100 protein-coding genes and 1 riboswitch (2 of these 101 only partly in view) are annotated in these 114556 nt (G+C 71.7%); of the genes, 46 read left to right on the forward strand and 54 right to left on the reverse strand.

The genetic code is table 11. The annotated features are described in order from the left end of the window. On the reverse strand, nt 1-1097 hold the 5' portion of the coding sequence (macS, locus tag RI138_RS07040) for a MacS family sensor histidine kinase (RefSeq protein ID WP_311119210.1). The gene continues 151 nt to the left of window position 1, outside the view; only the first 1097 of its 1248 coding nucleotides appear in the window; it begins with the start codon at nt 1095-1097; the stop codon falls past the left edge of the window. A gap of 30 nt (nt 1098-1127) precedes the next feature. Further along, on the reverse strand, nt 1128-1898 hold the full coding sequence (locus tag RI138_RS07045; protein ID WP_096629309.1) for a lysophospholipid acyltransferase family protein: 771 nt from the start codon (nt 1896-1898) through the stop codon (nt 1128-1130). Nucleotides 1899-2065: 167 nt separating this feature from the next. On the opposite strand from RI138_RS07045, the gene RI138_RS07050 reads away from it, so the two are divergent. Together RI138_RS07050 and RI138_RS07055 are read left to right on the forward strand one after the other, a co-directional pair. After that, entirely contained in the window at nt 2066-2845 is a 780-nt protein-coding gene (locus RI138_RS07050) for an alpha/beta hydrolase (protein ID WP_096629307.1), read from the forward strand. Beyond that, a complete protein-coding gene (locus RI138_RS07055) occupies nt 2838-3533 on the forward strand; it encodes a hypothetical protein (protein ID WP_311119211.1) in 696 nt (231 codons plus the stop codon). Before RI138_RS07050 ends, RI138_RS07055 begins: the two co-directional genes overlap by 8 nt. Here the strand turns inward: RI138_RS07055 and RI138_RS07060 are convergent. From RI138_RS07060 to RI138_RS07085, 6 genes are all read right to left on the reverse strand, one after another. Further along, nucleotides 3500-4288: an endonuclease/exonuclease/phosphatase family protein gene (locus RI138_RS07060; protein ID WP_311119212.1), complete on the reverse strand. Its 789-nt coding sequence runs from the start codon at nt 4286-4288 to the stop codon at nt 3500-3502. The genes RI138_RS07055 and RI138_RS07060 overlap by 34 nt on opposite strands. A gap of 89 nt (nt 4289-4377) precedes the next feature. Beyond that, nucleotides 4378-5319: an ROK family glucokinase gene (locus tag RI138_RS07065; protein WP_311119213.1), complete on the reverse strand. Its 942-nt coding sequence runs from the start codon at nt 5317-5319 to the stop codon at nt 4378-4380. A gap of 75 nt (nt 5320-5394) precedes the next feature. Then, the gene (locus RI138_RS07070) at nt 5395-5865 is read right to left on the reverse strand and encodes a DUF5304 domain-containing protein (RefSeq protein ID WP_311119214.1); all 471 of its coding nucleotides are present in this window, start codon (nt 5863-5865) and stop codon (nt 5395-5397) included. Between the two features lie 82 nt (nt 5866-5947). Continuing rightward, nucleotides 5948-7141 carry an ArsA family ATPase gene (locus tag RI138_RS07075; RefSeq protein WP_311119215.1) on the reverse strand — a complete coding sequence of 398 codons (1194 nt, stop codon included), beginning with the start codon at nt 7139-7141 and terminating at the stop codon, nt 5948-5950. 5 nt (nt 7142-7146) lie between these two features. Next, on the reverse strand, nt 7147-7596 hold the full coding sequence (locus RI138_RS07080) for an SRPBCC family protein (RefSeq protein ID WP_311119216.1): 450 nt from the start codon (nt 7594-7596) through the stop codon (nt 7147-7149). Between the two features lie 109 nt (nt 7597-7705). After that, on the reverse strand, nt 7706-8512 hold the full coding sequence (locus tag RI138_RS07085) for a metallophosphoesterase family protein (protein WP_311119217.1): 807 nt from the start codon (nt 8510-8512) through the stop codon (nt 7706-7708). 280 nt (nt 8513-8792) lie between these two features. On the opposite strand from RI138_RS07085, the gene RI138_RS07090 reads away from it, so the two are divergent. Further along, nucleotides 8793-10589, forward strand: coding sequence for an AMP-dependent synthetase/ligase (locus tag RI138_RS07090; protein WP_311119218.1), 1797 nt, complete (start codon nt 8793-8795; stop codon nt 10587-10589). A 53-nt stretch (nt 10590-10642) separates the two neighbouring features. On the opposite strand, the gene RI138_RS07095 is transcribed toward RI138_RS07090, so the two are convergent. Next, complete coding sequence (locus tag RI138_RS07095) at nt 10643-11785, reverse strand: glycosyltransferase family 4 protein (protein WP_311119219.1); 1143 nt, start codon at nt 11783-11785, stop codon at nt 10643-10645. A 123-nt stretch (nt 11786-11908) separates the two neighbouring features. On the opposite strand from RI138_RS07095, the gene RI138_RS07100 reads away from it, so the two are divergent. Beyond that, nucleotides 11909-13156: a glycosyltransferase 87 family protein gene (locus RI138_RS07100; protein WP_311119220.1), complete on the forward strand. Its 1248-nt coding sequence runs from the start codon at nt 11909-11911 to the stop codon at nt 13154-13156. Here RI138_RS07100 and RI138_RS07105 read toward each other — a convergent pair. The 5 genes from RI138_RS07105 to RI138_RS07125 all read right to left on the reverse strand — a co-directional run bounded on the left by RI138_RS07105 (nt 13132) and on the right by RI138_RS07125 (nt 18680). After that, the gene (locus RI138_RS07105) at nt 13132-14328 is read right to left on the reverse strand and encodes a hypothetical protein (protein WP_398864215.1); all 1197 of its coding nucleotides are present in this window, start codon (nt 14326-14328) and stop codon (nt 13132-13134) included. The genes RI138_RS07100 and RI138_RS07105 overlap by 25 nt on opposite strands. 82 nt (nt 14329-14410) lie before the next feature. Beyond that, nucleotides 14411-15439, reverse strand: a complete 1029-nt coding sequence (locus tag RI138_RS07110; RefSeq protein ID WP_311119222.1) for a C40 family peptidase — start codon at nt 15437-15439, stop codon at nt 14411-14413. Nucleotides 15440-15693: 254 nt separating this feature from the next. Beyond that, entirely contained in the window at nt 15694-16719 is a 1026-nt protein-coding gene (locus RI138_RS07115; protein ID WP_096629289.1) for a C40 family peptidase, read from the reverse strand. Nucleotides 16720-17036: 317 nt separating this feature from the next. After that, nucleotides 17037-18398: an NYN domain-containing protein gene (locus tag RI138_RS07120; protein WP_096629288.1), complete on the reverse strand. Its 1362-nt coding sequence runs from the start codon at nt 18396-18398 to the stop codon at nt 17037-17039. Nucleotides 18399-18437: 39 nt separating this feature from the next. Further along, nucleotides 18438-18680, reverse strand: coding sequence for a hypothetical protein (locus RI138_RS07125; RefSeq protein ID WP_015608051.1), 243 nt, complete (start codon nt 18678-18680; stop codon nt 18438-18440). A gap of 194 nt (nt 18681-18874) precedes the next feature. Between RI138_RS07125 and RI138_RS07130 the strand changes: the two genes are divergently transcribed. Then, complete coding sequence (locus RI138_RS07130) at nt 18875-19627, forward strand: rhomboid family intramembrane serine protease (protein WP_311119223.1); 753 nt, start codon at nt 18875-18877, stop codon at nt 19625-19627. Further along, complete coding sequence (locus tag RI138_RS07135; RefSeq protein ID WP_003969641.1) at nt 19624-19905, forward strand: Lrp/AsnC family transcriptional regulator; 282 nt, start codon at nt 19624-19626, stop codon at nt 19903-19905. Before RI138_RS07130 ends, RI138_RS07135 begins: the two co-directional genes overlap by 4 nt. A gap of 53 nt (nt 19906-19958) precedes the next feature. Here the strand turns inward: RI138_RS07135 and RI138_RS07140 are convergent, their stop codons facing one another. The 6 genes from RI138_RS07140 to ctaE all read right to left on the reverse strand — a co-directional run bounded on the left by RI138_RS07140 (nt 19959) and on the right by ctaE (nt 27158). Further along, complete coding sequence (locus tag RI138_RS07140; protein WP_311119224.1) at nt 19959-21356, reverse strand: aminotransferase class V-fold PLP-dependent enzyme; 1398 nt, start codon at nt 21354-21356, stop codon at nt 19959-19961. Between the two features lie 213 nt (nt 21357-21569). Further along, nucleotides 21570-21687: riboswitch (SAM riboswitch) on the reverse strand. Between the two features lie 106 nt (nt 21688-21793). Further along, on the reverse strand, nt 21794-22858 hold the full coding sequence (gene trpD, locus RI138_RS07145; protein ID WP_311119225.1) for an anthranilate phosphoribosyltransferase: 1065 nt from the start codon (nt 22856-22858) through the stop codon (nt 21794-21796). A 122-nt stretch (nt 22859-22980) separates the two neighbouring features. After that, nucleotides 22981-24627: a cytochrome bc1 complex cytochrome b subunit gene (qcrB, locus tag RI138_RS07150; RefSeq protein WP_096629281.1), complete on the reverse strand. Its 1647-nt coding sequence runs from the start codon at nt 24625-24627 to the stop codon at nt 22981-22983. Beyond that, on the reverse strand, nt 24624-25676 hold the full coding sequence (qcrA, locus tag RI138_RS07155; RefSeq protein ID WP_311119226.1) for a cytochrome bc1 complex Rieske iron-sulfur subunit: 1053 nt from the start codon (nt 25674-25676) through the stop codon (nt 24624-24626). The genes qcrB and qcrA overlap by 4 nt, the downstream gene beginning before the upstream one ends. Next, nucleotides 25673-26482: a cytochrome bc1 complex diheme cytochrome c subunit gene (gene qcrC / locus RI138_RS07160; protein WP_311119227.1), complete on the reverse strand. Its 810-nt coding sequence runs from the start codon at nt 26480-26482 to the stop codon at nt 25673-25675. Before qcrC ends, qcrA begins: the two co-directional genes overlap by 4 nt. Before the next feature lie 55 nt (nt 26483-26537). Continuing rightward, nucleotides 26538-27158: an aa3-type cytochrome oxidase subunit III gene (gene ctaE / locus RI138_RS07165; protein WP_096629277.1), complete on the reverse strand. Its 621-nt coding sequence runs from the start codon at nt 27156-27158 to the stop codon at nt 26538-26540. A 199-nt stretch (nt 27159-27357) separates the two neighbouring features. Here ctaE and RI138_RS07170 point away from each other — a divergent pair, with 199 nt between their 5' ends. Beyond that, the gene (locus tag RI138_RS07170; protein WP_096629275.1) at nt 27358-27759 is read left to right on the forward strand and encodes a DNA-binding transcriptional response regulator; all 402 of its coding nucleotides are present in this window, start codon (nt 27358-27360) and stop codon (nt 27757-27759) included. 77 nt (nt 27760-27836) lie between these two features. Here the strand turns inward: RI138_RS07170 and RI138_RS07175 are convergent, their stop codons facing one another. The 4 genes from RI138_RS07175 to ctaC form a co-directional block, all read right to left on the reverse strand. Then, nucleotides 27837-29090 (reverse strand): L,D-transpeptidase, encoded by a 1254-nt coding sequence (locus RI138_RS07175; RefSeq protein WP_311119228.1) that lies wholly within the window; start codon nt 29088-29090, stop codon nt 27837-27839. Between the two features lie 125 nt (nt 29091-29215). Continuing rightward, on the reverse strand, nt 29216-29614 hold the full coding sequence (locus tag RI138_RS07180) for a cytochrome c oxidase subunit 4 (protein ID WP_096629272.1): 399 nt from the start codon (nt 29612-29614) through the stop codon (nt 29216-29218). Further along, nucleotides 29611-31347, reverse strand: a complete 1737-nt coding sequence (gene ctaD / locus RI138_RS07185; RefSeq protein WP_096629270.1) for an aa3-type cytochrome oxidase subunit I — start codon at nt 31345-31347, stop codon at nt 29611-29613. Before ctaD ends, RI138_RS07180 begins: the two co-directional genes overlap by 4 nt. After that, nucleotides 31344-32312, reverse strand: a complete 969-nt coding sequence (gene ctaC / locus RI138_RS07190; RefSeq protein WP_096629269.1) for an aa3-type cytochrome oxidase subunit II — start codon at nt 32310-32312, stop codon at nt 31344-31346. The genes ctaD and ctaC overlap by 4 nt, the downstream gene beginning before the upstream one ends. A gap of 273 nt (nt 32313-32585) precedes the next feature. Here ctaC and RI138_RS07195 point away from each other — a divergent pair, with 273 nt between their 5' ends. Further along, nucleotides 32586-33977 (forward strand): cysteine desulfurase/sulfurtransferase TusA family protein, encoded by a 1392-nt coding sequence (locus RI138_RS07195; RefSeq protein ID WP_311119229.1) that lies wholly within the window; start codon nt 32586-32588, stop codon nt 33975-33977. A 1-nt stretch (nt 33978) separates the two neighbouring features. On the opposite strand, the gene RI138_RS07200 is transcribed toward RI138_RS07195, so the two are convergent. Next, entirely contained in the window at nt 33979-34953 is a 975-nt protein-coding gene (locus RI138_RS07200) for a carbohydrate kinase family protein (RefSeq protein ID WP_096629266.1), read from the reverse strand. A 157-nt stretch (nt 34954-35110) separates the two neighbouring features. Between RI138_RS07200 and RI138_RS07205 the strand changes: the two genes are divergently transcribed. Further along, on the forward strand, nt 35111-35308 hold the full coding sequence (locus tag RI138_RS07205) for a hypothetical protein (protein ID WP_311119230.1): 198 nt from the start codon (nt 35111-35113) through the stop codon (nt 35306-35308). Between the two features lie 108 nt (nt 35309-35416). Continuing rightward, on the forward strand, nt 35417-36826 hold the full coding sequence (locus RI138_RS07210; RefSeq protein ID WP_311119231.1) for a hypothetical protein: 1410 nt from the start codon (nt 35417-35419) through the stop codon (nt 36824-36826). Nucleotides 36827-36910: 84 nt separating this feature from the next. On the opposite strand, the gene RI138_RS07215 is transcribed toward RI138_RS07210, so the two are convergent. Beyond that, on the reverse strand, nt 36911-37267 hold the full coding sequence (locus tag RI138_RS07215) for an iron-sulfur cluster assembly accessory protein (RefSeq protein ID WP_006123927.1): 357 nt from the start codon (nt 37265-37267) through the stop codon (nt 36911-36913). A gap of 264 nt (nt 37268-37531) precedes the next feature. Here RI138_RS07215 and nadA point away from each other — a divergent pair, with 264 nt between their 5' ends. Both nadA and RI138_RS07225 read left to right on the forward strand, forming a co-directional pair. Continuing rightward, on the forward strand, nt 37532-38719 hold the full coding sequence (nadA, locus tag RI138_RS07220) for a quinolinate synthase NadA (protein ID WP_311119232.1): 1188 nt from the start codon (nt 37532-37534) through the stop codon (nt 38717-38719). A 229-nt stretch (nt 38720-38948) separates the two neighbouring features. After that, a complete protein-coding gene (locus tag RI138_RS07225) occupies nt 38949-41261 on the forward strand; it encodes a tetratricopeptide repeat protein (RefSeq protein ID WP_311119233.1) in 2313 nt (770 codons plus the stop codon). Between the two features lie 62 nt (nt 41262-41323). Here RI138_RS07225 and RI138_RS07230 read toward each other — a convergent pair whose 3' ends face one another. The 5 genes from RI138_RS07230 to RI138_RS07250 form a co-directional block, all read right to left on the reverse strand. After that, nucleotides 41324-44479, reverse strand: coding sequence for an efflux RND transporter permease subunit (locus RI138_RS07230; RefSeq protein ID WP_311119234.1), 3156 nt, complete (start codon nt 44477-44479; stop codon nt 41324-41326). A gap of 180 nt (nt 44480-44659) precedes the next feature. Continuing rightward, nucleotides 44660-45385, reverse strand: coding sequence for a response regulator (locus RI138_RS07235; RefSeq protein WP_096632365.1), 726 nt, complete (start codon nt 45383-45385; stop codon nt 44660-44662). Continuing rightward, nucleotides 45382-46665, reverse strand: a complete 1284-nt coding sequence (locus tag RI138_RS07240; RefSeq protein ID WP_311119235.1) for a sensor histidine kinase — start codon at nt 46663-46665, stop codon at nt 45382-45384. Before RI138_RS07240 ends, RI138_RS07235 begins: the two co-directional genes overlap by 4 nt. Before the next feature lie 135 nt (nt 46666-46800). Further along, nucleotides 46801-47079, reverse strand: coding sequence for a PspA-associated protein PspAA (gene pspAA / locus RI138_RS07245; RefSeq protein ID WP_311119236.1), 279 nt, complete (start codon nt 47077-47079; stop codon nt 46801-46803). Between the two features lie 10 nt (nt 47080-47089). Next, complete coding sequence (locus tag RI138_RS07250; RefSeq protein ID WP_096632360.1) at nt 47090-47872, reverse strand: PspA/IM30 family protein; 783 nt, start codon at nt 47870-47872, stop codon at nt 47090-47092. A 330-nt stretch (nt 47873-48202) separates the two neighbouring features. Here RI138_RS07250 and RI138_RS07255 point away from each other — a divergent pair, with 330 nt between their 5' ends. The 3 genes from RI138_RS07255 (at nt 48203) to RI138_RS07265 (ending at nt 50773) form a co-directional block, all read left to right on the forward strand. Next, the gene (locus RI138_RS07255; protein WP_311119237.1) at nt 48203-48802 is read left to right on the forward strand and encodes a DUF3043 domain-containing protein; all 600 of its coding nucleotides are present in this window, start codon (nt 48203-48205) and stop codon (nt 48800-48802) included. A 128-nt stretch (nt 48803-48930) separates the two neighbouring features. Beyond that, nucleotides 48931-49593: a class I SAM-dependent methyltransferase gene (locus RI138_RS07260; RefSeq protein ID WP_311122814.1), complete on the forward strand. Its 663-nt coding sequence runs from the start codon at nt 48931-48933 to the stop codon at nt 49591-49593. A 76-nt stretch (nt 49594-49669) separates the two neighbouring features. Then, nucleotides 49670-50773 carry a S1C family serine protease gene (locus tag RI138_RS07265; RefSeq protein ID WP_311119238.1) on the forward strand — a complete coding sequence of 368 codons (1104 nt, stop codon included), beginning with the start codon at nt 49670-49672 and terminating at the stop codon, nt 50771-50773. An 88-nt stretch (nt 50774-50861) separates the two neighbouring features. Here RI138_RS07265 and RI138_RS07270 read toward each other — a convergent pair whose 3' ends face one another. Beyond that, entirely contained in the window at nt 50862-51071 is a 210-nt protein-coding gene (locus RI138_RS07270) for a hypothetical protein (protein WP_003969611.1), read from the reverse strand. A gap of 78 nt (nt 51072-51149) precedes the next feature. On the opposite strand from RI138_RS07270, the gene RI138_RS07275 reads away from it, so the two are divergent. The 4 genes from RI138_RS07275 to RI138_RS07290 all read left to right on the forward strand — a co-directional run bounded on the left by RI138_RS07275 (nt 51150) and on the right by RI138_RS07290 (nt 56206). Next, nucleotides 51150-52352 carry a bifunctional adenosylcobinamide kinase/adenosylcobinamide-phosphate guanylyltransferase gene (locus tag RI138_RS07275; RefSeq protein WP_311119239.1) on the forward strand — a complete coding sequence of 401 codons (1203 nt, stop codon included), beginning with the start codon at nt 51150-51152 and terminating at the stop codon, nt 52350-52352. A 118-nt stretch (nt 52353-52470) separates the two neighbouring features. Further along, nucleotides 52471-53595 (forward strand): nicotinate-nucleotide--dimethylbenzimidazole phosphoribosyltransferase, encoded by a 1125-nt coding sequence (gene cobT, locus RI138_RS07280; protein WP_311119240.1) that lies wholly within the window; start codon nt 52471-52473, stop codon nt 53593-53595. Nucleotides 53596-53702: 107 nt separating this feature from the next. Continuing rightward, nucleotides 53703-55484, forward strand: coding sequence for a phosphatidylglycerol lysyltransferase domain-containing protein (locus tag RI138_RS07285; protein ID WP_311119241.1), 1782 nt, complete (start codon nt 53703-53705; stop codon nt 55482-55484). Then, a complete protein-coding gene (locus tag RI138_RS07290) occupies nt 55481-56206 on the forward strand; it encodes a hypothetical protein (protein ID WP_311119242.1) in 726 nt (241 codons plus the stop codon). Before RI138_RS07285 ends, RI138_RS07290 begins: the two co-directional genes overlap by 4 nt. Here RI138_RS07290 and RI138_RS07295 read toward each other — a convergent pair. After that, nucleotides 56146-56910, reverse strand: a complete 765-nt coding sequence (locus RI138_RS07295; RefSeq protein ID WP_311119243.1) for a hypothetical protein — start codon at nt 56908-56910, stop codon at nt 56146-56148. The two genes, RI138_RS07290 and RI138_RS07295, sit on opposite strands and share 61 nt — an antisense overlap. Nucleotides 56911-56998: 88 nt before the next feature. Here RI138_RS07295 and RI138_RS07300 point away from each other — a divergent pair, with 88 nt between their 5' ends. From RI138_RS07300 to RI138_RS07335, 8 genes are all read left to right on the forward strand, one after another. Then, nucleotides 56999-57781: an adenosylcobinamide-GDP ribazoletransferase gene (locus tag RI138_RS07300; RefSeq protein WP_311119244.1), complete on the forward strand. Its 783-nt coding sequence runs from the start codon at nt 56999-57001 to the stop codon at nt 57779-57781. A gap of 191 nt (nt 57782-57972) precedes the next feature. Next, nucleotides 57973-59532, forward strand: coding sequence for a leucyl aminopeptidase (locus RI138_RS07305; RefSeq protein ID WP_311119245.1), 1560 nt, complete (start codon nt 57973-57975; stop codon nt 59530-59532). A gap of 347 nt (nt 59533-59879) precedes the next feature. Further along, nucleotides 59880-61268, forward strand: coding sequence for a dihydrolipoyl dehydrogenase (gene lpdA / locus RI138_RS07310; RefSeq protein ID WP_096632345.1), 1389 nt, complete (start codon nt 59880-59882; stop codon nt 61266-61268). Nucleotides 61269-61330: 62 nt separating this feature from the next. After that, nucleotides 61331-63106: a 2-oxoglutarate dehydrogenase, E2 component, dihydrolipoamide succinyltransferase gene (gene sucB, locus RI138_RS07315; RefSeq protein WP_311119246.1), complete on the forward strand. Its 1776-nt coding sequence runs from the start codon at nt 61331-61333 to the stop codon at nt 63104-63106. 146 nt (nt 63107-63252) lie between these two features. Beyond that, nucleotides 63253-63876 (forward strand): GntR family transcriptional regulator, encoded by a 624-nt coding sequence (locus RI138_RS07320; protein WP_311119247.1) that lies wholly within the window; start codon nt 63253-63255, stop codon nt 63874-63876. A gap of 267 nt (nt 63877-64143) precedes the next feature. Beyond that, the gene (aceE, locus tag RI138_RS07325) at nt 64144-66816 is read left to right on the forward strand and encodes a pyruvate dehydrogenase (acetyl-transferring), homodimeric type (protein ID WP_311119248.1); all 2673 of its coding nucleotides are present in this window, start codon (nt 64144-64146) and stop codon (nt 66814-66816) included. A 118-nt stretch (nt 66817-66934) separates the two neighbouring features. Continuing rightward, nucleotides 66935-67912 (forward strand): helix-turn-helix transcriptional regulator, encoded by a 978-nt coding sequence (locus RI138_RS07330; protein WP_311119249.1) that lies wholly within the window; start codon nt 66935-66937, stop codon nt 67910-67912. Between the two features lie 62 nt (nt 67913-67974). After that, complete coding sequence (locus tag RI138_RS07335; RefSeq protein ID WP_311122815.1) at nt 67975-68496, forward strand: DUF4240 domain-containing protein; 522 nt, start codon at nt 67975-67977, stop codon at nt 68494-68496. 6 nt (nt 68497-68502) lie between these two features. Here the strand turns inward: RI138_RS07335 and RI138_RS07340 are convergent, their stop codons facing one another. Beyond that, a complete protein-coding gene (locus RI138_RS07340) occupies nt 68503-69027 on the reverse strand; it encodes a GNAT family N-acetyltransferase (protein ID WP_311119250.1) in 525 nt (174 codons plus the stop codon). Nucleotides 69028-69089: 62 nt separating this feature from the next. Here RI138_RS07340 and RI138_RS07345 point away from each other — a divergent pair, with 62 nt between their 5' ends. Together RI138_RS07345 and RI138_RS07350 are read left to right on the forward strand one after the other, a co-directional pair. Then, nucleotides 69090-69989 (forward strand): TIGR01777 family oxidoreductase, encoded by a 900-nt coding sequence (locus tag RI138_RS07345; RefSeq protein ID WP_311119251.1) that lies wholly within the window; start codon nt 69090-69092, stop codon nt 69987-69989. Nucleotides 69990-70171: 182 nt separating this feature from the next. Further along, a complete protein-coding gene (locus RI138_RS07350; RefSeq protein WP_311119252.1) occupies nt 70172-71566 on the forward strand; it encodes an FAD-dependent oxidoreductase in 1395 nt (464 codons plus the stop codon). Nucleotides 71567-71581: 15 nt separating this feature from the next. Here the strand turns inward: RI138_RS07350 and RI138_RS07355 are convergent, their stop codons facing one another. After that, the gene (locus tag RI138_RS07355; RefSeq protein WP_311119253.1) at nt 71582-73195 is read right to left on the reverse strand and encodes a regulator; all 1614 of its coding nucleotides are present in this window, start codon (nt 73193-73195) and stop codon (nt 71582-71584) included. Between the two features lie 301 nt (nt 73196-73496). Between RI138_RS07355 and lipB the strand changes: the two genes are divergently transcribed. The 4 genes from lipB (at nt 73497) to RI138_RS07375 (ending at nt 76666) form a co-directional block, all read left to right on the forward strand. After that, nucleotides 73497-74306: a lipoyl(octanoyl) transferase LipB gene (gene lipB / locus RI138_RS07360; protein WP_311119254.1), complete on the forward strand. Its 810-nt coding sequence runs from the start codon at nt 73497-73499 to the stop codon at nt 74304-74306. Nucleotides 74307-74478: 172 nt separating this feature from the next. After that, a complete protein-coding gene (gene lipA, locus RI138_RS07365) occupies nt 74479-75459 on the forward strand; it encodes a lipoyl synthase (RefSeq protein ID WP_096631682.1) in 981 nt (326 codons plus the stop codon). Between the two features lie 268 nt (nt 75460-75727). Continuing rightward, entirely contained in the window at nt 75728-75928 is a 201-nt protein-coding gene (locus RI138_RS07370) for an SCO2195 family GlnR-regulated protein (RefSeq protein ID WP_096631684.1), read from the forward strand. 30 nt (nt 75929-75958) lie between these two features. Then, nucleotides 75959-76666 (forward strand): DUF4191 domain-containing protein, encoded by a 708-nt coding sequence (locus tag RI138_RS07375; RefSeq protein WP_096631686.1) that lies wholly within the window; start codon nt 75959-75961, stop codon nt 76664-76666. Nucleotides 76667-76804: 138 nt separating this feature from the next. Here RI138_RS07375 and RI138_RS07380 read toward each other — a convergent pair whose 3' ends face one another. After that, nucleotides 76805-77212, reverse strand: coding sequence for an RDD family protein (locus RI138_RS07380; protein WP_179500306.1), 408 nt, complete (start codon nt 77210-77212; stop codon nt 76805-76807). A 281-nt stretch (nt 77213-77493) separates the two neighbouring features. Between RI138_RS07380 and glnA the strand changes: the two genes are divergently transcribed. Then, nucleotides 77494-78903 carry a type I glutamate--ammonia ligase gene (gene glnA / locus RI138_RS07385; RefSeq protein WP_096631690.1) on the forward strand — a complete coding sequence of 470 codons (1410 nt, stop codon included), beginning with the start codon at nt 77494-77496 and terminating at the stop codon, nt 78901-78903. 219 nt (nt 78904-79122) lie between these two features. Here the strand turns inward: glnA and RI138_RS07390 are convergent, their stop codons facing one another. From RI138_RS07390 to RI138_RS07405, 4 genes are all read right to left on the reverse strand, one after another. After that, entirely contained in the window at nt 79123-79266 is a 144-nt protein-coding gene (locus RI138_RS07390; RefSeq protein WP_311119255.1) for an HGGxSTG domain-containing protein, read from the reverse strand. 123 nt (nt 79267-79389) lie between these two features. Further along, on the reverse strand, nt 79390-79956 hold the full coding sequence (locus RI138_RS07395) for a GNAT family N-acetyltransferase (RefSeq protein ID WP_311119256.1): 567 nt from the start codon (nt 79954-79956) through the stop codon (nt 79390-79392). Then, nucleotides 79953-80522 carry a chloramphenicol phosphotransferase CPT gene (gene cpt / locus RI138_RS07400; protein ID WP_311119257.1) on the reverse strand — a complete coding sequence of 190 codons (570 nt, stop codon included), beginning with the start codon at nt 80520-80522 and terminating at the stop codon, nt 79953-79955. The genes RI138_RS07395 and cpt overlap by 4 nt, the downstream gene beginning before the upstream one ends. Before the next feature lie 211 nt (nt 80523-80733). Then, nucleotides 80734-81039, reverse strand: a complete 306-nt coding sequence (locus tag RI138_RS07405; protein ID WP_096631696.1) for a hypothetical protein — start codon at nt 81037-81039, stop codon at nt 80734-80736. A 119-nt stretch (nt 81040-81158) separates the two neighbouring features. Between RI138_RS07405 and RI138_RS07410 the strand changes: the two genes are divergently transcribed. Further along, nucleotides 81159-81518: an arsenate reductase family protein gene (locus RI138_RS07410; protein ID WP_311119258.1), complete on the forward strand. Its 360-nt coding sequence runs from the start codon at nt 81159-81161 to the stop codon at nt 81516-81518. A 12-nt stretch (nt 81519-81530) separates the two neighbouring features. On the opposite strand, the gene RI138_RS07415 is transcribed toward RI138_RS07410, so the two are convergent. Further along, nucleotides 81531-82460, reverse strand: coding sequence for an alpha/beta fold hydrolase (locus RI138_RS07415; protein ID WP_311119259.1), 930 nt, complete (start codon nt 82458-82460; stop codon nt 81531-81533). 75 nt (nt 82461-82535) lie between these two features. On the opposite strand from RI138_RS07415, the gene RI138_RS07420 reads away from it, so the two are divergent. Next, nucleotides 82536-83033, forward strand: a complete 498-nt coding sequence (locus RI138_RS07420) for a MarR family winged helix-turn-helix transcriptional regulator (protein ID WP_311119260.1) — start codon at nt 82536-82538, stop codon at nt 83031-83033. Nucleotides 83034-83070: 37 nt separating this feature from the next. On the opposite strand, the gene RI138_RS07425 is transcribed toward RI138_RS07420, so the two are convergent. Next, a complete protein-coding gene (locus RI138_RS07425) occupies nt 83071-83568 on the reverse strand; it encodes a carboxymuconolactone decarboxylase family protein (RefSeq protein ID WP_311119261.1) in 498 nt (165 codons plus the stop codon). A gap of 47 nt (nt 83569-83615) precedes the next feature. On the opposite strand from RI138_RS07425, the gene pdxR reads away from it, so the two are divergent. Further along, nucleotides 83616-85121 carry a MocR-like pyridoxine biosynthesis transcription factor PdxR gene (pdxR, locus tag RI138_RS07430; RefSeq protein ID WP_311119262.1) on the forward strand — a complete coding sequence of 502 codons (1506 nt, stop codon included), beginning with the start codon at nt 83616-83618 and terminating at the stop codon, nt 85119-85121. Here pdxR and RI138_RS07435 read toward each other — a convergent pair whose 3' ends face one another. Beyond that, nucleotides 85122-86030 carry a Gfo/Idh/MocA family protein gene (locus RI138_RS07435; RefSeq protein WP_311119263.1) on the reverse strand — a complete coding sequence of 303 codons (909 nt, stop codon included), beginning with the start codon at nt 86028-86030 and terminating at the stop codon, nt 85122-85124. A gap of 305 nt (nt 86031-86335) precedes the next feature. Here RI138_RS07435 and RI138_RS07440 point away from each other — a divergent pair, with 305 nt between their 5' ends. From RI138_RS07440 to RI138_RS07455, 4 genes are all read left to right on the forward strand, one after another. Next, nucleotides 86336-87883, forward strand: a complete 1548-nt coding sequence (locus RI138_RS07440; protein ID WP_311119264.1) for a hypothetical protein — start codon at nt 86336-86338, stop codon at nt 87881-87883. Then, nucleotides 87880-89019: an ARPP-2 domain-containing protein gene (locus RI138_RS07445; protein ID WP_311119265.1), complete on the forward strand. Its 1140-nt coding sequence runs from the start codon at nt 87880-87882 to the stop codon at nt 89017-89019. Before RI138_RS07440 ends, RI138_RS07445 begins: the two co-directional genes overlap by 4 nt. Before the next feature lie 154 nt (nt 89020-89173). Further along, nucleotides 89174-90208: a glutamine synthetase gene (glnII, locus tag RI138_RS07450; protein WP_096631709.1), complete on the forward strand. Its 1035-nt coding sequence runs from the start codon at nt 89174-89176 to the stop codon at nt 90206-90208. Nucleotides 90209-90487: 279 nt separating this feature from the next. After that, nucleotides 90488-92035 carry a DUF1996 domain-containing protein gene (locus RI138_RS07455; protein WP_096631714.1) on the forward strand — a complete coding sequence of 516 codons (1548 nt, stop codon included), beginning with the start codon at nt 90488-90490 and terminating at the stop codon, nt 92033-92035. A 33-nt stretch (nt 92036-92068) separates the two neighbouring features. Here the strand turns inward: RI138_RS07455 and RI138_RS07460 are convergent, their stop codons facing one another. Next, entirely contained in the window at nt 92069-92569 is a 501-nt protein-coding gene (locus tag RI138_RS07460) for a hypothetical protein (RefSeq protein WP_311119266.1), read from the reverse strand. Nucleotides 92570-92596: 27 nt separating this feature from the next. Next, nucleotides 92597-93385: a class I SAM-dependent methyltransferase gene (locus RI138_RS07465; RefSeq protein WP_311119267.1), complete on the reverse strand. Its 789-nt coding sequence runs from the start codon at nt 93383-93385 to the stop codon at nt 92597-92599. Between the two features lie 91 nt (nt 93386-93476). Between RI138_RS07465 and RI138_RS07470 the strand changes: the two genes are divergently transcribed. The 3 genes from RI138_RS07470 to RI138_RS07480 are packed head-to-tail and all read left to right on the forward strand — an operon-like array spanning nt 93477 to nt 96238. Beyond that, entirely contained in the window at nt 93477-94382 is a 906-nt protein-coding gene (locus RI138_RS07470; protein WP_311119268.1) for a metal-dependent hydrolase, read from the forward strand. 3 nt (nt 94383-94385) lie between these two features. Then, entirely contained in the window at nt 94386-95459 is a 1074-nt protein-coding gene (locus tag RI138_RS07475) for a PDR/VanB family oxidoreductase (RefSeq protein ID WP_311119269.1), read from the forward strand. Nucleotides 95460-95494: 35 nt separating this feature from the next. Next, on the forward strand, nt 95495-96238 hold the full coding sequence (locus RI138_RS07480; RefSeq protein WP_311119270.1) for a TetR/AcrR family transcriptional regulator: 744 nt from the start codon (nt 95495-95497) through the stop codon (nt 96236-96238). Here the strand turns inward: RI138_RS07480 and RI138_RS07485 are convergent. The 9 genes from RI138_RS07485 to RI138_RS07525 all read right to left on the reverse strand — a co-directional run bounded on the left by RI138_RS07485 (nt 96235) and on the right by RI138_RS07525 (nt 112933). Then, nucleotides 96235-96939, reverse strand: coding sequence for a DUF2470 domain-containing protein (locus RI138_RS07485; RefSeq protein ID WP_311119271.1), 705 nt, complete (start codon nt 96937-96939; stop codon nt 96235-96237). The genes RI138_RS07480 and RI138_RS07485 overlap by 4 nt on opposite strands. A gap of 116 nt (nt 96940-97055) precedes the next feature. Beyond that, entirely contained in the window at nt 97056-99179 is a 2124-nt protein-coding gene (locus RI138_RS07490) for an ATP-binding protein (RefSeq protein WP_311122816.1), read from the reverse strand. 180 nt (nt 99180-99359) lie between these two features. Beyond that, nucleotides 99360-104687 (reverse strand): pullulanase-type alpha-1,6-glucosidase, encoded by a 5328-nt coding sequence (gene pulA / locus RI138_RS07495; RefSeq protein WP_311119272.1) that lies wholly within the window; start codon nt 104685-104687, stop codon nt 99360-99362. Nucleotides 104688-104781: 94 nt separating this feature from the next. Beyond that, nucleotides 104782-106509 carry a carbohydrate-binding module family 20 domain-containing protein gene (locus RI138_RS07500; RefSeq protein WP_311119273.1) on the reverse strand — a complete coding sequence of 576 codons (1728 nt, stop codon included), beginning with the start codon at nt 106507-106509 and terminating at the stop codon, nt 104782-104784. A gap of 361 nt (nt 106510-106870) precedes the next feature. Beyond that, nucleotides 106871-107929, reverse strand: a complete 1059-nt coding sequence (locus RI138_RS07505) for a LacI family DNA-binding transcriptional regulator (RefSeq protein WP_311119274.1) — start codon at nt 107927-107929, stop codon at nt 106871-106873. Continuing rightward, entirely contained in the window at nt 107914-109638 is a 1725-nt protein-coding gene (locus RI138_RS07510) for a glycoside hydrolase family 13 protein (RefSeq protein WP_311119275.1), read from the reverse strand. The genes RI138_RS07505 and RI138_RS07510 overlap by 16 nt, the downstream gene beginning before the upstream one ends. A 112-nt stretch (nt 109639-109750) precedes the next feature. Continuing rightward, nucleotides 109751-110629 carry a sugar ABC transporter permease gene (locus RI138_RS07515; protein WP_096627633.1) on the reverse strand — a complete coding sequence of 293 codons (879 nt, stop codon included), beginning with the start codon at nt 110627-110629 and terminating at the stop codon, nt 109751-109753. After that, entirely contained in the window at nt 110626-111645 is a 1020-nt protein-coding gene (locus tag RI138_RS07520; protein ID WP_311119276.1) for a carbohydrate ABC transporter permease, read from the reverse strand. The genes RI138_RS07515 and RI138_RS07520 overlap by 4 nt, the downstream gene beginning before the upstream one ends. A gap of 19 nt (nt 111646-111664) precedes the next feature. Beyond that, nucleotides 111665-112933, reverse strand: coding sequence for an extracellular solute-binding protein (locus RI138_RS07525; protein WP_311119277.1), 1269 nt, complete (start codon nt 112931-112933; stop codon nt 111665-111667). A 346-nt stretch (nt 112934-113279) separates the two neighbouring features. On the opposite strand from RI138_RS07525, the gene RI138_RS07530 reads away from it, so the two are divergent. Continuing rightward, nucleotides 113280-114323, forward strand: a complete 1044-nt coding sequence (locus RI138_RS07530) for a LacI family DNA-binding transcriptional regulator (RefSeq protein WP_311119278.1) — start codon at nt 113280-113282, stop codon at nt 114321-114323. A gap of 76 nt (nt 114324-114399) precedes the next feature. Continuing rightward, nucleotides 114400-114556, forward strand: the 5' portion of a protein-coding gene (locus tag RI138_RS07535) for a phosphatase PAP2 family protein (RefSeq protein ID WP_311119279.1). It continues 839 nt past the right edge of the window; only the first 157 of its 996 coding nucleotides appear in the window; its start codon is at nt 114400-114402; the stop codon falls past the right edge of the window.

The raw sequence follows: 114556 nt of genomic DNA on the forward strand, positions 1-114556 counted from the left end.
CGCCCCTCCCCCTCCGCCTGGGCGAGCCGCCCCTCCGGAATGCCGGGGCCGTCGTCCCGGACGGTGACGATCACCTCGTCCGGCTCGTCCTCGACCAGGATCCACGCCTGCGCGTCCGCCCCCGCGTGCACCCGGACATTGTCCAGGGCGGCGCTGACGGCGGCGGCCAGCTCACGGGCGGCCGCGGCGGGCAGCAGCACCGGAGCGCCCGGCTCCGCGAAGCTGGTGCGGGCGCCCGCGTGCGGGGCGAGGAGGGCCCGCAGATCGCAGGTGGCGTCGCCGCCGGGCCCTTCCCCCTCGTCGACCGTACGGACCACGGCCCCCTCGGCGGCGTCCTCGGAGACCCGGGTCGGCGGGACCAGGCCGCTGGAGACCAGGGTGCGCAGGGCGACCTCCTGCTCGCCCGCCATCCGGCCCAGCTCGGCCGCCTCGCCGCCCAGCGCGGTGCCCCGGCGCTGCACCATGGCGAGGACCTGGAGCACGCTGTCGTGGATGTCGCGGGCCAGGCGTTCGCGTTCGCGGGTCGCCGCCTCGATCTCCAGGGCGCGGGCCAGGGTGCGTTCACTGGCCCGGGCGACCTCGACGACGTACCCGATGGCGATGGAGGCGACCCACACCAGCAGGACGTTGTGGTAGGTGTCCCGGCTGGGCTCGCCGCGCTGGATGATGTTGGCGACGGCGACGAAGGTGGAGGCGAAGGCCGCCCACCGCCAGCCGCCCTTGATCGCGAAGGCGAGGACCGAGCCGGCCGTCCAGATCGACGGCAGCGTCGGTCCGTCGAACGACTGGGAGTCGAAGTCGGCGAGCGGGGTGAGCAGGATGCCGGTCAGCGCGACGACCAGGTCCGCGCCGAGGAAGCGTTTGGTGCAGCTCGCCGCCGAGCGGACCTTCGGCAGTGTGGCGAGCGTCCAGACGAAGAGGAACGCCAGATAGGCGACGGCCACCCAGGGCCGCTCGAACCTCTGCCGGCCGAAGTCGTCCTTCCCGAAGATCGCGAGCAGTACCGCGTAGATCATCGTCAGGACGCGGTAGCCCGTCAGCGCACGCCACAGCGGCAGCTCCACCGACATCCGTACGACCCGTTCACGCTTGGCCATGGCCCACCCCCCGGACGGTGAACGACGCGGTCAGGCGCCGGACCGTTCCGTTCCGTTCTCGTCGCGCGCGGCGGCCTGCTTCCGGTCGCGCTTGGCCTCCTCGGCCTTCGCCTTCGCCTCGTCGGCGATCTGGCGCTTGGCGGCGGTGGCGTAGATGTCCACGTACTCCTGACCGGAGAGCTTCATGATCTCGTACATGACCTCGTCGGTCACCGAGCGCAGGATGAAGCGGTCGCCGTCCATGCCCTGGTAGCGGCTGAAGTCCAGCGGCTTGCCGATCCGGATGCCGGGGCGCATCAGCCTGGGCACCACCTGGCCGGGCGGCTGGATCTTCTCGGTGTCGATCATCGCGACCGGGATGACGGGGGCGCCGGTGGCCAGGGCCACGCGGGCGAGACCGCCGGGCTTGCCCCGGTAGAGGCGGCCGTCGGGCGAGCGGGTGCCTTCGGGGTAGATACCGAAGAGGCCGCCGCTCTCGACGACCTGGATGCCCGCCTTGATCGCGGCCTCACCGGCGCCGCGGGCTCCGGAGCGGTCGACGGGGAGCTGGCCCACGCCCTTGAAGAAGGCGGCGGTGAGCCTGCCCTTCACCCCGGGTGCGGTGAAGTACTCGGCCTTGGCGATGAACGTGACCTTGCGGTCCAGCACGGCCGGGAGGAAGAACGAGTCGGAGAACGACAGGTGGTTGCTCGCGAGAATCGCCGGCCCCCGCTCGGGGATGTTCTCCAGGCCCTCCACCCACGGCCGGAAGGCGAGCTTCAGGGACCCGCCGATGGAGAACTTCATTGCGCCGTAGATCAACTGCTGTGCCTCCTGTGTGCTGTCGGTCAGACCTTAACCCGGGGCATCCGCGAGGCCGTGACGGCCCTGGTCGGTGTCGGTCCGGTCGCGTACGGTGAAGTCATCCGTCAAGCACTCCCCCAGGTGCGTGTACGCCCCCCGCCCCGTCCCACGAACAGGAGACCCTGGTGCCGGTCCTCCCTGGAGCCGAGCCGTTCCGCCACGAGGGCGGAGAGGTCGGCGTCCTCCTCTGTCATGGCTTCACCGGATCGCCGCAGTCGCTGCGTCCCTGGGCCGATCACCTCGCCGCGCGCGGGCTGACCGTCTCGCTGCCGTTGCTGCCCGGCCACGGGACCCGCTGGGAGGACATGGCGGTCACCGGCTGGCAGGACTGGTACGCGGAGGTGGACCGGGAGCTGCGGGCCCTGCGCGAGCGGTGCGAGCAGGTCTTCGTCTTCGGGCTCTCCATGGGCGGCGCGCTGAGTCTGCGGCTCGCGGCCAAGCACGGGGACGCGATCAGCGGTCTGGTGCTGGTCAACCCGGCCAACAAGGTGCACGGCCTCTCGGCGTACGCGCTGCCGGTCGCCCGACATCTGGTGCGCACGACGAAGGGCGTGGCCGACGACATCGCGCTCCCGGGCGCCCACGAGGTGGGCTACGACAAGGTGCCGCTGCACGCCGCCCACTCGCTGCGGCAGTTCTTCCGGCTGGTCGACGGCGAGCTGCCCCAGGTGACGCAGCCGGTGGTGCTGCTGCACAGCCCGCAGGACCACGTCGTGCCGCCCGCGGACAGCGCCCGCATCCTGAGCCGGATCTCCTCCACGGATGTCACGGAGATCCTGTTGGAACAGAGCTACCACGTCGCGACGTTGGACCATGATGCGGAGCGGATCTTCGATGAGAGCTACCGGTTCATCGGCCGTCTCGCACCGAGCGTCGGGAAGAAGGGGAGCACGTCCGGTGGCTGAGCACGACGCGGAACGCCCAGGCGGCGACGAGGAGCGTGAACCGCGCCCCACGGAGCCCGCGGCCGTCCCGGAGGGGACGAAGCCGCCGGCGGCGGAGGGGGCTGAGCAGGAGCGGGCGATCGACGAGGACGCGGCCTGGGCCGCGATCGTCGCGGGGTACGGGGAGGAGCCGCCGGACCCGCCCGGCGCCAAGCCGTTCAAGTCGGTGGAGGACCTGGCCCTGCTGGAGGACGACCAGCGCAACGCGGTGGGCCCGCAGGACGGGCCGGCCGGGAACCCGGCGGACAAGGGGTCCGGCAAGACGCCCCCCAAGCCTCCGGAGAAGAAGCCTCTCGGCAGCTCCGTCGTCTTCGCGCCCGGCGTGGCCGGTCCCCGCGACTACGAACTGCCCGAGTCCAAGGACGACGGCATCGACGAGCCGGATGACGGCGGCGAGGGCCACTTCGTTCCCCCGGAGCCGCCGCCGCTGCCGGAGGCGGACGTCACGGCGAAGTTCGCCTGGCTCGCGGTGATCGGCGGGCCGGTGCTGATGCTGGTGGCGGTGCTGCTCCAGTGGGAGATGACGTGGTGGCTCACCACGCTCTGCATCGGCGGCTTCCTCGGCGGCTTCGCCACCCTGGTGGCCCGGATGCCGCACGATGACGATGACGACACCTACGGCGATCCGGGGCGCGGCGCGGTGGTGTGAGCGTCACCCGCGGGCAGTCTGAGCGCGGCCAGGACCGGCAGATGGTCGGTGGCCGCCCTCAGGTCTGCCGTGTTCACCCCGGGCAGCCCGGCCGGGACGCCGCAGCCGAGCACCTCGATGCCCGGTGTCGCGAACACCGCGTCGATGCGCTTGCGCGGGTCGTCCGGGGGGAAGGTCAGCTCCTCGCCCCAGGGCGCCACGGCCCGGCAGTCCTGAAGCCGCCCGGCCAGACGCCTGAACGCCCTCCCGGTCGGTACGTCATTGAGGTCGCCGCCCGCCACGGCGTGCTCCACGCCCATAGACGCCAGCCGCTCCAGGAGCAGGTCCGCCTGGGCGAGGCGTTCGTCGCGCTGGAGGCTCAGATGGCAGCTCAGCACGCCGAGCCGGGTCCCGGCGATCCTCACCACAGCGGTGGCGAAGCCTCTGCGGTGCAGGCCGGGGGTGAGCGGCAGCAGGACGTCCTCGGTGCGCTCGACGGCCGCCCGCAGCGAGCACAGCAGCAGTGGCCCGGCGGCGGTCGCCCCGCCGCTGAGGACCACGAGGCCGCTGCTCTTCGCCAGCCGCGCCGCGGCCTTGCGCCAGCGGAAGAAGCGCGGGGCCTCCTGGACGAGGACGAGGTCGGGGGCGCAGGCGCGGATGACCCGGGCCAGGGCCGCGGTGTCGTCGTGCATCGAGCGCACGTTGTAGCTCAGCACTCTGATGACGGCTGAACCGTCCAGCTCGGTACGGGAGTCGGGCAGCGGCGTCAGGACCATGCGGGCCACGATACGACGGGCGCCCGCCGGGCCCCGGAGGGCGGCGACGGGCGCCTGATGCGTCGTACGGTCCCGCGGTGCGGGTGCGCTCAGCCCTGGCGGGCCAGGTCGGCGGCGCCCACGAGCCCTGCCTTGCCGCCGAGTTGGGCGGCGAGCACCTGCGCGTGCGGGCGCCACTCGCCGCCGATCAGCCAGCGCCGGAACGACTTGCGGATCGGGTCGAGGACCAGCTCGCCCTCGTCGGAGACGCCGCCGCCGACGATGAACGCGGACGGGTCGAACAGCGAGGCGAGGTCGGCCAGTCCGGAGCCGGCCCAGCGTGCCAGCTCGCGGAAGGAGTCGATGGCCACCGGGTCGCCCTGCCGGGCGGCCTCGCTGATGTGCTTGCCCTCGATGCCCTCCACCGTGCCGTCGCCGAGGCCGAGCAGTATGGCGGCGTTCTCGGGAGTGGCGTTGGCGCGCTGCTTCGCGTACCGCACGAGGGCGCGGCCGGAGGCGTACTGCTCCCAGCAGCCCTGGCTGCCGCAGCCGCAGAGCAGACCGTCCGGGACGACCCGGATGTGGCCGAACTCGGCGGCCACGCCGAAGCGCCCGCGGCGCAGCTTGTTGCCGATGATGATGCCGCCGCCGAGGCCGGTGCCGAGCGTGATGCAGATGACGTCGTCGTGGCCCTGGCCCGCACCGAAGCGGTATTCGCCCCAGGCGGCGGCGTTGGCGTCGTTCTCGACGACGACGGGCAGGCCGACGCGCTGTTCGACCTTGTCCTTGAGCGGTTCGTGACGCCAGTTGATGTTCGGTGCGAACAGAACGGTGGCGCGCTTGTCGTCGACATATCCGGCGGCGCCGATGCCGACGGCCTCCACCTCGTGGCCCTCGCTCGCGCCGGCGACCGCCGCGCAGATCGCGTCGACGATGCCTTCGGCCGTCGGCGGGGTCGCCACCTTGAACGTCGAGAGGATCCGGCCCTCTTCGTCGACCACTCCAGCCGCGATCTTCGTGCCGCCGATATCGACGCCGATGGTGAGTCCCATGAATCCCTCAGTTTCGGTCGAGCCCCGCTAGGGGCAACCGTACCCGAGGCAGGGGCCCGGACCGGCCGGAGCGGGTCAGTCCAGGTCGATGCGTTCGGTGCCGGAAGGGCCCTCGTCGCGCGGGTCGGACGGGTCCTCGGCGGCCTTCTTCGAGGGGCTCGTGGTGCCGGACGCGCCCTCGGTGGTGCGCGTCCAGCGGCTCTCCTGGCCCTCGACGGCGGAGCGGTAGGCGGCCAGCAGCTCGTTGCCCGCGGCGGCGAGGTGGTCGAAGAGCTCCGGGTTGCGCTCGATGACCGGTTCGACGGCGGACTTCGCCTGCCGGATGGCCTGCTGCACCGCGCCCTGGGCGGCGGAGCCGAGCAGCGGGGTCTGGAGCGAGGAGACCTTGTCGGCGACGGCGTCGACCAGCTTGCGCAGCTCCTCGGCGGCGGAGCCGGGCTGCGGGCCGTACTGGGCGCGGCGGCGGGCCTTCTCCGCTGCGAGGTCCTCTGCGCAGGCATCGGCCCACGCGTCGCCGTCGACGGGACGATCGGTGGCTTCACTCATGGCGGGCTCCTGCGACGCGGGCGGCCGACGGTCGGCCTGCGGTTCACGTACTACCGACGTTACCCGAACGGCCGCACCGTGTTCAGGAGGTGCGGGGCCACAGGGCCGGGTCCGGTGTGAACCGGACCCGCAGCACCCCGCCGGTCAGGGCCGCGCCGGAGACGGTGCACCGGCGCAGCGCGGAGGCGAGCCGCGCGATGCGGTGGAACGGGCCGACGGTCAGGAGGAGTTCGTCGCCCCGGCGGACCAGGCGCAGGTCCTCCTTGGCGGCGCCGGGCAGCGGCAGGCACCAGGTGAGGGTCGCCGTGCCGCCCTCGGCGTCCGGCGCCTCCTCGATCCACCAGGGGTCCTCGGCCCGGCCCGCCGGGCGGGCGTCCGGGGCGGGGACCTCCAGCTCGGCCAGGTCCGCCGGGCCCTGGAGCTCGCGTCCCTGGTGGGCGGCCTCGTGCACGGGAACGTCCGGGGCCCATTCCTGGTGCCAGTGGTCCAGGCACTTCTCCTGCTGGGCGGCGAGCCCGGCGAAGAACGGGTCGGAGGAGTGCCGGGGCAGTACGCGGGAGGCGACGAGCAGGTCGGCGCGCAGCCCGTGCAGGGCGAGCCCGGCGCGGGCGGCGCGCAGGGTGTCCTCGGCGGTGGGGCCCGGTTCGGCGACCAGACGGAGCGTGGTGGCGTCGTCCTCGATCAGGGCCTGTACGGCGGCCAGCTCGGTGTCCTTGCGGGCGGCGGCCTCGTACAGCCACTGGGCGGGCATGGGGACCCCGGCGAGCTGGGCGAGGACGGGGCGCAGGGCGCGGGCGGCCTGGCGTTCGGCGGGCAGCAGCCGGCGCAGATAGCGGCGCAGCTGCCCGGGGAGGGCGAGCAGGGCGAGGGCGTCGGGCAGCGGCGGGAGGTCGACGACGAGGGTGTCGTAGCCACGGGCGGACCAGTCGCCCACGGCGGCGCGGTGCAGGGTGTGCAGCAGCGCGAGTTGCGGGGAGCCGGGGAGTTCGGTGATCTCCTCGCCCTCCAGCCGTCCCGCGCCGAGCAGGTCCAGGGCACCGGAGGCGCGCTTCTGGAGTTCGGTGAGTTCGGCGCGGAAGTGCTCGCCGGAGTCGATCCGGGCGTGGTCGAGCCCCTCGGTGACCTCGGTGGGCGCCGTGCCGTCGGGGAAGCCGGGTATGGCCTCGGCGGAGATCAGGAGGGTGCGGCTGCCGCCCTCGGCCGCGGCCAGCGCGCTCGCCGCGGCGACGGTGGTGCGGCCCGCGCCGCCGGGGCCGGTGACCAGGACCGTACGCACGGCTCTCAGGCCTGCGGGGCGGACTCGACGCGCTTCTTCAGACCGGCGAGGGCACGGTCGATGATGACCTTCTCGGCCTTGCGCTTGATCATGCCGAGCAGCGGGATCTTGACGTCGACGGCGAGCTTGTAGGTGACCTCGGTGCGCTCGCCGCCGCCGAGCGGGGCGAGGGCGTACGTACCGTCCAGGGAGCGCAGCATCTGGGACTTGACGAGGGTCCAGCTGACCTCGTTCTCGCTGGTCCAGGTGTAGGAGAGGACGTGGTCGTCCTTGATCGCTCCGGCGTCCAGGACGAGGCGGACCTGTTCGGCGCGGCCCTGGCCGTCGGTGGAGAGGACCTCGGCCTCCTTCACCTCGCCGGTCCACTCCGGGTAGCGGGCGAAGTCGGCGATCACGCCCATGACGTCGGCCGGTGCCGCCTCGATCGTGATGTTCGAGCTGGTGTGTTCAGCCATCGCCGTGGCCCTCCAGTGCGGTGTAACCGGTCGCGTTCGGCAGAAGTCTGCCGCTGTGCAGGCTATCGCGTGCCCGGGGCGCCCCGGTCCACGGCCCGGCTGCCCGCACTCACCAGCTCAGCGCCCAGGGCGTTCCGGTCGAGGCGAAGTGGCCGACGTTGACGCACTCGGTGGTCCCGATCCGCATCCGGCGGACCAACGGCTGGTGAACGTGGCCGAAAAGCGCGTACCGGGGGCGGGTGGCGCGGATCGCCTCCAGCAGAGCGCGGCTGCCGCGTTCGAAACGGCGGGCGACGGTGTCGTACGTCAGCTCGGGGACCTCGGGCGGGATGTGCGAGCAGAGGACGTCGACCGGGCCGAGCGCCTCTACCTTGGCGGCGTACTCCTCGTCGCTGATCTCGTACGGGGTGTTCATCGGGGTCTTCAGGCCACCGCCGACGAAGCCGAAGACGCGGCCGCCTATCTCCACCCGCTCCCCGTCCAGCACGGTCGTGCCCGGGCGGGCGTACTCGGGCCAGAGGTCGGGGACGTCGACGTTGCCGTAGGTGGCGTACGTCGGAGTGGGGAAGGCCGCGAAGAGTTCGGCGTACTGCCGTCGTACGGCGCCGAGGATCTCGGTGTTGCGGTCGCGGCCCGCCCACAGCTCGCGGCCGAAGGCGCGGGCCTCCTCGTAGCGGCGGGCGGTGCGCAGCGCGACGATGCGGTCGGCGTTCTCCCTGCCGAACAGATCGGGGAAGATGCCGCGCGAGTGGTCGGCGTAGTCGAGGAAGAGCACCAGGTCACCGAGGCAGATCAGGGCGTCGGCGCCGTCCCCGGCACGGGCCAGGGCCTCGGTGTTGCCGTGCACATCGCTGATCACATGGATCCGGGTCGACCCCCCGGTCCGGCCCCGGCTGTCCGGTTCGCTGCCTCGCATGGGATCACCCTAGAGCGCCCCTTCCAACGCTGGGTAGACCGTTCCGGACCTGCGGTTACTTCCAAGTCGTCACAGCAGTGGACTACTGTGCGCGAAAGGACCATCTATATGTGTGATGCATAAGACATCTGGCCGGAACCCCCTATCCGGAACCGAGTACTGGTGGGTAACGTCCGGGCAGTCCAGTCGTGCTCACCCCACTGAGCACCCGCCATTCTTGGACCGCAGCCGGTGCGTCACACAGAGCCGTGGCACCGGAGCCCGATGAGGAGCAGCAGTCTTGCGCGAGTTCAGCCTTCCGGCCCTGTACGAGGTCCCGACGGACGGCAATCTGACGGATCTCATCCGCCGCAACGCCGCTCAGCATCCCGAAGTCGCGGTGATGAGCCGCAAGGTGGCCGGTGTCTGGACGGACGTCAGCGCCACCCAGTTCCTGGCCGAGGTGCGAGCCGCCGCCAAAGGGCTGATCGCCTCGGGCGTGCAGCCCGGCGACCGGGTCGCCCTGATGTCGCGCACCCGCTACGAGTGGGTGCTGCTGGACTTCGCGATCTGGAGCGCCGGCGCGGTGACCGTGCCGGTGTACGAGACCAGCTCCGCCGAGCAGTTGCAGTGGATCCTCGGTGACTCCGGGGCGGTGGCGGTGCTCGTGGAGAGTGACGCGCACGCGGCGGCCGTGGCCTCCGTGCGGGACTCGCTGCCGGAGCTGACGCAGGTCCGGCAGATCGACGCGGGCGCGGTGGAGGCGCTGGTCAAGGCCGGGGCCGAGGTCTCGGACGAGACCATGGACCTGCGGATGGTCAGCGCCAAGGCGGACGACCCGGCGACCATCGTCTACACCTCGGGCACCACGGGCCGCCCCAAGGGCTGTGTGCTGACGCACCGCAGCTTCTTCGCGGAGTGCGGCAACGTGGTGGAGCGGCTGAAGCCGCTGTTCCGTACGGGCGACTGCTCGGTGCTGCTGTTCCTGCCCGCCGCCCATGTGTTCGGCCGACTGGTCGAGGTGGCCTCGGTGATGGCGCCGATCAAGCTCGGCTGCGTACCCGACATCAAGAACCTCACAGAAGAACTGGCCTCGTTCCGGCCGACGCTGATCCTGGGTGTGCCCCGGGTCTTCGAGAAGGTCTACAACGCGGCCCGCGCCAAGGCGCAGGCGGACGGCAAGGGCAAGATCTTCGACCGGGCCGCCGACACGGCGATCGCCTACAGCCGGGCGCTGAGCACCCCGCAGGGGCCTTCGCTGGGGCTGAGGCTCAAGCACAAGCTGTTCGACAAGCTGGTCTACGGGAAGCTGCGCGCGGTGCTCGGCGGCCGGGGCGAGCACGCGATCTCCGGCGGCGCCCCGCTGGGCGAGCGGCTCGGCCACTTCTACCGGGGCATCGGCTTCACGGTCCTGGAGGGCTACGGCCTGACCGAGAGCTGTGCGGCGACCGCCTTCAACCCGTGGGACCGGCAGAAGATCGGCACGGTCGGCCAGCCGCTGCCCGGTTCGGTGGTGCGGATCGCGGACGACGGCGAGGTGCTGCTGCACGGCGAGCACCTGTTCACCGGCTACTGGAAGAACGAGTCGGCGTCCGTCGAGGCGCTGGCGGACGGCTGGTTCCACACCGGTGACGTCGGCACGCTGGACGAGGACGGCTACCTCGCGATCACCGGCCGCAAGAAGGAGATCATCGTCACGGCGGGCGGCAAGAACGTCGCCCCGGCGGTGATCGAGGACCGCATCCGCGCCCACGCGCTGATCGCCGAGTGCATGGTCGTCGGCGACGGCCGCCCGTTCGTCGGCGCGCTGGTCACCCTGGACGAGGAGTTCCTGGGCCGCTGGGCCGAGGAGCACGGCAAGCCGGCCGGTTCGACGGCGCTCTCGCTGCGCGAGGACCCGGAGCTGCTGGCCGAGGTGCAGCGGGCGGTGGACGACGGGAACGCGGCGGTCTCCAAGGCTGAGTCGGTGCGCAAGTTCCGTATCCTGCCTGCCCAGTTCACCGAGGAGGCGGGCCACATCACGCCGTCGCTGAAGCTGAAGCGGAACGTGGTGGCGAAGGACTTCGCGGACGAGGTGGAGTCGATCTACCGCGCCTGAGCGCTACGGAGCAGGGGCCCGCGCCCGTGACGGCGCGGGCCCCTGCCGCGTACTCACAGCAGTGTCTTGAGCCTCTCCGCCAGCAGGTCCCAGCGCCACTTCTCCTCGACCCAGGCCCGGCCCCGCTCCCCCATCCGCTGCCGCAGCTCCGGGTCCCCGAGCAGCGTGACGATCCGGTCCGCCGACTCCTCGGCGCTGCCGCCGCGCACCACCCACCCGGTCTCGCCGTCCAGCACCGCGTCCGGAGCGCCGCCCGAGTCGCCGGCCACCACGGGCAGTCCGGTCGCGGACGCCTCCAGGTAGACGATGCCGAGGCCCTCCACGTCGAGGCCGCCCCGCCGGGTCCGGCAGGGCATCGCGAAGACGTCCCCGGCCCCGTAGTGCGCGGGCAGCTCCGCCCACGGCACGGGCCCGGTGAACCGTACCGAGTCCTCGACGCCGGTCTCCGCCGCGAGCCGCTTCAGGTCCTTGGCGTACGGTCCGCCGCCGACGACCAGGAGCACCGCGTCCGGGATCTGCGCGAGGATCGCGGGCATGGCCAGGATCAGCGTGTCCTGGCCCTTGCGGGGCACCAGGCGCGAGACACAGACGATCACCGGGCGGTCGGAGAGCCCGAGACGGGCGCGGACCCGGTCTCCGCCGGACGCCGGGTGGAAGGTCTTCTCGTCGACGCCCGGGGGCAGTTGGACCATGCGGCCGGCGGCCTCGGGGGTGAGGGCGGACGCGATCCGGGAGCGGGTGTACTCACCGAGATAGGTGATCGTGTCCGTACCCTCGCCGATCCGGCGCAGCAGCTGCCGGGAGGCGGGCAGCTGGGCCCATCCGGCCTCGTGCCCGTGGGTGGTGGCGACGAGCCGCCGGGCGCCGGCGCGGCGCAGGGCCGGGGCCATCAGGCCGAGCGGGGCGGCGGCGCCGAACCAGACGGAGGTGCAGCCGTGTTCGCGCAGCAGGGCGGTGGCCCGCCGGGTGACGCGCGGGGTCGGCAGCAGCATCGTCGTACGGTCGCGGACGACGGTGAACGGCTGCTCGGCGTCGAAGGCGGCGGTGGCCGCCACTCCCTCGGCGCTCCGCTTCCAGGTGGAGGCGTAGACGACGACCCGGTCGGGGTCCAGACGCAGCGCCATGTTGTGCAGGAACGCCTGGATGCCGCCGGGGCGGGGCGGGAAGTCATTGGTCACGATCAAGGTCTTGTCCATCGCGGCTGACAGTACCGAACGGCCGCGCTTCACCGCTGACGCCGTCTCCCGGCGGCATCATGGGCCGCCGGGAATCCGGCAGGACAGGACACCCCTGGGGCGGCGGGCGACGACGGGACGGCGATGACGGGACGAGGACCCAGCGGCACCGGGCCGTGGCCGTACGCGGTGTGGGCGCTGAGCCGGGTCTGGCTGCTGCTGTGCGCGTTCAAGGCCGTCACCGTGCCGGGGCCGGACGTCACGGTGGACGTGTCGGTGATCTACCGGGGCTGGTACGAGGTGCTGCTGACGGGCACGTATCCGCTGTCCGACGTGACCTGGCAGTATCCGCCCGGGGCCGCCCTGGCGATCCTCTCCCCGGCCCTGCTGCCGTTCTGGGAGTACGCGACGGCCTTCGTCGTGCTGGTGCTCCTGTGCGACGCGCTGGTGCTGGGGCTGCTGCTGTACGCGGGGCGGCGGCCGGGGATGCGGGCGGCGGGGGCCTGGGTGTGGATCGCGGGGGTGCCGCTGCTGGGGCCGACCGTCTACGCCCGCTACGACCTGATGGTGACGGCGGTCGCGGTGGCGGCGCTGCTGGCGGGGGTGCGCAGGCCCCGGGCGCTGGGGGCGCTGGCGGCGTTCGGGGCGCTGCTGAAGGGGTGGCCGGTACTGCTGCTGGTGGGGGTGCGGAAGGGGCGGCCGACGCGCGCGGCCTGGTCGGCGGCGGCGCTCGCGGCGGGCGGGCTGGCGCTGTCCTTCGCGCTGTGGATGCCGGGGGCGTTCGCGTTCCTGGCCTTCCAGCGGGACCGGGGCATCGAGGTCGAGTCGCTGGGGTCACTGGTCCTCCACGTGGCGCGGCGGTTCGGCTGGGAGGGCCGGGTGGAGCTGCGCTACGGCTCGCTGGAGTTCGTCGGGCCGCACGTGGGGCTGGTCTCGTCGCTGACGCTGGGGCTGGGTGTCCTGGCGCTGGGCTGGCTGCTGCTGTGGCGGCTGCGGGCCCGGACGTTCGCGGTGCGCACCCCGGCCGAGGCGGCGTTCACGGCCGTGCTGCTGTTCACCGTCACGAGCCGGGTGATCAGCCCGCAGTACGTGGTGTGGCTGGTCGGCCTCGCGGCGGTGTGCCTGGTCTTCCGGGAGGCCGCGATGACCCTGCCCGCCGTGCTGGTCGTGGTGGCGGCGGGGGTGACGCTGCTGGAGTTCCCGATCGGCTTCGGCCATGTGGTGGCGAGCGACCTGTGGGGCGTGACGCTGCTGTTCGTCCGCAACGGGCTGCTGGTGGCGGCCTCGCTGCTCGCCGCGCGGCGGCTGTGGCGGTCGACGGTGCCGGGCGGGGGCCCGACGGCTTCGGCGCGGCCGGTGGGCGACGGTCAGCCGAGCCGGGTTCCGAGGTAGTCGCGCCAGTCGGCGGTGAACTCTTCCGGGGTGGTGCCGAGCACCGCGTCCATCGCCTGCTCCACCGCCCCTTCGCGTCCCTGATGGGCTCCCACGGCCGCGTAGAAGGCGATCAGCTTCTCCTTGCCCCACTTCTCCGCGATCAGCGCGCAGGCCAGCCAGCCGCCCTCGTAGGCCCGGGCGAGCTTCACAGGGTCCCCGTCGAAGCCGAAGTCCCGGTCGGCGGGGAGCCCGGCGGGCGTCTCACCGGCGCGGACGGCGGTGGTCAGCTCGGGGGCGACGACGTCGGCGGGGCGGTCCTCGCCCCGGTAGGCCGCCCAGTCGGCGAAGCCCTCGGAGAGCCAGACGGGGGTGGCCGTCGAGGTGCTGGTCCGGGTGGCGACATGGGTCGTCTCATGGGTCAGGACGATCCGCTGCCCGAAACTGCCCAGGGTGGCGTATGCCTGCGGGTTGACGATCACCCGGTCGGCGATGGCCGGGCGCTTGCCGGTGCCGCCGCCGACCTCGCCGGTGGTGACGGCCGCTATCCCCCGGTAACTGGCCTCCGGCGAGCCCAGCAGCCGTGCCATGTCCTCCACCGAGTCCGGGACGAGCACCACCACCCGGCGGTTCCAGGGCCGGGGCCAGGCGTCCGAGACGGCCGGTACGGCGAGGTCCACGGTGTCGGCGATCCGGCGCAGCTCCTCCTCGGTCCGTCCGACGCCCAGGACGATGCTGTGAGCGCCTTCCACGACCTCCACGTCCCCCTGCTGCCACAGCTGCCCCGAGGAGCCCTTGGCGGGCCGGTCGGCGGTGATGTACCAGCGCCCGCCGTCGCGCATCAGCTCCAGGGTGCGGCGGGTGGCGACCGGGGCGGTGTCGTAGCCCTTGATCCGGTAGCGCAGCTCCACCTCGGCGGTGGCCCAGTCGCCGTCCCGCTCGCCGATGTCCTTCACCTCGTACGTCCAGGACTTCAGGGGTACGTCGGCGAGGTTGGCGAGCTCGGTGCGCTGGACGGCCCGCAGCTTCTCGGCGTCGGGGGCGAGGGCGTCGAGGTAGCCCGCCGGGTCGCGCGCCAGGACGGCGGTTGCCCGGCCGTCCAGTACGGCGGTGATCTCCCCGGCGGTGAGGGAGGTGCGGGTCTCCTCGGGGGCGGCCGTGCAGGCGGACGCGGTCAGCAGGGCGGCGAGCACGAGTCCCGCCGCTCGCCGCCGTCCACGGGGGCCTCCCCGTCGCACATCAGGTCTGCGTACGGCCACCCTGCCGATCGTACGGTCAGATCCGGGTGACCGAGGAGACGGGCATCATGCCGACCGGGTCGTAGCGGACCGGGGCGCCCGGATACGGGGCGTGGATGACCTGGCCATTGCCGACGTACATGCCGATGTGGCTGGCGTCCGCCCGGTAGGCGACCAGGTCGCCGGGCTGCGCCTGGGAGAGCGACACCATGCGGCCCGCGTACCGCTGGGCCTGCGAGGTGCGGGGCAGGGTCACCCCGGCCTGGGCGTAGGCCCACTGCATGAGCCCGGAGCAGTCGAATCCGGAGGGCCCGTTGGCACCCCATACGTACGGCTTTCCGAGCGCCTGGTGGACGGCGGCCACGGCGGCCATGGCGCGGGGTGATCCGGGGGCGACGCCGGAGAGGTCGGGCGCGCCGTCGCGGCCGGAGCGGGAGGCGCGGTCGAAGTCGGCGCGCTCCTCGGGCGGCAGGGAGTTCAGCAGCTGCCGTGCTTGGCGGAGCTTTGCCTCGACGGTGCGTTTGTGGCGGGTGAGGGCGGCCCGGTCACGCTCCAGACCGGCCAGGGCGCGGGTGGCCTCGGCACGGGTCTGGGCGACCTTGCGCTGGGCCTGGCGGAGCCGGTCCAGGGTCATCGCCTGGCGGGCGCCGACCCGGTCGAGGACGGCGGCCCGCTCCAGGTAGGTGTCCGGGTCGGAGGAGAGCAGCAACGCGAGGGCCGGGTCGATGGCGCCGCTGCGGTACTGCGCGCCCGCCATCGCGCCGAGCTCGTTGCGCATGAGGTTGACGCGCTCCTGGCCACGGGCCGTGGCGTCCTGGGCGCGGTCCGCCTCGCCGCGCAGCCGGTCCACGCGCTCCCCGGCCTCGTTGTACCGCTCGGTGGCCTGCTCGGCCTCGCCGTAGAGCCGGTCGACGGCGGCCTTGGCGCCCTCCCGGGTGTCCTTGGGGTCGGCGCTCGCCGGGGCCCCGGTCAGCGTCGCGGCCGCGGTGGCGGCGGCCGCCGAGAGGACCGTGACGCGAACGCCCCGGCCCCGGCCGGGCTGTGTGGAACGGCGATGGGACACCACAGGTAACCGCACTCCCTCCCGCTGACGCGGTCGTGCGCAGCCCCTGCCGCCCGGGCGGGCGGACCGACGACCGGGAGCTGCACAGCAGCCAGACAGTAATCGGCCCACTACGCACCGGCCAAAGACCGCGCCGAGGACGGAAAGGGTGCGGAAGGGCGCCGAACGCCGCCGCCCCGCCGGTGACCTCGGGTCTCCGGCGGGGCGGGGCGTCAGCGTGCGGTGCGGCGATTCCCTCGTTCGGGCGCGCCGTGGCGTCAGATACGGACGCCGAACTGGAAGGTGCCCATGTAGTCCATCGACTCGTAGCGGACGACGGTGCCGGGCTTGGGGGCGTGCAGGATCTGGTTGTTGCCCGCGTAGAAGCCGACGTGCGACAGGCCGTTGAAGAAGACCAGGTCGCCCGGCTTGAGCTGGCTGCGGCCGATCCTCGTGCCGTCGTGCTGCTGGGTGTACGTGGTCCGGGTGATGGAGACACCGGCCTGGGCGAAAGCCCACTGGGTCAGCCCGGAGCAGTCGTAGGAGTTGGGGCCGGAGCCGCCGGAGACGTACGGCTTGCCGATCTGGGTGGCGGCGGCGGCGAGGGCGGCCGCACCGCGGTTGGAGGCGGGGGCCTCCTTGCCGAGCTCGACCCGCTCGGTGGAGGCGCGGCTGGCGCGGTTCTCCTCCTCCTGGATCTTCGCGCGCTCTGCGGCGGTCAGGCTGTTGAGGAGGCGCTGCGCGTCGGCGAGCTTGCCCTGGTACTTCTTCTTGTTCTCGCCGAGCGCCTTGCGGACGTCGGCGAGGTCGCCGAGCTTGTCCTGCGCTTCCTTGCGCTGCTGGGCGAGAGTGCGCTGCTTGGACTGGATCTTCTGCAGCGACTCCGTCTGCTTGACCGTCAGCTGGTCGAGCGCGGAGGCCTGGTCGAGGAAGCTGTCCGGGTCGGAGGCGAGGAAGAGAGCCACCGAGGGGTCGATGCCGCCCGATCGGTACTGGGCGGTGGCGATCGACCCGAGTTCGCCGCGCAGGTCGTTGAGCTCGCCCTGTCCGCGGGCGACCTTGTCCTGGAGCGCGTCGACCTGCTTCTTGAGCTTGTCCTGCTGCTCCTTGGCCCCGTTGTACTTCTCGGTGGCCGCCTCGGCCTCGTGGTAGAGCTTGTCGACCTTCGCCTTGACTTCGCTCTTGCTCGGCTTGGGGTCGGCGTGGGCGGCCTGGGAGGTCAGGGCCACGGCCGCAGCGGCGGTCGCGGTGAGCACGGTCACACGAGTGCGGCTCGGCTGCTTGGGACGACGGTGGGACGCCACGAAGGCGAGCTCCTTCTTCCTCTGAGCCGCCTACCGGGCTGTGGGGGAAAGAATCCCCGGCTCCGTGCAACGTCACGGAGCAACGTCACGGACTCGGCGGTTCCTCCGCTGCCACCCCGGGTGGGTGATCAACCGTGCGAAGGTTCGAGGCCTGACCCTAGTGACCATCTCGTGATCAGTTCAAATCCTCACAGGAATTTTCTCGTCACACCAGGCACTTCTTTACTCTCACCCCACCGCGTGTAGCGGCGACTTGACGGTACGTTCCCGCAAATCCGACATGCCGCACATGCGGAACATCCACCTCAGGGAGCCCTCTAGACGCGGGAAAGCCGCTTGAGGAGCAAGACGGACGCGACCGGGCGGGCCCCGGCCTTGGCCACGCCGTCCGCCACCTCCCGGTCGGTGGAGACGACCACCACGGGCCGTCCCGGCGGTTCGGCGCGGGCCAGTTGGCGGATCAGCTCGTCCGCCGTGACCCCGGCCTTGCTGAACAGCACCCGCACCCCGCGCGGCGGCGCGAGCAGCACGGGCGCGGCGAGCTCGGCGCCGTCGAAGACGCAGGTCATCTCCGCGCCGGTCTGCGCGGCCAGCACCGAGAGGCCGCCCAGCAGCCGCAACCGCTGCTTCTCCAGCGGCATCTGGGGATAGCCGGTCTTGGTCACGTTGTAGCCGTCCACGATGAGGTGGGCCTGCGGCAGCGCCAGCAGCTGGTCCAGCAGCGCCGGATCCGTCTCCGAAAGGGCTCTGGCGGCAATGTCCTTGGGCGACATCCGGCCCGGCTCCACCGCGTCCACGGTGTCCGCGGGATGCGTGGTCACCGGGGGCAGGGCCAGTTCGCGCCGGAGCCCCGAGGCGGCGTCCAGCACGGTGTCCAGCAGCAGGCGCAGCCGCATGTCCTCCACCGAGCGGCCCTCGCGGGCGGCCCGGCGGCTCGCCTCCAGGGCGGACTCCGCCTCCCCCAGCCGCCCCTTGAGCCGGCGCGACTCGCTCTCGGCGGCGGAGACCTGGGCGGCCGCCTCGGCCCGTACGGTGTCGGCGGCGGCGGCGCTGCGGCGCAGGGCGGCCTCGCCGCGCTTGACCTCGCTCAGGGCGCTGCGCAGCTTGCGGTGGAGCGATTCGGCCTCCTTGCGGGCCGCCTCCAGCTCGGTGCGCAGCCGCTCCGTCTCGGCGCGGGTGTGGGCGCGCGCCCGCTCCAGCTCCTCCCGCAGCTGGACCAGTTCGCGCCGGGTCTCCTCGTCGGCCCGTTCCGCGTCCGCGCGCTGGACCTCCTCGCCCGCGGCTTCGACGAGCTTGACCCAGCCCACCGGGCGCAGCACGTACGCGGCGGCGGCCACATCGAGGGGGTCGGCGGCGGCGGGCGGCGAACCCGCCTCCAGCGCACCGGCCAGCTCCGGCTGGGACTGGCCCAGCCGCTCACCGATCCGCTGCCGGAAGAGGGCGTCGCTCTCCAGCGCGGCGGCCATCGCGTTCCCGGCGAACTTGGCCCGACGGGTCGGGGTGAACCGGGCATACTGCCGCAACTGGGTGGGCAGTTCGGCGACGGTCAGTCCGCCGAAGGCATCGGAGACCAGGGCGACGACCCGCCGCCGTACACCTTCGGGCAGCGGACGGTCGAGCGCCTCTGCACCGCCGTCGGCCGCATCGGCCGGTTCGGCGCCGCTGGTCGGCTGATCCACCGTCCGTCACCCCATAGATATGTCGATGGGTGCGCTCCCTCAGGAAGCGGCACCCGGCCTGTCCACCAGTTCGATCTGATCCACCGCATTGCACCAACGACAGCGGACGGACTCGATGGTCTCACTGACCACCTCCCGCTCCTCGACACTCGACTCACCGGCCAGGTCGAGGTGCACGTACTCCACGACCTTGGAGGAGCGGGTCACGTCGAAGCGCGTGAGATTGCCGCACAGCGTGCAGCGCCAGCGGGTCCCGTCCGTCGGCAGGGGAACCGTCGTCATCGTTGCGTCCTCTTTCGTCGTCTGCCGGAGCCCGCGCCGGGCGCGCCGCCGCGTCTCTTCCTGTCCTACGCCAAGGATCTCGCGGTGCGCCGTCGAACTGCGGAAGTCCTGGCGTAACCCTACGGCCTCGCGTATAAGCATCGGCACGGCGAGGCGCTCCGTCCCCTTCTCCGCCGGTACGTCATGCTCTGTACATGATCGATTGGCGGCAGGTCGGCCGGCGGGCCACGGCCGGGAGGCTCCGGGAGACGGCGACGGCGAGCGGTGCCCCGGTCACGTACGGGCTGATCGCCCTGTGCGTCGTGATCTTCCTGGTCAGCCCGCTGTCCGGCTTCCACGCCGCGTACGGCACGGAGGACGCGCTGCTCGCCGCGCAGGCCGGGTACTTCGAGCGGTGGGGAGTGATCCCCGCGGAGCTGTGGGACGGCTCGGCGCATGCGCTGATCACGCCGTTCACCGCGCTGTTCGTCCACGGCAGCTGGCTGCACCTGCTGGGGAACCTGCTGTTCCTCTACGTGTTCGGCGCGATGGCCGAGGAGCGCATGGGCCGGGTGCGGTTCGCCCTGTTCTACGTGGGCTGCGGCTATGTGGCCCTCGTCTGTTACGCGGCGGCGCACGCGGACTCCGGACAGACGCTGGTCGGGGCGTCGGGTGCGATCTCCGCGGTGCTCGGCGCGTTCCTGTACCTGTTCCCCAGAGCCCGGGTGACCAGCCTGTTCCCGTTCCTCTTCTTTCTGCCGCTGCGCTTTCCCGCCTGGATCGTGCTGGTCTTCTGGTTCGGGCTCCAGTGGGCGGCGGCGCAGGGCGCGGACGCCGGGCCCGGCGTGGCGTATCTGGCGCATGTGGCCGGGTTCGCCGTCGGGTTCCTCTACGCCTGGGGGCGCTATGGGCGTAGGGCTAGAGTGAAGGTTCCAGCCACGGCCACCGAGGGAGACAGCCAGCCGTGATCACCGCGATCGTGCTCATCAAGACCAGCGTGGACCGGATTCCGGAGATCGCCGAGGCCATCGCCGCGCTGGACAGTGTCAGCGAGGTCTTCTCCGTCACCGGCACCTACGACCTGATCGCCATGGTCCGGGTCGCCCGCCACGACGACCTCGCCGATGTCATCCCCGGCCGGATCAGCAAGATCCCGGGCGTCGAGGGCACCGACACCCATGTGGCGTTCCGTACGTACTCCCAGCACGACCTGGAAGCGGCGTTCGCCATCGGCCTCGACGCGTAGGCGAACCGCTTCGGCCGGGGACAGGCGGTGCGCCTGTCCCCGGCCGAAGCGGTTCACGAGGTCTCTCGGACCTGGACCTGGGCGATCCCGCCCCGGTCCGGGACGCAACGGCCGTCCTCGGTGCGGTACTTCCACCGGGCGCCCTCGCGGACCAGCTCGGTGACCGCGCGCAGGAAGCGCTCGATGTGCTCGTCCGGCGTACCGGCGCCGAAGCTGACCCGGATCGCGTTCAGGGACCGCTCGCCCGGCTCGGCCTCGGGGGCGCCGCACTCGCCCGGGTCCTGCGGGTCGCTGCCGAGGAGGGTACGCACGAGCGGGTGGGCGCAGAAGAGGCCGTCGCGGACGCCGATGCCGTACTCCGCGGAGAGGGCTGCGGCGAAGTGGGAGCTGTTCCAGCCGCGCACCACGAAGGAGATGACCCCGACCCGGGGCGCGTCGTCGCCGAACAGCGAGAGCACCCGCACCTCGGGGACGTCCGCGAGCCCCTCGCGGACCCGGCGCACCAACTCCTGTTCGCGGGCGACCAGGGTGCCGAAGCCCGCCTCGGTCAGGGCCTTGCAGGCGGAGGCGATGGAGTAGACCCCGATGACGTTGGGCGAACCGGCCTCGTGACGGGCGGCGGTGGTGTGCCAGTCGACCTCCACCCCGCCGTCGGCGCGCCGGGCGACCTTGCGGGAGGCCCCGCCGCCGGCGAGGTACGGCTCGGCCGCCCGGAGCCAGTCGGCGCGTCCGGCCAGGACCCCGGAGCCGAAGGGCGCGTACAGCTTGTGCCCGGAGAACGCGACCCAGTCGACGTCGAGTTCGGCGATGTCGACGGGGTGGTGCGGGGCGAGCTGGGCGGCGTCCAGGACGATCCGGGCACCGTGCGCGTGCGCGGCGGCGGCCAGTTCCCTCACCGGCCACAGCTCACCGGTCACGTTGGAGGCTCCGGTGACGCAGACGAGGGCGGGGCCGTAGGGGGCTCGGTCGGCCAGCGCGCGCTCCAGGGTCTCAACCGCCTGGCCCGGGGTGCGGGGCGCGTTGAGGTAGGTGACCTGGGCGTCGCGCCAGGGCAGCAGGGAGGCATGGTGCTCGGTCTCGTACACGAACACCTGGCAGTCGGCGGGGATCGCGGCGGCCAGCAGGTTGAGGGAGTCGGTGGTGGAGCGGGTGAAGACGACCTGGTCGTCGGCGCGGCAGCCGAGGAACTCCGCGACCATGCGGCGGCTGTTCTCGAAGAGGTCGGTGGAGAGCTGCGAGAGGTATCCGGCCCCGCGGTGGACGCTGCCGTAGTACGGGGCATAGGCGGCGACGTCGTCCCAGACCCGCTGGAGGGCCGGGGCACTGGCGGCGTAGTCGAGTGCGGCGTAGGTGACCTCACCGCCGGTGACGAGCGGAACGGTGACGTCCTGCCCCAGAACGGGCAGCGGGGCACAAACCGACGGGTCGAGGGCAGCGGTGGAGACAGACATGGCGAACTCCCGTAACAGGCAGGCGAGATCCACGCGCCGGCGGGTACGCGGCAGCGCGGGAGAAGAAAGGAAAAAGTGCGCGGAAGAGGGCGGTCAGCCCTGGGCCCGCGAGCACGGCCGGAGCCGAACGACGGGCCCTAACGCATTCGCTTGCTCACAAGAGGCTCCCTAGGGACCAGGACCCCGGGGGCTGGCATCCGCTGGATGCCGAGGGGCCCGCGCTTGCCGCAGACCTCGCTGCCTGCGGCCTGGTCTTCACCCGGGGCACCCCGCCACGGACGGAGGGTTGCCGGACAGCGGGCCGGGGCCGTAGTCGCTGTCACTCATGACCTGCGCAGCATCTTGCCATACGCCCGCACGCGCGCAAGGGCGCGGTCCGGTATCCGGACTGCGCCCCGCGTCACACCGTGTGCGCCGGAGGTGTCTCTCCGGCGTGCTCAGGCGTTGCTGGCGGCGACCCAGCGTTCCAGGGCGCGCTTGGCCGCGCCGGAGTCGATGGCCTCGGCCGCCACGGCGATCTTCGCCGCGATCTGCTCGGTGAGCGCGCCGGGGCCCGGGTCCAGCGCGACCAGCGCGGCCGCCGAGTTGAGCAGCACCGCCTCGCGCACCGCGCCCCTCTCGCCGTCCAGCAGGCGGCGGGCCACATCGGCGTTGTACGAGGCGTCGGCGCCGCGCAGCGCCTCGACGGGGACGATGGGCAGCCCGACGTCGCGCGGGTCGAACGGCTCCTCGCGGACCGCGCCGTCGCGGACCACCCAGACCCGGGAGGTGGCGGTGGTCGTCAGCTCGTCGAGCCCGTCGTCACCCCGGAAGACCAGCGCGGAGTTGCCCCGGTCGGCCAGGACACCCGCGACGATGGGCGCCATGCGGGCGTCGGCCACCCCGACGGCCTGGGCGCGTACCTGGGCCGGGTTGGTGAGGGGGCCCAGGATGTTGAACGTGGTCTGCGCGCCGAGCTCCTTGCGGGCCTTGGCGGCGTACCGCAGGGCGGGGTGGAACTTCACGGCGAAGCAGAAGGTGATGCCCGCCTGTTCGGCGACCTCGACGACCCGTCGCGGGGTCAGCTCCAGGTTGACGCCCAGCTTCTCCAGTACGTCGGAGGAGCCGCTTGCCGAGGAGGCGGCCCGGTTTCCGTGCTTGACGACCTTGGCGCCGGTGCCCGCGATGACGATCGCGGACATGGTGGAGATGTTGACCGTCTTGGCGAGGTCGCCGCCGGTACCGACGATGTCGACGGTGCGGCCGGGCACCTCGATGAGGTTGGCGTGTGCGTACATCGCGCGGACCAGCCCGGTGACTTCCTCGACGGTCTCGCCCTTGGCCCGCAGCGCGACGGCGAACCCGGCGATCTGCGCGTCGGTCGCCTCGCCGCTCATGATGCGGTCCATGGCCCAGGCGGTCTCCTCGGAGCTGAGGTTCTCGCCGCGCAGCAGGGGGTTCAGCAGACCGGGCCAGGAAGGGGCCGCCACGCTGTCGCCGCCGTTCGGGGTCACAACGTTCATGGTCCGCTCCAGGGTCCACAGCCGGTCAGAAGGATGGCTCCACCCTATCCAGCCCGGGGGACCACAAAGAGCCCCGTCCATCGAATGGACGGGGCTCTCGTGGTGGCGATCAGTTCAGGTGATCAGTGGTGGCCGTGGCCCTCGGTGATCTCCTTGTACTCCTCGGTGGTGGGCTTGGCGATCTGGTTGTTCTCGCCGTAGTAGCCCTTGCTGAGCTTGGCGCGCAGCTTCTGCACCGGGGAGATCTTGCGCTTGACGCCGTTCTCGTCGACCTCGGGGCCGAGTTCGACCGGCTTGTACTGCTCGTGCGCCGTGAGCGTGTGCAGCTTCTCCTGGCTGAGCGGCTCGTGGACCTCCACGAACTCACCGTGCGGCAGCCGCTTGATGATGCCGGTCTCGCGGCCGTGCAGCACCTTCTCCCGGTCGCGGCGCTGGAGACCGAGGCAGATCCGCTTGGTGACGATGAACGCGATGACCGGTCCGACGAAGAAGAAGATCCGGACGAACCAGGTGATGGCGTTGATCGACAGGTGGAAGTGCGTGGCCCACAGGTCGTTTCCACCGCCGACGAGGCCGATGAAGTACGCCGTGACCCAGGCGACGCCGAGGCCCGTACGGGTCGGGGCGTTGCGCGGGCGGTCCAGGATGTGGTGCTCGCGCTTGTCCCCGGTGATCCAGGACTCGACGAACGGGTAGACCGCGGGCAGCGTGAGCACCAGGCCGAAGAGGACCAGCGGGATGAACACGCCCAGGTTGAGCGTGTGGCCCCAGAACACGATCTCCCAGCCCGGCATGACACGGACCAGACCCTCGGCGAAGCCCATGTACCAGTCGGGCTGGGCGCCGGTGGACACCTGGTCCGGGCGGTACGGGCCGAGCGCCCAGATCGGGTTGATCGTGGCGATCGCCGAGATGATCGCGATGATGCCGAAGACCAGGAAGAAGAAGCCTCCGGCCTTCGCCATGTACACGGGCAGCAGCGGCATGCCGACGACGTTCTTGTTGGTCCGGCCGGGACCCGCGAACTGCGTGTGCTTGTGGTAGAAGACCAGGATCAGGTGGGCCACCAGCAGACCGAGCATGATGCCCGGCAGCAGCAGGATGTGGATCGAGTAGAACCTGGCCACGAAGTCGTGACCGGGGAACTCGCCGCCGAACAGGAACATCGAGATGTACGTACCGACGATCGGCACGGACAGGATCGCGCCCTGGGTGAAGCGGACACCCGTACCGGAGAGCAGGTCGTCCGGGAGGGAGTAGCCGGTGAAGCCGGTGAACATACCCAGCACGAACAGCAGGAAGCCGAACACCCAGTTGATCTCGCGCGGCTTGCGGAAGGCGCCCGTGAAGAAGACGCGCATCATGTGCACGAACATGCCGGCCAGGAAGATCAGCGCGGCCCAGTGGTGGATCTGCCGCACGAGCAGACCGCCACGGATCTCGAAGCTGATCTTCAGCGTCGAGGCGTAGGCCTCCGACATCCGGATGCCCTGCATGGGCTCGTACGGACCGTGGTAGACGATCTCGTTCATGCTCGGCTGGAAGAACAGCGTCAGATACACACCCGTGAGGATGATGATGATGAAGCTGTAGAGCGCGACCTCACCGAGCATGAAGGACCAGTGGTCCGGGAAGATCTTGCGCATGTTGGCCTTGGCCAGGCCGTAGATGCCCAGCCGGCCGTCCGCCCAGTCGGCGACCCGCTCGCCCGCGGGTGCCTTGCGCTGCCCCGCCTGGTCGGCGGGCGGGTTCGTTGTCGCAGTACTCATCCGCGCTCCCAGAAGGAAGGGCCGACGGGCTCGTCGAAGTCACCGAGCGCCTCGAGGTTGCCCTCGCTGTTCACGCCGATCCGCAGCTGCGGAAGAGCGTGGCCGGCCGGACCGAAGATGACGCGGGCGCCGTCGGAGAGGTCGAAGGTGGACTGGTGGCACGGGCAGAGCACATGGTGTGTCTGCTGCTCGTACAGGCTGATCGGGCAGCCGACGTGGGTGCAGATCTTGGAGAAGGCCACGATGCCCTCGTGGGCCCACTCGCGCTGGCGCCTGTCCTTGATGTCGTCCGGCTCGATGCGGACGATCATGAGGGCGGCCTTGGCGATCTGCGTGAGGAAGTCGTGCGAGTCCTCCTCAAGCCCCTCGGGCCTGGCGAAGGTCAGCGACCCCACGGGGACGTGCTCGGGACGGAGCGGCTCGCCGGTGTTCATGTTGACGAGCAGCTTGCCCTTGGCCCACATGGTGGTGCGGAGCTTCTTCTCCGGCAGCGGACCGAGGTCGCGCAGCAGGACCACACCGGAGAGCGGCACCAGGGCCAGCGCACCGAACATGGTGTTCCGGATCAGCTTGCGCCGACCGAGCTGGGACTCCTCGGCACCGGCCGCGAAGTCGGCCATCACCTGGGCCTTGACCTCGGGCTCGGCCTCGATCGGGTGGCGCTCGGCGGCGACCTCGACATCGGACATCAGGGTGCGCGCCCAGTGGACGGCGCCCGCGCCGATGAAGAAGAGCGCGAAGCCCAGGGTGAGACCCAGGGAGAAGTTGAGCGGGCTCACATGACCGAAGGGCCAGATGTAGACGATCTTGTCCACCGGGAAGATGACGTAGGAGGCGATGAAGCCCACCGTCGCCAGCATCGAGAGGGTGAACATGAACGCGACGGCCCGCTCCGAGCGGCGCGCGGCGCGTTCGTCGAGGTCCTGGATGCGCGGCTGGTGGGCCGGCAGCCCCGGGTCGGCGAACGGGTCGTCCGTACCCTCGACCGCGCCGTGCGCGGTCTCCTGCACTGCGGGCAGGCTGTCTTCTGGAATCTGTTGGCTACTCATGACTTCTTGGCCTTAGCGGTGTGGGCCGCGACCCAAACGGCAGTTGCGATGAGAGCGCCGAGCCCGAAGATCCAGGTGAACAGACCCTCACTGACCGGACCGAGACCACCGAGCGAAAGGCCACCAGGGCTCGCCGTCTCCGAACCGTTCACGGTCTGGATGTACGCGATGATGTCCTTCTTCTCCTGGTTGGGCATCGTCGTGTCCGGGAAGGAGGGCATGCTCTGCGGGCCGGTCTGCATGGCCTCGTAGATGTGCTTCGGGCTCACGCCTTCGAGGTCCGGGGCGTACTTGCCGTGTGTCAGCGCGCCGCCCTTACCCGTGAAGTTGTGGCACTGGGCGCAGTTGTTGCGGAACAGTTCGCCACCCTTGGCGACGTCCGCGCCGGCCGGGTCGACCTGCTTGTCGGTCGGCGTGATCGGACCGGCGCCGAGCGACGCGACGTACGCCGCGAGCTGGTCGATCTCCGCCTGGGTGTAGATGACCTTCTTCTTCGGTACCTGGACGCCCGGCTGCTGCGCGGGCATACGGCCCGTGCCGACCTGGAAGTCGACGGCGGCGGAGCCCACGCCCACGAGGGACGGCCCGTCGGTGGTGCCCTGACCGCCGGTTCCGTGGCAGCTGGCGCAGCCTACGGCGTAGAGCTTCTTGCCCTCTTCGATGGCGAGGGACTGGGCGGTTTCATCGGCCTGCGCCTTGCCCGCAGGCGCGAACGCGGCGTACAGCCCCCCGGTAGCCGCCAGCGCGAGGAGTAGTACGACGACCGCCGCCAGCGGATGGCGTCGTCGTGCGGAGAGCTTTTTCACGGATTACCCCGGTGTCAGGATCTTCTGCGTCGATGGTGGGCGGGTGCGAGCCCGGTTACTTGATCATGTAGATCGTGGCGAACAGGCCGATCCACACGACATCGACGAAGTGCCAGTAATAGGACACGACGATGGCTGAGGTGGCCTGCTCGTGGGTGAACCTCTTGGCCGCGTACGTCCTCCCGAGAACCAGCAGGAAGGCGATGAGACCGCCTGCCACATGCAGTCCGTGGAAGCCGGTGGTCAGGTAGAACACCGAACCGTACGGGCCGGACGAGAGGGAGAGCCCCGCTTCCTTGACCAGTTCCACGTACTCCAGGACCTGGCCGCCGATGAAGATCGACCCCATCACGAAGGTGATGATGAACCAGGTGCGGAGCTTCTTCACATCGCCCCGCTCGGCGGCGAAGACGCCGAGCTGGCAGGTGAGTGAGGAGAGCACCAGGATCGTGGTGTTCGTCGCCGAGAACGGGAAGTTCAGATGGCCGGCCATCTCCTTCCAGTACTCGGGTCCCGTCACCGATCGCAGGGTGAAGTACATCGCGAAGAGGGCCGCGAAGAACATCAGCTCGGAACTCAACCAGATGATGGTTCCGACGCTGGTGAGGTTCGGCCGATTGACCGACGGGTGCGCGTGCCCGGTTTCTACTGTCGTTGCTGTCGCCACGACCGACATTATGTCGGTCGCTTATCCCGCCCTCACTCCGGGGGGTGCCGTTCGGTGTGTCCGTGCCGTCTGCGGGGGGTGCGCCCTGCGCCGAACGGCCCATCGAATCGTCGTCATTACCGGTGCTGACAGGCAGTCGGGCGGAGTACGATCCGCGCATCGGTTCATGCCCCGAGAGCCCCGACGACGCCGATGTCACGGAGGAACAATGCAGGCGACCGCCACGGTCCTGGTCTACAGCGACGACGCCAACATCCGCGAGCAGGTGAGGCTGGCAGCCGGTCGCAGGCCTGCCGCGGACGTCCCACCGGTGGAGTTCCTGGAGTGCGCGACCCTCCCGGCCGTCCTGGCGGCGCTGGACAAGGGCGGTGTGGACGTCTGCGTGCTGGACGGCGAGACGGCCCCCGTCGGCGGTATGGGCGTCTGCCGGCAGATCAAGGACGAGATCTACGACTGCCCGCCGGTGCTGCTGCTGATGGGCCGCCCGCAGGACGCGTGGCTGGCCACCTGGAGCCGCGCGGAGTCCGCGGTGACGCTCCCGGTGGACCCGGCGGAGTTCCCCGACGCGCTCGCGGCGCTGCTGCGCCGCCGGCTCGCCGTGGAGGCCTGAGGGGCCTCTGCGCATCCCTGGGCCCCTGTGGCCGCCTGAGGGGCGTTCCGCGTCGCGGGGCACTCCTGGGGCCGGGATCAGACGTGGGGGCGCAGCCGGGCGGCCTGGAGGGTCTGAGGGCTGTCCGGCACCCCCTCGTTGAGGGCACTGCCCTTCTGCCACTTCTCCCAGGAGAGGTTCCAGTCGCCGAACCCGTTCCCGAACGGGCTCATGTCCTCCCCCGCGCTGCCGACGACCTTGACGATGTCGCCCTGGCGCACGGTCTCGAAGAACCACGCGGCGTTGCTGGTGCTCATGCCGGTGCAGCCGTGGCTGACGTTGGCATAGCCGTGGGAGCCGGTCGACCAGGGCGCGGCGTGGACGTACTCACCGCTCCAGGTCACCCGGGTGGCGTAGTAGACCGGCAGGTCGTACGACTCGGAGGAGCCCGCCGCGATGCCGATGCTCTCCCCGCGCATCCGTACGTAGTACTCCTTCGCCAGCACCACCTTGACGCCGTTGCGGGTGGAGAAGCCGGGCTTGCCGGTGGTGACCGGAATGGTGTTGATCACTTCTCCGTTGCGGAGGACCGTCATGGAGTGGTCCGAGGCGTCGGTGACGGCCTCGATACGGTCGCCGGTGGTGAGCTTCAGGGGCTTGGCCTCGGCTCCGTAGAGGGACTTGGTCACCTTGATGCCCGTGAGGTTGGAGCGCACCTCGATGGTGGCGTTCGCGGGCCAGTACTCCTTCGGGCGGTAGTGCAGCGTCTTGTCGTCGACCCAGTACCAGGAGCCGGTGACCGCCGGGGTGGAGCGCACCTTCAGGGCGCGCTCGACGGTGGCCCGGGAGGCCTTGTCGGTGATCGGGGCGCTGAGTTCCGCGGTGACGGGCTGTCCGACGCCGTAGGTGCCTGCCTGCGGGCCGAAGGCGACCTTCAGCAGCTTCTTGGGCGAGGAGGTGTCGAAGGAGAGCGTACGGACGCCGGGGGCGCCGTCGCTGTTCTCGGTGGAGACCCTGACGGTGTATCCGGTACCGGCCGCGAGCGGGGCGGTGGAGCGCCACCGGCGCCCGTCGGCCGAGAGCTCGCCCGCCAGGTGGCGGCCCCCCGTGTCCACGGCGCTGACGTCGGTGATGCGGCCGTCGTCGCCCTTGACGACGACTTCCAGCGGCTTGTCGGGGTCGGCCTTCTCGTTCTTGGAGGGGCCGTTGAAGGAGACCTGGTCGCCCGCGTCGTACGGCTTCGTCGAGAGCGGGTGGCCGTCGGGTGAGCCACAGGCGGTCGCACCCGCGGCGAGGGTCACGACCAGCAGGGTGCAGCTCACTACGGTGCGGATGCGCGGCGTGTGGTTCATGCGTCCACGCTAAGAAGATTCGTCCGTTGCAGCGCGTTCAGTGACTGCAAACGAGCGAAAGGCCCGCGTCGCTTGCGGCGATGCGGGCCTTTCGTGGTGTAGCGCGTGTCACCTCTGGCAGGGTGTCACTGGGTCTGGTTCTCACCCCGGTAGTACTCGTACACCCAGCCGAAGAGGCCGATCAGGAGCAGCGGGGCCGAGAAGTACATCAGCCACCAGCCGACGGCGATGCCCAGGAAGGCGAAGGCGCCACCGACCGCCAGGGCGAGGGGCTGCCAGCTGTGCGGGGAGAAGAACCCCAGCTCGCCCGCCTCGTCGGCGACGTCCGCCTCCTTGTTGTCCTGGGCCATGGCGTCGACCCGCTTGGCCGTGAAGGCCAGGTAGAAGCCGATCATGAGGGCCAGGCCGAAGGCCAGGAAGAGGGCCGTGGTGCCGACCGGCTCCTTCGACCACACGCCGTACACGACGGCCATGGCGAGGATGAAGACGCTCAGCCAGATGAACATCTGTCCCTGGATCTTCACTTGCCTGCCTCCTTGCCGCCGGCGAGGGCCTTGTCCGACTCGGAGTGGTGCTCAAGCTGTTCGAGCGCCGCGATCTCGGGGTGGTGCAGGTCGAACGCCGGCGATTCGGAACGGATGCGCGGCAGCGTGAGGAAGTTGTGCCGCGGCGGCGGGCAGGAAGTCGCCCACTCCAGCGAACGGCCGTAGCCCCACGGGTCGTCGACCTCGATCTTCTTGCCGTACTTGGCGGTCTTCCAGACGTTGTAGAAGAACGGCAGCATCGACAGTCCGAGCACGAAGGACGCGATGGTCGAGATCGTGTTCAGAGCGGTGAAGCCGTCGGCGGCGAGGTAGTCCGCGTAGCGACGCGGCATGCCCTCGGCACCGAGCCAGTGCTGCACCAGGAACGTGCCGTGGAAGCCCACGAACAGCGTCCAGAACGTGATCTTGCCGAGCCGCTCGTCCAGCATCTTGCCGGTGAACTTCGGCCACCAGAAGTGGAATCCGGAGAACATCGCGAAGACCACGGTGCCGAAGATGACGTAGTGGAAGTGCGCGACGACGAAGTACGAGTCCGAGACGTGGAAGTCCATCGGGGGCGAGGCCAGGATGACGCCGGTCAGACCACCGAAGGTGAAGGTGATCAGGAAGCCGACGGCCCAGAGCATCGGTGTCTCGAAGGACAAGGACCCCTTCCACATCGTGCCGATCCAGTTGAAGAACTTCACACCGGTTGGCACCGCGATAAGGAAGGTCATGAAGGAGAAGAACGGCAAGAGCACGCCGCCCGTCACATACATGTGGTGCGCCCAGACCGTCACGGAAAGACCGGCGATGGCGATCGTCGCGGCGATCAGACCGATGTAGCCGAACATCGGCTTGCGGCTGAATACCGGGATGACCTCGGAAATGATTCCGAAGAACGGCAGGGCGATGATGTACACCTCTGGGTGTCCGAAGAACCAGAAGAGGTGTTGCCAGAGCAACGCGCCGCCATTGGCGGAATCGAAGATATGCGCACCGAATTTACGGTCCGCCTCCAGCGCGAAGAGCGCGGCGGCCAGAACCGGGAAGGCCAGCAGGACCAGCACACCGGTCAGCAGGACGTTCCAGGTGAAGATCGGCATGCGGAACATCGTCATGCCGGGTGCGCGCATGCAGATGATCGTGGTGATGAAGTTGACCGAGCCGAGAATCGTACCGAAGCCGGAGAAGGCCAGGCCCATGATCCACATGTCGGCGCCGATGCCCGGCGAGCGGACCGCGTCGTTCAGCGGCGCGTAGGCGAACCAGCCGAAGTCAGCCGCACCCTGCGGGGTCAGGAAACCCGCCACCGCGATGAGCGAGCCGAAGAGGTACAGCCAGTACGCGAACATGTTCAGCCGCGGGAACGCCACATCGGGCGCGCCGATCTGCAACGGCATGATCCAGTTCGCGAACCCGGCGAACAGCGGCGTCGCGAACATCAGCAGCATGATCGTGCCGTGCATCGTGAACGCCTGGTTGAACTGCTCGTTCGACATGATCTGCGTGCCGGGACGAGCCAGCTCGGCGCGCATGAAGAGCGCCATGATTCCGCCGATGATGAAGAACGCGAACGACGTGACCAGGTAGAGCGAGCCGATCGTCTTGTGGTCAGTGGTGGTCAGCCACTTGATGACGACGTTTCCCGGCTCCTTGCGCCGCACCGGCAGCTCGTCCTCGTACGAGTCGTCTGCCGGCGCAGCACCCTGAGGTTCGTTGAGGATGCTCACAGTTGGTTCTTCTCCGCATTCCTGGCCGGGTCCGTCTGCTCGATGCCCGCCGGCACGTAGCCCGTCTGACCCTTCTCAGCGAGCTCCTTGAGGTGCTGCTGGTAACGCTCGGGGGAGACGACCTTGACGTTGAAGAGCATCCGGGAGTGGTCGACGCCACAGAGCTCGGCGCACTTGCCCATGAAGGTGCCCTCCCGGTTGGGGGTCACCTCGAACACGTTGGTGTGGCCCGGAATGACGTCCTGCTTCATGAGGAACGGCACCACCCAGAAGGAGTGGATGACGTCGCGCGAAGTGAGGACGAAGCGGACCTTCTCCCCCTTCGGCAGCCACAGGGTCGGACCCGGGTTGCCGTTCTGGGGGTTACGGGTCCCGGGGATGCCCACGTCGTAGACGCCGCCGGCGCCCTCGGGGAAGTCCTTCTGGAACCTGTCCGGGATGGCCGAGAGCTCCTTGGGGATCTCCTTGCCCGCAGCGGGCTGGCCTTCCACCTTCTCGATGTAGTTGAAGCCCCAGCTCCACTGGTAGCCGACCACGTTGATGGTGTGGGCGGGCTTGTCGGAGAGCTCAAGGAGCTTCGACTCATCACGCGCGGTGAAGTAGAAGAGCACCGAGACGATGATGAGGGGAACCACTGTGTACAACGCCTCGATGGGCATGTTGTACCTGGTCTGCGGAGGTACCTCCACCTTGGTCCGGCTGCGCCGGTGGAAGAAGACGCTCCAGAGGATCAGCCCCCAGACAAGGACACCCGTGACGAGCGCTGCCGCCCACGAGCCTTGCCAGAGGGAGAGGATCCGAGGGGCCTCTTCCGTTACCGGGGTGGGCATACCGAGGCGGGGAAAATCCTCCCAGTTGTATGAACAACCGGAGGCCGTCGCCAGGACCAGGCCCGCAGTCAGCACCTGCGGCAGCTTCCGCCGCATCGGGCGCCGCGACGAGCGGTCGGAGCCGTTGGGACTCACGTAGCGCCTTCCCGAGAGTCTCGCCCGCACGGTCGGCGCGCCCGTATGTCTCTGGTCGGTCGCCGGCCCTGACGCGGGCAGGGGTTTGGATGTTTATGCGGACCAAACCCTACTGGACGCTATTTGGGGTCGCGCGGGGAGGGTGCCCAACGCGCCGCCCGACACCCCCAAGGGGTGGAATCCGGGCCTCCGGCCCCCATCTGACGGCCACTCGCCCGGCCGGGGAGAGCGGCCGCCGCCGAGGTGGGGCCGGGCGCGGGCTAGCGTGGCGGCGTGCCCTACTTCGATGCCGCCTCCGCCGCCCCCCTGCACCCCGTCGCACGCCAGGCACTGCTTGCCGCGCTGGACGAGGGCTGGGCCGATCCCGCCCGGCTGTACCGGGAGGGCCGACGCGCCCGGCTGCTGCTGGACGCGGCCCGGGAGGCCGCCGCGGAGGCGGTCGGCTGCCGTCCGGACGAGCTGGTGTTCACCTCTTCGGGGACGTCCGCGGTGCACGCGGGAATTGCCGGGGCACTTTCGGGGCGTCGGCGTGTCGGCCGCCATCTGACGGTGTCGGCGGTCGAACACTCCTCGGTGCTCCATTCGGCGGCGGCCCACGAGGCGGCGGGCGGCTCGTTCACCGAGGTGCCGGTGGGCCGGTCGGGAGCGGTGGACCCGGCGGCGTACGCCGGGGCGCTGCGGGCGGACACCGCGCTGGCCTGTCTCCAGTCGGCCAACCACGAAGTGGGCACCGAGCAGCCGGTGGCCGAGGTCGCCGCGCGCTGCGCGGATGCCGGGGTGCCGCTGCTGGTGGACGCGGCCCAGTCGCTCGGCTGGGGGCCGGTGGCGGGCGGCTGGTCGCTGCTGACGGCGAGCGCGCACAAGTGGGGCGGGCCGGCCGGGGTGGGACTGCTCGCCGTCCGCAAGGGGGTGCGCTTCGCACCCCAAGGCCCCGCCGAGGAGCGGGAGTCGGGGCGGGCGCCGGGGTTCGAGAACCTGCCCGCGATCGTGGCGGCGGCCGCCTCCCTGCGCGCCGTACGGGACGAGGCGGCGGCGGAGTCGGTGCGGCTGCGGGCCCTGGTCGACCGGATCCGGGCCGTCGTGGCGGAGCGGGTGCCCGATGTGGAGGTGGTGGGCGATCCGGAGCGGCGGCTGCCGCATCTGGTCACCTTCTCCTGTCTCTATGTCGACGGGGAGACTCTGCTGCACGAGCTGGACCGGAGGGAGTTCTCCGTATCGTCCGGTTCGTCCTGTACGAGCAGCACACTGGAGCCGAGCCATGTGCTCAGGGCGATGGGTGTGCTGTCGGAGGGGAACATCCGGGTCTCGCTGCCGACGGGCACGGCCGGGGCCGACGTGGACCGCTTCCTCGACGCGCTGCCCGGGGTGGTCGCGGAGGTGCGCGAGCGGCTCGGCGCACCGGCGTCGGCGCCCTCCGTGCCTCCCTCCCCCGAGCCTGCCGCGTCCCTGGTCGTCGACGCGCTGGGCCGCCGCTGCCCGATCCCGGTGATCGAGCTCGCAAAGGTGATCGGGGAGGTACCGGTGGGCGCCACGGTGACGGTCCTCGCCGACGACGAGGCGGCGCGCCTGGACATCCCGGCCTGGTGCGAGATGCGGGGTCAGGAGTACGTGGGCGAGGAGCCGGCGGACCGGGGCTCGGCCTATGTGGTCCGCCGGCTCGGCTGAATCACGCCAGGTGCTGCTGGACCTCGGCTGCGGCCTCGTGGCCGTACGCCTTGGTGAAGCGGTCCATGAAGTGGGTGCGGCGCAGGGTGTACTCCTGGGTGCCGACCGTCTCGATGACCAGGGTGGCGAGCATGCAGCCGACCTGGGCGGCGCGCTCCAGGCCGACGCCCCAGGCGAGGCCGGAGAGGAAGCCCGCGCGGAAGGCGTCGCCGACGCCGGTGGGGTCGGCCTTGGTCTCCTCCTCGGGGCAGCCGACCTCGATGACCGGCTCGCCCGCCCGCTCGATCCGGACACCGCGGGCGCCGAGGGTGGTGACGCGGTGGCCGACCTTGGCGAGGATCTCCTCGTCGCTCCAGCCGGTCTTGGACTCGATGAGCCCCTTCTCGTACTCGTTGGAGAAGAGGTACGTGGCGCCGTCGAGGAGGATGCGGATCTCCTCGCCGTCCATCCGCGCGATCTGCTGCGAGAAGTCCGCGGCGAACGGGATGTTCCGGGAGCGGCACTCCTCGGTGTGGCGGAGCATCGCCTCGGGGTCGTCGGCGCCGATGGAGACGAGGTCGAGGCCGCCCACGCGGTCGGCGACGTTCTTCAGCTCGATGAGGCGGGCCTCGCTCATCGCGCCGGTGTAGAAGGAGCCGATCTGGTTGTGGTCGGCGTCGGTGGTGCAGACGAAGCGGGCGGTGTGCAGCACCTCGGAGATCCGCACCGAGCCGGTCTCGACGCCGTGCCGGTCGAGCCAGGCGCGGTACTCGTCGAAGTCCGAGCCCGCCGCGCCGACCAGGATCGGGCGGGTGCCGAGCAGTCCCATGCCGAAGCAGATGTTGGCGGCGACACCGCCCCGGCGCACGTCGAGGTTGTCGACCAGGAAGGAGAGGGAGACCGTGTGCAGCTGATCCGCGACCAGCTGGTCGGCGAAACGGCCGGGAAACGTCATCAGGTGGTCAGTGGCGATGGAGCCGGTGACTGCGATACGCACGGGGAGGCTACTCCTGCGGAAGGCGAAGGGCCGTGACTGCGCCCTCCGGGACGGCGTGACAGTTCACGCTACCGGGTGAGCTCTCCGACGAGGAATAGGGAAAACTACCCGATAGTAGGGCTTTCTACCTGAGGGTGACCGTGGTTACGGTGCGGATATGTCGAAGCACACCGCATCGCGAGAGTCCGAAGTGAGCCTGGCGGAGCTGCGCGGGGACTGCGCGCGGATGGCGCCGCACTGGGCCGTACCCGCGAGGAGCGCCCCGGCCCGGGTGGAGCCGGCCCTGATCCACGGGGTGACGGTCCCGCCCGCGTCGGCCCGGTTGATCGACGCGATGTCCGAGTACGGCGACTGACGGCGGCCGTCGGGGAACCGCACGCTCCTCCGCTCCGTCCCACCGGTGTCCCCGTCCGGGGGCACGCGGCAGACACCGCGACGGCAACGCAGTCGAAGGAGCGATCCGGTGAGCACCGAGCGACCCGACAACGACGTGACCGGCCCCCGGCGGCGGCGTCCGCCCCTCGCGGTGGCCTCCGTGGCCGCGGCCGTGCTGCTGGCCGGGGGCGGCGGGGCGTACTGGGCCTCGACCGCTTCGGGCGGCGGCGCGGCGGACGGCGGGGCGGCGGCGAAGGACGCGGCCCCGCTGACCCTGGACGCCGCCGCCGCGGCGGACGGCCCGAGCACCCCTCCCCCGGGCATCGCGCCCGGCGAACCGGACCCGGGCGGTCCGCCGGTGGTCTACCGGGCGTCGGGCGAACTGCCCGACGGTCCGGACGAGGCGGCGGTGCACCACGCCCGGGGCACGGTGGCGTCGGCCGAGGTGGCCCGGCTGGCCAAGGCACTGGGCATCCCGGGCACGCCGCGCACCGAGGGCACGTCCTGGGTGGTCGGCGACGGCGACGGCCCCGGCGCGCTCCTGAAGGTGACGAAGCAGGCCCCGGGCACCTGGACGTTCGCCCGCACCACCCCGGTGAAGCCCTGCGAGCCGGGGAAGGTGTGTGCGAACGGGTCCGGGGAGCCGGGCGGCACCCCGGTGAGCGAGAGAGCGGCGAAGGCTGCCGCGGCCCCGGTCCTCAAGGCGGCCGGGCAGGACGACGCGGCGCTGAACGCGGGCCAGCTCATCGGCGATGCCCGCGTGGTCAACGCCGCCCCGAAGGTCGACGGGCTCCCCACGTACGGCTGGTCCACCGGTATCCAGGTGGGCCCGGACGGCGAGGTGACCGGCGGCAGCGGCCATCTGAAGGCGCTGGAGAAGGGGGACACCTACCCGGCGATCGGCGCGGACGAGGCGCTGGAGCAGCTGAACGCGGCGAGCAAGGGCAAGGGGGACGGCGGCCGGGACATCGGCGGGTGCGCCACTCCCGTCCCGCTGGAGGGTGAGCCGAAGACCTCGGTGCCCGACTGCGTCCCGTCGAACGGCAAGCGGGCGCCGGTGGAGCGGACGGTCGAGGACGCGGTGTTCGGCCTCGCCCTGCACTATGTGGACGGCCGGCAGACACTGGTGCCGTCGTGGCTGTTCACGGTCCGGCAGGCGCCGGGCGGGCCGGAGGACACGGTCACGCAGGTCGCCGTGGATCCGGAGTTCATCGAGAAGCCGGAGACGCCGGCGCCCTCCGGGGACCGGAAGGTGACCTCGTACGCGGCGGACGGCCGGACCCTTGAGGTGACCTTCTGGGGCGGCGTGTGCAGTACGTACACGGCGAGCGCCGAGGAGAGCGCGGGCCAGGTGCGGATCTCGGTCACCGAGCAGCCGCGGGAGGGCGCCTGCATCATGATCGCCAAGGAGCTGACCCGGACGGTGACGCTGGAGAAGCCGCTCGGGGACCGCACGGTGATCGACGCGGCGTCGGGCGCCACGGTGCCGCGCGGCTGAGACGCGGACGTACGGGACGCGGACGTACGAGGGCGGCCCCGGGAGGAATCCCCGGGGCCGCCCTCGTATGCCGGTGCGCGGCGTTTAGCTGAACGAGTCGCCGCAGGCGCAGGAGCCGGTGGCGTTGGGGTTGTCGATCGTGAAGCCCTGCTTCTCGATCGTGTCGACGAAGTCGATGGAGGCGCCGCCCAGGTACGGGGCGCTCATCCGGTCGGTGACGACCTTCACACCGTCGAAGTCCTTCACGACGTCACCGTCGAGCGAGCGCTCGTCGAAGAAGAGCTGGTAGCGCAGGCCCGAGCAACCGCCGGGCTGGACGGCGACGCGCAGCGCCAGGTCCTCGCGGCCCTCCTGCTCCAGCAGGGCCTTGACCTTGGCGGCGGCGGCGTCGGACAGGAGGATGCCGTCGCTCACGGTGGTGGTCTCGTCCGATACGGACATCTGCTTCTCTCCCGGGTTGTACGGACTGCTTGCCGACGGTTCAACCGCCAGACCCGCGGATTCATTCCGGGCCAAGCGCTTGTCTGTTCCTTTTCATGCTCGCACACCCGGTCGCCCGGGGGATGCGTCACATCGACGCTATCGGCATCGTCAAAGTGACACGAAGCGGCTATCATAGATAGCGTCAAATAGACGAAAAGGCGGAGTTCGCCGAAGCTCTTCGCAGAAGTTCGCGGAGTTCACTGAGTTCGCAGACTAGAAAGGGTGCGTGACGTGACCACGGCCCAGCCCCTGGACGTACAGCCGACACCGCTCGCGCTGCTGCTGCTCGGCCGTGAGGCCGACCCGAGGAGCGAGCGCGGCGTCGAATGCCCCGGCGATCTCCCCTCCCCCTCCGACCCGGACCTGGTGGAGCGCGCCCGCGTCGCGAAGGAGAAGCTCGGGGACAAGGTGTTCGTCCTCGGCCACCACTACCAGCGCGACGAGGTCATCCAGTTCGCGGACGTCACCGGCGACTCGTTCAAGCTGGCCCGCGACGCGGCCGCGCGCCCGGAGGCGGAGTACATCGTCTTCTGCGGTGTGCACTTCATGGCCGAGTCGGCGGACATCCTGACCACCGACGCCCAGGCGGTCGTGCTGCCGGACCTGGCGGCGGGCTGCTCGATGGCCGACATGGCCACCGCCGAGCAGGTCGCGGAGTGCTGGGACGTGCTGACCGATGCCGGGGTCGCCGACCAGGTCGTGCCCGTCTCGTACATGAACTCCTCCGCGGACATCAAGGCCTTCACCGGCCGGCACGGCGGCACGATCTGTACGTCCTCGAACGCGAAGCGGGCCCTGGAGTGGGCCTTCGAGCAGGGCGAGAAGATCCTCTTCCTCCCGGACCAGCACCTGGGCCGCAACACGGCCGTGCGGGACATGGGGATGAGCCTCACGGACTGCGTCGTCTACAACCCGCACAAGCCCAACGGCGGCCTCACCGCCGAGCAGCTGCGGAACGCGAAGATGATCCTGTGGCGCGGCCACTGCTCGGTCCACGGCCGCTTCTCGGTCGAGTCGGTCGAGGACGTCCGGGCCCGGATTCCCGGGGTCAATGTGCTGGTGCACCCCGAGTGCAAGCACGAGGTCGTCGCGGCCGCGGACTACGTCGGCTCGACGGAGTACATCATCAAGGCCCTGGAGGCGGCCCCGCGCGGCTCGAAGTGGGCGATCGGCACGGAGCTGAACCTGGTCCGCCGCCTGGCGAATCGTTTCGCTTCCGAGGACAAGGAGATCGTCTTCCTCGACAAGACGGTCTGCTTCTGCTCGACGATGAACCGCATCGACCTGCCGCACCTGGTCTGGACCCTGGAGTCGCTGGCCGACGGCAAGCTGGTCAACCGGATCGAGGTCGACCCGGAGACCGAGAAGTACGCCAAGCTCGCGCTGGAGCGGATGCTGGCGCTGCCGTAGCGGGTGGGCGCTGAGGGGCCCGGTTCGCCGTCGTGACGGCGGGCCGGGCCCCTCGTCTGCGCCGAGACGCCCCCGCGGCGGCCCCTGGGCCCGGATCGGGCCACTTCGCCCGTACGGCACCCGCCCCACCCTTTGTGTAACTACGCTGCTACTCACCGCAGTCGGCCGCTCTCCGGCACGGCCGCGGAACGACGTGGACAGCGATGAGCAGCGAGACGGTGGGGCGGGTATGAGCTACGAGGACCACGGGGCCGACATCGCGGGTGGCGCGGGTGGGACGGACACCGGCGCGCTGCCGCGTGCGGAGGAGACCGTACGGGGCTGCCGCAGCCTCGCCGAGAGCGCCCCCGCGGCCCGGCTCGCGCTCGCCGCGATGCTGGACAGCCTCTCCGTGCTGCGGGCCGGTGCCGGGGACCGTGAAGGGGCCCTGGCGGCGGCGGAGGAGGAGGTGGAGATCTACCGGGCGCTCGACGCGGAGGAGCCGGGCGACTTCCTGCCCGCCCTGGCCGCGGCCCTGCACCGGCTGTCGGACCGGGTCCGCGCCACCGGGGACCGCACCGGCGCCCTGCCCCCGGCGCAGGAGTCCGCGCAGATCTACGCCGAGCTCGGTATGAAGCGCCCGGGGGACTTCCAGGCGGAGCTGGCCCTGGCCATGGACGCCCTGGGCGACCGGATCGCCGACACCGGGGACCGGGCGACCGCCGTGCCGTTCGCGAAGCAGTCCGTACGGCTCCAGCGCGAGCTGATCGAGGAGGAGCGGCCGGGCGCGTCCGTTCCGGCGCTCGCGGCGTACCTGCTGGGCTGCGCCGCGCATCTGGCGGGCGCCGGGGAGCCGGTGGAGGCCGTGCCCCGGGCCGAGGAGGCGGTCGGCCTCCTCCGGCACCTCGCCGAGGAGGAGGCGGAGGCCTTCCTGCCCCGGCTCGCCGCCGCTCTGCACGCCCTCGGCGACCACCGCGCGGCCGTGAGCGACCTCTCCGGCGCGATCGACGCGGCCCGGGAGGCGGGCGACTGCTTCCGTGAACTCGCCGACCTGCGGCCGGATGTCTTCCGCCCGGAGCTGGCCACGGCACTCGACGGCCTGGCCGGTCACCTCAACAGGGCCGGAGACCCGGCGGCGGGCCTGCGGGCTGCGGAGGAGGCGGTGGCCCTGCTCCGCGAGCCTGCCGGGCAACACCCTGACGCCTTCCGCCCGGGCCTGGCCGCCGCTCTCCGCACCCTCGCCCGGAGCCTGGCCGGCACCGGTGGCCCCGCGCAGGCGTCGGCCCCGGCGCGGGAGGCCGTCGGTCTGCTGCGTGAACAGGGCGACGACGTCCTGCCGGAACTGGCCCGCTCGCTCCATCTGCTCGGCACGCACCTGGGGGCGAGCGGTGATGCGGAGGGGGCGGTGGAAGCGTTCTGGGAGTCGGTGGCTCTCCACCGGTCTCTGGCGTTGGAGGACCCCGGCGGCTGCGATGCCCCGGTCACCGCCCTGGTCTCCGCTCTCGACGACCTGACCCGGGCACTCGCCCGTACCGGCGAACACACGGCGGCGATCGAGGAATTCGAGGAAACGGTCAAGGAGTTCACGGCGGCCGACCCGGCGGTCGCCCGGCGCCTGGGCGTCGAACGGAGCGTCTTCCTGCTGCGCTGCCCGGACCCCTGGCCCGCGACCGGAGTGAGCGAGCTGGTGCGGTGGCTCGACGAGGACGGGGAGCGGAACGGGAACGCGGACACCGTGACCGTACGGGCGAGGCGGGCGCTGCGCGCGTACGGTGACAGCGCCGCGGTGCACACGGCGTGGGAGGAGGAGACCTTCACGCCCGTGCCGGACTGGCTGGCCCTGCCTGCGAAGACCCTGGACCTCGTCAGCGCCTGGATGTTCGCACCCGACTGGCCCCGCTCCCGCGATTTCTGGTCGCAGAACGCCGATGTCCTCAGCGGCGGGGAGGCGGTGACCGCCCTCGACGAGCTGGCGGTCCTGGACCCCCTCGGCGCCAAGCGGCACGCCCTGCTCCGCGAGTCCGTCCTCGCCCACGGGGTGACCGCCGCCTACGATCCGCTGATCCTTTCGGAGCAGCTGGCCCAGTGGCTGGAGTGCGCGGACTGGGCGGAGTCACGGGCCTATCTGGAGGAGCACCCGCGCCTCCTGGACGTGCAGCCGCCCGCCGCCACCCCGCTGGCCCACGTCGCGATGCTCGACATCGGCCGCACCGAGGGCCTGGACGCCGCGTACCGGCTGGTGGAGGACCGCGACGCCCTCCAGGCCTACGTGGAGCGGGCGTTGGAAGCCGGGGACGGCACCGCGCTGATGCACGCCGGGGGCATCGAGGGCCAGGTCTTCCACGACCGGCTCTCCTCGCTCACCCATGCCCAGGTGGCCCTGGTGCTCTCGGGAGAGACCTCGGGGTTCGACCCGGACGACCTGGCCGCGCTCCTGCACAGGGCCGGCGAGGAGACCCGCGCCCGGCTGGTGGAGGAGACCGTCGCCCTGAGCGTCCGCCACCCCGAACCGCACGGGGGGACCTGGCGCCGGATCATCGGGGCACTGGGCGGAGAGGCCTGACGCACAGGGGCCTGCCCCACGCGGGTGCGCGGGACGGGCCCCTGTGCCGGTACAGCAGTCGGCTACACGCCCGAGGGCTGTGTCTCCTTCGCCTCCTCCGGCTCGGCCCCGGCCGGTACGCCCGCCTTCGCGGCGCGCTTGGCGGCCTTCTTCCCGGCGCGGCGCTCCTTGCGCAGCTCGACCATCGCGTACAGCGTCGGGACGAGCAGCAGGGTCAGCAGCGTGGAGCTGATCAGACCGCCGATCACCACGACGCCCAGCGGCTGCGAGATGAACCCGCCGTCGCCGGTGACGCCGAGCGCCATCGGGAGCAGGGCGAAGATCGTGGCCAGGGCCGTCATCAGGATCGGGCGGAAGCGGTGGCGGCCGCCCTCGATGACGGCTTCCACGATGCCCAGGCCCTGGGCGCGGTACTGGTTGATCAGGTCGATCAGCACGATCGCGTTGGTGACCACGATGCCGATGAGCATCAGCAGGCCGATCATCGCGGGAACGCCCAGCGGGGTGCCGGTGACGAGCAGCAGGCCGATGGCTCCGGTGGCCGCGAACGGGACGGAGACCAGCAGGATCAGCGGCTGGATCAGCGACCGGAAGGTCGCCACCAGCAGCATGAACACGATCGCGATGGCCGCCAGCATGGCGAGGCCGAGCTGCATGAAGGCCTCGTTCTGGTCCTCGGTGACGCCGCCGATGGTGGCGGTGGCGCCGTCGGGGAGGTCCAGGGCGTCGATCTTCTGGGCGAGCGTGGCGCTGACCGCGCCGGTGTTGTCACCGACGGGCTTGGCGGTGATGGTCGCCGCGCGCTGGCCGTCGATCCGGGTCGTGGAGACCGGGCCGGGGACGAGCTTCACCTCGGCGATGTCGCCGAGCTTCACCGGGCCGAGCGGCAGGGCCTTGAGCTCGGCCATGGTGGTGGCCGGGCGGGCGGTCCTGATGACGACGTCGCGCTCGGTGTCGTCCAGCATCGCGGTGCCGGCCGGGGTGCCGCGTACGGCTCCGGCGACGACCCCGCCCAGTGTGGTGGAGTCGAATCCGGCGGCCGCCGCCTGGTCGTTGGCGGTGACGGAGATGCGCGGGACGCTCTGCGACAGGTCGCTCTGGACGTCGGTGACGTCCTTGATGGTGGCGACCTCGGCGCGGACGGTGTCGGCCGCCTTCTTGAGGGTGTCCGCGTCGGCGGCCTTGACCACGACACTCAGGTCCTGGGCGCCGAAGCCGTCGCCCGCGGCGATGGAGGTGTCGCCGATGCCGTCGAGCCTGCCGAGGGCCTCGTCTATGCGGTCCTGGGCGCTCTCGTAGTCCGCGGCGTCCTTCAGGGTGACCTGGTAGGAGGCCTGGTTGGAGCCCGTACCGCCGCCGAAGGCCGCCATGAAGCCGGAGGAGCCGACGGTGACCTGGTAGTCCTTGACGCCCTTGTCCTGGTCAAGGACCTTCTCCACCTTGCGGGCGGCCTCGTCGGCGGCCTCCAGGCTGGTGCCGGGCGCCAGCTCCTGCTTGACGGTCAGGACTTCCTGCTCGCCCGCGTCGAAGAAGTTCGTCTTCAGCAGCGGGAGCATCCCGAAGGTGCCGATGAGCACCGCGACGGCGATGACGACGCTGGTGATCCGGCGGCGGGTCGCGAAGCGCAGGATCGGGACGTACAGCCGCTGGAGCCTGCTGCGGGCCTCCTTCTCCTCCGCGAGGCGGCGGGCCTCCGCGGCGTCCTCCGGGGTGCCCTTGGGAGCCCGCAGGAACCAGTACGACAGCACCGGCACCACGGTGAGCGAGACCACCAGCGAGGCCAGCAGGGCCGCGGTGACGGTCAGCGAGAACGAACCGAAGAGCTGGCCGATCATGCCGCCGACCAGACCGATGGGCAGGAACACGGCGACGGTCGTCAGGGTGGCGGAGGTGACCGCTCCGGCCACTTCCTTCACCGCGGTGATGATCGCCGTGTGGCGGTCCTCGCCGTAGCCGAGGTGGCGCTTGATGTTCTCCAGCACCACGATCGAGTCGTCGACGACCCGGCCGATGGCGATGGTCAGCGCGCCGAGCGTGAGCATGTTCAGCGACAGGTCCCGGGTCCACAGCACGATCAGCGCGAGGACGACGGAGAGCGGGATGGAGACCGCGGTGACCAGCGTCGAGCGGATCGAGGCGAGGAAGACCAGGATCACGACGACCGCGAAGACCAGCCCGAGCGCGCCCTCGGTGGTCAGCCCGGAGATCGCCTTGGAGACGGCCGGGCCCTGGTCGGAGACGACCGTCAGCTCGGCGCCCGCGCCGAGGTCCTCGCGGAGCTCGGGGAGCTTGTCCTTGACGGCGTCCGAGATGGCGACGGCGCTGCCGTCCTTGTCCATGGTGGCCATCACGGCGAGGCTCGGCTTGCCGTTGGTACGGGTGATGGAGACCGCCGTGGACGGCTCCTGCTTCACCTCGGCCACATCACCGAGGCGCACCGGCTCGCCCGGCTCGTCCGAGGCGTCCGCGGGGGCCTCCGCGACGACCTGGAGGTCCTCGATCTGCTTCAGGGAGGTGTAGCCACCGCCGACCTGGATGGTGCGGCTCTTGCCCGCCTCGGAGAAGGAACCGGCCGGGAGGGTCGTACCGCCCGCCCGGAGGGCCTGGGACAGCGAGCCCGCGTTCAGACCGGCCGCCGCGAGCTTCTTGTCGTCCGGTACGACGGAGACCTGGAGCTCCTGCACCCCGTCCACGGTGACCTGGCCGACGCCCTCGATGTCCTGGAGGGCCGGGACGACCGTGCGGTCGAGCCGGTCGGCCAGCGCCTGCTGGTCCTCGTCGGCGGTGACCGCGAGGACCACGGTCGGGATGTCGTCGGTGGAACCGGCGATGACCTGCGGGTCGACGGTCGCGGGCAGCTGGGCGCGGGCCCGGTTCACCGCCTGCTGGATGTCGGCGACGAGCTGCTTGGTGCCTTCGTCGCCGAAGTCGAACGTCGCCATGATCAGGGCGTTGCCCTCGCTGGCTGTCGAGGTGATGCCCTCGACGCCGTCGACGGCCTTGATGGAGTTCTCCAGCGGCTCGACGACCTGCTTCTCGACCACATCAGGGGACGCACCCTGGTAGGGCGCCAGCACCGACACCATCGGCAGTTCGATGGTGGGCAGCAGCTGCTGCTTGAGCTGCGGGATCGCTATCGCGCCGAAGACGAGCGCGACAATCGAGACCAGCCCGATCAGGGCCCGTTGCGCGAGGCTGAATCTGGACAGCCAGGACATGGGTGCATCTCTCTTCTGTGGCGTACGCGGAGGAGGGCGGGAGGCAACACGGGGACACCTCCGAGCCCACCCCTACGATCTCCGGTTCGCGCCGCCCGTACGTCGGCCCTCCGGGCTGCTTTCTTATGCCGCGCATACCGCAGGTGGAGTACGCCCTCGTACACCTCTGTCCCCGCCCGGTCAGTCGGCCCGGGCGCGCACCAGGCCCGATTCGTAGGCGATGACCACCAATTGCGCCCGGTCGCGGGCGCCGACCTTCGCCATCGCCCGGTTCACATGGGTCTTGACGGTGAGCGGGCTGACCTCAAGGCGTTCGGCGATCTCGTCGTTGGAGTGGCCGCCCGCGACCTGCACCAGCACCTCGCGTTCGCGGCCGGTGAGCGCGCCCAGCCGCTCCGCGTACTCCGCGCTGTCGGGCCCCTCCTCCGAACTCCCGCCCTGGGCCAGGAACGTGGCGATGAGCCCCTTGGTCGCGGCCGGGGAGAGCAGCGCCTCGCCCGCCGCGGCGATCCGGATGGCGTTCAGCAGCTCCTCCGGTTCGGCGCCCTTGCCGAGGAACCCGGAGGCCCCGGCGCGTAGCGACCGGACCACGTACTCGTCGACCTCGAAGGTGGTGAGCATGACCACCCGTACGCCGGACAGCTCCGGGTCCGCGCTGATCATGCGGGTGGCGGCGAGCCCGTCGGTGCCCGGCATCCGGATGTCCATGAGCACCACGTGGGCGCCGGTGGTGCGGGCCAGCTCGACCGCCTGCGCCCCGTCCGCCGCCTCGCCGACGACCTCCATGTCCGGCTCGGAGTCCACCAGCACCCGGAACGCGCTGCGCAGGAGCGCCTGGTCGTCCGCGAGCAGCACCCTGATCGGTACGTCCGGTGCCGCCGACGGCACCGGTGTCGGCTGGGTCATCGGCGTACCCCCGTCCCGCCCGCCGTGCCCGGCAGCTCCGGTTCACCCGCGCGGGCCTCGACCGGCAGGATCGCATGGACCCGGAAGCCGCCACCGTAGCGAGGTCCCGCGGTGAGGGCACCGCCGAGGGCGGTGACGCGCTCACGCATGCCGACCAGGCCGTGGCCGCCGCTGTCCGGGCTCTCGTCCCCGGTGGCGGTGGTCCGCTCCCGGCTCCCGAGGCCGTTGTCGAGCACGGTGATCTCGGCGGTGGCCCCGACCCGTACGACGCTGACCTCGGCCCGGGCCCCGGCGCCCGCGTGCTTGCGGACGTTGGTCAGGGCCTCCTGGATGACCCGGTAGGCGGCCAGGTCGACACCGGCGGGCAGCCGGGTCCCCTCCGCGGCGCAGGCCACCTCGACGGGGAGCCCGGCGTTGCGGAAGGTGTCCACCAGCTCGTCGAGGACCGCGAGGCCGGGGGCCGGTTCGGTGGGCGCTGCCGGGTCGCCCTGCTGGCGCAGCAGTCCGACGGTGACCCGCAGTTCGTTGAGCGCGGAGCGGCTGGCGTCGCGGACGTGGGCGAGCGCCTCCTTGGCCTGGTCGGGGCGCTTGTCCATGACGTGGGCGGCGACCCCGGCCTGCACGTTGACCAGGGCGATGTGGTGGGCGACGACGTCGTGGAGGTCGCGGGCGATGCGCAGCCGCTCCTCGGCGACGCGGCGCCGGGCCTCCTCCTCTCGGGTGCGCTCGGCCCGTTCGGCGCGCTCCCGGATGGCGTCGACGAAGGCGCGCCTGCTGCGTACGGCGTCCCCGGCGGCCGAGGCCAGCCCGGTCCAGGCGAAGACGCCGAAGTTCTCCTGGCTGTACCAGGGGGTCGAGCCGAAGACCATCGCGGCCGCGGTGAGCCCGCCCATCGTCAGCAGCCCGACCTTCCAGGTGGTCGGGCGGTCGGTGCGCGAGGCGACGGTGTAGAGGGCGATGACGGTGCTCATGACGACCGGTGCGGGCGGTTCCATCAGGACGTACTCGACGGCCGAGAGCGCGGCGGTGACGGCGAGGACCTGCATCGGGCGGCGGCGGCGCAGGACGAGGGCCGCGGCGGTCAGCGTCATCAGGAGCACGCTGAACAGCTCGGGGGTACGGGCCCCGAAGGACGGCGGCCCGTGACGGTCGCCCGGGGCGGTGAACGAACTGCAGATCATCGCGACGAGGGTGCAGAACGCCAGGGCCGCGTCGAACGCGAGGGGATGGTCCCGGAGCCAGCGGCGGGCGCGCGCGAAGCCGGACGAGAGGGTGGTCACGTCCAGCTACGGTACGCGTCCGGGCCGGGCGGCCGGGACCGTTCCGCGGGGAGGGGCCGGACGCACAGCGCCCCGCGCCCGGCGGACCGGGGGCGGGGCACAGGGGTGCTGGTCGACAGCGCGGGTTCAGCGCGGTCAGTTGGGGATGAGCCCGTCGTCGCTGAGCATGTCGCGGACCTCTTCGAGGGTCGCGTCGGGCGCCGGGAGGATCAGCTCGGACGGCTCCAGGGAGTCGTCCGGCAGCGGCGTACCGAGCTCGCGCACCTTGTCCAGGAGTGCGTGGAGAGTGGTGCGGAAGCCGGGGCTGTCGCCGCTCTCCATCTCCTTGAGCAGGACGTCGTCGAGCTGGTTCAGTTCGACGAAGTGACTGTCGGCCAGTTTTACCTGGCCCTCCCCCATGATCCGTACGATCATGACGCTGCCCTTACTGCTTGTCGAACTTGTGCGGGGACTGCTGCGACTGCGGCGTGCTGTCCTGGGCGCCGCCCTCGATGGCCTGCTGCGAGGACGAGGAACCGCCCGCCAGCTCGGCCTTCATCCGCTGGAGCTCCAGCTCCACGTCGCTGCCACCGGAGAGCCGGTCCAGCTCGGCGGCGATGTCGTCCTTCGCGGTGCCGGTCGGGTCGTCCAGGGCGCCGGAGGCGAGCAGCTCGTCGATGGCGCCGGCCCGCGCCTGGAGCTGCTGCGTCTTGTCCTCGGCCCGCTGGATCGCCAGGCCCACATCGCCCATCTCCTCGGAGATGCCGGAGAAGGCCTCGCCGATCCGGGTCTGGGCCTGCGCCGCCGTGTAGGTGGCCTTGATGGTCTCCTTCTTGGTGCGGAAGGCGTCGACCTTGGCCTGGAGCCGCTGGGCGGCGAGGGTGAGCTTCTCCTCCTCGCCCTGCAGCGTGGTGTGCTGCGTCTCCAGGTCGGTGACCTGCTGCTGGAGTGCGGCGCGGCGCGACAGCGCCTCGCGGGCCAGGTCCTCGCGGCCCAGCGCCAGCGCCTTGCGGCCCTGGTCCTCCAGCTTGGACGACTGGCCCTGCAACTGGTTCAGCTGCAACTCCAGGCGCTTGCGGGACGTCGCCACATCGGCGACGCCTCGACGCACCTTCTGAAGCAGCTCCAGCTGCTTCTGGTACGAGTAATCGAGGGTCTCGCGCGGATCCTCGGCCCGGTCAAGGGCCTTGTTTGCCTTCGCGCGGAAGATCATCCCCATACGCTTCATGACACCGCTCATGGGCTTCGCGCGCCCCCTTCTGACGGACTGAGCTCCAGCACTCCCGATAGAACCCACAGTACGGGCCCTGCCTCTATTACCGCACTGTTCGGGCGCGGATGTGCTCCTCCCCAAGGACGAGTACGCCCGGTGAACACTCCCGCCCAGGGTGTAGGCGGCCCCCCGGGCACCCGGGGAGGACAAGCCGAACGAGCGGCTGAACAGGCGGTAAACGCCTGTTCTGCACCCGTCGGGACGCTTCTGGGGACGCGGTCCGTTGCCGGATCGTTCCCGCCCTTGTTCCCGGGCCCGCCCGCCGACCCCGTACCCTTGGGTTTTGTGTTCCGTAGCCGCGCCAAGACAGAGAAGGCCCCCACCGATCAGGTGACGGCGGACCTCTCCAAGCAGCCCCGCGACCCGCAGGCTCCCAAGGGTCGCCCCACCCCCAAGCGCAGTGAGGCCCAGACGCAGCGCCGACGTGCCGCGACCAGCGCGCCGACCGACCGCAAGGCGGCCGTGAAGCGCCAGCGCGAGGCGCGCCGGGCCGACCTGGCCAGGCAGCGCGAGGCGCTCGCCTCGGGCGACGAGCGCTACCTCCCGGTCCGCGACAAGGGCCCGGTGCGTCGCTTCGTCCGCGATTACGTGGACTCGCGCTTCCACATCGCCGAATGGTTCCTGCCGCTCGCCGTGGTCATCCTGATCCTCAGCGTGATCCGGGTGCAGAACATCCAGAGCATCTCGCTGCTGCTCTGGGTCGGCGTGATCATCCTGATCGTGATCGACTCGATCGGCCTGACGATGCGCCTGAAGAAGGAGCTGCGGAAGCGCTTCCCGGACGCCCCGAAGCGCGGAGCCGTGGCCTACGGCCTGATGCGTACGCTCCAGATGCGCCGACTGCGGCTGCCGAAGCCGCAGGTCAAGCGCGGAGAGCGGCCCTGAGCACGGAGGCCTCCGACGTCACCGGGGTCTCCCCGGTCGGCCCGGCCGGCTTCGGCGGCGTGCGCGACACGGTCCGCCAGGAGCTCGTCGGGCGCCAGCTGGACGAGCAGATAGCCGGGCGGTTCCCGGTGGGCCGTCGGCTGCGCGTCCTGGACGTCGGTACGGGCCGGGGCACCCAGGCGCTGCGCCTTGCGCGGGCCGGTCATTCGGTGACGGGTCTGGAGTCGGACGCCGAGCTGCTCGGGGCGGCCCGTGCGGCCCTGTCGACCGAGCCCGAGGGCATCCGGGAGCGGGTCAGGCTGATCGAGGGCGACGGCCGGGACACCGGCGTGCACTTCCTGCCCGGCAGTTTCGACGTGGTGCTGTGCCACGGCGTCCTGATGTACGTCGAGGAGCCGGACCCCATGCTGGCCGGGCTCGCCCGGATGCTGGCGCCCGGCGGCCTGCTCTCCCTGCTCGTACGGAACGCGGACGCGCTCGCGATGCGCCCCGCGCTCGCCGGTGACTTCGGCGCGGCCCTGGCCGCCTTCGACACCGCCACGTACACCGACCACGTGGGCCGCCCGGTCCGGGCCGACCGGCTCGATGCCCTGCGGGCCACGCTCGCCGGGATCGCCGCCCCGCTGCACGCCTGGTACGGGGTGCGGGTCTTCACGGACGGCGTGGCGGACGACGCGGAGCTCCCGGCCGAGGAGCTGGAGCGGGCCGTGACCCTGGAGGACCGGGCCGGGCGCACCGACCCGTACCGGGGCGTGGCGGCTCTGCTGCACCTGTGCGGGGTGCGCGGGTAGGTCGGGGTACGGCGGTGGGCCCCGTTCGGCCCATCAGTGCGGGCGCCCGCACGGGCGGGGAGACCAGACTCCGGATATGGACACTCCGGACACGCCCCCATCCCCTTCCCGCCGCCGGGCAGGCAGGCTGCTGCCGCCCCTGTCGGCAGCCCTCTGCGCGATCGCCCTGGCGGGCGGCTGTTCCGGTGCGGGACCGGCGGCCCCCGCGCCGGAGGCCAGTGCCTCGGAGACGGCCCAGGGTGCGGCGGTCCGGGCCTCCAACGAACTGGAGAGCGCCTACCAGGCCGTCATCAACGACGTACTGCCGTCGGTCGTACAGATCGACGCCTCCGACAGCCTCGGTTCCGGGGTCGTCTACGACAGCAGGGGGCACATCGTCACCAACGCCCATGTGATCGGCGACGAGAGGGAGTTCAAGGTCAGCGTCGCCACCGGGGAGACGGTGCTGAACGCCTCGCTGGTCTCCTCGTATCCGGAACAGGACCTGGCCGTGATCAAACTCGACGAGGTGCCGGACGGACTGAAGCCCGCGAAGTTCGGCGACGCGGAGAAGGTCGAGGTGGGGCAGGTCGTGATGGCGATGGGCTCGCCACTCGGCCTCTCCAGCAGCGTCACCCAGGGCATCGTCTCGGCGCTCGGCCGGACGGTGAGCGAGAGCCGGGCGGGCGGCGGCACCGGGGCGACGATCGCCAACATGGTGCAGACCTCCGCGGCGATCAACCCGGGCAACAGCGGCGGGGCGCTGGTCAACCTCAGCAGCGAGGTCATCGGCATCCCCACCCTCGCGGCGACGGATCCGCAGATGGGAGACAGCGCGGCGCCCGGCATCGGCTTCGCGATTCCCGTCTCGATGGTGAGGACGGTCGCCGACCAGATCATCAAGGACGGCCGGGTCACCGACTCGGGCCGGGCCGCGCTCAACATCACCGGCCGCACGGTCGTCGACGACGACTACCGCCCCGCCGGGGTGGCCCTGGTCAGCGTGGACCGGGGCGGCGCGGCGGCCGACGCGGGGCTGCGGGCCGGGGACGTCATCACGAAGATCAGGGACAGCGAGATCACCACGGTCACCTCGCTCTCCGAGGCGCTGGCGGCCGAAAGGCCGGGCCAGAAGGTCACGGTGACGTACTCGCGCGGCGGCGACAGCAGGACGGCGGAGGTCACGCTCGGGGAGATCTGAGCGGTCAGGACGCGGTCAGGACAAGGAATGGAAGGGGGCGGGCTCCGCCGGACGTGCCGCGGAGCCCGCCCCCTTCCGTACCCGAGCGTCAGGCGCCGTCGGCCTGCAAGCTCATCGGGCCGTAGATCTTGGTCGAGTCCTCGAAGAGCGTCACCTGGGCGGCACCGCCCTCCAGCAGTTCCTTCCAGAACTCACCGATCCAGGACTCCGCGTCGCCCTGGGTGGTGAACTCCTCCGGCTGCAACGCCGGCTCCGTCTCCGTACCGTCGGACTTCTCGAACCGCCACGTCCACGCCATGTCCGCCTCCTGGGTCACGTTGCTGCCCGAAGCCTAGCCGGGCGCGCGCCGCGCGGGGGGACACGGGAGGATCAAGGTGTGGAACTGACTCTGCTCGGCACCGGAGCCCCCGACGGGCTGCCGCGCCCCTCCTGTCCCTGCGCGGCCTGCGCGTCGGCCCGCGGTCCGTGGGCGCGGGCCGCGACGGCGCTGCTGGTCGACGACGCGCTGCTGCTCGACCTCACCCCCGGAGCGGTGTTCGCCGCCGCGCGGGCGGGGCATTCGCTGGGCACGGTGCGCCAGGTGCTGCTGACCCATCCGCACGACGGGCCCGCCGTCGAGCTGCCGCCCGCCCTGCCGCCGGCCGGGCGGGTGCCGGACGGCCAGGTGCTGACACTGATCAGCGGGCACCGGGTACGGGCGGTGGCGATGGACGCGCCGGGGACGGGGTACGAGGTGAGCTCGCCGGAGGGCGAGCGGCTGCTGTACCTGCCGCCGGGGGCCGCGCCCTCGGGGCTGACCGAGCGGGCGGAGCGGCCGTTGGACATGGTCGTCTGCGATGTGATCGCGCGGCCCGACGCGGTGGCCCGGCTGCGGTCGGTGGGCGCGGTGGGCCCGGCGACCGAGGTGATCGCGGTCCACCTGGACCACGACGCCCCGCCGGGCGCGGCGCTGGAGCGGCGGCTCGCGTCGGCCGGGGCGCGGGCGGTGCCGGACGGGACGACGCTGGTGGTGGGCGAGTACCACGCGGTGCCGGACGTGCCGCGCCGGGTGCTGGTGACGGGCGGCGCGCGGTCGGGGAAGTCGCTGGAGGCGGAGCGGCGGCTGGAGACGTTCCCGGACGTGGTGTACGTGGCGACCGGCGGCCGCCGCGACGGGGACCCGGAATGGGCGGCCCGGGTGGGTCTGCACCGGGAGCGCAGGCCGGGCGCGTGGCGGACCGAGGAGACCTGTGAGGTCGCGAAGCTCCTGGCGGCGGACGGGCCGCCGCTGCTGGTCGACTGCCTGTCCCTGTGGCTGACCGACGCGATGGACCGGGTGGACGCCTGGGAGGACGTGCGGTGGCGGCACGGCGGCGAGGAGGCGTTGCGGGGGCGGGTCGCGGAGCTGGTGGGCGCGGTGCGGGAGACCCGGCGCCAGGTGGTGCTGGTGACCAACGAGGTGGGGGCGGGGGTGGTCCCGGCGACCCCGGCGGGGCGGCGGTTCCGGGACGAGCTGGGCCGGCTGAACGCGGCGGTGGCGGCCGAGTGCGAGGAAGTGCTGCTGGTGGTGGCGGGGCAGGCGGTGGTGCTGCGAGGGTGAGGGGGCGTCACCGGTATCCGGTCGGGTTCAGCGGGCCGACCGGTACTGTTCCCGGCGGGGGCCCGCCGCCGGGTTCCCGGACCGGAAACAGACGTGACGACCCGCGAGGCAGACCTCCGTGAACCTGGACGACTTCTCCGACCTGATCGAACGCCCCGACGGGGGTGTGCGCCGCGATGCCGAGGAACGGCGTGAGCGGCTGATCGTGCCGCCCGGGGCGCTCGGCCGGCTCGACGAGCTGGGCGAGTGGCTCAGCGCCGCGCAGCAGTCCGTGCCGGTCAGGGCCGTCGAGCAGCCGCGCCTGGTGCTCTTCGCCGGTGATCATGGAGTGGCGGAGCTGGGTGTCTCGGGCCGGTCCGCGGGAAGCGCGTACGAGCTGGTCCGGGCGGCACTCGACGGTGCGAGCCCCGTCTCGGTGCTGGCCCGCCGCTTCTCCGTACCGCTGCGGATCGTGGACGCCGGTCTCGACTGCGATCCGGAGCTGCTTCCCGAGTCCGTCGTACGGCACCGGGTGCGGCGGGGGTCGGGGCGGATCGACGTCGAGGACGCGCTGACGGTCGAGGAGGCCGAGCGGGCGGTCCGGCTGGGCATGGCGATCGCCGACGAGGAGGCGGACTCCGGCACCGATCTGGTGGTGCTCGGCGACCTCAGTGTCGGGGGGACCACGGCCGCGGCCACGCTGATCGCGGCGCTCTGCGGGACGGATGCCTCGGTGGTGACCGGGCGCGGTGGTGCGGGCATCGACGACCTGGCCTGGATGCGCAAGTGTGCGGCGATCCGGGACGCGCTGCGCCGGGCCCGGCCGGTGCTCGGCGACCAGCTGGAGCTGCTGGCCGCGTCGGGCGGCGCGGATCTGGCGGCGATGACCGGCTTCCTGTTGCAGAGCGCGGTGCGCCGGATGCCGGTGATCCTGGACGGGGTCGTCTCGGCGGCCTGTGCGCTGGTGGCGCAGCGGGCGGCGTTCCGGGCGCCGGACTGGTGGCTGGCCGGTCAGGTCAGCGGGGAGCCCGCGCAGACGAAGGCGCTGGACCGGATGGCCCTGACCCCGCTGCTGGACCACGGGGTGACGGTGGGCGAGGGCAGCGGGGCGCTGCTGGCCCTGCCGCTGGTGCAGGCGGCGGCCGCGCTGGCCGCCGAACTGCCGGAGCGTACGCCGGAGGCGACCGAGGATGAGGCCGAGGCCGAGGCCGAGGCGGGGGAAGCCCCCTCCGAGGACGACGTGAAGGTGCTCGACGCGACCTGAGCCCTTGGCGGGGCGGGCAGGTCGGGGCGGGCAGGTCGGGGCGGGCAGTCCCCACCGATCGCACCCGCCACCCCTTATGTCCGTAATGCGCCATATGATCACCTCTCATGGGAGAGGTTCGATCGGCCGAAGAGGCAGCCCGGCACAGCACCGTCCGGTCCCGGCGGAGCGCGGCGTTCGCCATCTGGTATCTGCGCGTCGTCTCGTTCATCAATTTCCTGAGCGCCGTCTGGGTCAGCCTCGGCCAGGACCTGCGGCGGCACAACACCGAGAACTACTTCACGCCCTACCTGCTCAGCGCGGGGTTCTCCGCCGGGGTGGTCGCCCTGTTCCTGGCGATCACCATGCGGCGGCGCAAGCGGGCCGCCTGGATCGTGAACATGGTCCTGGGCGGGCTGGTGCTGGCGCTCCTGATCCTCGCGTTCTTCTTCGCGGAGATCCGCCAGCACGCGCAGAACTGGGTCTCGCTGGGGCTGACGGCCGCCTTCGTCGCGGCGCTGCTGCTCGGGCGGCGGGAGTTCTACGCCAAGGGCGACCGCTCCAACCCCAAGCTGGCGGCCCTGGTGGCCGTGGCGGGGCTGCTGGCCACCTCGCTCATCGCGACGGCCCTGGTGACCGTCACCAACACCGCCCACGACGAGTACCGCTCCACGTTTCTGGACCGCTGGCGCTACGGGGCGCTCCGCCTCGTCTCCGTGGCGGCCGACGACTCCCGCTTCCCCGGGATCACCACACCCGGCTGGGTCAACGTCGTCATCAACATCCTGTCCACGCTGCTGCTGATCACCGTCGTCTACGCCGCGTTCCGCTCGCGCCGCGCGGTGGACCCGCTCTCCCCCGAGGACGAGGCCCGGCTCCGCGTACTGCTGGACAAGCACGGCGACCGGGACTCGCTCGGTTACTTCGCGCTGCGCCGGGAGAAGAGCGCCGTGTGGTCGCCGACCCGGAAGGCCGCCGTCGTCTACCGGGTCGTCGGCGGGGTCTCCCTGGCATCCGGCGATCCGATCGGCGACCCGGAGGCCTGGCCGGGCGCGATCGCCCCCTGGCTGACCGAGGCCCGGGAGCACGGCTGGATTCCGGCCGTGATGGGCGCGAGCGAGGAGGCGGGCACGGTCTACTCCCGGCACGGCCTGGACGCGCTGGAGCTGGGCGACGAGGCGATCGTGGAGACCGCCGAGTTCACGCTCGACGGGCGGGCGATGCGTACGGTGCGCCAGGCCTACAACCGGGTGAAGCGCGCCGGGTACGAGGTGACGATCCGGCGGCACGCGGACATCCCCGAGGACGAGATGGCCGACCTCGTGCGGCGCGCCGACGACTGGCGTGACGGGGAGACCGAGCGTGGTTTCTCCATGGCCCTCGGGCGGCTCGGCGACCCGGCCGACGGGCAGTGCGTGATGCTGGAGTGCCGCGATGCGGGCGGGGCCGGGGCCCCCGGTGAGCTGCGCGCGATCCTGAGCTTCGTGCCGTGGGGGCCGCACGGCCTCTCCCTCGACCTGATGCGCCGCGACCGGGACGCGGAGAACGGGCTGATGGAGTTCATGGTCATCCAGCTGCTCCAGCGCTCGGGCGAGATCGGGATCACTCAGGTCTCGCTCAACTTCGCGATGTTCCGGTCCGTCTTCGAGAGGGGATCGCGGCTCGGCGCGGGACCGGTGCTGAGGCTGTGGCGTTCGCTGTTGAGCTTCTTCTCGCGCTGGTGGCAGATCGAGTCGCTCTACCGGGCCAACGCCAAGTACCGACCGATCTGGGAGCCGCGTTTCATGCTGTTCGAGAAGAGCGCCGACCTGGCGCGGATCGCCCTCGCGGCGGGGCGCGCCGAGGGGTTCCTGGAGGCGCCGGGGCTGCCGAAGTGGCTGCACCGCTCGCACCTGGGCACCCGTAGGTGAGCCGCCTCCCGGCCCTGCACCGGGCGGTGCTGCGCGAGTGGGGGCCGCTCTTCACCACCGTACGGACGGGAATCACCGACCGCGGCGTGCGGGCGCTCGCCCTGACGCTGACGGCGGTGACGCTGACGGCGGTGGTCCAGGTCGTCCAGAACCAGGCCTGGGGCTACGGCCCGGTGCAGAACCTGGGGGCGGTGCGGGCCGAGGACCCGGTGTGGCAGGCCCTGCTGCGTACACCGCTGTCGCTGTTCGTGCCCGCGCTCGATCTGCCCGTGTGGGGCGCGCTGGCCCAGATCCTGCTGGTGTTCGGCATCGCGGAGGTGTGCCTGGGGCGGTGGCGCATGCTCGCGGTCGCGTATCTGGCCACGCTCGCCGGGACGCTGTACGCCCGGATCGGCATCGCGCTCGGCCCGGACGCCGTCCTCGGGCTGCCCGCATCGGACGCGCAGGTGGTGGACACCGGCCCTTCGGCGGCGGTCGTGGGACTCGCGGTGTACGTCTGCCATCAGCAGCGCGCCTGGTTCACCGGGGCACTGGTGATCGTCGCGATGGTGGTGGAGGTCCTGGTCAAGGACAACCTGGCGGGCCGCGAGCATCTGGCCGCCATCGCCGCCGTCCTGGTGGTGTGCGGCGTACGGGAGTGGCTCGGGCGGCGGCGGGCCGCTCAGGACCTGCCCGCGGGCGGCGACGGCACCCGGTCCGGGGCGCCGCCGATGAGGTCCTGAAACCTCCGGCGCGGCCCGGCCCACCGCACGTCGTGGCGGTATGCCCGCAGCACCGCCTTGGAGCGGGCGCGGTGGCGGTGGCGGTAGAACCGCTTGGCCCAGGGCGAGGTGGGGCGGGCCAGGCGGACCGCGCCGACCAGGGCCACGAACGGGACGAGGGTGCCGAGCACCGCCATCCGCGCCTTGCCCTTGAACAGCGCGATCAGGACGAAGCAGAAGTTGATCACGTATGAGGTGATGACGCCGATCCGGCCCTGCTGCTCCTGATCGGTCACGTCGTCCACGCCGAGCGGCGAGAAGCCCGCCAGGACCAGCAGCACCAGGGAGGCGGTCAGCACGACCACCTCCACGCTCTGGCGGCCCGCCTCGGTCCAGTACACGTCGTCCAGATGCAGGATCAGGGCGAACTCGTCCAGCACCAGACCCGCCCCCACGCCGAAGATGATCGCGCACAGCCCCGCGGCCACCCCGTGCCGGCCCGCGGCCACCGCCCCGAATCCGCCGATCACGCTCAGCACGACACCGGGCACCACATGGTGAATGTGCATCCCGCCCGGGGTGATGTTGCGGAACGGGCCCTTCCCGGCGCGGATCAGCCGGGTGACACTGCGAGTGATCGCGAAGGTCAGGACGAAGGCGGCCAGCGCGAGAAGCAGGGGCAGCTTGCCCGGTTCCGCGATGTTGGTGTGCCACCAGTTACCCACGCCACCCGCTCCCGATACATTCATTTCTGCGGCCGTTTGCCCGTTTCGGCCAATCTATCGGCGGGCGGGAGCGGCTAGCCTGCCCGCGGTGAGCTCCCTGAACAGCCATGGCCTGCGTTTCGCCTTCGGCACCCTGACCGTACTGCCCGTCCGTGTGACCCGCTGGGACCGCGCGACCGCCCGCTCGGGCATGCTCTGCGCCCCGCTCGCCGGGCTCGTCGTGGGACTGCTCGCCGCCGCCCTCGGTTCGCTGTCGCTGCTGGCCGGATCGGGGCCGCTGCTCGCGGCGGTCGCCTCCGTCGCGGTGCCCGCCGCCCTCACCCGGGGGCTGCACCTGGACGGACTGGCGGACACGGCGGACGGGCTCGGCAGCGGGAAACCGGCCGACGACGCGCTGCGGATCATGAAGCAGTCCGACATTGGGCCGTTCGGTGTCATCACGCTCCTCCTGGTCCTGCTGGCCCAGGTCGCGGTCCTCTTCGAGCTGTACGGGGAGGGCTGGGCGCACGGGGCGCTCGGGGCCGTCGTGGCGGCCGTCGCCGCCCGCCTCGCGCTGACCCTGGCGTCCCGTCAGGGCATCCCGGCGGCCCGGCCGGAGGGGCTCGGGGCGACGGTGGCCGCCACGGTCCCGGTCCGGTGGGCGCTGCTCGCGGCGGCGGTCGCGGTGGCGCTGTGCGGGGCGGCGGGGGCGGCGTTCGGTCCGTACGGCGCGCTGCGCCACGCGCTCGCGGTGCTGGGGGCGCTGGCCGTGGCCGAACTGCTGCTGCGGCACTGCGTGCGGCGGTTCGGCGGGGTCACCGGGGACGTCTTCGGGGGCGTCGAGGAGAGCGCGGCGACGGCGGCCCTGGTGGCGCTGGCGCTGGGTTCCTGACGGCGGGCGGCTCGTCGCGGCGGCCGGCACCGGCCGCCCTGGCGGTCCGGAACGGCCCGCCGCCGTCACACGGCAGGAATCGCGCGCGTAGGCTCATTCCCGGCACATCGCGGCGGCGTCTACGATGCGCCGGGCACGGCCGGCCCACCCCTCGGCCGAACCGAACTCAACGGAAGCGAGATTTCACCACCGTGACTGCTCTCACTCTCAGCACTGCCGGTGCGGCGACGCTGCGCGCCGACGCACTCGTCGTCGGCGTCGCCAAGGGCGCTGGGCCCAAGTCGGGCCCGATCCTCGCACCCGGCGCCGAGGCCGTGGACAAGGCGTTCGACGGAAAGCTCGCCGACGTCCTCGCGACCCTGGGCGCCACCGGTGCCGAGGGCGAACTGACCAAGCTGCCCGCCGCGCCCGGCCTCAAGGCGCCGGTCGTCGTCGCGGTCGGCCTCGGTCCGGTCCCGGACAAGGAGGACGCGTACGACGCGGAGGCCCTGCGCCGCGCCGCGGGCACCGCCGCCCGTGCGCTGTCCGGTTCGAAGAAGGCCGGTTTCGCGCTGCCCGCCGGTTCGGTCGAGGACGCCGCCGCCGTCGCCGAGGGCGCGCTGCTCGGCGCGTACGCCTTCACCGCCTACCAGGGCGGCGAGAACAAGCTCGCCCCCAAGGCCGCGAAGTCCGCCAAGGAGAACGGCCTGAAGCAGCCGCTCGCCGAGGTGGCCCTGCTCGGCGCCAAGCCGCGCGACAAGGCCTTCAAGGCCGCCGTCGAGCGCGCACTCGCGCTGGTCGAGGAGATCAACCGGGCCCGCGACCTCATCAACACCCCGCCGAACGACCTGTACCCCGAGTCCTTCGCCGCCGTGGCCACCGCCGCGGGCAAGGAGCACGGCATCAAGGTGCAGGTGCTCGACGAGAAGGCGCTCGTCAAGGGCGGCTACGGCGGTCTCCTCGGCGTCGGCCAGGGCTCCGCGAACGGCCCGCGCCTGGTGAAGCTCGCCTACACGCACCCGAAGGCGGAGAAGACCCTGGCCCTCGTCGGCAAGGGCATCACCTACGACTCGGGCGGCATCTCGCTCAAGCCGGCCGGTCACAACGAGACGATGAAGTGCGACATGAGCGGCGCGGCCGCCGTGTTCGCCGCCGTCGTCGCGGCCGCCCGCCTCGGCCTGAAGGTCAACGTCACCGGCTGGCTGGCGCTGGCCGAGAACATGCCCTCCGGCAACGCCACCCGCCCCGGTGACGTGCTGCGCATGTACAGCGGCAAGACCGTCGAGGTCCTCAACACCGACGCCGAGGGCCGGCTCGTCCTGGCCGACGCGCTGACCCGCGCCTCGGAGGAGAAGCCGGACGCCATCGTCGACGTGGCGACCCTGACCGGCGCGATGGTGCTGGCGCTCGGCAACCGCACCTTCGGCATCATGGCCAACGACGACGCCTTCCGTACGTCGATCCACGAGATCGCCGAGGAGGTCGGCGAGGCCTCCTGGCCGATGCCGCTCCCCGCCGACCTGCGCAAGGGCATGGACTCCCCCACCGCCGACATGGCCAACATGGGCGAGCGGATGGGCGGCGGCCTGGTCGCCGGTCTGTTCCTGAAGGAGTTCGTGGGCGAGGGCATCGCCTGGGCCCACCTGGACATCGCCGGTCCGGCGTTCCACGAGGGCGCTCCGTACGGCTACACGCCCAAGGGCGGCACCGGCTCCGCGGTCCGCACCCTGGTGCGCCTCGCCGAGCGCACCGCCGACGGCGACCTGGGCTGAGTGGCCCACCCCGCCGGACACCCTCACGGCCCCGGGCATAGCTCCGGGGCCGTAGGCGTTGTCGCCCCCGGGTAGCGGCACGCGGTCCGGGCGGGTTTCGCTCTCGACGAAACCAGCGGAATCCGTAGGTCTCTACGCAGCAGTAACCCTCCGGGACGGACGATCATCCGTCCCGGACCCGGGCCCCGCGTCCCGCCCGCCGTCGACAAGTGCGAAGATGGGTTCTCGGCAGGACAGGGCCCCCACCACAGGGCCGAAAGACAAAAGCGGCCGAACACCAGCCGACCGGCCGGTCACACCCCAGCGACGGGGCCCGGCGTACGGCGCACATGCATGGAGGACGTGACGTGGCGAACGACGCCAGCACCGTTTTCGACCTAGTGATCCTCGGCGGTGGCAGTGGCGGGTACGCCGCGGCCCTGCGCGGAGCGCAGCTGGGCCTGGACGTCGCCCTGATCGAGAAGGGCAAGGTCGGCGGCACCTGCCTGCACAACGGCTGCATCCCCACGAAGGCACTGCTGCACGCGGGCGAGATCGCGGACCAGGCCCGCGAGTCGGCCCAGTTCGGCGTGAAGGCCACCTTCGAGGGCATCGACATGGAGGCCGTCAACAAGTACAAGGACGAGGTGATCTCGGGCCTGTACAAGGGTCTCCAGGGTCTCGTCGCCTCGCGCAAGGTCCACTACATCGAGGGTGAGGGCAAGCTCTCCTCCCCCACCTCCGTGGACGTGAACGGCCAGCGCGTCCAGGGCCGCCACGTGCTGCTGGCGACCGGCTCCGTGCCGAAGTCGCTGCCGGGCCTGGAGATCGACGGCAACCGGATCATCTCCTCGGACCACGCGCTGAAGCTGGACCGCGTCCCGAAGTCGGCGATCGTGCTGGGCGGCGGCGTCATCGGCGTCGAGTTCGCCTCGGCGTGGAAGTCCTTCGGCACCGAGGTCACGATCGTCGAGGGCCTCAAGCACCTCGTCCCGGTCGAGGACGAGAACAGCTCCAAGCTTCTTGAGCGCGCCTTCCGCAAGCGCGGCATCAAGTTCAACCTCGGCACCTTCTTCGACAAGGCCGAGTACACCGAGGACGGCGTCCGTGTGACGCTCGCCGACGGCAAGACCTTCGAGGCGGAGGTGCTGCTCGTCGCCATCGGCCGCGGGCCGGTCTCGCAGGGCCTCGGTTACGAGGAGCAGGGCGTCGCGATGGACCGCGGCTATGTCCTGGTCGACGAGTACATGCAGACCAACGTCCCGACGATCTCGGCCGTCGGCGACCTCGTCCCGACGCTCCAGCTCGCGCACGTCGGCTTCGCCGAGGGCATCCTGGTGGCGGAGCGGCTGGCCGGTCTCAAGACCGTCCCGATCGACTACGACGGCGTGCCGAAGGTGACGTACTGCCACCCCGAGGTCGCCTCCGTGGGCATCACCGAGGCCAAGGCCAAGGAGATCTACGGCGCGGACAAGGTCGTCGCCCTCAAGTACAACCTCGCGGGCAACGGCAAGAGCAAGATCCTGAAGACCGCGGGCGAGATCAAGCTCGTCCAGGTCAAGGACGGTGCCGTGGTCGGCGTCCACATGGTGGGCGACCGCATGGGCGAGCAGGTCGGCGAAGCCCAGCTGATCTACAACTGGGAGGCGCTGCCCGCCGAGGTCGCGCAGCTCATCCACGCCCACCCGACGCAGAACGAGGCGATGGGCGAAGCGCACCTGGCGCTGGCGGGCAAGCCCCTCCACGCCCACGACTGATCCCCCGGTACCGGGCGCGACGACCGACCACTTCCGCATTTTCGTAAGGAGCAACTGAAACCATGTCGGTTTCCGTAACCCTTCCGGCGCTCGGCGAGAGCGTCACCGAGGGCACTGTCACCCGTTGGCTGAAGGCCGAGGGCGAGCGCGTCGAGGCCGACGAGCCGTTGCTCGAAGTCTCGACCGACAAGGTCGACACCGAGATCCCGGCCCCCGCGTCCGGTGTCCTGGCCTCCATCAAGGTCGCCGAGGACGAGACCGTCGAGGTCGGCGCCGAGCTGGCCGTCATCGACGACGGCTCCGGCGCTCCCGCCGAGGCCGCGGCCCCGGCCGCCGAGGCCCCCGCCGCCCCGGCCGAGGCTCCGGCCCCGGCCGCCGAGGCGCCCGCCGCTCCGGCCCCCGCGGCCGAGGCTCCGGCGGCCGCCCCGGCCGGTGGCGCGTCCGGCACCGACGTCACCCTTCCGGCGCTCGGCGAGAGCGTCACCGAGGGCACCGTCACCCGCTGGCTGAAGGAGGTCGGCGAGGAGGTCGCGGAGGACGAGCCGCTCCTTGAGGTCTCCACGGACAAGGTCGACACCGAGATCCCCGCCCCGGTCGCCGGTGTGCTGCTGGAGATCGTGGTCGGCGAGGACGAGACCGCCGAGGTCGGCGCCAAGCTCGCCGTCATCGGTGCTCCGGGCGCGGCCCCGGCCGCCGCTCCGGCGCAGCCCGCCGCCCCGGCCCAGGAGGCCCCCAAGGCCGAGGCTCCGAAGCAGGAGGCCCCCGCGGCTCCCGCCCCGGCGGCTCCGGCACCGGCCGCCCCGGCTCCGGTCCAGGCCCCGTCGGCTCCCGCCGCCCCGGCCCCGGCTCCGGCGCAGCCCGCCCCCGTCACCCCGGCACCGGCCGCCCCGGCCGCGCCCTCCGGTGACGACGGCGCCTACGTCACGCCGCTGGTCCGCAAGCTCGCGTCCGAGAACAACGTGGACCTGAGCGCGGTCAAGGGCACCGGCGTCGGCGGCCGTATCCGCAAGCAGGACGTCGTCGCCGCCGCGGAGGCCGCCAAGGCCGCCGCAGCCGCTCCGGCCCCGGCAGCTGCGACCGCCGCCGCCAAGGCGCCGAAGCTGGAGGCTTCCCCGCTGCGCGGCCAGACGGTCAAGATGACCCGCATGCGCAAGGTCATCGGCGACAACATGATGAAGGCGCTGCACTCGCAGGCCCAGCTGACCTCGGTCGTCGAGGTCGACATCACCAAGCTGATGAAGCTGCGCAACCAGGCGAAGGCGTCCTTCGCCGCCCGTGAGGGCGTCAAGCTGTCCCCGATGCCGTTCTTCGTGAAGGCGGCGGCCCAGGCGCTGAAGGCCCACCCGGTCATCAACGCCCGGATCAACGAGGACGAGGGCACCATCACGTACTTCGACGCGGAGAACATCGGCATCGCCGTGGACGCGGAGAAGGGCCTGATGACCCCGGTCATCAAGGGTGCGGGCGACCTGAACATCGCCGGTATCTCCAAGAAGACCGCCGAGCTGGCGGGCAAGGCGCGCGGTGGCGGCCTGACCCCGGACGACATGTCCGGCGCCACCTTCACCATCAGCAACACCGGTTCGCGCGGCGCCCTGTTCGACACCGTCATCGTGCCGCCGAACCAGGCAGCCATCCTGGGCATCGGCGCCACGGTCCGCCGCCCGGTGGTCATCGACCACCCGGACCTCGGCGAGACCATCGCGGTGCGCGACATGACCTACCTCGCGCTCTCCTACGACCACCGTCTGGTGGACGGCGCGGACGCCGCCCGCTACCTGACGTCGGTCAAGGCGATCCTTGAGGCGGGTGAGTTCGAGGTCGAGCTCGGCCTCTGAACGCTCCGGCTGTAACCAGCCTCACCAGCGGCGCCCCCGTCCGGAACTGATCCGGACGGGGGCGCCGCCGTATTGTCTAAGCACCACCGGTCGCCCGCGCCGCCGTGATGGTGTAGGCACCACCGGTTTGCCCGAAGGAGCACTTCATGACCCCGCCCGTCGTCTACTCGCTGCGCGAACAGATCCGCGAGCACATCGTGGAGGGGATCGTCAGCGGGCGCTGGAAGCCGGGTGAGCGGATCGTGGAGCGCCGCATCGCCACCGAGCTGGAGGTCAGTCAGACGCCCGTACGCGAGGCGCTGCGCGAGCTGGAGACGCTCCGGCTGATCGAGTCGGCCCCCAACAAGGGCGTCCGGGTCCGCAATCTGACCGCCGCCGACCTGGAGGAGAGCTACCCGGTCCGGGCGGGCCTGGAGCAGATCGCGGCGGAGCTGGCGGCCGAGCGGCTGGGCCGGGACTGCTCGGCGCTGGAGCCGCATGTGACGGCCCTCTACGAGGCGGACCGGCTGGCCGACGGCGAGGCCCAGGTCCGCCACACGGTGGGCTTCCACCGGGAGATGGTGCGGGCCGCCGGGAACGCGGTGCTGCTGCACACCTGGGAGGGGCTGGGCATCGAGGTGTTCACGGCCCTTTCGATCCGCTGGCTGGGCACGGTGCAGAAGTCGTACGCGGAGGAGCACCAGGCGCTCATCGACGCGTTCCTGCGCCAGGACCCCCAGATCGGGACGCTGGTGAAGGCCCATGTGCTGGGCTGCGCGCCGCGGGCCTGAGTCGTTGGCGGCCGTCCGATCATCTGGTGCGTGACCTGCTCTTCCGTGCAGGTCAGCGCCCCTTTTGCGAACTTTTTCGCGTCACTCCGTGCCCTGTTTCGAGGCACCCCATGCCACTTTTCTTCGTATCGAGAAGTTTTGCCTTCAATCCTTTGATCGATCATCGATCAGCGATTTACAGTTCACTCCGCGGGCCCACCGGCCCCATCGCCCTGTCCTGCCAGTCAGGGCCTTCTCCACCCCCCTCCTCTCCGGAAGGCGGCGATCATGACCGACCCCGTAGGAAAGCTTCCGAGCGAGCTCGACCAGCTCCCGGACCGTGACCCCGAGGAGACCGCCGAATGGGCGGCCTCCCTGGACGCCGTCACCCAGGCCGCCGGCCCGCACCGCGCCGCGTACCTGATGCGCCGCTCGTTGCAGCACGCCGAGGGCGCCGGTCTCGCGCTGCCCAAGCTGCTGGAGACCGATTACGTCAACTCCATCCCGACGTCCGCCGAGCCGGCGTTCGACGGTGACCTGGAGATGGAGTCGAGGATCACCGCGTGGAACCGCTGGAACGCGGCCGCGATGGTCACCCGTGGCTCGCGGTTCGGGGTCGGCGGCCACATCGCCACCTTCGCCTCGGCGGCCTGGCTCTACGAGACCGGCTTCAACCACTTCTTCCGCGGCAAGGAGGGGGACGGCAGCGGCGACCAGCTCTACATCCAGGGCCACGCCTCCCCCGGCATCTACGCCCGCGCCTTCCTCGACGGCCGGATCAGCGAGCGGCAGCTCGACAACTTCCGCCAGGAGTCGGGCGGCGACGGCCTGCCCTCCTACCCGCACCCGCGGCGGCTGCCCTGGCTGTGGGAGTTCCCCACCGTGTCGATGGGCCTCGGCCCGCTCTCGGCCATCTACCAGGCGCGCTTCAACCGCTACCTGACCAACCGCAGCATCAAGGACACCTCCAACTCACACGTCTGGGCCTTCCTGGGCGACGGCGAGATGGACGAGCCCGAGTCGACAGCGGCCCTCGCCCTCGCGGCCCGTGAGCAGCTCGACAACCTGACTTTCGTCATCAACTGCAACCTCCAGCGCCTCGACGGCCCGGTCCGCGCCAACTTCCGCGTGGTCCAGGAGCTGGAGGCGCAGTTCCGCGGAGCCGGCTGGAACGTCGTCAAGACGCTCTGGGGCAACGCCTGGGACGAGCTGTTCCAGCTGGACACCCAGGGTGCGCTGCTGCGCCGCCTGCGGGAGGTCCCGGACGCGCAGTTCCAGACGTACGCCACCCGCGACGTCGCCTACATCCGCGAGCACTTCTTCGGCGCCGAGCCCGCACTCGCCGAGCTGGCGAAGCTGCTCACCGACGCCAAGATCGCCGAGTGCTTCTACACCTCGCGCGGCGGCCACGAGGCCCGCAAGGTCTACGCGGCGTACCGGGCGGCCGTGGAGCACAAGGGCGCGCCGACCGTGATCCTGGCCCAGACGGTGAAGGGCTACACGCTCGGCAAGGGCTTCGAGTCCAAGAACGCCAACCACCAGATGAAGAAGCTGTCGATCGACGAGTTCAAGGGCATGCGCGAGCTGCTCGGCCTCCCGATCCCCGACAGCGCCTTCGAGGACGGTCTCGTCCCCTACGGCCACCCGGGCGCCGACTCCCCCGAGGTCCGCTACCTCCAGGAGCGCCGCGCCGCCCTCGGCGGCCCCGCCCCGGCCCGCCGGATGCACGCTTCCGCGCCGCTGCCGCAGCCCGAGGAGCGCGCGTTCAAGGCCCTCTACAAGGGGTCCGGCAAGCAGGAGATGGCCACCACCATGGCGTTCGTACGCCTGGTGAAGGACCTGATGCGGGACAAGGAGACCGGCAAGCGCTGGGTGCCGATCGTCCCGGACGAGGCCCGTACCTTCGGTATGGAGTCCCTGTTCCCGTCGGCGGGCATCTACTCGCCGCTGGGCCAGACGTACGAGCCGGTCGACCGCGACCAGCTGATGTACTACAAGGAGGCCAAGGACGGCCAGATCCTCAACGAGGGGATCACCGAGGCCGGGGCCATGGCCGACTTCATCGCCGCCGCCACGTCGTACGCGACGCACGGCGAGACGATGATCCCGTTCTACATCTTCTACTCGATGTTCGGCTGGCAGCGGACCGGCGACCAGATGTGGCAGCTCGCCGACCAGCTCGGCAAGGGCTTCATCGTCGGCGCCACGGCGGGCCGTACGACCCTGACGGGTGAGGGCCTCCAGCACGCGGACGGCCACTCGCACCTGATCGCGGCCACCAACCCGGCCTCGCTGAACTACGACCCGGCGTTCGCGTACGAGGTCGCGGTGATCGTCAAGGACGGTCTGCGCCGGATGTACGGTCCCGATGCCGAGGACGTCTTCTACTACCTGACGGTCTACAACGAGCCCAAGCCCCAGCCCGCGATGCCCGAGGGCGTCGAGGAGGGCATCGTCAAGGGCCTGTACCGCTTCAAGGAGGGCACGCCGGCCAAGGCGGACGCGCCGCGGCTCCAGCTGCTGGCCTCCGGTACGGCGATCCACTGGGCCCTGGAGGCCCAGGACCTGCTGGCCGCCGACTGGGGTGTCACGGCCGACGTCTGGTCCGCCACCTCGTGGGGCGAGCTGCGCCGTGACGCGCTGGAGGCGGACGAGGCGCTGCTCCGCGGTGAGGTGCAGGTGCCGTACGTGACGCAGGCGCTCTCCGGTGCGCCGGGCCCGGTGCTCGCGGTCAGCGACTGGATGCGCCAGGTCCCGGACCAGATCAGCCAGTGGGTGGAGCAGGACTGGTCCTCGCTCGGCACGGACGGCTTCGGCCTCTCCGACACCCGCGAGGCGGCCCGCCGCCACTTCGGGGTCGACGCCCAGTCGATCGTGGTGGCCTCGCTGGCCCAGCTCGCCAAGCGCGGCGAGGTGCCCGCGTCGGCGGTCAAGGAGGCCCGGGAGCGCTACGGGCTCTGAGCCCCGTCCTCCCGTCGCCGTACAGAGCTGAGCCCCCGGTCACCGGGGCGGGCACGTCCGACAGCGTGCCCGCCCCGGCGGCCGGGGGTTTCCGTTCCCGGGGCACGACAATGGGCGCATGCGTGCTGCCCGGCTGATCAAGATGGTGCTGCTCCTCCAGTCCCGCCCCGCCATGACCGCCGCCGAGCTGGCGGCGGAGCTGGAGGTGTCGGAGCGTACGGTCACCCGGGACGCCCAGGCGCTCTCCGAGGCGGGCGTCCCGGTGTACGCCGAGCGCGGCCGGGCGGGCGGCTACCGGCTCGTCGGCGGCTACCGCACCCGGCTGACGGGCCTGGCCCGGGACGAGGCGGAGGCGCTGTTCCTGTCCGGGCTGCCCTCGGCGCTGCGCGAGATGGGCCTGGAGGACGCGGCCTCGGCCGCCCGGCTCAAGGTGTCGGCGGCGCTGCTGCCCTCGCTGCGCGACGCGTCCACCTCCGCCGCCCGGCGCTTCCACCTGGACGCCCCGTCCTGGTACTCCGAGCCGGAGACCCCCGAGCTGCTGCCCGTCATCGCCGACGCGGTCTGGGACGACCGCGTGCTGCGGGCCCGCTATCGCAAGGGCCGGGGCGAACAGGCCACGGAGGCGGCGCGGGAGCTCGCGCCGTACGGCCTCGTCCTCAAGGCCGGGATCTGGTACCTCTGCGCACGGGCGGGCGAGGACTTCCGGGTCTACCGCATCGACCGCTTCACCGCCGTCGAGGCGGCCGAGGAGCGCTTCGAGCGGGACGAGACCTTCGATCTGCCCGGGTTCTGGGAGGAGCGGGCCGCCTCGTTCGCCCGGTCCCTGCTGCGTACGGAGGTGACCGTACGGGTGTCCGAGCGCGGGGCGCGGCAGCTCGCGTACACCGGCGACCGGGCGGCGGCGGCCGCCGCGCTCGCCGAGGCGCCGGAGCCCGGTCCGGACGGCCGGCGCACCCTCACACTGCCGGTGGAGTCCCTAGACGTGGCGTACGGCCAGCTGCTGGCACTGGGCCCGGAGTTGGAGGTCGTGGCACCCGAGGAGCTGCGGGTCCGGTTCACCGAGGCGGCCGAACGCCTGCACGAGATGTATCGCTGAAAGGCTTCAATTCGGCGTCTGCGCGTGCGGGAGCCCCCGGCAGGCTGGATGCTGTACCCGTGATGGACGAAACGGAATTCTGGGAGATCATCGACAGCACCCGCGAGGCCGCCGAGGGCGACCCCGAGGACCACGCCGATCTGCTCGTGGAACGGCTGGTGCAGCTCGATCCCGATTCCGTGCTGGACTTCGCCCGGCACTTCGAGGCCCGTTACAACCGCGCCTACCGCTGGGACCTGTGGGGCGCGGCGGCCGTGCTGCTGGGCGGGGCGAGCGACGACGCGTTCGACTACTTCCGCTGCTGGCTGATCGGCCAGGGCCGGGAGGTCTTCGAGGGGGCCGTGCACGACCCGGACAGCCTGGCGGAGCTGCTGGAGGACTTCGACGAGGAGGTCGACGGGGACGGCGAGGAGCTGGGGTACGCGGCGGACGAGGCGTACGAGCAGCTGACCGGTGTGGTCGCGCCCGACCTGGGACTGCCGCCGCAGCCGACCGAGCCGCTGGGCACCCCGGTCGGCTTCGAGGACGACGACGTCCTCGCGGCCCGCTTCCCCGAGCTGTGGGACCGCTTCGGGCCGCGATAGCTCCCGTCAGGCGGGGCCGAGCGAGCGGCCCATGCAGAGGTCGTCGACGTACCGCCCGTTCAGGAAGAACTCCCCGGGCAGCACCCCTTCGACGGAGAAGCCCTCGGAGGCGTACAGCGCGCGGGCGGGGGTGTTGTGCCCGAGCACCCGCAGCGTGATCCGGTTGGCGCCCTGCCCGCGGGCCTCGGCGAACGCGGCCCGCAGCAGGGTCCGCCCGACCCCGGCCCCGCGCGCCCACTCGGCCACGGCGAGACCCCGGATCTGCCGCACATGGGCGTTGGCGGCGAGCGGGGTGGGCGGGACGAGCTGTATGTACCCGGCGATCCGCGCCTGCCCGTCGGGCTCCGTCTCCGCCTCCACCACGAGGAAGCCCTCCGGCGGGTGCCGCTCGTCGAAGAAGGGGTCGTACGGGGGCTGCGGCCTCGGCACCACCGCGTGCAGCGTCGACCAGGTGGACCGGTCCAGCTCGGCGAGCTCGTCGTCGTCGGCGGACACGGCGGGGCGGACGGGGCGGAGGGTGAGTGCGGCCATGGGGTCACTGTGCCACGCGGCGTTCCCGGTGTTCGAGGCAATTCATGGGGCAGGATGGGCCCATGCCGAGCTCCCGTATCGCCGTCAGCGGATCGTCCGGACTCATCGGAGCGGCGCTGGTGCGCTCGCTGCGCGCCGACGGGCACGAGGTGGCCCGCCTGGTGCGGCGGCCCGCCAGAACCGGCGACGAGGTGGAGTGGGACCCCGAGCGGGGTTACGTGGACGTGGCCGGCCTGGTCGGCTGCGACGCCGTCGTCCACCTCGCCGGGGCCGGGGTCGGCGACCACCGCTGGACGGACGCCTACAAGCGGGAGATCCGGGACAGCCGGGTCCTCGGCACCGCCGCGATCGCCGATGCCGTCGCCTCGCTCGACGCCCCGCCCCGGGTGCTGCTCTCCGGGTCCGCCATCGGTTTCTACGGCGACACCGGGGACCGTGCGGTGGACGAGAACGCGCCGCCCGGGGAGGGGTTCCTGCCCTCGGTCTGCGAGGAGTGGGAGGCGGCCACCGCGGCAGCCGAGGAGACGGGCATCCGTACGGTGCACGCCCGCACCGGCCTGGTCGTCGGCCGTGAGGGCGGGGCCTGGGGGCGGCTCTTCCCCCTCTTCAAAGCGGGGCTCGGGGGGAAGCTGGGCAACGGCCGCCAGTTCTGGAGCTTCATCGCGCTGCACGACCACATCGCGGCCCTGCGCCACATCCTGGACACCGAGTCGCTGACCGGCCCGGTGAACCTGACCGGCCCGGACCCCGTCACCAACGCCGAGGTGACGGCCGCGATGGGCCGGGTGCTGCACCGCCCGACGCTGTTCACCGCGCCCGCGCCCGCACTGCGGCTGGCGCTCGGGGAGTTCGCGGGGGACGTGCTGGGCAGCCAGCGGGTGATTCCCCGGAAGCTGCTGGACTCCGGCTTCTCGTTCGCCTTCCCCGGCATCGACGGGGCGATCCGGGCGGCACTGCGCTGAACCGTGCCCCCTCGCGGCGGCGGCCCGCCGCGGTGTGTGCGACCCCGTGCCCCGGTGCTCCCCGGCACGCGCGTCTGACCCAGTACCAGCCATCCTCCTAGCCTCGATGCGAACTCCGGCATTCCGGGGGCCTGTTGGGGGCAAGAGCCCCCCACCAGTCGCACCGACTCGGGGAGGGGCATGTGCGCAGCACGGCACACCACGCAGACGTGGTCATCATCGGGGCCGGAATCGCCGGCCTGTCAGCGGCCCACCTGCTGACCGGAGCAGGGCTCGGCGTCAGCGTCCTGGAGGCAGCGCCCCGGGTGGGCGGCCGGCTCGCCACCGACGAGGTGGACGGCTTCCGGCTCGACCGGCTCGGCCCCCTGCTCTGCTCCTCCTGGCCCGAGCTGACCGGCACCCCGGGGCTCGGCTCCCCGGAGCTGCGGGAGTTCGCGCCGGGGGTGCTGCTCCACAGCGAGGGCCGTCACCACCTCACCGGTGACATACGGAGCGCGAGGGGCGCACTCAGGGCAGCGCGCACCCGGTCGAGCGCTCCCCGAACGGCCCGGGCCGCCCGGGCCCCCTGGGCAGCGCACAGCGCGTACGGGAGCGAGCCCGGGGCCCCGTCACGCGGAGGCGGCCGGAGCGGCGCGGTGACCGGGGCGATCGACCGGGCCCGGCTGGGCGCGGCGCTGTCGCGGCTGGCGGCCACCCCGGAGGCCCGGCTGCTGGCCCGCCCGGAGCGGACGGCGCACGAGGCCCTGGCCGGCGTCGGACTGCCCGCCCGTACGGTGGACGGCGTCCTGCGCCCCCTGCTCACCGCGCTGCTCAGCGACCCCGCGCTCACCACGTCCAGCCGGTGCGCCGATCTCGCCCTGCGGGACTACGCGCGCGGCGGCCTGTGCGTACCGGCGGGCGGTTCCTCGGCGCTGCCGGAGCTGCTGGCCGCCTCGCTGCCACCGGGGACGGTCCGGACCGGGGTGCATGTGACGGCCGCCGACATCACCTCCGTACGTACGAAGGAACACGGTGAACTGGGGTGCCGCTCCCTGCTGCTGGCGACCGGGGCGGGGGCCGCGGCCGAGCTGCTGCCCGGGCTGCGGGTGCCGTCCTTCCACCCGGTGACGGTCCTTCACCACACCGCGCCCGCCGCGCCGCCGACGGGCCGGTCGCTGGTGCTGGACGGTGACCGGTCGGGGCCGGTGGCGTGCACCGCGGTGATGAGCGAGGTCGACCCCTCGCGCGCACCGGAGGGCCGGACGCTGATCACCTCGACGGTGCTGGGGACGCCGCCGCCGGACCTGGACCGCTCGGTGCGCGGACACCTGGCGGCGCTGTACAGGACCCCGACGGACGACTGGGAGCTGCTGGCGGCGCATCACGACCCGGAGGCGGTGCCCGCGATGGAGGCCCCGCACGACCCGCGCCGCCCGGTGCGGGTGCTGGCCGGGCTGTACGTGTGCGGTGACCACCGCGACACGAGCACGGTCCAGGGCGCGCTGCACTCGGGCCGCCGGGCGGCCGAGGCGATCCTGACCGACCTGGCCGTCACGGGCCCGCACGAAGGGAGCCCCCGGCTGCCGGAGGCGGCGTGAGGTGCCCCGGCCGGGTCAGCCGAGGGCGGCGACCCGGTCGCGGTAGCCACGTACGGCGACCGCGTCCCGGTACGGCTCCAGGCTGCGCTCGAACGCGCGCACGTACTCCGTGGCGCGGACCGAGCGCATCTCGGCTGCCTGCTGGGCCGCCTCCGCGCCCAGCTGGCAGGCCTGGTCCAGCTCGCCGAGGCCGAGGCGGGCGGAGGCGAGAACCACCCGGCAGAACAGTCTGCTGCGGGCGTACGCGGGGGCGCTCAGCTGGAGCGAGCGCTCCGCGTGCTGGGCGGCGGTCCGGTACTGCTGGAGGTCGCGGTGGCAGTGGCCCAGCTCGTCGGCGAGCTGGGCCTCGTCGAACGCGCGGGCCCAGTGCGGCACCTCGTCGCCGGGGCGGGCGGTCTCCAGGGCGTGTTCGGCCCGGGTCAGCGCGGCGGTGCAGGAACGTGCCTCGCCGAGCACCCCGTGGCCGCGCGCCTCGACCGAGTGCAGCAGCGCCTGGACGAGGGGCGGGGCGGCGGAGCCGATGCCCTGCTGGGCGACGCGGGCGAGCTGGACGGCCTCCCTTCCATGCCCGAGGTAGACCGCCTGGCGGCTCATCGTGATCAGCACGTAGGCGCCGTAACCGCGGTCCCCGGCGGCCTGGGCGAGCCGCAGCGCCTGGACGAAGTACCGCTGGGCGAGGCCGTGGGCGGCGATGTCGTACGAGGTCCAGCCCGCCAGCCGGGTCAGATCGGCGACCGCGGCGAACAGCCGCCGCCCGGTGGTCTCGCCGTACGTGCCCCGGAGCATCGGCTCGGCCTCGTGCTCCAGATACCGCACGAGGGCCTGCCGGGCGTGGCCGCCGCCGTAGGCGTGGTCGAGGGTGCGGAACAGCTCGCCGACCGAGCGCAGTGCGGCCACGTCGCCGCTGCCGACCCGCTGCCCCGGCCCCCGCTCGGTCTGCCGCTGACGCGGGACGACGTGCGGCGCCCCGGAGTGCCCTCCGGTTCCGGACCGGGCCCCTGCTCCCGGCTGTGCCGCGGCCGAGGGCCCCGGGCCGGGCGGGTGGGTGGCGGCCGGTCCCGAGGGCATGGGACGCAGCGGTCCGCCCGGGCGCGGCACGCTCCGGCTCTCGGTGCGCAGGGCCCCGCCCGTACGGCCGGGTGCGGAGGAGGCGGTCTGGCGCGTGGCCCCGCCGTCCCGGGCCACCCACTCGTCGGCCCGGCCGATCAGCCAGTCGCGGCTGGGGACGACGAGTCCGGCCGGGGTGAAGGCGATCTTGCGCAGCTCGGTGTGGGTGCCGGAGTCCTTGCGCCAGAGCCCGCTGACGATGTCGACGGCCTCGGCGGGGGTGGCGGCGAACTCCAGGCCCGCGTAGACGGGTGCGCAGGCGTCGAGCCCGAGGTCCTGGGCGGAGAGCCGACGCCCCAGCCGCCGGGTGAAGACCTCGGCGATCAGGGCGGGGGTGGTGCCGCGCGGCTGCTGACCCCGCAGCCAGCGGGTCACCGAGGTCTTGTCGTACCGCAGGTCGAGGCCGTGTTCGAGGCCGAGCTGATCGACCCGGCGGGCCAGGCCCGCGTGGGAGAACCCGGCTTCCGCGATGAGTGAGGCGAGGCGGCGGTTGGGCGTGCGCTGCGGGGGTCGTTCCGACATCAGCTGTACGGTCTCCTGCCTTCGGGGCCGGACGGTCAGCCCTCATGGGAACGGCGCGAATTTAGCGGCCACCGGGGCGGTCACTGCCACCCTTTGCTCCACGTTCATCCGATCGTGTGAGGATTACGGACAGAGCTGACGGAAGGGACGGGGCCTCCCTCAGGTCACGCAAGCGCGCTCCACCTGCCGGTGGGCCGGCCGGGTGACGGTCGTACAGTGGATGCGGGCGCGATCAGTGCAGGGTGCCGTCATCCCGGGGACACCCCTCCGGGCACGCGGTGCCCCACGTAGGGAGGCATCTGTGAGCGAGCTGCGGTTCGCCCGTCTGGGCTTCGGCGAACAGGCCGTCGAGTACACGGAGGCATGGCAGAAGCAGCGCGAGGTGCACGCGGCCCGGTTCGAGGACCGGGTGCCGGACACCTGCCTGCTTCTGGAGCACCCGCCCGTCTACACGGCGGGCCGCCGCACCGCCGACAGCGAACGTCCGCTGGACGGCACCCCGGTCATCGACGTGGACCGCGGCGGGAAGATCACCTGGCACGGTCCGGGGCAGCTCGTCGGCTACCCGATCCAGAAGCTGCCGCGTCCGGTCGATGTCGTGGCGCACGTCCGCCGCCTGGAGGACGCGCTGATCCGCACGGCCGCCGACTTCGGCGTGGAGACCTCCCGGGTGGAGGGCCGCAGCGGCGTCTGGGTGCTCGGCGACCCGGTCGAGCAGCGGCCGATGCTGGGCGGGCTCTCCCTGGACTTCGACCCGAGGCTCCAGGACGAGGAGTTCGACGCGCGGCTGAACGGCCCGGAGTACGCCCCGTCCAACGCCGGCCAGCGCCGCGAGGACCGCAAGCTGGCCGCGATCGGCATCCGGGTCGCCAAGGGCGTGACGATGCACGGCTTCTCGCTCAACGTGAACCCGGACAACACCTGGTTCGACCGGATCGTGCCGTGCGGCATCCGCGACGCGGGCGTCACCTCCCTCGCCAACGAGCTGGGCCGGGACGTCACCATCGAGGAGGTGCTGCCGGTCGTCGAGAAGCACCTGCGGGACATCCTGGAGAACGCGGAGCTCGCACCGAGGACGGTCGAGCCGCGGAAGGCCGTGGCCCCGGCGTAGTACCGGCCGGTGTTACCGGCCGGTAGCACGGGCTGCCGCGGGCGACCGGGGAATAGCCCCCGTCGGCCACAGGTTGGCCGGGCGTAAGACCGTTTGATTTACGGGCGTACCCTGGTGTTCGCCGAAGAATCCCATGCGAATCCCACGCAGCAGAAAGCAAAGGGGAGCCGGAGTGTCCGCTGTCGCACCCGACGGGCGCAAGATGCTGCGCCTGGAGGTCCGGAACAGCCAGACCCCCATCGAGCGCAAGCCCGAGTGGATCAAAACGCGGGCGAAGATGGGCCCCGAGTACAAGCAGCTGCAGAATCTCGTGAAGGGCGAGGGGCTGCACACGGTCTGCCAGGAGGCGGGCTGCCCCAACATCTTCGAGTGCTGGGAGGACCGCGAGGCCACCTTCCTCATCGGCGGTGACCAGTGCACGCGGCGCTGTGACTTCTGCCAGATCGACACGGGCAAGCCGCAGGCGCTGGACCGTGACGAGCCGCGCCGCGTCGGCGAGTCGGTCGTCACGATGGACCTGAACTACGCCACCATCACCGGCGTCGCCCGCGACGACCTGGAGGACGGCGGCGCCTGGCTGTACGCCGAGACGGTCCGCCAGATCCACACGCTCACCGCGGAGCGGGAGGCGGGCGCGACCAAGGTCGAGCTGCTGATCCCCGACTTCAACGCGGAGCCCGAGCAGCTCGCCGAGGTCTTCTCCTCGCGCCCCGAGGTGCTCGCGCACAACGTGGAGACGGTGCCGCGGATCTTCAAGCGGATCCGCCCCGGTTTCCGCTACGAGCGTTCCCTGGAGGTCATCACGCGGGCCCGCGAGGCCGGCCTGGTGACCAAGTCGAACCTGATCCTCGGCATGGGCGAGACCCGCGAGGAAGTCAGCGAGGCGCTCCAGGACCTGTACGACGCGGGTTGCGAGCTCATCACGATTACGCAGTACCTGCGGCCCACCGTGCGGCACCACCCGGTCGAGCGCTGGGTGAAGCCGCACGAGTTCGTAGAGCTGAAGGACGAGGCCGACGCGATCGGCTACTCCGGCGTGATGTCGGGTCCGCTGGTGCGCTCCTCGTACCGCGCGGGCCGTCTCTTCCAGCAGGCGATGGACGCGCGCGGCGCGGCCGCCGCCGGGAGCGCCCCGGCGGCCCGGGCCGTGTGAGTCCGCTCACCGGGCCCACCGCCCCGTCATGACACCACCCGAGCGGTCCGTGCGCTCCCCGCAGGTAGGGGACGCGTACGGACCGCTCCGGCGTGCGCGGCACCGGAATGAAGGTTTCATTGGTGTTTGACCGACCGGTCATGCGCTGGTAACACCGAGCAGTGACCCTAGGTACACATACGGCGGCGCTCCCCGCAGCCGCCGTCACCGCTTCCCGTACTCAGTCCGCGCCCGGGGTCGGCGCATCCTTCCGAGGGGGAACACCACGATGCAGGCCGCACCGGTCCGTGCTCACGCTCTTCCGTCCGTCACCACCGCCCTGCGCGCCGTCGAGTCGCTGCTGCTGAGCGGCGGCCAGCGCACCGCCCGCCGCAACGCCTGGACGGCCGTCCTGGAGGACCGCCGCCGCGCCAAGGACCGGGTGGAGGCCCAGCACGTCCTGGAGGCCGTGGCCGACCACCGTTCCTAGGTCGCTCCCCCGCCACGTAAACTTCTGTTTATGGCGAGGAAGGCAAAAACCGAAGGCGCGGACAGCGCCGAGAACGCAGGGCGACTCAAGCAGATCGCCCTGACCTACAAGATGACCAGGCGGACCGACAGCAAGATCGGTCTTGTTATCGCAGGTGTCGGAATCGTCACGTTCGGTGTCCTCCTCGGCATCGGCTTCGCGATCGGGCACCCGGTCTATCTGGGCATCCTGGGCTTCGTCCTGGCCGTCCTCGCGATGGCGATCGTCTTCGGCCGGCGCGCCGAGCGGGCGGCCTTCGGGCAGATGGAGGGCCAGCCGGGAGCGGCGGCCGCCGTCCTGGACCGGATCGGGCGCGGCTGGACCACCACCCCCGCGGTGGCGATGAACCGCAGCCAGGACGTCGTCCACCGGGCGGTCGGCAAGGCCGGCATCGTCCTGGTGGCCGAGGGCAACCCGAACCGGGTGAAGGGCCTGCTGGCGGCCGAGAAGAAGAAGATGGCCCGCATCGTGGTGGACGTGCCGGTGCACGACATCATCGTCGGCAACGGCGAGGGCCAGGTGCCGCTGAAGAAGGTCCGCACCAAGATGCTGAAGCTCCCCCGCGTGCTCACCGGCCCCCAGGTGACCTCCACCAACGACCGGCTGCGCGCGATGGGCGACCTGATGAGCAACATGCCGCTGCCGAAGGGCCCGATGCCGAAGGGCATGCGGATGCCCCGCGGCGGAAAGATGCGCTGACGGCGGACGTACGCGACGCAGACGTGGGCGACATGCGAGGCGGCCCCGGACCATCACGGTCCGGGGCCGCCTCGTATGTACGGGTCGGGCTCGTCGCGTACGCGGTCGGCTCGCCGCCGCATCCGGGCTGTGTCCGGGCTACATCCGGACCTGCACGGCGCGCCCGAGGCGGTCGTGCAGTCCTCGCCCGTCGCGGTCCCAGACCAGCGCGGGGATGGCGAGCAGGAGCAGGAGGGTCCGCAGGACCACGCGCCCGAAGCCGAGTCGGCCGCCGTCCTCGGAGATGACGCGCAGCCCGAGCAGGCGCTTGCCCGGGGTGCAGCCGATGGTCCCGACGGTGGCGAGGCTGAGCACGAGGAAGATCCCGAGCGCCCAGTTCCCCGCCGCCTGCTGGTCACCGCGAGCGAACAGCCCGTATGCGATCACCATGCAGAGCGACCAGTCGATGAAGAGGGCCCCGAAGCGCCGTCCGAGCGGCGCGACCGAGCCGGGCCCGCGCTCGGGCAGCCCGAGCCCCTTGCCCCGGTAGCCGAAGTCGGCGCCCATCTCCTCGGCGGCCGCGCGGGGCCCCGAGAGCCACGATCCGATTGCTTGCCTGTTGTCCACCCGTCCACGGTACTGCGCCGGTATCCGGCCCCGGCCGGGCGGGGCACCGCAACGGGCCGCGGAGATGCCGCCGACCCTCGCCCCGGTTAACTTGGGCGAAACAAATGGGTCATGCTTGAGAAATCACGCCTGCCTATGGTCGGGTCCAGCGTGTGCCACCGCACTGGCCGCACCACGAGCTACAACCCCGTCCCTCCCGGGCCGGGAGTAGGAGGAGTTGGATGTTCCAGAACGCCGACGAAGTGCAGAAGTACGTAGCGGACAACGACGTCAAGTTCATCGATGTCCGGTTCTGCGACCTGCCCGGGGTGATGCAGCACTTCACGATCCCGGCAGCGACCTTCGACCCGGCCGAGGAACTGGCCTTCGACGGTTCGTCGATCCGCGGCTTCCAGGCCATCCACGAGTCGGACATGGCGCTGCGCGCGGACCTGTCGACGGCTCGGGTGGACCCCTTCCGCCGTGACAAGACGATCAACATCAACTTCTTCATCCACGACCCGATCACGGGCGAGCAGTACAGCCGTGACCCGCGCAACATCGCCAAGAAGGCCGAGGCCTACCTCGCCTCGACCGGCTTCGCGGACACCGCGTACTTCGGCCCGGAGGCCGAGTTCTACGTCTTCGACAACGTCCGCTTCCAGACGTCGGCGAACGAGAGCTTCTACCACATCGACTCCGAGGCCGGCGCCTGGAACACCGGTGCGGTCGAGAACAACCGCGGCTACAAGGTCCGCTACAAGGGCGGCTACTTCCCCGCCCCGCCGGTGGACCACTTCGCGGACCTGCGGGCCGAGATCTCCCTGGAGCTGGACAAGAACGGCCTCCAGGTCGAGCGCCAGCACCACGAGGTCGGCACCGCCGGCCAGGCCGAGATCAACTACAAGTTCAACACGCTGCTGGCCGCGGCCGACGACCTGATGCTCTTCAAGTACATCGTGAAGAACGTCGCCTGGCGCAACGGCAAGACCGCGACCTTCATGCCGAAGCCGATCTTCGGCGACAACGGCTCGGGCATGCACGTGCACCAGTCGCTGTGGCAGGGCGGCTCGCCGCTCTTCTACGACGAGCAGGGCTACGCCGGTCTCTCGGACATGGCCCGCTACTACATCGGCGGCATCCTGAAGCACGCGCCGTCGCTGCTGGCCTTCACCAACCCGACGGTGAACTCCTACCACCGTCTGGTTCCCGGCTTCGAGGCCCCGGTCAACATGGTGTACTCGCAGCGCAACCGCTCCGCCGCGATGCGCATCCCGATCACCGGCTCGAACCCGAAGGCCAAGCGCGTCGAGTTCCGCGCCCCGGACCCGTCCTCGAACCCGTACCTGGCGTTCTCGGCACTGCTGATGGCGGGCCTGGACGGCGTGAAGAACAAGATCGAGCCGGCGGAGCCGATCGACAAGGACCTCTACGAGCTGGCTCCCGAGGAGCACGCCAACGTCCAGCAGGTCCCGACCTCCCTCCCGGCCGTGCTCGAAGCCCTGGAAGCGGACAACGAGTACCTCCAGGCGGGCGGCGTCTTCACGTCGGACCTGATCGAGACGTGGATCGACTACAAGCGCACGAACGAGATCGCCCCGATCCAGCTGCGGCCGCACCCGCACGAGTTCGAGCTGTACTTCGACATCTAAACCACGGCTCGGGCCCCTGCGCCTGACGCGACGAGGGCCGCTGCCTCCTTCCGGGGGCGGCGGCCCTCGGCCGTTCCGTCAGCCGGGCCGGGGCACGTTCGCACCCGAGGAGACCAGCTCGATGCGGACCTCGGACCCACCGACGTTGATACGAGCCGGTCGTACCGGCTCGACGGGTCGTGCACCTGGGCGCGGTCAGCGCTTCTTGGTCTTCCTCCTCTAGCGCTTCTTGGTCTTCCTCTGCTGCCGAGGAGTCCACTCGCCCCGGTGGAGCTGACACCGGGAGTAGCCGATCATCGCCGGGTTGCGGCACGGCTTGCCGGACTTCGTCTTCAGTGATCCGCAGGTGACTTGCTTGCCCATGGGCCCTCCCGCCCCGCAGGTCGACGCATTGAAGGCATCGTCAGGGACCAGCGCGTCCAGTGTCCGCCGATCCGCTCGTGTCGGCTGATTCCAGGTCCCGCGCGACCGGAAGGCGACCCGCCGTCACCGCAGCGAAGGCCGCGCCCTCCCCGCCCAGTACTCGTCCGCCGTGATGCCCAGCAGGACCACGTCGTGGTAGGCGCCCGCGAAGAACTCGTGCCGGCGGAGGCGGCCCTCCTCGACGAAGCCGAGTTTGCGGTAGAGGGCCAGGGAGGCGTCGTTGAAGGCGTAGACCTCCACCTCGCACTTGTGGCAGCGCTGTTCGGCGAACATGTAGGTGAGGACCAGTTCGGTGGCCTCGGCCGCGTAGCCCCGTCTGCGGTGTTCGCGGGTGATCTGGATGCCCGTACGGAAACGTCCGGCCCGGGCGTCGGTCTCGCCGACCGACACCGCGCCGGCGAAGGCGTGCTCGGAGCGGGTCTCGATGACCAGGTGGTACGCGGTGGGGTTCGGGGTGCGGCCGGCGCGTTCGGCGGTCCAGGCGCGGAAGCCCTCGTCCGAGCGCGGCGGCTCGACCATGTCGGCGTTCCGGGCGTCCACGGTGTGCTGGGCCAGGGCCCGGAAGCCCTCCCAGTCGTCCGGTTCGATGCCTCGAAGGCGGACCTTCTCGCCGGTCCACAGGTCGCTCATGGTGTTCCAGCCTGATGCGCGGGGGCCGGTCGGCAGGCTACGCGGGCCGCGATGGTCCTTGCGCAGTCCAGGGACTCCGTGTGCGTGGTGTCCACCTCCAGGTCGTACACCACGCCCCGGTGCACCGTCTCGGCCTGGGACTCGGCCATGCCCCGGGGGCGGTCCCCGCGGGCGGTCTCGCGGGCCGCGGCGGCCTCGGCCTCGCACCTGACGCCGACCCACAGCACGTCCAGGCCCGTCAGGGCCTTCCGCCACGGTTCCTGGGAGGCCGGGCCGCCGAGGAACACGTCGTCGACGATGACCCGGGCGCCCGCCCGTACCATCGCGGCGACCCCCTCGCGCCAGGCCGCCTCCAGCCTCCGGAACTCCGGTCCGACGGTTACGTCGCCGTCCGCGCCGAACCCGATGCCCTTGTCCGACGTCAGCAGGGAGGCGGGCATCGCGTCGACCAGCGTGTCGATCGCGGCGGCCAGCCATGGGTCCGGCAGTTCCGCCTGGAGGCAGCGGACGATGCCGGACTTACCGGAGCTGGACCCGCCGTTCAGCACGATCACTTGAGTCGTCACCGGGTCACGGTAGAGGCAACCGGTACGGGCCCCCAGCGATTTTCGGTGCGGCCGCCGTACCGCCGTGCCCCCGGCATCACGCGGACCTCACGGGACGAGGTCCTGCGCGGTACGGACCCGGCCGCACCTGCGCCCCCGGGCCGGTGAGGTCCGGGGGCGCAGGGCGATCGGCGTTGCGGGGTAAGGCGGGCGGGGTCGGTGGGGTTGGTCGTCAGCGGCCGTAGCGGATCAGCGCGCGGACCATGCGGCAGGTGGTGTCGGACGGCGGGTGGATGCCCAGGCGCTCGGCGGTGATCCGTATCCGGTGGTTTCCGGCGCTGGAGGGCTGGTAGACCCCGCTGTCGAGCAGGGCGATCGCCAGGCGCATGGCCTTGAGGCGCCGGTTGTGGGAGACATACCACTCGCGGGGGCGGCCCGCGGGCAGTCGCTTCTTCGGCATCGGGGTGGGAAGCGGCGGGTGGAAGGGCATCGGGAGCTGTCGGTCGAGCGGCTCGGACGTGACTGCGGCAACGGCCATCGGCATCCTCCTGGCAGGGTGATGGAACCCTTGTGAACTCCCTCCATTTTACTGCCCCCCACTGACAATCGCCCCTGGCCAGAGGCTATTTCGGCAGTCCCTCGCGTACCCTTGGCCCCATGGAGATCTGGATCAATCCGGCCTGTTCCAAGTGCCGCAGCGCGCTGACTCTGCTCGATGCGGAAGGCGCCGACTACACCGTCCGCCGCTACCTGGAGGACGTGCCGTCGCCCGAGGAGATCCGGGCCGTCCTCGACCGGCTCGGTCTCGAACCGTGGGAGATCACACGGACCCAGGAAGCTGCGGCCAAGGAGCTCGGGCTCAAGGAGTGGCCCCGGGACGCCGGTTCGCGCGAGCGGTGGATCGCCGCCCTGTCCGAGCACCCCAAGCTGATCCAGCGGCCCATCATCACCGCCGACGACGGCAGCGCCGTGGTGGCGCGCACCGATGACGCGGTTCGGGACGCGCTGGGGCGGTAGACGGCCGAGCCGTCAATCTCCCGGGATCGCGGCCAGGAACGCGTCCAGGCGGCGGTTGATCTCGGCCGCCGCCGGTGCGTCCAGCGGCAGCGTGTGGTGGGTCGCGCCGGGAATCGTGTACGTCGACGCGTCCGGCAGCATGCGGTCGACCGCCTGTGCGGTACGGACGGGATCGAGCGCGCGGCCCTGCTCGGCGAGCAGGACGAGCGTCGGTACGGCGAGTCCACGCAGAGCCGGCGGACGCGGACGTGGGCCGGTGACCGGGCTCGCGGACGGAAGGCGGACGCCTTCCTCGTACAGGCGCAGCCAGTCAGGGTCCAGCCCGGCCCCGGCCGTCTCCCAGGTCAGGAACGCGCGCGCCCGCCGCGGTGTCGGACGCAGCAGGAGCGGGACGGCGCGCAGGAGATACCCGGGGCGGAAGCCCGTGAAGCACTGCGTGGGGTCCACGAGCACCAGTCCGGCCAGCTGCCGGGGGCCCGCGTGGAGGGCGTGGTGGAGCGCGATCCACGCGCCGTAGGAGTGGCCGGCGAGCACGGGCCGGCCACCGTCCGCCTCGGGGCACAGCGCCGCCAGCACCGCGTCCAGCCACCCCGTCAGGTCCGCCACCGTACGGATCGGGCGCTCCCCCGGCGTACTGCGTCCCGGCTCGCCGATCAGGTCGAGCGCGTGCACACGGCGCGTGCGGCCGAGGTGGGCCGCCTGGGCGTGCCAGACGGCGGAGGTCGCTCCGCCACCGGGCAGCAGCACCACGGACGGAGCGGTGGCGTCGGCGGGGCCGTGGCTGGTGACGTGCGTGGCGCCGTACCGGGTCGGGATGCGCGCGGTCGTCGTGCCCGGAGGCCAGCGCTCGGCCAGGAACCCGTCGTAAGCGGCGAGGAAGGAGGCGGACGGCGACGGGGCGTCCGGAGCGGCTGCGGATCCGGGGCTGCGGGACGACGGCATGGCACGGCCTCTCGTGGGCGTCTCCGGCTGACTCTCCGAAGATATTATCTCGCTGAGCGAGGGAATGGAGGAGCGATGGGCACGACCGACGTGCCGGACGGCGGACCGGAAGCACGTACCGGGCTGATCCATCTGCTGCGCAAGGTATCCGTCGAATTCGGCTTGCGGCAGGCGGAGTTCGCTGCCCACAACGGGATGCACCCCACTGACGTACGGGCTCTGATCTGCCTGCTCGACGCCGGACGGGCGGGCACCGACGCGACCGCCGGTTGGCTCGGGGCGCAGCTCGGACTGCATTCCGCGGGCACAACGGCGGTGGTCGACCGGCTGGTGCGGCTCGGCCATGTGACGCGCACGCGCGACCCGCGCGACGGGCGGCGCGTGCTCCTGGCGGTGGAGGAGCGGGCGGAGGAGCTGGGGCAGGCGTTCTTCGGTCCGTTCATCGGGGCCACCGACGCGGTGCTGCGCGAGCTCGACTCCCGGGAGACGGACGCCGTACGGCGGTTCCTGACGGCGGCGCACGAGGCGGTGAGGGCTGCGCCGGGGTCCGGCCGCGCCCCCGAACCACCTTGATGTACACCCCCCGGGCACGGCGCGGGCCGGGCCGCCTTCAGCGCTCGTCCGTGCCCGCCCGCTTGGACGTGGCGAGGGCGATGCGGTTCCAGGTGTTGATGGTGAGGATCAGGGCCAGCAGCCGGGCCAGCTCCTCCTCGTCGAAGTGCGCCGCCGCACGGCCGTAGACCGCGTCCGGAACCCCGGCGTCCGCGACTCGGGTGACCGCGTCGGTCAGGGCCAGGGCTGCCTGTTCCTTCTCCGTGAAGAAGTGGGTCGCCTCCTGCCACACCGCGACCATGTGCAGCCGCTCCTCGCTCTCCCCCGCCTTGCGCGCGTCCGTGGTGTGCATGTGCAGGCAGTACGCGCAGTTGTTCAGGTGCGAGGAGCGGATCTGGACCAGCTCGACCAGGGTCGGGTCCAGACCCTCGCGGGCCGCCGCGTCCAGACCGATCACGGCCCGGAAGACCTTCGGGGCGGTCTTCGCGAAGTTGAGCCGAGCGGTGGGGGCGGTAGTCGTGGCTCGGTTGTTCGTCTTGATCTCTGTCGTCGTCATGGGTACGAATCTAGGACGACGGGCGACCGGTTACGGGGTGCATTTCGATGACGGATTCATGGGTCAATTCTGCGGAGGTCCTGGGCAGTGATCTGCCACTGGAGCTCTCCGGTGCGGGCAACCGCCGGGCGGTCCTGATGGCCGCGCTGCGCGAGGCCGTCCGCAGCGGGCGGCTCGCCCCCGGTACCCGGCTGCCGCCCTACCGTTCCCTCGCCGCCGACCTGGGCCTGGCCCGCAACACCGTCGCCGACGCCTACGCGGAGCTGGTCGCGGAGGGGTGGCTGGCGGCCCGCCAGGGCTCGGGCACCCGGGTCGCCGAGCGGGCCGCCCCCGTCACCCCCGTCCACCGGCCGCGCACCCCCGAGCGCGCCGCCCGCCCGGTCCACGACCTGGTCCAGGGGCAGCCGGACCCCTCGGTCTTCCCGCGCACCGCCTGGCTGGCCTCCGCGCGCCGGGCCATCGCGGCCGCCCCCAGCGACGCGTTCGGGCCCGGCGATCCGCACGGGCGGCCCGAGCTGCGGCGGGCCCTGGCCGGTTATCTGGCCCGGGTACGCGGGGTGCGGGCCTCGCCGGAGCGCATCGTCCTCTGCTCGGGCGCCGCGCACGGGCTGCGGCTGCTGGCGGACGTGCTCGGCGGTCCGTGGGCGGCGGAGGAGTACGGTCTGCCCTTCCACCGCGGGCTCCTCGCCGCTCACGGCGCCGGGACGCGGCCGCTGGGCGTGGACGGGGACGGGGCACGGGTCGACGGGCTGACCCGCCGGGACCGTGCCGTACTGCTCACGCCCGCCCACCAGTTCCCGACCGGCGGACCGCTGCACCCCGCGCGGCGGGCCGCCGTGGTCGACTGGGCCCGGTCCACCGGCGGGCTCGTCGTCGAGGACGACTACGACGGGGAGTTCCGCTACGACCGGCAGCCCGTGGGGGCCGTCCAGGGGCTCGATCCCGAGCATGTGGTGCTGCTCGGATCGGTCAGCAAAAGCCTCTCCCCCGGCCTGCGGATCGGCTGGATGGTACTGCCCCAGCGGCTGGTCGCGCCCGTCGTGGCGGCGAAGGGCGAGCGTGAGCAGTGGTCGAGCGCCACCGAACAGCTGACGCTCGCGGACTTCGTCGAGTCGGGCGCGTACGACCGGCAGGTACGGCGGATGCGGCAGCGCCACCGCCGCCGCCGGGACCAGCTGGTGGCCGCCCTGGAGCGGCGGGCGCCGCACGTCCGGGTCACCGGGATCGCGGCGGGCCTGCACGCGGTGCTTGAGCTGCCGCCCGGCACCGAGCGTTCGGTGGTCCGGGCGGCGGCCTGGCAGGGGCTTGCGGTGGAGGGTCTGGCCGACTACCGGCACCCGGGGGCGACTCCGTGTCCGGTCGCGGACGTGACTCCGTACGCGGGCGGCTCCGGCACCCGCCCGCACCCGGGCCCTGGCCCTGACCCGGCAAAGGACGCCTCGGACGCCGGTGCCGGCGCCCGTGACGGGCTCGTCGTCGGCTATGCCACCCCCGCCGAACACGCCTACCCGGAGGCGTTGGAGGCCCTGTGCCGGGCCCTCCCGCCGGGGTGATCAGGCCGCCTGCGACTCCGCCTGCGCCAGCAGCTCCGTGAGGTGGAGGCCGAAGCGGGCGTCGCAGGCGTGTGGCACTCCCGTGCGTACCGCTTCGGCCAGCGCGTCCACCGCTCCCCTGAACGCGGTCCGCGCGCCGTCCCAGCCCGGCATCTCGGCCGTCCCCCGCTCGCCCCGGAGCTCGATCTGCACGCCCGCCGCGCCGGGCGGGGCGCTCAGGCCGAGGGTCACCGTGCTGGAGGCGCCGGAAGCGTGGCGCAGGATTAGGTGGGTGGTGTCGGCGGGGCCGCGGGCGGCGGTAACCTCCGTGACCTCGCCCAGGACCGGGATGAGCACCGAGAGCGCGTGCGGGCCGACGTCCCACAGGCCGCCCTTTTCGCGCCGCCACGGGGACTCCGCGTACTCGCTGGTGGAGCCGGACGCGTAGAGCGAGCCGAGCCACTGCGCGCGGGCGGTGAACCAGCCGCCCGCCGCTGTCTGTTCGGCGATCCAGGCCGACGTCTCCGGGGCGAAGCGCAGGGTGCAGAAGACCACCGAGGCGACCTCCGCCTCCGCCGCCGCCTCGGCCACCGCGCGGGCCCCCTCGACCGTCGTGGCCACCGGCTTGTCCATCAGCAGGTGGCAGCCCGCCTCCGCCGCCCGGACGGCCAGCGGGGCCTGGACGTCCGGCGGCAGCGCGAAGGCGATCGCGTCGCTCGCCTCCAGCAGCGCGTCGATCCCCTCCTCACCCGTGTACGCCCGCGTCCCGTGGGCGGCCGCGAGGCCCTCCGCCGCCTCGGCCCGGCGGCCCCACATCCCGCTCAGCTCGACGCCGGGGTGGGCGGCGAGCGCGGGGGCCTGGGTGTTGCGCGCCCAGGGGCCGGTGCCGAGGAGACCGATACGCAGAGGAGTGGTGCCCGCAGTCGTCATGGGTGCCAGTGTGCCGGGTGCGCGAAGGAGTCCTGGAAAGGAGCCCCGGAAAGGGGCCTGGAGCAGGGGCTTGAAGCGGGGCCTTGGAACGGGGGCTTGGGGCGGGGGCTTGGGGCGGGGGCTTGGAACCGGGGCGCCTGGAAGTGGTCGCGAATGCGGTGGCGCGGCACCCTCGTGTCCGGTTACGTTTCCCGGGCCGGCCGCGGGACTCCGGCTGCGACTTCCGAGATGTGCCTGTAAAGCGATGATTTCGTTGTTCGCGCCCCCATTCCCCGGCCGGCATCCACGTCCACCGGGGGAAGACCATGCCTGCGTCCGAGACCTTCGCCGACCTCGTCGCCGCCGAGGACGTCCTGCTCTTCGTGAACGCGGCGATCACCGCGACCGGGCAGCGCGAGTTCCGCTCCGACGCCGTCGGCCAGCAGCTGTCGTTGGACTTCCTCCACACTTACGTACGGGTCAACTACCGGCGTGTCTATGCCTCTTCGCTGGCCCTGGACATCAACGACCACAACGCCGCCCGCATCGTACGCGAGCTCCTGGAGACGGCGGGCGAGGCGAGTGCGGAGGAGCGGCGCACCGAGGGGCGGCTCATCGCCGCCCGGCTGGCGCTGCTGCCGCCGCCGCGCGTCTACCGGCTCTTCGGCGAGCTGCGCCGGGCCGGGGTCAACAACCGGCGCACCCGGGCGATCATGCGCGACTGGCTGGCGGCCCGGCCGGACCTGGGGCACGACGCGGTGAAGTACCGCAGCGGGCTGAAGTCGGCCGCCCGGCACATCCATCTGCGCTGCCCCGAAGGGACGGAGCCGCTCCCCGAAGTCGGGGCGTTCCTGTTCCGGCCCGGGCGGCTGCCGCGCTACGAGCACCGGCTGCTGGACGCCTGGCGGCGCGCCCACTACGAGCAGGGGGCCGTGGCCGAGCTGCCGTTCACCGTCGCGGAGGGGTTCGCGGACCGGCACGGGATGAAGCGCGAGGTGTTCCTGAAGCGGGCCGCGCCCCGGATGACCCGGCTGGAGCGCCTGCGCACGCAGGAGCAGCGGGTGGAGGGCGACCAGCAGCCGGACGTCGATCTGACCGTCATGCCGCTGACCCGCCTGGCCCTGTACGTGCTCGCGCTCCCCTTCGAGCGGCGCGCCGCCCGGCGCGCGGAGCTGTCCGGTGCCCTGCGCACGGCCGCCCGCCGGGCCGCGGGCGGGCACGCGGGGACCTGGGGGCGTGTACACGCGGTGCTGGACGACAGCTTCTCCTCGTCCGGTTCGGGGCAGAAGCGGCGGCGGCCGCTGGCCGTCGCGCTGGCCTCCCACTACCTGCTGGAGGCGCTCGCGGCTCCCGGCGCCTACCGCGCGCTGTGGACCTCGGGCCGGGACGACGCCCTGCTCGTACGCCCATGGGGGCCGACCCCGCTCGGGATGCGGATCCTGGACGCGCTGGAGCCCGGGCCGGGCGGCGGCGGTGCGGGCCGGCCCGCGAGCGCTGGTGCGGACCGGCCGGTCGATGCCGTTCCGGACCGGCTGGTCGACGCCGCTCCGGACCGGCTGGTGATCGTCTCGGACGGCTGGGACAACGCTCCGGCGGGCCTTGCGGGCGAGGTGCTGCGCGTGTGGCGGAGCCGGCTGGACCCGGCGCGCCGGACGGCCGTCGTGCACCTCAACCCCGTATACGACGCGGCCGGTTTCGACGTCCGGCGGCTCGCGGCGGGGGTTCCGACGGCCGGCATCCGGGATGCGGAGGATCTGCCCGCCCTGGTGGAGATCGCCCGGTTCACGGAGGGGCGGACCGGGGCGGCGGAGCTGCACGCCTATCTGGGCCGCCGGGTGGCCCGGTTCCTGGGAGAGAAGGAGACCGCGTCGTGAACCGGCTGGAATTCACCGGGCTCACCACCCGGCCCTCCCAGGTGTGGGGAGGCGTCCGGCTCGTCCCGCTGGTGCGCGAGGCACCGGTGGAGGGGCTGCGGCTGCACCGGGAGGTGTACGAGGGGCTCGGCGCGGGGATCGTCGAGCTCGGACCCCGCAGCCACGACGTCTCGTACATTCCCCACGGGTTCGTCGCCGACTGGTCGGGCACCGATACCGCCGCGCCGGAGCCGGGCGGGCAGTCCGCCACGTACGGGACGCAGTTCGGCGGCCGGGACGCGCCGACGACCGTCCGCCTTCCCTCGCTCCCCCGCCACCGCATGGCCAAGCGGCGCCCCGGCGACCGGCTGCGGTTCCTGCCGCTCCACCTGGCTCTGGAGGGCTACCTCGCGCTGCACTTCGGCGGTCCGTCGACGGCCTGGGAGGAGTGGTCGCGGGCGGCCCTGCGCGACGGGCTCTCGCCGCGCGCCGAGGACGCGTACCTCGGGCGGTCGGTGCGCGGGCTCGGGGAAGCGCTGCGGATCTTCGAGATCCACCCGGACCAGTGCGGGGTGATGGTGTACGCCTCCGACGCGCTCGCCGCCGCGTTCGTGGTGCCGCACCCGGAGGACTACCGGCTGCTCCACGCCTCGCTGGTGGAGGACCTGTACGGGGAAGTGGTGCACCAGTACGCGCTCTACGGGGCGCCCGTCCCGGAGTTCGGGGCGCGGCTCGGGGGCGGGGAGCACATCCGTACGCTCGCCGATCTGCGGGCGGCCGCGCGGGGGCAGGAGCGCGCGTGGGAGGAGGCGCACGACAGCCTGTTCGCGCGGGAACTGCTGAACTCCTCGTACGGGTTCGACCGGGTCTACCGGATGGGGTCGTTCACGCTGTGGCGGTTCCTGCCGCCGTTCGTCCGGGACGGGAGCGGGCAGCACATCGGGGAGACGATCACCGATCACCAGGGGCAGGTCGCCTACCTCAAGACGTTCCGGCTCTCCGACGCCCAGATCCGGCGCGGCCATCTGCTGCACACCCTGGCGGGCGCGGACTGGGAGCTGTCGCGGGCGGCCGCCGCGCTGGGGTCGAGCCGGGAGGAACTGGTGCGGCGAATCCGGGCGGCCGGAGTCGGGAACCTGCTCAAGGGCGACGTGTGACCCCTGCCCGGGCAGCGTACGACCGGTCCGGACCAGGCACCCTTTAACGCAGGGATCCTCGGTAACACGGGGTTCACACTCGGGCAACGGACGGGAAATCGCGTCTTGCCAAGCTGCGCGGCATAGACCGCTGCACCCGCAAAGGATGGCGTCCGTGACGTTCAAGGCTGAGTACATCTGGATAGACGGCACCGAGCCGACCGCCAAGCTTCGTTCCAAGACGAAGATCATGGACGGCACGCCGTCGCAGGACGTGGCGGACCTCCCGATCTGGGGCTTCGACGGCTCCAGCACCAACCAGGCCGAGGGTCACGCCTCCGACCGGGTGCTGAAGCCCGTCTTCACCTGTCCGGACCCGATCCGCGGCGGTGACGACGTCCTCGTCCTGTGCGAGGTCTTCAACATCGACATGACGCCGCACGAGTCCAACACCCGGGCCGCGCTGCGTCCGGTGGCCGAGCGGTTCGCGGGCCAGGCCCCGGTCTTCGGCATCGAGCAGGAGTACACCTTCTTCGACGGCCACCGGCCGCTCGGCTTCCCCGAGGGCGGCTTCCCGGCCGCGCAGGGCGGCTACTACTGCGGCGTCGGCGCCGACGAGATCTTCGGCCGTCAGATCGTGGAGAAGCACCTCGACAACTGCCTCAAGGCGGGGCTCGGCATCTCCGGCATCAACGCCGAGGTCATGCCCGGCCAGTGGGAGTTCCAGGTGGGCCCGCTGTCCCCGCTGGAGGTCTCCGACCAGCTGTGGGTGGCCCGTTGGCTGCTCTACCGCACCGCCGAGGACTTCAACGTCTCCGCGACCCTGGACCCCAAGCCGGTCAAGGGCGACTGGAACGGCGCGGGCGCGCACACCAACTTCTCCACGAAGGCGATGCGCGAGGGCTACGACGCGATCATCACCGCGTGCGAGTCGCTGGGCGAGGGCTCCAAGCCGATGGACCATGTCAAGAACTACGGCGCGGGCATCGACGACCGGCTCACCGGCCTGCACGAGACGGCCCCCTGGAACGAGTACAGCTACGGCGTCTCCGACCGCGGCGCCTCGGTCCGTATCCCGTGGCAGGTCGAGCAGGACCAGAAGGGGTACATCGAGGACCGTCGCCCCAACGCCAACGTCGACCCGTACGTCGTCACACGGCTGATCGTCGACACCTGCTGCACCGCGCTGGAGAAGGCCGACCAGGTCTGATCCGTCCCGCCGCAGCCGTGTACGCATGAGGGGCCCGCCGGTTCTGTTCTCCGGCGGGCCCCTCGTGCGTGATCACGCAGCAGGTCGAAGCCCTCGGCGGACCGGGCCGATGGGTCGACGCCGTGCGGGGCGAGGCGGATCAGAGTGCGTCGGCCCGAGAGCTGAGGACCCGGACGGTTTTCCGGCTGGAGGTTCCCACGAATCGGCCCGGGCTCTGAACGGACCGCTCGGCCCGTCCGTATGGGACGTCACGCTTCTCCCTCGAAGCAGAGGAGTCCCATGCGACGCACATCCCACAAGAAACGTTCCACGCTGGCGAACCGGGCCATTGCCGCCTCCGCCGCCCTGATCCTGGGGGGAGGTGGGCTGGTCGCGGTCAATGTCTACGCCTCCGCGGGGGAAGGACCGTCTGGTTCTCCGCCCACCCGGACGCAGAACGCAGGCCGCCAGCTGTCCACCATCGTCTGCCCCGAAGCCGTGAACGGACTGGCCGAGGTGCCGGACCGGGTCCGGAGCGAGGTCGACCGTGAACTCGCGGCGATGGATACCCAGATCACCGATGCCTACCGGCAGTTCGCCGACCGGAAGGAGCAGATAGCCCGCGATCCCGGGCTGGCCGAGAACGCCGTGCTCGGGCCGTTGCGCAGCAAGCGGGCCGCGAGCCTCGACCGCATCGGCACCGCGATCGGGCGCGTCGCGGAGCGGCCTGGCGGGCTGGACAGCCTCGCCGGATGCAGCCTGCGCGCCGACGACAGCCGCCCCGGAGGCGGGGGCGGCAACGGCGGTAGCGGTGGCGATGACGACGGCCAGGGGCAGGACCAGGGCCAGAATCAGGGGCAGAACGCCGGGCAAGGACAGTACGGAGGACAAGGGCAGGACCCCGGCCAGGACCCGGGCCGGGATCCCGGCCAAGGGGAAGGTTCCGGGCAGGGGCAGGGCGGCAACGGTCCCGTGGCCGCCGATTTCGTCGATATCCAGTCCGTCCAGCCCAATGTCGAGCGGCCCCGCAAGCGCCGCAACGCCTCCCGGGGCACCTTCACCACCGACTGCGGCCGTAATGAGAACGGGAAGTTCAACCCTGACAACGTCATCGTCGCGCCCGGCGTGAGCAACGGCGCGCACCATATGCACGATTACGTCGGCAACCAGGCCAACGACGCGTTCGCCAGCGACGACGATCTGGCGAACGGCGCCACCACCTGCCGCAACCAGGGCGACCGTTCCACCTACTACTGGCCCGTCCTGCGGCTCCAGAACGGGCAGGACGAGAACGACGTGAACGCCGACGGCGGCGGCCGGGACCAGAACGTCGGGGAGATCCAGACGCCCTCCGAGGTCACGCTGAAGTTCGTCGGCTCACCCGTCGGGAAGGTCACCGCGATGCCGCGCTTCCTGCGGATCATCACCGGGGACGCGAAGGCGTTCACCAACGGCGACGCCAATGCCAACGCCTCGTGGAGCTGCACCGGATTCGAGGACCGTCAGCTCAAGGACAAGTATCCGATCTGCCCCGAAGGCAGTCAGGTGGTGCGCACGTTCGCCTTCCAGAGCTGCTGGGACGGACAGAACACCGACAGCGCCAACCATCGCACCCATGTGGCGTTCGCCCAGGACAACGGGCGCTGCCCGAGCGGCTTCCGGGCCGTGCCGCAGCTGGTGCAGCGCGTTGTCTACGACGTCCCGCCCGGTCCCGGCTTCGCCGTCGACTCCTTTCCCGAGCAGCTGCACAAGCCCATCACCGATCACGGTGACTTCATCAACGTCTTCGACGACCGGCTGATGAAGAAGATGGTGCGGTGCATCAACGACGGCCGCCGCTGCCGCTGACGCGGCGCGTACGGCCCCCGTGAACCTGCGCGGTCAGCTCCCGTGGTGACCGGAGTGCCCGTCCTCGCTCCCCCCTCCGCCACTGTTCCCCGAGTGGTGAGGCGAGGCGGTCTCCACCGTCCCCCCGAGCCGGCCGCGCAGCGCTGCGACCACCTTCGGATCGCCGACGGCCACCCACTGCCGTCCTACGAGGTAGGAGCCGCCGTAGTCCTTGGCCTCGTTGATCCACTCCCGCTGGCCGCGGTCGGTGGCGAACGTGGTCAGTACGTAACGCCCGTCGCCCGTAGTGCAGTTGGCCTGGCGGAGCTCCTCGGCGTCGGTCTGTACGTTCGGGTCGCAGCCCGCCTTCTTCGCCAGCTCCTCCAGGGTGCCCGCCGCGGCGGGCGGCGGCGTGGGCCGCTCCCGGCCGCCGCTGCCGTCGCCGTCGTCGGCGGATTCCGTGCTGCACCCGGCCAGGACCAGAAGCCCCGCCAGAGCCACCACGGCGGCCCCGGCTCGCGGTCCGCCCCGCCCGTCCGATCGTGTCGTCGCCATCGGCCCATCCTGCACCCGAAAGCAGGCTCAGGGGTGAGCTACGGCGAGACTCACGACATACGCCTCCTCGACCTCGCCGTCGGGGAACAGGGCGGCCAGCAGGGCCCGTTCGCGGTCGAAGTAGTCGCGGACCGCCGCCGGTTCACGGATCAGGAAGTCGGAGAGGGTGGCCAGGTTGCCGAGATGGACCTCCAGCGGCACACGGCGGCTCCACGCCACCTGCCGGGTGCGGAAACCAATCCCGTCGGGCAGCGCGGCCCGGAAGCGGGCCCGGTCGTCCGGGGCGGCCGGTATCTCCGCCCCGAAGAACGTGCGCAGCCGCCGTTCCTGGTCGAGGAGCCACCGCGCGGACGGGTCGGCGTCGTTCCACCACAGGGCGAGCGCCCCGCCCGGCCGCAGCACCCGGCGCGCCTCGGGGACGGACCGGGCCGGGTCGGTCCAGTGCCAGGCCTGGGCGTACGTGATCAGGTCCACGGAGCCGGTCCGCAGCGGCAGGCTGTTCCCGTCGCCCCGGACCACGGGGACGTCCGGCAGGCTCCGGCGGAACTGCTCGGCCATCCCGTCGCCCGGCTCCACCGCGGTGACCCGGGCCCCGCGCTCGCACAGCCGTGCCGTACCGAGCCCCGTACCGGCCCCGACGTCGGCGACCCGGGCTCCGGCGAGCGGCAGTCCGGCCAGGTCCTCGATGGCGTCGAACAGGGCGGGCGGGTAGGAGGGACGGTTCGCGTCATAGGCGGCGGCCACGGCGTCGAAGGATCGCGCCTGCACGGGTTTCGGCACCCGCCCCGTCACTGGTTTCGTCACTGGTTTCGTCATACGGGCGATCATCGCGCGGCCCCCCGCGTCCGTGCGGGGAATTCCGTGCACGCCTCTGGTCCCCCCGGGTACCCGTCAGTACATTGACACCATGTCTAACACGCAGCCAGCGGCGGTCGCGTCGGAGCGGACGCCCCTCAAGGCCCGCAAGGTGTCCTTCGCCTGGGAGCAGACCCCCCTGCACTGGGTGCCGGGCGACCCCTTCACCACGCACACCATCAACGTGCTCCACCTGCTGCTCCCGGCCGGAGAACGCTGGTTCATCCACGTCTACCGGCAGATCCTCCCGTACATCCGCGACGACCGGCTCCGCGAGGACGTCATCGGGTTCATCGGGCAGGAGGCCGTACATTCGCAGGCGCACGACGATGTGCTGCCGCATCTGCGGGAGTTGGGCCTCGACCCGACCCCGTACACCGCGCAGGTCGACTGGTTCTTCGAGAAGCTGCTCGGGGACCGGACCCTGCCGCCGGGGCGGGCGTCCAAGTGGTGGCTGATGGAGCGCGTGGCGATGATCGCGGCGATCGAGCACTACACCGCCTTCCTCGGCGACTGGATCCTCAACGCCGAGGCGCTCGACCGGCGGGGCGCGGACCCGACCATGCTGGACCTGCTGCGCTGGCACGGCGCGGAGGAGGTGGAGCACCGGTCGGTGGCCTTCGACGTCTTCATGCACGTCGACGGCGGCTACCGGCGGCGGGTGCGGACCTGGGCTGCGGCCTTCTCCGCGCTGGTGTTCCTCTGGCAGCGCGGGACCCGGTTCTTCATGGAGAACGACCCGAGCCTGCTGGACGGCAAAGCGACGTTCAAGGCGTTCCACGCGAGCGGGAGGCAGGGCACGCTGCCGAGCACCGGAGCGATCCTGCGGTCCGTGCCGAGCTATCTCAGCCGCTCCTACCACCCATCGCAGGAAGGCAGTACGGCCCAGGCCGTCGACTACCTCGCCCACTCGCCCGCGGCGCTCGCCGCCGAGGCCCGTACGACGGGAAGCTCCTGACCCATGGCTCTGCCCCGTCTGCGTACCGTCGCTCTCGTCACCGGCGCCGCCCTGCTCACCCGGCGGGCTCTGAAACGCCGGATCGCCCGGTCTCCGCTGTGGCCGCTGCCCGCCCTGCCCGAGCCGGTGTCGGGCCATTCCCAGCGGCGGTCGACGACGATCCGCCGGCTGCTGATCACCGGACGGACGGTGATCGCCGAGGACGTCGTCCAACTCCGACTGGAGGGGTCCGGCCTGGCGCGCTGGCAGCCCGGCGCGCATCTGGACCTGGTGCTGCCGTCCGGTCTGGTACGGCAGTACTCACTGTGCGGCGACCCGGACGACACCGTTGGGTACACGGTGGCGACCCGGCTGATGGCGGACGGCCGGGGCGGTTCGCGGGAGGTGCACGAACAGCTCCAGGAGGGCCTGGAGATCGAGGTGCGCGGGCCGCGCAACCGCTTCCCGCTGACCGATGCCCCCGCCTACGTCTTCGTCGTCGGCGGCATCGGGATCACCCCGGTCCTGCCGATGCTGCGGTCGCTGGCCGCGTCGGGGGCCGACTGGCGGCTGCTGTACGGGGGACGGTCGCGGGCCTCCATGCCGTTCCTGGAGGAGATCGAGAAGCTCGGCGGGGGCCGGGTCACGGTCGTCGCCCAGGACGAGGCGGGCCACCCGGACGTCACCGCGGCGCTGACCGGGCTCGCCCCGGGCACGGCGGTCTACTGCTGCGGGCCCGAGCCCCTGATGGAGGCCGTCACCGCCGCGCTCCCCGAGGGCTGCACGCTGCACCTGGAGCGGTTCTCGGCGACGACGGGCGGGGACCCTGTGGACTCGTCGGCCTTCGAGGTGGAGCTGCGGCGCAGCGGGCGAACCGTGCCGGTCGCGGCCGGGCAGTCGGTGCTGGCCGCCGTCCGCGCGGAGCTGCCCCATGTCCCGTACTCCTGCGAGCAGGGCTTCTGCGGAACCTGCCAACAGCGCGTACTGGAGGGCGAGGTCGAGCACCGGGACGAGCTGCTGACCGACGACGAGCGGGGCGACTCGATGCTGATCTGCGTCTCGCGCTGCCGGGGCGAGCGCCTGGTGCTGGACCTCTAGGGCCTGTGCTGCCGCGCCCCGGATAGGCTGTTCGCATGACGACCGGGGTGCGGCGCAGGATGGGCGTCGACGAGCGCAGGCAGCAATTGATCGGCGTCGCGCTGGACTTGTTCAGCCGCCGCTCGCCCGAGGACGTGTCGATCGACGAGATCGCCGCCGCCGCGGGGATCTCACGGCCGCTGGTCTACCACTACTTCCCCGGGAAGCAGAGCCTGTACGAAGCGGCGCTGCGGCGCGCCGCCGACGAGCTGGCGGCCCGCTTCCTTGAGCCCCTCGAAGGCCCCCTCGGCGCACGGCTGTCGCGGGTGATGGGGCGGTTCTTCGACTTCGTCGACGAGCACGGCCCCGGGTTCTCGGCGCTGATGCGCGGCGGGCCCGCGGTCGGCTCCTCGACGGCGAACGCCATGATCGACGAGGTGCGGCAGGCCGCGTACGAGCAGATCGTCACGCATCTCGGGGTGGCCGAACCGCCCGCACGGCTGGAGCTGGTGGTCCGCTCCTGGGTCTCGCTGGCCGAGTCCACGGCGCTGATCTGGCTGGACGGGCGGCGCATCCCGCGCGCCGAGCTGGAGATGCAGCTGGTGCACGACTTCGCCGCGCTGGCCGCCGTCAGCGCCGCGTACGACCAGGAGATGGCGGGCATCGTGCTGCGGGTGCTGGCCCAGGAGCCGGTGGACGGTCCGTTCGGGGATCTGCTGGCCCGGCTCTCCGCTCTCGCCCCGGATGTACCCGCGGTCCCGGCGCAGCGCCTGCCGCCCCCCGACGACACCACCCGCTAGGCGGGCAGCCCGTTGCGGTGGGAGACGCGGCGGGCGGCGGCCAGCAGGGCGTGGATCTGCGGGCCCGCCTGGTCGATCTCGGCGACCGGGCGGGGGAACGGCAGCCGGACGTCCTGGTGGGTGCTCGGGTATTCGAGGCGCAGGGTCACCCCGTAACGGTCCATCGCCAGCGGCACGGCCCGGGTCATGCCGCGCTCCGGGCGGGGGCGGACGAGGCGCAGCAGGAGCGGGACGAGCTCGGCGTGGTCGTCCACCAGATGGGTGAGCATCCCCGCCTCGCAGGCGGCGATCGGGTCGGTCTCCGCCTCCTCCAGCTCCTCCAGGGTGACGAAGGTGCGCCCCTCGGCGTCCTCCAGGACCGCCTGGCCGAACTCCATGCAGGTGGACTGCTCGGTGTCGTTGCCGTACGGGGCGGACAGCAGCCCGGTGACCGTGACGCGGGCGCGCAGCCGGTCGCGTACGGGTGCGGGGGCGATGTCCGTGAACTCCAGGCGGGCCGGGACCCGTTCGGCGGACGGCGCGTGACCGCCGTCGTTCGGGGCGTGCAGGTGGATGTGGCCCATCGCCCCCGTGCCGTCGAGGCGGCGGACTTCGGTGTGCAGGCCGTCGCTGACCACCGTCATGGAGTGGGCGACGGTCAGGATCGACCGGACGCGCTCGGCGCGGGTCGGCTGCGTGGCGCGCGGGCTGAAGGGACGCATCCGAGTTCTCCAGGGGCAGTCAACGAGACCCAAGTGGATACTTAGGTATGCCTAACCTTACCCACAATGCCGAGAGGGCGGGTAGTCCGGGGACACCGGACACCCCCACAGCCGGGTCAGAGCTGGAGCTCGGTGCGCAGGGCGGCCGCGAGTCCGACCTCCGCGTTGTCCGACTGACCGCGTTCGAAGGCGCGTTGGTAGGCCTCGTCGCCGACGGCCGCCCGCGCCTGGCGTTCGCACCTCTCGCGGACCGGCCCCAGCTCGGGCGTGCCGCGCTGGGGGTGGCCGACCATCCGCCAGTACGCCTGTCCCGTGCCGTAGACCCGGGCGGCCTGCGCCCCCGCCCCCTGGGCGGCGATCGCGGCGGCCAGGATGTCCAGGCCCAGCGCGATGCCGAAGCTGTCGCGGAGCCGGTGCTTGCCCGCGAGCATCGCCCGGGCGTGCGCGGCGGAGGCCTCGGGGTCGCCCCGGAGCAGGGCGATCAGGGCGAGCTGGTAGTCGGCGTAGGAGCGGGTCCAGAACTCGCCACCGCGTTCGCAGGACCTGCGCAGCGCGGTGGCGGCCGCCTCGGACTCGGCCAGCCGCCCCAGGGCGGTGAGCGCGAAGACGGTGATCAGGTGGCAGCGCAGCCGGTGGGCGGAGTCCGCGGGGACGTTCCCGGTCATCCGCAGGACACGTTCGGCCGCCTCCAGGGCCGCCTCGGGCTGCCCGGTCATCAGCTGGGTGAGACCGGAGAGGTAGGTGGCGCCGAGCATGCCCTCCTCGTCCCGGTCGTACAGGGCGATCGCCGTGCAGAGCGCACCGTACTTCTCGGCGGTCGCGAAGTCGCCCTGGAGCAGCGCCGCGACGCCGAGCACCCAGTGCAGCCGGGTCCGGTGGGGACCGTCGACGGGGCCCGCGTCCAGGGCGCGCTGGGTGTAGTGGCGCGCCTCGGACAGATGGCCGCAGCAGGCCCAGAAGAAGCCGACCCGGCCCGCCATCTCCTGGGCCCCGGCGACGTCGTGGGCGAGCAGGTGCTCCAGAGCGGCGCACAGGTCGAGGTGGGTGTCGGACACCTTGTGGTACCAGGACACCTGGTCCGGGCCGCTCCAGCCCTCGTGGGCACGGCGGGCGAGGCCGAGGAAGCTGGCGGCGTGCCGTTCGGCCGCCGCGTGCTCCTCGCCCAGTTCGACGAGCCACATCCGGCCGTACTCGCGCAGGGTGTCGAGCATCCGGTAGCGGCGGCCGTCGCGCTGGACGACGGACTGGGCGACCAGGCCCTGGAGCGCCCGGTCCACGTCCTCGGGCGTGAGCGGGCCGCCCGCGCAGACCTCGCGGGCGACCTCCTCGTCGAAGTCGGTCCGCAGGGGGGTGAGGCGGGCCCAGAGGAGGCGTTCGAGCGGGGAGCACAGCTCGTGGGACCAGCCGATGGCGGTACGCAGGGTGCGGTGCCGACGGGGCCAGACCGACTCGTCGGCGAGGAGGTCGAGCCGGGAGGCTCCGAGGCCGGGGACGGCCCCGATGCCGCCGGACACTCCGGGGCCGCCCCGGCCGGGTCCCGGTACGCCGAAGCGGGAGCCGATGCGGTCGGCGAGCTGGGCCACGGTGTGGCGGCCGATGCCCGCCGCGGCCAGTTCGATGGCGAGCGGGATGCCTTCGAGGCGGCGGCAGATCTCGGCGGCGGCCGCCTCGTCCCCGGGGCCGTCGAGACCCGCGCGGGGGTCGGCGGCGCGCAGCCGGTCGGCGAAGAGCTGGAGCGCGTCCGGGGCGCCGTCGACCGGGAGCGGCGGCACCTCGACGACGTACTCACCCCGGGTGCCCAGCGGTTGCCTGCTGGTGACCAGGACCGTCAGCGCGGGCGAGGTGGTGAGGACCTCGGCCAGCAGGTGGGAGCAGGGGCCCCGGAGGTGTTCGGCGGAGTCGAGGACCAGCAGGAGCCGCTTGTCACTGAGCCATTCGCAGAGCGCCTCGACGGGCATCCGCAGGGTGTGGTCGGCGAGCCCGACGGCGTCCGAGACGGTGGGGAGCAGCAGCCCGTCGCCGTAGAGCGGGGAGAGGTCGGCCCACCAGGCGCCGTCCGGGTAGCCGTCGGCGACGGCGCGGGCGGCCCGCAGCGCGAGCCGGGTCTTGCCGACGCCGCCGGGGCCGATCAGGGTGGTCATCCGCCGGGTGGTCAACGCGGTGTGCAGCCGGGCCAGTTCGGACCGCCTCCCGACGAAGCTGCTCATCTCCTCGGGAAGGTATCCCACCTTGGTCATCATCACCGTCCGCACGCTGGGGCAGGGGGCGTCGGTGGGCCGACCGCCCCGGTCGGGGCTCCTGCCGCGCGAACCGGCACGGTCCCGCCTCCCCCGACGGGAGAGCGGGACCGGCCGGGCGGACCGGGACGGCTGTCGCGGCTCCTTCGCCGACGTCTGCCGTCACCGTAGTGCCGTCGGAGGTCAGCGCAGAGTGAAGACGGCCACCGTGCGTCCCGGGACGGTGAAAGTGGCTGATTTCCCGTCGTACCTGGCTCGTTTGACAGTAAGGTCCGCACCCTTCGCCTGGACGGGGTGCAGCGCGTACGTCTTCCCGGCCGGTGCGGCGAGCCGCTGGGTGGCGGTCTCCGGGGTGGCGTTGAGGACGACGGCCAGACTGCCCAGGCGCATGGTGATCACACCGGGGGTCTCGGCGGGACCGGAGAGCGGGAAGGACAGGGCCGACTGCACCTGGCCGGTGGTGCTCAGGGAGAACTCCTTCTCGGTGCTGCGGATGGTGAGCAGGTCGCGGTAGGCGGCGGACGCCCCCTCGATCTGGGCGCAGCCGGGTGCGATCGTCCCGGCCGAGGCCAGCAGCGGCTTCGCGTACGGCCACTTGTCCTGGTTGTCGGCGGCGGGCGGCAGGCCCCGGCCGAAGCCGTTGCCGTCGCGGCAGTCCCAGTGCAGGGCGTTGAACCAGTCGCCGCTGTCGTAGGAGTTGCGGTCCAGGGACTTGGAGCGCAGCAGGTCGGTGCCCGCCTGGGAGAGCGAGGGACCCTGCGAGAGGACGGAGGCGCCCATCGCCACCACCTGGGCCCTGGCCAGCTCGGCGGCCGTGGTCCCCGCCGGGAGCTTGAAGGCGAGGGTGTCGAAGAGCGTCTCGTTGTCGTGGGCGTCGGAGTAGGCGAGTGCGTCGCCGGGGACGGCCGCGTATCCGGCGGGGACCCCGTTGTAGTCGACGTCGGAGCCCTTGACCGTACGCCCGGAGGTGTCGGTGAAGGTGTAGTCGGCGAGGTTGCCGCTGAGACCGACCTTGATCAGGTCCTGGTAGTGCAGCAGCCGGGCCTTCTGCTCGGCGCGGGTGCCGTTGGCCGGGGAGGAGTTGGGATCGGTGTAGAGGCCGGAGGCGAAGCCCTGGACGCCGGGGTCCTCGTCGAAGGGGCCGCCGCCGCGCACGGCGTCGCGGGCCCGGTCGGAGAAGGTCGCGATGCCGGTCCCGGCCATGTTCTTCTGGGTGGCCTGGACGAAGCGGGCGTCGTCCGCGATCTCCCCGAAGTTCCAGCCCTCCCCGTACAGGACGATCTTCTTGCCGTCGACGCCGTCCTTCGCGGGCGTGAGCCCGTCCAGCGCCTTGCGGACGGCGAGGATGTTGTCCTTCGGGTGGTGGCCCATCAGGTCGAAGCGGAAGCCGTCGACCTTGTACTCCTTGGCCCAGGTGACGACCGAGTCCACGACGAGCTTGCCCATCATGGTGTTCTCGGGCGCGGTGTTGGCGCAGCAGGTGGAGGTGGCGACGGTGCCGTCCTCCAGGAGCCGCTGGTAGTAGCCGGGCACGATGCGGTCGAGCACCGACTTGTCGTCCTGCCCGGAGGCGACGGTGTGGTTGTAGACGACGTCCATGACCGTGCGCAGCCCGGCCCGGTTGAGGCCCTGGACCATCCGCCGGAACTCGACCGTGCGCCGGGTGCCGTCGGGGTCGGAGGCGTACGAGCCCTCGGGGACGGTGTAGTGCAAGGGGTCGTAGCCCCAGTTGAAGCCGTCCTTGGCGGCGGCCTTGCTCACGCAGGCCTGCTGCTCCTCGGAGTCGGGGGCGTAGACGGAGAGGTCGCAGGCGGGCTTGGCCTGGTCGGCCTTCTTCTCCGGGATCGTCCCGATGTCGAAGACGGGCAGCAGGTGGACGTAGTTCGTACCGGAGTCGGCCAGTTTCTTCAGGTGCCGCATGCCCTTGGAGCGGGTGTCGGTGAAGGCCAGGTACTCCCCCGGGTGCCTCGCCGTGCGGTCCGTGATCGAGAAGTCACGGACGTGCAGCTCCTGGATCCGGGCGTCCCGCAGCGGGGTGGCGGCGGGCTTCTCCAGGCCGGACCAGCCGCGCGGCGCGAGCTTCGGGTCGGTGAGGTCGACGACGAGGCTGCGGGCGGAGTCGGCGGTCAGGGCGGTGGAGTAGGGGTCGGTGACCTTGTTGGTGACCAGCTTCTGGACGGAGGGCGCCCAGACGGTGACGGCGTACCGGTAGGGCTTGCCCCGCCAGCTCTTCTTCCCGGTGACCGACCAGACGCCGGTGCGCCCGTCGCGCTTCATCGGGTGCTTACGGCCGCCGAGTTCGAGCGAGACGGTCCGGGCGGTCGGGGCCCACACCGAGAGGGTGGGCCGGGACTTGCGGAAGACCGGGCCGAGTTCGGCGGAGGCCGCGTGCTTCCCGTACAGGTCGTCCAGGACGCCCGCCGTCTGGACGCCGGTGGCGGCGAGCAGGGCGCCGTTGGCGGCGCGCTGGGTGGCGATGAGCTGGCCGCGCAGGGACTCCCGGACGCGGTCCCGGTCACGGGCGTCGACGGTGAAGGCCGGATAGTCCTTCAGATGGGGGAACTTCGCCTTCTGCCCATCGCTCAGCGCGGCCGGGGTGAGCCGCAGCCACCGGCCCTCGTCGGACAGCGCCCCGTCGACGACGGAGATGCCGCCCTTCTTCGCGTACACGAGCTGCTGGCTGGTGGCGTCGGTGGCCTTCACCTTCCAGACGACGGTGTCCGCGTCGACCCACTGCGCCTGGGCCTTCGACAGGTCGGGGGCCGGGCCGCCGCCGATCTGCGGGAGGAGGTAGCCGGGCTTGCCGCCGAGCAGCCAGACCTCGTGACCATAGGTGGTGAGGTCGAGGGACTGGTCGCTGGGGAGGTCCTTCTCGTCGCCCTTGTGGAGGATGTAGCTGAGCGAGGTGGCCCCCTCGGCGAGCGGCACCTCGAAGGTGACGCCGTAGGCGTCCTTTCTCGCCGGCATCAGCGGCTTCGACCAGTCCGTGGGCTCCTTGGCCCCGGCCCAGGCGTGGAGCCCCCAGCCGTCGTAATTCCCGTCCGGGCGGTGGTAGTTGAGGACCGCCTTGGCGGTGTCCTGCGGCGGGGCCTCGGGGGCCTCGACCGCCTGCTCGTCCTTGCCCTGCTCGACCCATACCTGCCCGGTCATGGACAGGTCGACGGTCCGCTCCGGGCCGTCGGCCACGCCGTTCTTCTCGACGGTGTACGGGACCGAGTCCGCGCCCTCCTCCAGGTCGAGCCAGGCGAACGCGCCGAACGCGTCGCGCCCGATGAACTCCGCAGCCCTGTCACCGGACTTGAGCTGCCAGCCCTCGTAGTCGCCGTCGGCGCGCTGGTAGTGGACGACGGCCCGGTCCCGCTCGACGGCGACGGGCTTCCCGGGCGGCGGGGCCTGACCGGCGGTGGTCCAGGCGAGGGCGCTGGAGGTCCGGCCCGTGCGGTCGACGACAACGGCCTTGTAGCGCAACGGCGTTCCCGCCTTCACCGAGTCGTCGAGGTACTGGGTGACCTTGTACGGGGCATGGTCGGCACTGCCGAGCGTCTGCCACTTGCCGTTGCCCACCTGGGCGGCGAAGACGACCCGGTTGAGCTGTCCGCCGTCCACGTCGGCGGCGATCTCGACCGTGCCGGTGGCTCCGGCGCCCGGGGCCTTCAGAGTGATCGCGGGCTTGGCGGCCGGGGCGCCCACACGCCTGTCCGCCCGGAGCACGACACTGGAGAGGGCGGGCACGGTGACGGTGACCGCCTTGTCCGCGCCGCTACGGATGGTGCCTGAACCACCGTACAGCGTAAGGAAGTTCATGCCGGACGACTCGGTGGCGAGCCGCACCTCCTTCGGGCTGGTGCCGTTGTTGGAGGCGACGAGATACTCGTAAGGGCGCCTGGTGTCGATGCGCGAGACGGCGTACACCGAGCCCTCCGCCCCTTCGGCGGTCCGCTCGATCTGGGTGCCGTCGCGCAGCGCCGGGTGCTTCTTGGTGAGCTTGGAGAGCGCGGCGATCGAGCGGTAGACGGGGTGCTTCGTGTCGTACGCGTCGGAAGCGTGCGTGCGGTCGGTGCCGAGCTGGTCGTCGTCGAGGTAGTCGGCGGTCTTCGAGGCGAAGAGGGTCTGGCGGGCGTCCTTGTCGCCGCCCGCTCCGGTGAAGCCCTGCTCGTCGCCGTAGTAGATCACCGGGTTGCCGCGCCCGAAGAACATCAGCTCGTTGGCGAGCCGGGCCCGCTTCAGCAGCTCGGCGTCGTCGGCCTTCGGGTTGTCCTGTTTGAGGAAGGTCCCGATGCGGCCCATGTCGTGGTTGCCGAGGAAGGTGACCTGCTCGTAGGCGTTGGCCTTGTCCGTGGTGTAGCGGTAGTCGTTCGCGTACACCGAGGCGAGCCGGTCGGCGGGGGCGCCCTGGGAGGCGAACTGCCGGGCGGCGTCCTGGAACGGGAAGTCGAGGGTGGAGTCCAGACGGCCCCGGGTCACATAGGGCGAGGTGATCTCGGTGTCGGCGGAGTAGACCTCGCCGAACATGAAGAAGTCGTCCCGGCCCCGCTCGGCCGCGTAGGCGTCGAGCGCGGTGGCCCACTGGGTCCAGAAGTCCAGGTCGACGTGTTTGACGGTGTCGATGCGGAAGCCGTCGATGTCGAAGTCGCGGACCCACTTCTCGTAGATCTTCCGCATGCCCTTCACGACCTCGGGACGCTCGGTCCACAGGTCGTCGAGGCCGGAGAAGTCGCCGTACTCGTTGGACTCCCCGGCCCAGGTCGAGTCGCCTCGGTTGTGGTACATGGTGGGGTCGTTGAGCCAGGACGGGACCTTCCTGCCGGCGCCCGGGGCCTGGACCGGGGTGTACGGGAAGGAGTCCTGGTCGACCTTCCTGACGCCGTCGCGGTCGTCGAAGGGGCGGCCGTCCTTGCTGAGGTAGGGGAAGGCGCCCTTCGGCTTGTAGCCGTAGGCCTTCTCCGCGTAGTCGACGGTGTCGGCGGTGTGGTTGGTGATGACGTCGAAGAAGACCTTCATCCCCTTGGCGTGGGCCTTGTCGATCAGCCGCTCCAGGTCCGCGTTGGTGCCGAAGTGCGGGTCGACCTGGGTGAAGTCGGTGATCCAGTAGCCGTGGTAGCCCGCCGAGGCGTCCTTGCCGGTGCCCTGGACCGGGCGGTTCTTGAAGATCGGCGCCAGCCAGATGGCGGTGGTGCCGAGGCCCTTGATGTAGTCGAGCTTCGACGTCAGGCCCTTGAGGTCGCCGCCCTGGTAGAAGCCCTTGTCGGTGGGGTCGAAGCCGTGCTCCAGGCGTGAACCCTTCAGCCCGCCGCGGTCGTTGGCGGTGGTGCCGTTGGCGAACCGGTCGGGCAGCACGAAGTAGAACTGCTCACGGGTGAGGTCGTGCCGGGCCGCCTCACGGGCGAGCCCGGCATCCGAGGGAGGGGACGGCGGACGGGGCGATGCGGCGGCCGAGGCCGCCGGGACGACGGGCAGCAGCGCCACACACAGGGCGGCCACCGCCCCTCGCCTGAGGGAGGTTCGGGACACGGGAGGGTGCTCCTCGGCTGGTGTCAGGAGGGCTTGCGGAGGGTGGACCGCGGGCCGGTGACGTCGGTCACCGGCCCGCGCGTTCGTCAGGAGGTCAGCCGCGCCAGACGTCGGCGGTCAGCGTGACCTTCCCGGAGGCCGGGACGGTGGCGGTGCGGTTGGCGCCGCTCTCCCAGGTGACGTTGCCGTCGCCGTCCTTGCGGACGTACTTGTACGCGAACGAGGTCCCGGCGGGCAGGTTCACGTCCAGCTTCCAGACGGGGTACGCGGCCGGGTCGAGCTTCGGCGCGAGGGCCGGGTTCCAGTTGCCGAGGGCTGCCTGGTCGCCGGTGACGTGGATGTTCTGGCCGGGCTGGGTGGTGGCGCTGACGCCGAAGGAGGCGCCGGACGGGCCGTCGCCGGGGTCCGGGTCAAAGCCCCCTCCCCCGCAGGTCCGGGCGTTGACGTGCAGGGCTACGGCGGTTCCGGCCGGGACGGTGGCGGTGAACCGGCCGGAGCCGTCGACGCTCACCCCGTTGCCGGACTGCACATCGCAGTAGTCCCCGGCGGGCAGTGAGGTCTGGAAGGTCCGGGTGAGCTCCGAGCCCTCGTGGTTGATGGCGACGTACGCCTTGTCGCCCCGGCCGAAGGCGATCCGGTCGCCGCCGTCGTCCCACCAGTCGGTGACGGCCCGGCCGCGTGCGGCGTTGCGGAGGCCGACCATGGAGGAGATCTCGCGCCAGTCGTGCTGGCACTTCCAGCCGTCGCTGTAGCAGGCGTTCACCTGGCCGCCGTTCGGCGGTCCGGCGGCGTGGTCGCTGAACTCGTAGCCGGAGTGGACGTCCGGGGAGCCGTAGGGCCAGGCCAGCATGAAGACGTTGGCGAGGGTGTAGGCGGAGCCGTTCTTGTAGTTGAGGGTGTCGCCGACGCGCTCGGTGTCGTGGTTGTCGACGAAGACGGCGGACTTGCCGGACTCCATGAAGCCCCAGCCCTCGCCGAAGTTCTTCAGGTGGGCCAGGTTCTCGTGGAGGAAGACCTGCTTGAGGCTCCGCCCGTACCGGAACTCCTGGACGTCACCGGTGCCGAGGTACTCGGACGGCGATACGGCCTCGCCCGCTCCGAAGATCGCCTCCTGCTTCCAGTAGACGTTCGGATCGCTCAGCCGGGACTTGATGTTCGCGAGGTCGGCGGCGGGCATGTGCTTGGCCGCGTCGATCCGGAAGCCGTCGACGCCGAGGGAGAGCAGGTCGTTGAGGTAACCGGCGATCCTCCCGCGTACGTAGTCCTCGCCGGTGTCCAGGTCGGCGAGGCCGACCAGTTCGCAGTTCTGGACGTTGGCGCGGTCGTTGTAGTCGGTGATCTCCGCCCGGCAGTCGTCGAGGTCGCTGCCGGAGTAGAGGCCCGGGTAGTCGTACTTCGTGTACGCGGAGCCTCCGGTGCCGGTGCCGTCGCCCGCCGCCATGTGATTGATGACGGCGTCCGCGACGACCTTCACGCCCGCCGAGTGACACGTGTTCACCATGGCGCTGAAAGCGGCCCGGTCGCCGAGGCGACCGGCGATCCTGTAGCTCACGGGCTGGTAGGAGGTCCACCACTGGCCGCCCTGGATGTGCTCCTGGGGCGGCGAGACCTGGACGTAGCCGTAGCCCGCCGGACCGAGGGTGTCCGTGCAGGCCTTGGCTATGGAGGCGAACTTCCACTCGAACATCACGGCCGTGACGTCCCTGTCGCCCGGAGCGGCGGCCTGCGCGGCGGGTGCGGTGCCGAATCCGGTGGGGATGACGAGGGCGGCAGCGGCGCCGGCCACGAAGGCGAGGGCGGCGGACAGGGGTCTGCGTGCCATGTCTTTTCCTCCTGCGGGTGGGGGAAACGCGGGGGACGGTGCAGCCTCAGCCGGCAACGCGCCATGCCCTCAAGGCTCCTGAAGGTTCTTGCTGCAAGAATGCAAACCTTGCCGCGGACCAGACCGTACGAGGCCGCCAGGCACCGGTCAACCCTTTGGACATCTCCCGCTCACACCGGCGAAACAAGCCAGTTTCCTTCGCGATTTCTTGCTGCAAGGCCTTTCGCAAGATATTGCGGGCCTGTTACGTTGCATGCGACTCCGGTCACGACAAGGAGAGGCGCCCGGAGTCGCTGAAACTCCCCGCCGGCCCTCCCTGGGCCGACTCCTGGTGCCTCTCCTGTACGTGTCGGTGTTCCGGTCAGCCGCCGCGTACCGCCGCCGTCGAGCCGCGTACCACCAGCTCCGGCTGGAAGACGTACTCGGTGCGCTGCACCGGGCTCCCGCCGATCTCCTCCAGCAGCGCGCCCACCGCGGCCGATGCCATCGCCTGCACGGGCTGGCGGACCGTGGTCAGCGGCGGGTCGGTGAAGGCGATGAACGGCGAGTCGTCGAAGCCGACGACCGAGACGTCGCGCGGCACCTCAAGGCCTCTCCCCCGGGCGGCGCGGACCACGCCGAGGGCCATCAGGTCGCTGCCGCAGACGATGCCGGTGCAGCCCGCGTCCAGCAGGGCGCCCGCCGCCACCTGGCCGCCCTCGACGCTGAACAGCGTGGAGCAGACGAGCAGTTCGGCCTCGGAGCGGTCCATGCCGAGCACGGAGACGGCCGCCTCCACGAACCCGTCGCGCTTGCGGCGCGAGGGGACGTAGCGCTGCGGGCCTATGGCCAGGCCGATCCGGCGGTGGCCGAGATCGGCGAGGTGCCCGAGGGCCATCCGCACGGCAGCGTTGTCATCGGGCGAGACGAACGGGGCGCTGATGCGCTCGTTGTAGCCGTTGATCAGGACGAACGGTACGCCGCGCTCAGTGAGCGCGGCGTACCGCCCCGGGTCGGCGGAGGTGTCCGCGTGCAGCCCGGACAGGAAGACGATGCCGCCGACGCCCCGCTCCACGAGCTGCTCGACGAGCTCGTCCTCGGTGGCCCCGCCGGGCACCTGGGTGCAGAGCACGGGGGTGTAGCCGTGCCCGGCCAGCACCTGTTCGACGGACTGGGCGAACGCCGGGAAGATCGGGTTGGTGAGTTCGGGCGTCACCAGGCCGATCAGCCCGGCGCTGCGCTGCCGCAGCCGTACGGGCCGTTCGTAGCCCAGGATGTCGAGCGCCGCGAGCACCCGCTGACGCGTGGAGTCCGCGACGCCCTGCTTCCCGTTCAGGACCCGGCTGACCGTGGCCTCGCTGACCGCCGCCTGTCCGGCGATGTCGGAGAGGCGGGGTCCGGCGGTGGCCCTGGCCGCGGGCAGTGTCACACCGTCCACCACACCGTGGTGTCGGCGGGCAGCTCGGCCTCGGCGCCGTCCACGGTGACCGGGGAGCTGGCGAGCAGCACCCGGCCACGGGCGGCGATACGGACGGGCGTGCCGGTGGTGTTGACGGTGCAGACGAAGCCGGGGCGGGCGAAGACGAGGACGCCTTCGGGGGCCTGGAGCCATTCGACATCGGTGCCCGCGCCGAGGCCCGGGTGCTCCCGGCGGGCGGCGATGGCGGCCCGGTACAGCTCCAGGGTGGAGCCCTCGACGCCGGTCTGCGCCTCGACGGACAGCTCACCCCAGCCTGCGGGCTGCGGGAGCCAGCTGCCGCCGTCGCCGAAGCCGTACGAACTGCCCTCGCGGGTCCACGGGATCGGGACGCGGCAGCCGTCGCGGAAGCCGTCCTGGCCCTCGGCACGGAAGAACGAGGGGTCCTGGCGGGCGTCGTCGGGCAGGTCGGTGACGTCGGGCAGGCCGAGCTCCTCGCCCTGGTAGACGTAGGCGGAGCCGGGCAGGGCGAGCATCAGCAGGCTGGCGGCGCGGGCCCGGCGCAGGCCCAGTTCGCGGTCGCCGGGGGTGCGGATCTGGGTGCCCAGGCCCGCCGGGTTGGCGAAGCGGGTGGCGTGCCGGGTGACGTCGTGGTTGGAGAGCACCCAGGTGGTGGGCGCGCCGACGGGGCGCATCGCGTCGAGCGAGACGTCGATGACCTTGCGGAGTTCCTCGGCGTCCCAGGCGGTCGCCAGGTACTGGAAGTTGAAGGCCTGGTGCATCTCGTCGGGGCGCACGTAGTTGGCGGTGCGCTCGACGGTGGGGGTCCACGCCTCGGCGACGGCGATCCGCCCGCCCGTCACCCGCCGCCCCTCCGAGGAAGGCCCTGGGGCCCCCATCGTGTCCGGGTACTCGTCCAGGATGGTGCGCCAGCTGCGGTAGATCTCGTGGACGCCGTCCTGGTCGAAGAAGGGCATGACCTCGTTGCCGAGCAGCTTGAGCTGGTCGTGGGCCCCGAGGTCGGGCAGGCCCTCGGCCTTGACGAGGCCGTGGGCGACGTCGACCCGGAAGCCGTCGACGCCCATGTCGAGCCAGAAGCGCAGGATGGAGCGGAACTCGTCGGCGACGGCCGGGTGCTCCCAGTTGAAGTCGGGCTGTTCGGGGGCGAAGAGGTGGAGGTACCAGTCGCCGGGGGTGCCGTCCGGGTTGGCCGTGCGGGTCCAGGCGGGGCCGCCGAAGATGGACTCCCAGTCGTTGGGCGGGAGTTCGCCGTTGGCGCCCTTGCCCGGGCGGAAGTGGTAGCGCTCGCGCAGGGCGGAGCCTGGGCCCTCGGCCAGGGCGCGCTTGAACCACTCGTGCTGGTCGGAGGAGTGGTTGGGGACCAGGTCGACGATGATGCGCAGGCCCAGGCCGTGGGCCTCGCGGATCAGCGCGTCGGCGTCCAGCAGGTTGCCGAACATCGGGTCGATGGCCCGGTAGTCGGAGACGTCGTAGCCCGCGTCGGCCTGCGGGGAGGCGTAGAAGGGGGAGAGCCAGACCGCGTCGACGCCCAGGTCCTTCAGGTGGGGCAGGCGGGCGGTGACGCCGGCGAGGTCGCCCATGCCGTCGCCGTTGCCGTCGGCGAAGCTCCGTGGATAGACCTGGTAGATCACCGCGTCCTGCCACCAGCCGGTGCGGTGGCCCGGGGCGTCGTCGGACGTGCCGGTGGAGGGGGCAGCGAGGTGCTGGGTCATGTCGTCCCTGGGGTGTCGGGGTGGGGGGCGGCGCAGGGTGACCGGGTCGGGGTTCCCACGCCGCCGTGACGGGTGCGGTGGTGCGTGCGGGTACTGGTGTCCAGGAGGTTCCTCAGCCCTTGACGGCTCCGGCGGACACGCCGGTGACCAGGTGCTTCTGCGCGAACAGGAAGACCAGGGCGGCCGGGACGGCGATGAGGACGGAGGCTGCGGTCATCGGGCCCCACTGGGCTCCGTACTGGTTGACGAACTTCTGGAGTCCGCCGGCCAGCGTGAGGTTCTCGTCGCCGACCAGGAACGCGGAGGCGTAGGCCACCTCGCCCCAGGCGGTGATGAAGCAGTAGAACGCGGTGACCGCGAGGCCCGGCTTGGCCAGCGGCAGGACGAGCCGCCAGAAGGTGCCGAACGGGGTGAGGCCGTCGACCTCGCCCGACTCATCGATCTCGCGCGGGATGGTGTCGAAGAAGCCCTTCATCATCCAGGAGCAGAACGGCACCGCGATGGTGAGGTAGGTGATGACGAGCCCGGCGGGCTGATTGAGCAGTCCGAGCTTCGACATGATCGTGTAGATCGGCACGATGAGGACGGCGACCGGGAACATCTGGGTGATCAGCAGCGTCCACATCAGCCCGCGCTTGCCGGGGAAGCGGAAGCGGCTGACGGCGTAGCCGGTGGTGGCGGAGACGAAGACGCCGATCGCGGTGGAGAGCCCGGCGACGATCACGGAGTTGGCGAACCAGTTGAGGAACTCGGTGTCGCGGATCAGGTTCGTGTAGTTGACGAACGTCGTCTCGCGGAAGAAGTCCGTGGTGGTCGCGTACTTGGCGGGCTTGAGCGAGGTCAGCAGGACCCACAGCACCGGGAAGACCGCGATCACCGAGGCGACGATCAGGGTGAGGTGCAGCCCGACCGAGGCGAGGGCCGAACGCTCGCCGCGGAGCCGGACCTTGGGCACGGCGTGGCGCGCGGAGGTGTCGGTAGCGGTGCTCACCAGTTGTCTCCCTGGGTGCGCAGGACTCGCCGGTAGATCACGGCGAAGATCATCAGCAGGACGAGGATCAGCACGCCCCACGTGGAGGACTGGGCGTAGTCGCGCGGGCTGATCTCGAAGGAGAACTTGTACGCCTGGGTCACCAGGATCTGGGTCGCATCACCGGGTCCGCCGCGGGTCAGCAGGAAGATCACCGGGAACATGTTGAAGGTCCAGATGGTGGAGAGCAGGATCACCGTGGTGGAGACCGGGCGCAGTCCGGGCAGTGTGATGTGGCGGAAGCGCTGCCAGGCGGTCGCGCCGTCCATCTCGGCCGCCTCGTACTGCTCGGAGGGGATGGACTGGAGGCCGCCGAGGAGGGCGACCATCATGAACGGGATGCCGAGCCACACGTTCACGGCGATCACGGAGAACTTCGCCCAGGTGGGGTCGTTCAGCCACGGGATGCCGTCGATCCCGGCCCCGCCGAGGATCTGGTTGAGCATCCCGCGGTCCTCGTTGTAGAGGAAGCGCCAGGCGAACACCGAGACGAAGCCGGGGATGGCCCAGGGCAGGATGAGCGCCATGCGGTAGGCGGAGCGCCCGACGATGCGGCGGTTGAGGATGTTGGCGAGGCCCATGCCGAGCACGAACGTGATGCTCACGCAGGAGACCGTCCACACCAGTGTCCAGCCGAGCGTACCGAGGAACTGCGAGCCGGACAGCGCGTCGACGTAGTTGTCCATGCCGACGAACTCGTAGGTGGCGGGCACTTCGTTGACGCCGATGGAGCGGGCGACATTGCGCTCGGTGGCGTCGGTCATCGACAGGTAGATACCGCGGACCAGCGGGTAGCCGATGATCACGCCGATCACGATGACGACCGGGGCGACCATGGCCCAGGCGTACCAGTGGACCGACAGGGCCCGCCGGAAACGGCCGGGCTTCGGTGGTGGGGTGCCAGTACCGCGGCTCCGGCCGCGGGCGGTGTTCCCGCCCGCGGCCTTCACCACCGACCGGCTGGTGTGGACAGCCATCAGTCGGCCAACCTTCCTGTTACTTCCAGTCCTTCAGGAGCTTGCGGTACGCGTCGCCGGTGGCCTTGGCGGCCTTCTCCGGCGTCGTCTGGCCGGTGAGGACCTTGGTGTACTCGACCCGGAGCGGCTCGAAGAGGCTGCCGCCCTCGGGAATCCAGGGGCGCTCGACGGCGGTCTCGACGATCGGCTTGAAGAAGCCGACGATCTCGCTGTTGACGGCCTGCTTCTTGGCGTACGCGGAGTGGCGCGTCGGCAGCAGGTTCAGCTCACCGGCGACGGTGGCCTGGGCATCCACGGACGTCATGTACTCGACGAAGGCATAGGAGGCGTCGAGGTTCTTGGAGCCCGCGTAGACGGCGAGGTTGTGGCCGCCCTGCGGGGCGCCCTGGGCGGCGGAGCCGGCCGGGACCGGGGCGATGCCCAGGTTGTCCTTGTCCGTGAACTCCTCGCCGGTCAGGGTGTCGGCGACGGCCCAGGGGCCGTTGATCATCATCGCGACGTCGCCGTTCTTGAACGACTGCATCATGTTCTCCCAGCCGTCCGAGGCGTCCGTCTTCGCGGTGCCGTCGTCGACCAGTTCCTTGACCGCCTTGAAGGCCTTGACACCCTCGGGCTTGTCCACGGTGACGGTCCTGGACCCGGCGTCGACCAGGTCGCCGCCCTCGCCGTAGAGGAAGGAGAGGAAGAAGTACGGGTCGTCGCCGCGCAGGTAGAGGCCGGTCTTGCCGGTCTTCTCCTTGATCTTCTTGGCGGCGCTCTTCAGCTCGTCCAGGTTGGCCGGGGCCTCGACGCCCGCCTTCTCCAGCAGCTTCTTGTTGTAGAAGATGCCCATGGAGTCGATGACCTGCGGGACGGCGTAGGTCTTGCCCTCGTACTTGGTGGACGCGACGGCCTGGTCCAGGAAGTCGTCCTGGTTCTTCAGGGCGGGGGTGCCGTCCAGCGGGGCCAGGTAGCTGAGGCTGGCGAAGTCCGGCGTCCAGGCGACCTCGGAGCGGATGACGTCGGGGGCGTCGCCCGTCTCGGCGGCGTTCTTGAAATTGTTCTGCGCTTCGCCGAAGGGCACGTTGACGTACTTGACGTCGACCTTCGGGTGCTTCTTCTCGAAGCCTTCGGCCAGCTTCTTGAAGACCTTGTCCTCGCTGCCGGGGCTGGAGGTGTCCCACCAGGTCACCGTGCCGGAGAGCTCGCCCGAGCTCTTGCCGCCGCCGGACTCGCCGTCGCTGCCGCAGGCGGTCGCCGCGAGCGCCAGGGCCGCGACCAGGGCGGTGGCCGTTATGCCACGTCGCATCTGAACTCCTTCAACTGCCGTACCGCTCCGTCGCGGCGCCGGGTCGACGTGAACGTAACAAGGATGAAAGACCACCGAAAGACCTTGCGGAAGTTTTCTGCAAGCGCTGGTGATCGTTACATTCGCGTGTCCGCAAGGTTGCCGTCAAGCCCCTTGACGAGGGTCCGCCGACCCTGGCAGGGGCAGGCCAGGCATGACGTATCCGCAGTGCGACGATCCGACCGCAGGGTGCAGCCCAGGGCCGCAAGACCTTGCAAGATGTTGCCGGGGAGGCCCCCGGGAGGCCTGCCGGTGGCACATCGCGCACGGTGGGCAATCGGACACGGGCCCGGTACAGTCCCATCCCATGACCGCACGGCTTGCCGATATCGCAACTCAGGCGGGGGTCAGCGAAGCGACGGTCAGCCGAGTCCTGAACGGCAAGCCCGGAGTCGCCGCGACCACCCGCGAATCCGTCCTCGCGGCGCTCGACGTCCTCGGCTACGAACGCCCCGTACGGCTGCGCAGGCGCAGCGCGGGACTGGTCGGCCTGATCACCCCGGAGCTGGAGAACCCGATCTTCCCGGCGCTGGCGCAGGTGATCGGCCAGGCGCTGACCCGGCAGGGCTACACCCCGGTGCTGGCCACCCAGACCCCCGGCGGTTCCACCGAGGACGAACTCACCGAAATGCTGGTGGACCGGGGCGTTTCCGGCATCATCTTCGTCTCCGGGCTGCACGCCGACACCTCGGCAGACATGCAGCGCTACGAGCAACTGCGCGGCCAGGGCGTCCCCTTCGTCCTGGTCAACGGCTTCTCCGCCAAGGTGCAGGCGCCGTTCATCTCACCCGACGACCGGGCGGCGATGCGGCTGGCGGTGACGCACCTGGTGGCGCTGGGCCACACCCGCATCGGACTCGCGGTGGGCCCCAAGCGCTTCGTGCCGGTGCTCCGCAAGATCGAGGGCTTTCACTCCACGATGCGGGAGCAGCTGGACCTCGCCCCCGACGACGTGGAGGAGTTGATCCAGCACTCTCTGTACACGCTGGAGGGCGGTCAGGCCGCCGCGTCCGCTCTGATGGAGCGCGGCTGCACGGCCGTCGTGTGCGCGAGCGACATGATGGCGCTCGGGGCGATCCGGGCGGCCCGCAGGCTGTCCAGGGAGGTCCCCCGGGACCTCTCCGTGGTCGGCTACGACGACTCACCCCTCATAGCGTTCACGGACCCGCCGCTGACCACGATCCGGCAGCCGGTGACGGCGATGGGCCAGGCCGCCGTGCGCACGCTCCTGGAGGAGATCGGCGGAACCCCCGCCCCGCACAGCGAATTCGTCTTCATGCCTGAGCTGGTGGTTCGCGGTTCGACGGCGTCGGGACCCGGACTTCCCTCAGGGGCCCACGCTCATCCTTGAGGCGCAGGACGTGCGCCCCGGACCCGACCGGAGGATGATCGAGCGCAGGGGGACGTATCTGGCAGACTCTGTGCCTATGGGTGAAACACACGTGACAGCACACGAAGGCCGGTCGGCGACCAGCCCGTCACCCATCGTGGACGAGGCGGCCCCCGAGGCCCGGCGCAGGAACCGCGCCCTGACGCGCCTTCGCTCGCTGCGCTCGCCGCGCCGTCCGCGCCTCTGGTTCGAGA

Origin of the sequence: Streptomyces durocortorensis, assembly GCF_031760065.1 — a bacterium.
In the GTDB taxonomy this organism is placed as follows: domain Bacteria; phylum Actinomycetota; class Actinomycetes; order Streptomycetales; family Streptomycetaceae; genus Streptomyces.

What these genes read in the sequence shown, in the direction of transcription:
- RI138_RS07060 (WP_311119212.1), bottom strand. Translation starts at nt 4,288, where the DNA reads ATGGTCCTGACGCCGCTGCCCGACTCCCGTACCGAGCTGGACGGTTCA.
- RI138_RS07065 (WP_311119213.1), bottom strand. Translation starts at nt 5,319, where the DNA reads ATGGGACTCACCATCGGCGTCGATATCGGCGGCACGAAGATCGCGGCT.
- RI138_RS07070 (WP_311119214.1), bottom strand. Translation starts at nt 5,865, where the DNA reads ATGAGTGAAGCCACCGATCGTCCCGTCGACGGCGACGCGTGGGCCGAT.
- RI138_RS07080 (WP_311119216.1), bottom strand. Translation starts at nt 7,596, where the DNA reads ATGGCTGAACACACCAGCTCGAACATCACGATCGAGGCGGCACCGGCC.
- RI138_RS07085 (WP_311119217.1), bottom strand. Translation starts at nt 8,512, where the DNA reads ATGCGAGGCAGCGAACCGGACAGCCGGGGCCGGACCGGGGGGTCGACC.
- RI138_RS07095 (WP_311119219.1), bottom strand. Translation starts at nt 11,785, where the DNA reads ATGGACAAGACCTTGATCGTGACCAATGACTTCCCGCCCCGCCCCGGC.
- RI138_RS07100 (WP_311119220.1), top strand. Translation starts at nt 11,909, where the DNA reads ATGACGGGACGAGGACCCAGCGGCACCGGGCCGTGGCCGTACGCGGTG.
- RI138_RS07125 (WP_015608051.1), bottom strand. Translation starts at nt 18,680, where the DNA reads ATGACGACGGTTCCCCTGCCGACGGACGGGACCCGCTGGCGCTGCACG.
- RI138_RS07130 (WP_311119223.1), top strand. Translation starts at nt 18,875, where the DNA reads ATGATCGATTGGCGGCAGGTCGGCCGGCGGGCCACGGCCGGGAGGCTC.
- RI138_RS07140 (WP_311119224.1), bottom strand. Translation starts at nt 21,356, where the DNA reads ATGTCTGTCTCCACCGCTGCCCTCGACCCGTCGGTTTGTGCCCCGCTG.
- trpD (WP_311119225.1), bottom strand. Translation starts at nt 22,858, where the DNA reads ATGAACGTTGTGACCCCGAACGGCGGCGACAGCGTGGCGGCCCCTTCC.
- qcrB (WP_096629281.1), bottom strand. Translation starts at nt 24,627, where the DNA reads ATGAGTACTGCGACAACGAACCCGCCCGCCGACCAGGCGGGGCAGCGC.
- qcrA (WP_311119226.1), bottom strand. Translation starts at nt 25,676, where the DNA reads ATGAGTAGCCAACAGATTCCAGAAGACAGCCTGCCCGCAGTGCAGGAG.
- ctaE (WP_096629277.1), bottom strand. Translation starts at nt 27,158, where the DNA reads ATGTCGGTCGTGGCGACAGCAACGACAGTAGAAACCGGGCACGCGCAC.
- RI138_RS07170 (WP_096629275.1), top strand. Translation starts at nt 27,358, where the DNA reads ATGCAGGCGACCGCCACGGTCCTGGTCTACAGCGACGACGCCAACATC.
- RI138_RS07175 (WP_311119228.1), bottom strand. Translation starts at nt 29,090, where the DNA reads ATGAACCACACGCCGCGCATCCGCACCGTAGTGAGCTGCACCCTGCTG.
- RI138_RS07205 (WP_311119230.1), top strand. Translation starts at nt 35,111, where the DNA reads ATGTCGAAGCACACCGCATCGCGAGAGTCCGAAGTGAGCCTGGCGGAG.
- RI138_RS07215 (WP_006123927.1), bottom strand. Translation starts at nt 37,267, where the DNA reads ATGTCCGTATCGGACGAGACCACCACCGTGAGCGACGGCATCCTCCTG.
- RI138_RS07225 (WP_311119233.1), top strand. Translation starts at nt 38,949, where the DNA reads ATGAGCTACGAGGACCACGGGGCCGACATCGCGGGTGGCGCGGGTGGG.
- RI138_RS07230 (WP_311119234.1), bottom strand. Translation starts at nt 44,479, where the DNA reads ATGTCCTGGCTGTCCAGATTCAGCCTCGCGCAACGGGCCCTGATCGGG.
- RI138_RS07235 (WP_096632365.1), bottom strand. Translation starts at nt 45,385, where the DNA reads ATGACCCAGCCGACACCGGTGCCGTCGGCGGCACCGGACGTACCGATC.
- pspAA (WP_311119236.1), bottom strand. Translation starts at nt 47,079, where the DNA reads ATGATCGTACGGATCATGGGGGAGGGCCAGGTAAAACTGGCCGACAGT.
- RI138_RS07250 (WP_096632360.1), bottom strand. Translation starts at nt 47,872, where the DNA reads ATGAAGCGTATGGGGATGATCTTCCGCGCGAAGGCAAACAAGGCCCTT.
- RI138_RS07265 (WP_311119238.1), top strand. Translation starts at nt 49,670, where the DNA reads ATGGACACTCCGGACACGCCCCCATCCCCTTCCCGCCGCCGGGCAGGC.
- RI138_RS07270 (WP_003969611.1), bottom strand. Translation starts at nt 51,071, where the DNA reads ATGGCGTGGACGTGGCGGTTCGAGAAGTCCGACGGTACGGAGACGGAG.
- RI138_RS07285 (WP_311119241.1), top strand. Translation starts at nt 53,703, where the DNA reads ATGGGAGAGGTTCGATCGGCCGAAGAGGCAGCCCGGCACAGCACCGTC.
- sucB (WP_311119246.1), top strand. Translation starts at nt 61,331, where the DNA reads ATGTCGGTTTCCGTAACCCTTCCGGCGCTCGGCGAGAGCGTCACCGAG.
- RI138_RS07320 (WP_311119247.1), top strand. Translation starts at nt 63,253, where the DNA reads ATGACCCCGCCCGTCGTCTACTCGCTGCGCGAACAGATCCGCGAGCAC.
- aceE (WP_311119248.1), top strand. Translation starts at nt 64,144, where the DNA reads ATGACCGACCCCGTAGGAAAGCTTCCGAGCGAGCTCGACCAGCTCCCG.
- RI138_RS07330 (WP_311119249.1), top strand. Translation starts at nt 66,935, where the DNA reads ATGCGTGCTGCCCGGCTGATCAAGATGGTGCTGCTCCTCCAGTCCCGC.
- RI138_RS07335 (WP_311122815.1), top strand. Translation starts at nt 67,975, where the DNA reads ATGGACGAAACGGAATTCTGGGAGATCATCGACAGCACCCGCGAGGCC.
- RI138_RS07340 (WP_311119250.1), bottom strand. Translation starts at nt 69,027, where the DNA reads ATGGCCGCACTCACCCTCCGCCCCGTCCGCCCCGCCGTGTCCGCCGAC.
- RI138_RS07345 (WP_311119251.1), top strand. Translation starts at nt 69,090, where the DNA reads ATGCCGAGCTCCCGTATCGCCGTCAGCGGATCGTCCGGACTCATCGGA.
- RI138_RS07355 (WP_311119253.1), bottom strand. Translation starts at nt 73,195, where the DNA reads ATGTCGGAACGACCCCCGCAGCGCACGCCCAACCGCCGCCTCGCCTCA.
- RI138_RS07370 (WP_096631684.1), top strand. Translation starts at nt 75,728, where the DNA reads ATGCAGGCCGCACCGGTCCGTGCTCACGCTCTTCCGTCCGTCACCACC.
- RI138_RS07375 (WP_096631686.1), top strand. Translation starts at nt 75,959, where the DNA reads ATGGCGAGGAAGGCAAAAACCGAAGGCGCGGACAGCGCCGAGAACGCA.
- RI138_RS07380 (WP_179500306.1), bottom strand. Translation starts at nt 77,212, where the DNA reads ATGGGCGCCGACTTCGGCTACCGGGGCAAGGGGCTCGGGCTGCCCGAG.
- glnA (WP_096631690.1), top strand. Translation starts at nt 77,494, where the DNA reads ATGTTCCAGAACGCCGACGAAGTGCAGAAGTACGTAGCGGACAACGAC.
- RI138_RS07390 (WP_311119255.1), bottom strand. Translation starts at nt 79,266, where the DNA reads ATGGGCAAGCAAGTCACCTGCGGATCACTGAAGACGAAGTCCGGCAAG.
- RI138_RS07395 (WP_311119256.1), bottom strand. Translation starts at nt 79,956, where the DNA reads ATGAGCGACCTGTGGACCGGCGAGAAGGTCCGCCTTCGAGGCATCGAA.
- RI138_RS07405 (WP_096631696.1), bottom strand. Translation starts at nt 81,039, where the DNA reads ATGGCCGTTGCCGCAGTCACGTCCGAGCCGCTCGACCGACAGCTCCCG.
- RI138_RS07410 (WP_311119258.1), top strand. Translation starts at nt 81,159, where the DNA reads ATGGAGATCTGGATCAATCCGGCCTGTTCCAAGTGCCGCAGCGCGCTG.
- RI138_RS07415 (WP_311119259.1), bottom strand. Translation starts at nt 82,460, where the DNA reads ATGCCGTCGTCCCGCAGCCCCGGATCCGCAGCCGCTCCGGACGCCCCG.
- RI138_RS07420 (WP_311119260.1), top strand. Translation starts at nt 82,536, where the DNA reads ATGGGCACGACCGACGTGCCGGACGGCGGACCGGAAGCACGTACCGGG.
- RI138_RS07425 (WP_311119261.1), bottom strand. Translation starts at nt 83,568, where the DNA reads ATGACGACGACAGAGATCAAGACGAACAACCGAGCCACGACTACCGCC.
- pdxR (WP_311119262.1), top strand. Translation starts at nt 83,616, where the DNA reads ATGACGGATTCATGGGTCAATTCTGCGGAGGTCCTGGGCAGTGATCTG.
- RI138_RS07435 (WP_311119263.1), bottom strand. Translation starts at nt 86,030, where the DNA reads ATGACGACTGCGGGCACCACTCCTCTGCGTATCGGTCTCCTCGGCACC.
- RI138_RS07440 (WP_311119264.1), top strand. Translation starts at nt 86,336, where the DNA reads ATGCCTGCGTCCGAGACCTTCGCCGACCTCGTCGCCGCCGAGGACGTC.
- RI138_RS07455 (WP_096631714.1), top strand. Translation starts at nt 90,488, where the DNA reads ATGCGACGCACATCCCACAAGAAACGTTCCACGCTGGCGAACCGGGCC.
- RI138_RS07460 (WP_311119266.1), bottom strand. Translation starts at nt 92,569, where the DNA reads ATGGCGACGACACGATCGGACGGGCGGGGCGGACCGCGAGCCGGGGCC.
- RI138_RS07465 (WP_311119267.1), bottom strand. Translation starts at nt 93,385, where the DNA reads ATGACGAAACCAGTGACGAAACCAGTGACGGGGCGGGTGCCGAAACCC.
- RI138_RS07470 (WP_311119268.1), top strand. Translation starts at nt 93,477, where the DNA reads ATGTCTAACACGCAGCCAGCGGCGGTCGCGTCGGAGCGGACGCCCCTC.
- RI138_RS07475 (WP_311119269.1), top strand. Translation starts at nt 94,386, where the DNA reads ATGGCTCTGCCCCGTCTGCGTACCGTCGCTCTCGTCACCGGCGCCGCC.
- RI138_RS07480 (WP_311119270.1), top strand. Translation starts at nt 95,495, where the DNA reads ATGACGACCGGGGTGCGGCGCAGGATGGGCGTCGACGAGCGCAGGCAG.
- RI138_RS07485 (WP_311119271.1), bottom strand. Translation starts at nt 96,939, where the DNA reads ATGCGTCCCTTCAGCCCGCGCGCCACGCAGCCGACCCGCGCCGAGCGC.
- RI138_RS07490 (WP_311122816.1), bottom strand. Translation starts at nt 99,179, where the DNA reads ATGATGACCAAGGTGGGATACCTTCCCGAGGAGATGAGCAGCTTCGTC.
- RI138_RS07500 (WP_311119273.1), bottom strand. Translation starts at nt 106,509, where the DNA reads ATGGCACGCAGACCCCTGTCCGCCGCCCTCGCCTTCGTGGCCGGCGCC.
- RI138_RS07510 (WP_311119275.1), bottom strand. Translation starts at nt 109,638, where the DNA reads ATGACCCAGCACCTCGCTGCCCCCTCCACCGGCACGTCCGACGACGCC.
- RI138_RS07520 (WP_311119276.1), bottom strand. Translation starts at nt 111,645, where the DNA reads ATGGCTGTCCACACCAGCCGGTCGGTGGTGAAGGCCGCGGGCGGGAAC.
- RI138_RS07525 (WP_311119277.1), bottom strand. Translation starts at nt 112,933, where the DNA reads ATGCGACGTGGCATAACGGCCACCGCCCTGGTCGCGGCCCTGGCGCTC.
- RI138_RS07530 (WP_311119278.1), top strand. Translation starts at nt 113,280, where the DNA reads ATGACCGCACGGCTTGCCGATATCGCAACTCAGGCGGGGGTCAGCGAA.